This is a genomic window from Sphingomonas melonis, assembly GCF_013409985.1.
Lineage (GTDB): Bacteria > Pseudomonadota > Alphaproteobacteria > Sphingomonadales > Sphingomonadaceae > Sphingomonas > Sphingomonas melonis_A.
The window spans coordinates 742,740-856,003 of sequence record NZ_JACCBY010000002.1 but is presented as its reverse complement, the minus strand read 5'-3'; the positions used below and the strand labels follow the sequence as shown (position 1 = coordinate 856,003).

The following is a 113,264-nucleotide window of genomic DNA, read 5'->3' as shown; positions in this document are numbered from 1 at the left end:
TTCTGCGCGACGATGGGCTATGATGTGGTGGACGTGCAGGGGCTGCATCACCGCGCCTTCTGCTCGGCGCAGGAACAGGCGTCGCCCGGCTACCAGCGCTTGTGGCACGATCTCGAGCGCGGCCGCGCGTTTTCGGGGGAATGCACGCGCATCACGAAGGATGGGCGCGAGGTGCGTCTGCATGCGACCTATGATCCGCTGACCGACGACGAGGGGCACGTCTGCGGCTTCGTCAAGGTGGCGACCGACATTACCGACCGTCGTCGCGGCGATGCCGAGCGCAGCGCGCGGCTGGTGGCGCTCGACCGCAGCCAGGCGGTGGTCGAATTCGCGCCCGACGGGACGCTGCTTCACGCCAACGATCGTTTCCTCGCGCTGACCGGCTACCGGCTGGAGGATGTCGTCGGAAGGCATCACCGCAGCTTCTGCGATGCCGCTTATGCGGCGTCCCCCGATTATGCGGCCTTCTGGTCGCGCATGGCGGGCGGGCAGGTCGACAGCTGCCTGTCCTGCTGGACGACGTGCACCGGCGAGGATCTCTGGCTGCAGGCGACCTACAGCCCGGTGGCGGATATCGCGGGCCGGCCGCTGCGGATCGTCGGGATCGCGACCGATGTCACGTGGCAGGTGCGGCTCGATCGCGCCGTCGCGACGCGGCTCGACGAACGGCAGCGCTACCAGGCGGCGCTCGAAAGCAAGACCGCCGAGATGCAGGCGATGATGACGCAGCTCGTCGGCGTCGTCGACACGATCAAGTCGCTCTCGGCACAGGCCGATCTGATGAAGATCAACGCCGCGATCGAGGCGGCGCACGCCGGTGAGGCGCCGTCGGGCGTAATCGGGGCAGGGGGCCGGCGCGCGCGCCTGCGCGGGTGATGCGGCAGCGGGTCCGTGCCGGGCACGAAAAAGGGCGGCCTCCTTGCGGGGGCCGCCCTTGTCCTGTCGCTGGCTGACCGGACCGTCGGGGCAGAGCCCTTGCGGTCGGCCGGCCGTGCGGACGAAGGGGCAGCGCGCTGCCCGTCCGTCCGGTGCGGCTTACTTGAGCTCGACGGTCGCGCCGGCGTCTTCGAGCTGCTTCTTGACCTTCTCGGCCTCGTCCTTGTTCACGCCTTCCTTGACGGCCTTCGGCGCGCCTTCGACGAGCGCCTTGGCTTCGGTCAGGCCGAGGCCGGTGATGGCGCGGACTTCCTTGATGACGTTGATCTTCTTGCCACCGTCGCCGGTGAGGATCACGTCGAACTCGGTCTTCTCTTCAGCGGCCGGAGCAGCTGCACCGGCGCCGCCGGCGGCCGGAGCCGCAACCGCAGCGGCGGCCGAAACGCCCCACTTCTCTTCGAGCATCTTCGAGAGCTCGGCGGCCTCGAGGACGGTCAGTTCGCTCAGCTGGTCAACCAGCGCGTTCAGGTCTGCCATGATACTTCCTTCATATGCTGGGGCGATCGCCCCAAAGTGTCAGTTGAAAATCGCTTATCCAAAAGCGCCTGAAATTCAGGCGGCTTCCTTCTCGGCGTAGGCCGACAGCACGCGCGCGATCTGCGCCGCGGGAGCCTGGGTGATGGTCGCGAGCTTCGTTGCCGGAGCAACGATGAGGCCCAGGATCTTCGCCCGGAGTTCATCCAGCGAGGGCAGGGTGGCGAGCGCTTGCACGCCGGCAACGTCGAGAGAGGTCGCACCCATCGCACCGCCGACGATTTCGAACTTGTCGTTCGTCTTCGCGAATTCGACCGCTACCTTGGCAGCGGCGACGGGGTCGATCGAGGTGGCGAGGCCGACCGGGCCGGTGAGCAGGTCGCCCACAGAGCCGTAATCGGTGCCATCGAGTGCGATCTTGGCAAGCTTGTTCTTCGAGACCTTGTAGGTCGCGCCGGCATCACGCATCGCGTTGCGCAGTCGGGTGGACTGGGCAACCGTCATTCCGTTGTTGCGGGTGACAACCACCACGCCGACTTCGGAAAAGGTGCGATTCAACTCGGCAACGGCCGCGGCCTTTTGAGCACGATCCATGCCATTCTCCACGTTTTGAACAAGGCGCGTGAACGCCATGTCCGGTTACAAACCGGAGGGGAAAACCCCGCCGGGGTTGTCCATCGATGGGGAAGGCACCCGTGAAGGGCGGCAGACCGGTGCACCGCGTGGCGGACCGATCGTAAATTCCTGTCCCCGTCTCGGCAGGACATTAAGCCGCGGCAAATCCGTGGCACCTGCTGTCTTGGACGGATGCGCGGCGGGTGAACCCTCCGGCAAGCGCGTGCCTCTAACGGGAAACGGCGGGGAGTCAATGGGCGACGTGAATGCCGCGCCGATCGGACGCGGAGTGGCGATCGGACTGCGTGGGGATCAGGCGCGATCCGGGGCCTTTAATTACCGGACAGGTGTCTTCGTTGTCATCCTGATGTCATCTACACTTCATCTTGCAGTCACCGCGCTGCAACCCGGCTGCCGTTTTTCCCCTCCAAAGACAAGCGCATAGCAGCGTCACGCTGCGCACCGGGGGAAAGACCATGACGATGCAGAGCCTGTCCACCATCGGCTATGACGATGGCGATATCGACACCAACACCAGCGCCAACCCGCATATCGGCGAGCTGATCGCCAGCCGCTATTCGCGTCGTCAGACGCTGCGCGGCGGCCTGTCCGCGATGACCGCGGCGGTGTTCGGCGCCGGCATGCTCGCCGGCTGCGACAAGGATGACGATCGCCGCGCCACGACGGTTACTGCCGGCGGTGCGATCACCACCTCGACCGGCAAGACGGTGACGCTGAACGGCGCGGTCACCGGCGGCCAGTCCGCCTCGACCAGCTGGACGCAGACCAGCGGCCCGCTCGTCAGCCTCGCCAACGCATCGAGCCCGGCCGCCACCTTCACCGCGCCCGCGGTGAAGACCGCTACGCCGCTCGGCTTCCAGTTCACCAGCACCTCGACCGACGGCATCCGCTCGGTCGCAGACACCATTGTCACCGTCGCACCCGCGACGCTCGACTTCACCGCGGTGCCCAAGAGCCTGGCCGACGTCGTGGCGGTGCCGGCCGGTTATCAGGTCACGGTGCTCTACCGGCTTGGCGATCCGATCAACGGCACCGTCGGCGCCTATGCCAATGACGGCAGCGACACCAATTTCGCCGCGCGCGCCGGCGATCATCACGACGGCATGAGCTTCTTCGGCCTCGCCGCGACCGGCACCGCGCCCGATCCGGCCAACAGCAGCCGCGGGCTGCTCGTGCTCAACCACGAGAATATCACCGCGAGCTATCTGCATCCGAACGGCCCGACGACGGTCGCTGGCGCGCGCCCGACTGCCGAAGTGCTCAAGGAGATCGAGGCGCACGGTGTCAGCGTCATCGAGATCAACCGCGGCACCAATGGCTGGAGCTACGTCAACAGCAGCAGCCTCAACCGCCGCATCACCCCGTTCACGGCGATGGACATTTCCGGCCCGGTGAAGGGCAATGCGCTGGTCTTCACCGCTTATTCGCCGACCGGCGTCGCGGCGCGCGGCACGATCAACAATTGCGCCAACGGCACGATGCCGTGGAACACCTATCTCACCAACGAAGAGAATTGGGCGGGCTATTTCCGTCGCGAGGCGGGCGACAATGCGCGTCGCGCCGCGGCGCTCGGCGCCAAGGCGGTGGTCGCGTTCAGCCGCTACGGCCTCAACACCGGCAGCAACGACGGCATCAAGGCGGGTAATTACGATTGGGGGACCGCCGCGGCGCCTGCCGCCGGCGACACCCGCATCGCCAAGTTCAACGCGACCGTCGATCCCACCAAGCCGCAGAACGGCACCGGCGACTTCCGCAACGAGCCCAACCAATATGGCTGGGTGGTCGAGATCGACCCGTTCGATCCCGCGTCGACACCGCGCAAGCGCACCGCGCTCGGCCGCATGAACCACGAAGGCTGCGTCATCGGCCGCACCGTCGCCGGCGTGCGTCCCGCCTTCTACATGGGCGACGATGCGCAGAACGAATATGTCTACAAGTTCGTCTCGTCGGCGACCTGGTCGGCGGCGGATGCGACCGCGGCCAACCGGCTCGCGATCGGCGACAAATATCTCGACACCGGCACGCTCTACGTCGGCAAGTTCAACGCCGACGGCAGCGGCCAGTGGCTGCCGCTGGTGTTCGGCCAGGGCCCGCTGACCGGCGCCAACAGCGCCTATGCCTTCGCCGACCAGGCCGATGTGCTGACCCACGCCCGGCTCGCCGGTGATGCGCTCGGCGCGACCAAGATGGATCGTCCCGAATGGACTGCGGTCAATCCGGTCACCGGCGAGATGTACCTGACGCTCACCAACAGCGCATCGCGTACCGTCGCCGGCACCGACGCCGCCAACCCGCGCGCCTACACCGACCCCAAGAGCACTGGCGGCGCGACCAACGGCAATGCCAACGGCCATATCATCCGTCTGCGCGAGACCGGCGACACCAGCGAGGCGCTGACCTTCACCTGGGACATCTACGCCTTCGGTGCGGGCAGTGACCTCAACCCGGCGAACATCAACCTGTCGAACCTCGACGCGACCAATGATTTCTCCTCGCCCGACGGCCTGTGGTTCGCGCGGCCGACCAATGTCGCGGGGCAGGGGACGCCGCTCATGTGGATCGAGACCGACGACGGCGCCTATACCGACGTTACCAACTGCATGCTGCTCGCCGCCATTCCGGGCACCGTCGGCGACGGCGGAACACGTACCTTCACCAACAGCCTCGGCGGGCAGACCGCGTCGCAGACCACGCGGATCGGCAAGGCGCCGGGCACTGCGCTCAAGCGCTTCCTCGTCGGGCCGAAGCAATGCGAGATCACCGGCATCGACTCGACGCCGGACGGCCGCTCGATCTTCGTCAACATCCAGCATCCCGGCGAGGGCGGCAATCCGACGAACATCACCAGCAACTGGCCGCAAAGCCAGGCGAGCGGCACCGGCACCGGCCGCCCGCGCTCGGCGACGATCGTCATCACCAAGACCGATGGCGGCATCATCGGCCTGTAACGCACGATCATCGGTGCCGCGCCCCTGACCGGCGCGGCACCGGCTTGGTCGGAAACGGATGTGTCGATTACGGACGTTTAAGGTTTCGGCGGCATAACAACGCTATGCCAGCCCGATTCCCCCGTCCGATCGATCGGTCCGCCCGATGAAGACGCGGGAGCCGCGCGTGAAAGTGCTGGTCCGCGCCCGCATGCGGGCCGGCGCGGACTGGACCGACGTGGTGATCCACAACATGTCGTCGCGCGGCCTGCTCGCCACCGCCAGCCCGGTATGCCGACCGGGAACGGTGATCGAGATCCGCCGGATCCATCATGTCGTCGTCGGCCGGGTCGTCTGGCAGAATGGAGCCTTTTTCGGCGTGCGGACCCAGGACCCGATCGATATCGAGGGGATCGTCTCCGCCAAGCCGCCGGCGCACAAGCCGCAACGCGCCGGTAGCGAGGGGGGCGACGACCGCCGCGCGGTGCGCCGCGTGCCGGTTGCCGAGCGCGAGGCGCAGAGCCGCCGTTTCGCCGCGGCCTTCCAGTTCGTCGTGCTGCTGATCGCGGTCGGCGTCGCCGCGCTGTTCGCGGCGCAGGAGGTCGGCTCGGTGCTGTCGCGGCCGTTCGCCGCGGTGAGTGCGGCGCTCGATGGCGGCGCCGATCGCAGGAAGGCCGCACGGGGAAACTGACCGGGCCAAGGAACCGCGCCTGTGCTGCGGCATTGCGGGTGTTCGACGTTTCCGTTCGACCCGAGGCTCTCCGATCATGACGCTGCCATCTTCCCCCGTCTGGTTCATCACCGGCTGTTCCACCGGCTTCGGCCGTGACCTCGCCCGCCTCGTCCTCGATCGCGGCTGGCGCGTGGTGGTCACCGCGCGCGATGCGGCGCGCGTCGCCGATCTGGTCGAGGGGGCGGAGGATCGCGCGCTGGCGCTGGCGCTCGACGTCAACGATGCCGGGCAGGTCGCCGCCGCGGTCGCCGCCGCGCACGAGCGGTTCGGCGGCATCGACGTGCTCGTCAACAATGCCGGCTATGGCTATCAGGCGAGCGTCGAGGAAGGCGAGGAGGCGGCGATCCGCGCCCAGTTCGACACCAACGTCTTCGGCCTGTTCGCGCTGACCCGCGCGGTGCTGCCCGGCATGCGCGCGGCGCGGGCGGGGCACATCATCAACTTCACCTCGGTCGCCGGGCTGATCGGCTTTCCGGGGTCGGGCTATTATGCCGCGTCCAAACACGCCGTCGAGGGGTGGTCGGACAGTCTCGCCGCCGAGGTCGGGCCGCTCGGCATCGCAGTGACCTGCGTCGAGCCGGGGCCGTTCCGCACCGACTGGGCGGGCCGCTCGCTGCAGCAGACGCCGGTACGCATCGCCGATTATGCCGACACGGCGGGCAAGCGGATGGAATCGACCAAGCAGATCAGCGGCGAGCAGGCGGGCGATCCGGTCCGCGCCGGCGAGGCGATCATCGCCGCCGCGGAGTCCGGGACGCCGCCGCGCCATCTGGTGCTCGGCAAGTTCGGCTTCGACGCGGTGACCGCCAAGCTCAAGGAGCGGCTCGCGGAGATCGAGAGCCTCCGCGAGCAGGCGCTCGGGGCGGACTTCCCGGCCTAAGCCTCGCCCCTATTCGTCGCCCCGGACCCTGTCCGGGGTGACGAGGCAATCTGGATGCGTGTCGCACCAACAAAAAGGGCCGGGATCGCTCCCGGCCCTTTTCGTATTCGCATGGTGCGAAAGGCTTATGCGCCGGCGACCTCGGTCGTGTCGACGCGGATGCCCGGGCCCATCGTCGAGCTGACGGCGACCTTGCGGACATACTTGCCCTTGGCGCCCGACGGCTTGGCACGCACCACGGCGTCGACCAGCGCGTCGAAGTTGCGACGCAGGTCTTCCTGCGTGAACGACGCCTTGCCGATCCCCGAGTGGATGATGCCGGCCTTCTCGACGCGATACTCGACCTGACCGCCCTTGGCGGCCTTGACCGCTTCGGCGACGTTCATCGTCACGGTGCCGAGCTTCGGGTTCGGCATCAGGCCCTTGGGGCCGAGCACCTTACCGAGGCGACCGACGACGCCCATCATGTCCGGGGTCGCGATGCAGCGATCGAAATCGATCGTGCCACCCTGGATCGTCTCCATCAGGTCTTCCGCACCGACGACATCGGCTCCGGCGGCGAGCGCCTCCTCGGCCTTGGCGCCGCGGGCGAAGACGCCGACGCGGACGGTCTTGCCGGTGCCGGCGGGCAGCGTCACGACGCCGCGGACCATCTGGTCGGCGTGGCGCGGATCGACGCCCAGGTTCAGCGCGACCTCGATGGTCTCGTCGAACTTGGCGGTGGCGTTCTGCTTGGCCAGCGCGATCGCCTGGTCGACGCCGTGCAGCGTCTCAGGGTTCACGGCGTTCGCCTTCTGCTTCTTGGTCAGCTTGGCCATGATCTCAGCCCTCCGTCACTTCGAGGCCCATCGCGCGGGCGGAGCCTTCGATGATCTTGGTCGCAGCCTCGATGTCGTTGGCGTTCAGATCCTTCATCTTGGTCTGGGCGATCTCGGTCAGCTTGCTGCGCGCGATCTTGCCCGCGACGACCTTGCCCGGCTCCTTCGAGCCCGACTTCAGGCCGGCGGCCTTCTTGATCAGGAACGACGCCGGCGGCGTCTTGATCTCGAAGCTGAACGAACGGTCGGCATAGACGGTGATCTTGGTGGGCAGCGGCGTGCCCTTGTCCATGTCGGTCGTCTGCGCGTTGAACGCCTTGCAGAATTCCATGATGTTGACGCCGCGCTGACCCAGCGCCGGGCCGATCGGCGGGGCGGGCTTGGCGTCGCCTGCAGGAACCTGCAGGTTGATGTAACCTGTGATCTTCTTTGCCATGTCACTCTCGTTTCAAGTTTAGCGGTCCAAGCGGGCGTCTCCGCCCTCCCGCAAGCATCCAGCCAAAGCGTGGAAGCGGCGGCCGTTAGCGGAAAGTGCGTCGCCCGACAAGTGGCATGGGCGTGAAACGATCGTATACGATCGACGGATCATAGGATAACAAGCTGGAAACAGCAGGCTGGAACCAGCCAGAAGGGGAATTTGGAAAGACGATGCGCAGCGCCCTGATCCTCGCCGGACTCGCCACCCTGTGCCCGCCGGCCGCCGTCGCCGCCCGGCCGGCCGCCCAGGCCGTCGCCCGGCCGGCGACCCCGTCGGCCACCCCGTCGGCGCCGCTGACGCTGGAGCGCATCTTCGGCGACCACGCGATTCCGATGGATCATGTCGAGGGCGGCGAATGGACCGCCGACGGCAGCGGCTATGACGCGATCGAACCGTCGAAGGATGTCGAGGGCGGGACCGACCTCGTCCGCTACGATGTCGCGCGCAACGGCCGCACGATCATGGTCGCGGCACGCGACCTCGTGGTGCCGGCGACGGGCAAGTCGATCGCGATCCAGGATTATGCCTGGTCGGCGGACGGCAAGAGGCTGCTGATCTTCACCAATGGCGCGCGCTTCCGCCGCACCCGCGCGCTCGGCGACTATTGGCTGTTCGATCTGGCCGCCAGAACGCTGCGCCGGATCGGCGGTGACGCGCCGCCGGCCAGCCTGATGTACGCCGGCTTCTCGCCCGACGGCAGCCGGATCGCCTATGTCCGCGGCAACAACCTGTATGTCGAGCCGACCGCCGGCGACGCACCGCCGCGCCAGTTGACCCGCGACGGCAACGACCTGATCGTCAACGGGCTGGGCGACTGGGTGTATGAGGAGGAATTCGGCCTTGCCAGGGCCTGGTCGTGGAGCCCGGATTCGAAGACCATCGCCTTCTGGCGGTTCGACACGTCCGGGGTCGGCACCTTCTATATGGTCAGCAACACGGTCGGCCAATATTCCCGGCCGATCCCGCTGCAATATCCCAAGGTCGGTACGACCAACTCCGCGGTGCGCGTCGGCACGATAGACGTCGCCAGCGGTGCGACGCACTGGATCGCGCTCGCCGGCGATCCGCGCCAGACCTATGTGCCGCAGATGAGCTGGGCCGGCACCAGCGGCAAGGTGTTCCTGCAATATGCCAATCGCCTGCAGAACAATTATCAGCTGCTGCTCGCCGATCCCGCGAGCGGCACGACGCGCCCCGTGTTCACCGAGCGCGACGCCGCCTGGGTGGAGGCGAACGACGATCCGACCTGGCTCGACGGCGGCCGGCGCTTCACCTGGCTGAGCGAGCGCGACGGCTGGCGGCATCTCTATGTCGCCTCCGCCGACGGCAAGCGGATGGATTTGCGCACCCCGGGCAAGTTCGATGTCGTCAGACTGCTGCGCGTCGACGAGGCGCAGGGTTGGGCCTGGTTCACCGCCTCGCCCGACGATCCGACGCAGCGCTATCTGTATCGCGCGACGCTGACGGGCACGCCGCGGGTCGAGCGGGTGACGCCGGCGGGGCAGGCGGGGACGCACAGCTACGATATCGCGCCCGGCGCGCATTGGGCGCGGCATACCGTGTCCGCCATCGACCGCGCGCCGGTGACGGAGATGATCGATCTCACCACCCAGGCGACCGTCCGCGTGCTCGCGCGCAACACCGCCTTGCAGGACGTGATCGCGCACGAGCCGCTCGGGCCGACCGAATTCACGCGGCTCGATCTCGGCAAGGGGGTGTCGGTCGACGCCTGGATCATGAAGCCCGCCGGCTTCGATCCCGCCAAACGCTATCCGGTGCTGTTCCAGGTCTATGGCGAGCCCTGGGGGCAGACGGTGGCCGACGCCTGGGGCGGCAACACCGCCTTGTGGCACCGCATGCTCGCCGAACGCGGCTATATCGTCGCGAGCATCGATCCGCGTGGCACCAACACGCCGCGCGGCCGCGACTGGCGCAAGAGCATCTATCGCCGGCTCGGCGTGATCGGGCCGGAGGATTATGCCGCCAGCGTCCGCAAGCTCATCGCCGAGCGGCCCTATATCGATCCGGCGCGGATCGGCATCTGGGGCTGGAGCGGCGGCGGGTCGAGCACGCTGCACGCGATGTTCCGCTTCCCCGACCTGTTCCGCACCGGCATCGCCGTCGCCGCCGTGTCGGACCAGATGCTCTACGACACCATCTATCAGGAGCGCTACATGGGGCTGCCGTCGGACAATGCCGCCGGTTACAAGGCGGGATCGCCGATCACCTATGCCGACGGGCTGAAGGGCAATCTGCTGATCATCCATGGCACCGGCGACGACAACGTCCATTACCAGAACCTCGAACAGCTCGAGGATCGGCTGATCGCCGCCAACAAGCCGTTCACGATGATGGCCTATCCCGACCGGACCCACGGCATTTCCGAAAAGACCGGGACCAGCCTGCACCTCTATTCGCTGATGACCCGCTATCTCGAAACCAACCTGCCGCCCGGCGGCCGGTAATGGCGCTCAGAGCGGCAGGCTCGGCTGCACCTCGTCGGCGTCGGCGTCGGCCGCCTCGCGCAGGATGCCCGACAGCGTCAGGCCGAGCAGCCGCACGCCGTCGGGCACCGGCAGTTGTGCGTCGAGCAATTCGTCGCCGATACGGAGGAAGTCGGCCTCGCTGGTCACCGGCAGGTTGAGCGAGCGCGCCCGCGTCACCGTGCGGAAGTCGGCGTGGCGCAGCTTGAGCGTCACCGTCCGCCCGCGCACGCCCGAACGCTCGACCCGCACCCAGGCCGCCTCGGCGACGCGGGCGAGGGCCGCATGCAGGTCGTCGCGGGCGGACAGGTTGGTCTCGAACGTCCGCTCCGCCCCCACCGACTTCGCTTCGCGATGCGCGCGCACCGGCCGGTGGTCCTCGCCGCGCGCGGCGGCATAGAGATAATCCGCATACGAGCCGAAATGCGCCTGGAGGAAGGGTAGGGGCCGGTCGCGCAGATCGGCGCCGGTGAGGATGCCGAGCTGCTCCATCCGCTTGGCGGTGACCGGGCCGACGCCGTGGAAGCGCTTGACCGGCAGCGACGCGACGAATGCGGCGCCCTTGTGCGGCGGGATGACGCAGAGCCCGTCGGGCTTGTTCTGGTCTGAGGCGAGCTTGGCGATGAACTTGTTGTAGCTCACCCCGGCCGAGGCGGTGAGGCCGGTGTCGGCGCGGATGCGCGCGCGGATTTCCTCGGCGATCGCGCTCGCCGAGCCGAGGCCGCGCACGTCGGCGGTGACGTCGAGATAGGCCTCGTCGAGCGACAGCGGTTCGATCGCATCGGTATAGTCGGCGAAGATCGCGCGGATCTGCTGCGAAACGGCATGATAGACGTCGAAGCGCGGCCGCACGAACACCAGGTCGGGGCAGCGGCGCAGCGCGGTCACCGAGGGCATCGCCGAGCGGACGCCGAAGGCGCGCGCCTCGTAGCTCGCCGCCGCGACGACGCCGCGCGCGCGCGATCCGCCGACCGCGACCGGCTTGCCACGCAGCGCCGGATCGTCGCGCTGCTCCACCGATGCATAGAAGGCGTCCATGTCGACATGCACGATCTTGCGGGTGGCCGACGTGGGTTCACGCTGGTAAATCAACGACCTCGCCCTGGCTTCGACTGGCGGGCGTCAGGCGAACACGCGCCACGCCGCGACTTCGGGGTCTACCCGACGATCGCGCAGGATGCCAGTACGAACAAGAACAAACCGCGAATACCGCGGCGTCCGAGGCAGCGAAGACATCCGCGACACGCTCCTCCGCTTCCCGGCGAGGGAAGGGCAGGGGGCTGTCCCGGGAGCATGGCCGTTCAAATTTCCAGCGCCGCCGGAGCCACGGTCCCGCCACCGTATCCGGCGCGCGTGGACCGTAATCATGTGAATGTTCTCAACATGTTGTGAACGCTTTGCGGCTATTTGAGCAAGCAAGGACATGCAAAACGATGCTCGAGTGGTTGCCTGAACTGAAATCTCGTCGGTTACCGCCATCGGACGCGTTCCTGCTCGAACAATATGCCGCGTTACGGCGCCAGATCCCGTTGATGTACGCGCTGATGTTCATCAACGTCCTGTTCCTCGGCATCGAATCCTTCCGCGACGTGCCGTTCGGCATGAGCTTTGGCATTCCGATCCTGTTGTCGCTGGTGATCGTCGCGCGGGCCTTGCTGTGGATGCGGCGCCGGTCGATCGTGGCGCGGCCCGATCAGGTCCGCCGCTACATCCGCGGCACGATCGTCACCGCGACGCTGCTGAGCATCGTGTTCGGCCTGTGGGGATCGCTGCTCTTCTCGGAGGCCGAACGCGTCCGCAGCGTGGCGATCTCGCTCTACGTGTTCGTCGGGGCGATCAGCTGCTGCTTCTGCCTGCAGGCGCTGCCGAGCGCGGGCTATCTGGTGTTGCTGTTCGGCGTCGTGCCGGTGATCATCCGGCTGTTCATCGCCTCGGACTGGTCGCTGTTCAGCGTGGGCGCGAACTTCCTGATCGTGGCGATCCTGATCCTGCGCACCCTGGCCACCAACCACGCCGGCTTCCGGCAGGTGCTGGAATCGCGGTCGGACATGCTGGCCGAGCAGGAGCGTGCGCAGGCCGCCGAGCTCGCGGCGCAGACCCTCGCCTATGAGGACGCGCTGACCGGCCTGGCGAACAGGCGGGCGCTCAGCGAGCATCTCGACACGGTCTTCCTGTACCGCGACCCACAGGCGCAACTCTATCTCTTCATGCTCGACCTCGACATGTTCAAGGGCGTCAACGATGCCTATGGCCATGGCGCCGGCGATCGCCTGCTCAACGCGGTCGCGGCGCGCCTGACGACGATCGTCGCGGACACCGGCCGGGTTTACCGGCTCGGCGGCGACGAATTCGCCATCACGCTGCAGGTGCACGGGGACGGCGCCGACGTGGCCAATGCCATGGCGGACCGGCTCGTGCATGAGATGGCCGCGTCGTTCCCGATCGACCGGTTCGCGCACCATATCAGCGCCAGCATCGGCATCTCCTGCGTCCCGGCCGATGCCAGCTGCCGCGAAGGGCTGATGCAGCACGCGGATATCGCGATGTACGACGCCAAGTCGCGCGGTCGATCGTGTCACCGCTTCTTCGAGCCGAGCATGGGAGCGGCGCTCGCTTCCCGCGCCGCGCTCGAACGCGAGATGCGCGCCGATTTCGGCCCGACAGCGTTCCGGCCGCATTACCAGCCGATCGTCGACCTCGCCACGGGCGGCATCGTCGGCTTCGAGATGCTGGCACGCTGGCAGCGTGCCGACGGGACGATGGTCGAGCCCAGCCGCTTCATTCCGCTGATCGAGGAATGCGGCCTGATCGACGAGCTGATGCTGCAATTGCTCGAACAGGTCTGCCGGGACGCGAGCGGCTGGCCGCCGGCGCTGACCATCGCGATCAACCTGTCCCCGATCCAGTTCCGCGACCCCTGGCTGTCGGAAAAGATCCTGGCGGTGCTGACCCGGCAGGGCTTTCCCGCCCGGCGCATCTGCCTGGAGATCACCGAAAACGCCCTGATCGCCGACCCGGTGGCGGCGCAACGGACCATCGAGTCGCTCAAGAACCAGGGCATCTCGCTCGCGCTCGATGATTTCGGCACCGGCTATTCGTCGATCAAGCACCTGCGCATGCTGCCGTTCGACAAGCTGAAGATCGACCGGTCGTTCGTCTTCAACGTCGATACCGATACGGTCGCCTGCCGCATGATCGCGGCGATCATCCGGCTGGCGGAAAGCCTGGACTTGAGCGTGGTGGCCGAAGGGGTGGAAAGCGCATCGGTGCGCGACACGCTGCGCGACCTCGGCTGCCAGGAGGCGCAGGGCTATCTGCTCGGCATGCCGCTCAGCGCCGCAGCGACCGGCCGATTGCTGAAAGACAGCGGCGCGCCCACCCTGGCGAGACAGGCGCGCACCTGATCGTTCGGGCAATCGAATTCCCGCGGCGTGCTGTCGTTCAACGCACCTCAAGGAATCATGCGAGATCAGGTTATCAAAAACTCTCCTGATCCAGTCCCTGATTGAGCGCCCGCGGGCCTAATGTGGCACCGCAGCAACAGCTGAATCTCAAAAGCTTAGCTGCGGTGCGCAGCCGCTTGCCGCCGGTCCCCGGCGACATAAAGTGTCGCGTATCGGAGAGGTGAACAGGCCCTCCGAAACGGGGGAAAATCATGACACGCAGAAAGTTGCTCGCGGGGCTGTCGCTGTCCGCATCCATGCTGACCCTCACCACCGGGGCGGGCGCGCAGGCGGTCCAGTCGGCACCGAGCCAGGAAGCCACCAACGATACCCAGGCCGCCGCCGACGCCGAGCCAGGCGAGCAGATCGTCGTCATCGGCAGTCGCGCGCCAAACCGCACCGTCGCCGACAGCCCGGTGCCGATCGACGTCATCTCCGACAGCGCGCTGCAGAATTCCGGCTCGGGCGAGATCAACAAGACGCTCAACCAGCTCGTGCCCTCGTTCAACTTCCCGCAGCCGTCGATCGCCGACGGCTCCGACGTGACCCGCCCGGCGACGCTGCGCGGGCTCAACCCCGACCAGACGTTGGTGCTGCTCAACGGCAAGCGCCGCCATGTCTCCGCGCTGCTCAACATCAACGGCACGGTGGGCCGCGGCGCCGCGGCGGTCGACATGAACATGATCCCGGCGCTCGCCATCCAGCGGATCGAGGTGCTGCGCGACGGCGCCTCGTCGCAATATGGGTCGGACGCGATCGCCGGCGTCATCAACGTCCAGCTCAAGACCGCGTCCTCGGGCGGCCGGGCGCAGGTGAGCTATGGCAAATACGTCACGACGCTCGACGGCGTCTCCGATTTCGACGGCCTGAGCGGCGCGCAGCCGGCGCTCGACACGACCGATCCGCGCTATCTCCAGGCGAACAGCTCGGGCGAGCGCAAGGCGCGCGACGGCATCTTCACGACCTTCGGCGTCAACGTCGGCCTGCCGGTCGGCGATGGCGGCTATTTCAACTTCACCGGCGAATATCGCGATCGCAATTTCACCAACCGCCAGGGCTATGACCTGCGCCCCAATTACGTCCGACCGACGGCGACGACGTTCGACCCGCGCGAGGCGAGCTTCAACCGGCTCGACTTCCGCTACGGTGATGCCAAGACCGAGGATTTCAACTTCCTGATCAACACCGGCCTGCCGCTCGGCTCGGCGGACTTCTACGGCTTCTTCACCTATGGCCATCGCGACGGCCTGTCGGCGGCGAACTTCCGCCAGCAGTCGGCGGCGACCAACCGCGACTTTTCGGCGATCCTGCCGGGCGCGACGCCGACCAGCGGCAATTTCGTCGGCCTGACGCCGGACGGCTATCTGCCCAAGATCCAGTCCAACATCGACGACATGTCGGCGACCAGCGGCATCCGCGCCGATATCGCCGGCTTCAAGGGCGACTTCTCCGTCGGCTTCGGCCGCAACGAGCTGAACTATCGCACCGAGGACAGCGTCAACGTCTCGTTTGGCCCGCAGAGCCAGCGGTCGTTCGATGCCGGCGGGCTCGCCTTCTCGCAGATCCTGGCCAATGCCGATCTGGCGCGCCAGTTCGACCTCGGGCTGGCCGGGCCGCTCTCCTTCGCCTTCGGCGGCGAATATCGCCACGAACTCTATCAGATTCGCCCCGGCGATCCGCAATCCTATCAGACCGGCCCGTTCTTCCAGGCGTCGCGCGCGACGACGCAGGGCAATTGCAGCGTGCTTGGCGGCGTCTACGCCGGGGGCATCTGTTCCTTCCCGGGCCGCACCGCCGCCGCCGGCGCACAGGGTTTCGGCGGGCTGCCGGCCTCGGCACGCACCAACGTGAACCGCGACAGCTTCGCCGGCTATGTCGAGTTCGACGCCGATCTGTTCACCGGCCTGACCGCGACCGCCGCAGGCCGCTACGAACATTACAGCGATTTCGGCGACACGCTGAACGGCAAGCTGGCGCTGCGCTACGAGTTCGTGCGCGGCTTCGCGATCCGCGGCTCGGTCTCGAACGGCTTCCGCGCGCCGTCGCTGCACCAGCAGTTCTTCACCACCACCTCGACCAACTTCCTCGCCGGCGTGCCGGTCGATGTCTCGACGGTGGCGGTCAGCAGTCCGGTGGCGCGTGCCCTCGGCTCCAAGCCGCTCGATCCGGAAAAGTCGCTCAATCTGTCGGGCGGCGCGACGCTCAATCCGTTCCGTAACTTCAACGTCACGGTCGATTACTTCCACATCAAGATCAAGGATCGCGTCGTGTTGTCCGAGAACCTCGGCGCGGCGGGCGTCGGCACGGCAGCGCAGAACAGCGCGGTGCAGGCGGTGCTGGCGGCGAACGGCTTCAGCAACGTCGGCGCGGCGCGCTTCTTCATCAACGGTCTCGACACGACGACGCAGGGTGTCGACGCGGTCGCGACCTATCGCGTCAATCTGGGCGGCCTCGGCGCGTGGAACGTCTCGGCCGCGTACAATTACACCAAGAACCAGATCGACGAGCGGCTCAACAACCTGGGGCCGCTCGCCCAGATCCCCGGGCTGGTGCTGTTCGGCCGGGTCGAGGGCATCCGCTTCGAACGCGGCCAGCCGCGCAGCAAGGTGGTTCTCGCCACCGACGGCAAGATCGCGGGGGTAGGGGTGTCCGCGCGCACCACGCGCTACGGTTCGGTGATCTCACCCGAGACGACCGCGCCGCTCGGCGCCGACGCGCTCAGCCTCACCGCCTTGGGGCCGGACGACCAGGTGCTCCGCCCCAAGTGGATCACCGACTTCTCGCTGAGCTATGAACTGCAGGGCGTGCAGTTGACGCTCGGGGTCGACAATGCGTTCGACGTCTATCCGGATCGCCGGCCCTACGGCCTGCGTCCATCGGGGGTGGGTGGCAGCTATCCGGCGACCTACCAGTTCCTGCCGTACAGCAACTTCTCGCCATTCGGTTTCAACGGCCGTTTCCTCTATGCGCGGGCGGCGGTGAACTTCTGATCGGTCCGGGGCGGTGCGCGGCGCCGCCCCGTGGCGTAGCGGCCGATCGCCACATCGCCGTTCGATGCGCAGCGCCTCGGCTCCCGCACCGGGTGTCGAGGCGTTGCTGATCACGCCTTCGGAAGCCAAGCGGTGGCATGGGCCGGCTCAGCGCTTTGGCGTGCTGCGATCCTGCGCGGACGGTGTAGGGCGTGGCGGGGCGCGACGCTCCAGAGGATGAAGACGATGGCGAAAAGCCAGCACAAGTCGAACAAGGAAGCCCGCAAGCCCAAGGCGGTGAAGGTCAAGACGATCGCTGCCAACGCCTCGACGAAGGACAATCCGGTCGCGATGGTGACCATCCGCAAATAACGGTGCTACGGGCGGCGTGGTCCAATCCGGACACCGCCGTCATCGGCGCGTCGGTCGTGAGACAAGGCTGAAGATTGGACGGCTGGATCGCCGCAATGGCGAAAATGGCTCCCTGAGTAGGATTCGAACCTACGGCCGCTCGATTAACAGTCGAGAGCTCTACCGCTGAGCTATCAGGGAACGTTGCGTCGTGGAGGGGGTCTATAGCCGCCAAAAATCGGAGTGCAACCCCGTTGTCACCTTTTTCCACAGCTTCGTGTCAGGAGACGAACTGCTCCATCGTGATCCGGTCGTCGAGCGCATGCTCGGGATCGAACAGCAGCGTCAGCTCGCGCGCGCGGTCCATGCAGATCGCGACCTCGGCGACATCGCGGAACTCGCGCTGGTCGGCGACCGCCGAGACCGGGCGCTTGGCCGGGTCGAGCACGCGCAACGTGATTCGCGCCTTGTCGGGCAGGATCGCGCCACGCCAGCGCCGCGGGCGGAACGGGCTGATCGGGGTCAGCGCCAGCATGTTCGACCCCAGGGGCAGGATCGGTCCCTGCGCCGACAGATTATAGGCGGTTGATCCCGCCGGGGTCGCGACGAGGATGCCGTCGCAGGCAAGCTCGGGCATGACGATCCGGTCGTTGACCGTCACTTCCAGCTTCGCGGTCTGCCGCGTCTCGCGCAGCAGCGACACTTCGTTGATCGCCGGGGCCTGATGGACGCGGCCATCGATGCCGGTGATGGTCGCGGCGAGCGGCGTCACCTTGAACGACTTGGCGCGGTCGAGCCGCGCGGCGATACCGTGCCGCCGCCATTCGTTCATCAGGAAGCCGACCGTCCCCAGGTTCATGCCGAACACCGGCACCGGCGGCCCGCGCCGGTCGAGCAGGCTGTGCAGCGTCTGCAACATGAAGCCGTCGCCGCCGAGCGCGATGATGACATCCGCCTCGGCGGGATCGACCCAGTCGAGCGTATCGGCGAGTTCCTCCGCCGCGGCCTGTGCCGGGGCGGTGGGGGAGGCGACCAGCGCCCGCCGCTCGTAGCTCATCCGCCGGTGACGCTCATATGGCGGGCGACCGCGGGGGCGGCGTCGCGGCCGATGCGGAAATCGTGCCGCGCCGGCTTGCGGGTCAGGCCGAGGTCGATCGCCTCGTCCAGCCCGCCGATGCCGCCGTCGCGCAGCGCCGCCTTCAGGTCGACCTGATCGTCATGGCCGAGGCACAGGTAGAGCTTGCCTTCCGTCGTCAGCCGCACGCGATTGCAGCCGTCGCAGAAATTGGCGGTGAGCGGCGAGATCAGGCCCAGCCGGGTCGGCGTGCCCTCGACGCGCCAGTAACGCGCCGGGCCACCGGTCCGATGCGCATCGCGCACCAGCGTGAACCGCCCTTGCAGATCCTCGAGCACGCGCGTCAGCGGCACGAACCGGTCGGTACGGTCCTCGTCGATCGCGCCCAGTGGCATCGTCTCGATCAGCGAGAGGTCGTGGCCCTCTGCGACGCACCAGCGCAGCATCGCCGGAATCTCGTCCTCGTTGAGCCCGGCGAGCGCGACCATGTTGATCTTGACCGCAAGCCCCGCGGCCTTGGCGGCGGCGATGCCGCGCAGCACCTGGTCGAGGTCGCCATGGCGGGTGATGTAGCGGAAGCGTTCGGGATCGAGGCTGTCGAGGCTGACGTTGATCCGGCGGATGCCGGCGTCGACCATCTCCTGTGCGTAAAGGTCAAGCCGCGTCGCATTGGTGGTCATCGTCAGTTCGTCGAGCCCGGCGCCGACGTGACGGCCGAGCCGCCGCACCAGGTCGCCGACGTCGCGGCGGACGAGCGGCTCGCCGCCCGACAGGCGGATCTTCGTCACGCCGCGCGCGATGAACCGTTCGGCGATGATCGCGATCTCGTCGAGGCTGAGCAATTTGGCACGCGGCAGGAAGGTCATCTGCTCGGCCATGCAATAGCGGCAGCGCAGGTCGCATCGGTCGGTGACCGAGATACGCAGATAGCGGATGGTACGACCCTGGGGATCGACCAGCGGCGAGGCGGATTGGGGGAGGGCGCTGGTCATGATGTGGAGCTAAGCGGTCAACCGCCCAGCGACAAGTCCGTTCCATTTCGGCGCACGCTCTTGCGCGCCATTGCCGCTTTGCAGTCAGCGGCTTAGGCAGGAGGCAATGGGTATCGAGGCCGAGCGGGCGACGCTGTTCATCGTTTCGGGCGAGGCCGGTGCCGGCGACTGGCCGGGCTGGCGCGTCGTCATCGACGACGGTGGCGAGGGCGTCGCCGCGCGCGCGCTGGCGAGCGGCGCGGCGCTGCTGCTCGTCGACGGGCGCGGCGATCCCGCCGGCGGGCTGGCGGGGGTCCGCGCGCTCGGCGGGCTCGCCGCGGCGACGGGCGGTGCGCTGCTCGCGGTCACCGACGACGGCCATGCGCTCGACGCGCTGCGCGCGGCGGGGGCGACCCACTTCCTGATCGACCGCGGCGACCCCGGCGAGCTGCTCCAGGCGGTCCGCTTCGCCGCACGCCTCGCGGTGCGCGAACCGGGTGAGCGACGCGGGCGCGGCATCGGCACCGGGGTGGAGGCGCGCGAGGCGGCGGCGTGGATCGGCACGCGTCTGGCCGAAGGCGCCACCGTCGGCGTGCTGATGATCGCGCTGTCGCGGCTCGACATCCTCAATGCGGCGCGCGGCCGCGCGGTCGGCGACGCGCTGATCGCGGCGGCGCGGGCGCGGGTCGAGGCGATCACGCTGGCGTTGCTCGGCCCGGCGGGCTTCGTCGCCGCGCCGGCCGGCGGCGACATGATCGTCGCCTCCGCCGCGCCGCCGGCGGTGCTCGCGACGCTCGCCGCCGCGCTCGACGCGGCGCTTGCCCAGCCGCTGCTCGTCGGCGCGCGGCAGGCGGTGCTCGGCAGCCGCTGGGGCATGGCGGCGAGCGGACCGGGAGACGATGCCGCGCGCCTGCTGCGCCGCGCGGCGGAGGCGCTGGTCGCCGCCAAGGCGAGCGACGGCGCGATGATCCGCGTTGCCGGACCCGAAGGGGCGGCGCCGCTCGATTCACTGGCGATCGACCTGCACCTCGCGATCGAACAGGGCGAGATCGACGTGCTGTTCCAGCCGCAGGCGCGGATCGAGTCACGCCGCGTCACCGGGGTTGAGGCACTGGCGCGCTGGAACCACGGCCGACTCGGCCCGCTCGGCGCCGGCGCGCTGTTCGCCGCTGCCGACCGCGCCGACCTCGGCATCGCCTTGTCCGATCATATCCAGCGGCTGGTGCTCGCCCGAGTCGCTGCTTGGCCCGCCGCCTTGTCGGCGTTGCGCGTGTCGCTCAACCTGACCGCGGGCGATCTCGGCCGGCCGGGGTTCGCCGCGCTCTTCCTCGATCGCGTTGCGGCGAGCGGCGTGCCGTTCGACCGGCTGACCGTCGAAATCACCGAGACGGGCGCGATCCGCAACCTCGAAGCGGCGGCCGATGTGCTCGCCGCGTTGCGCGCCGCCGGCGTGCGGGTGGCGCTCGACGATTTCGGCACCGGCTATTCGAGCCTCGCCTATCTCACTGCCTTGCCGCTCGATTATCTCAAGCTCGACAAGGCGCTGGCGTGCGGCATCGAGGCGACGGCGCGGCAGCGCGGCGTCGTGCGCGCGGTGATGACGCTGGCGCGCTCGCTCGACCTGCCGGTGATCGCCGAGGGGGTCGAAACCGAGACCCAGCGCGCATTGCTCGCCGCGGAGGGCTGCGCCTATCTGCAGGGCTATTGGCTCGCCGAACCGCTCGACGAAGCGGCGCTGGTGGCGATGATGGAGCGAGAGACATGCTGATCCCGATGGTGCTGCTCGCCGCGGCGGCCCCCGCCCCGGCCCCCGCCTTGGCCCCCGTGACGGCGGAGGCGGCGATCGCCACCGCGCTCACCGACAGCGCCGCCGGCTGGAGCGCGGGCGACATGCCGCGCTTCCTCGCCATCTATGCCGCGGACGCGGTCTTCGTCACCAAGGACGGTCTGGTGCGCGGCAAGCCGGCGATCGCGGCGCGCTATGCGAAGAGCTATGGCGCCGATCCCGCCAAGCGCGGCCGGCTGTCGTTCCGGATGCTCGGCTTCCGTCGGATCGACGCGGACCATCAGATGCTCTGGGCGAAGTGGCTGCTCGACTATCCCGGCGGCAAGCAGGATGCGGGGGTCACCTCGCTGTTGTTCGAGCGCCAGCCGGCGGGCTGGAAGATCGTCTCCGACCACAGCAGTTGACCCAATTCCTCCCCGGCACGGGGAGGGGGCCCTTCGGCGCCAGCCGAATGGTGGAGGGGGGCTTCCTCACAGGGTATCGATTGAGGAAGCCCCCCTCCGTCACCGCTTCGCGGCGCCACCTCCCCGTGCCGGGGAGGATTTTACCCCGCCGCCTTCGCCAGCCCCTTCGACAGCTGCAACGCGCCATGCAGCCGCGACTTGGCATCCGGCCACGCCCGTTGCAGCACCAGCTTGCTGTCCGGGCGCAGCTTCGCCACCCCGTTCAGCCGCTCGACATATGCCAGCAGCCCCGGAACGTTGGGCGGCGTATCGTCGTGGAAGCCGACCAGCACCCCGCGCGGCCCGACATCCATCTTGGCGATACACGCCTTGCGCGCGTTGAGCTTGATCTCGATGACGCGGATCAGATTGTCGGTCGCATCGGGCAGCGGCCCGAACCGGTCGATCATCTCCGCCGCGAACGCCTCGATCTCGCGGCTGCTGTCGAGTTCGTTGAGGCGGCGATACAGGCCCATGCGTAGGTCGAGGTCGGGGACGTAATCGTCGGGGATCAGGATCGGCGCATCGACGGTGATCTGCGGCGAGAAGTCGCGCGGGCGCAGCGCCATGCCGCCGGCCTTGGCATCCATGATCGCCTCTTCCAGCATCGACTGGTAGAGTTCGTAGCCGACCTCCTTGATATGCCCCGATTGTTCGTCGCCGAGCAGATTGCCCGCGCCGCGGATGTCGAGATCGTGGCTGGCGAGCTGGAAGCCGGCGCCGAGCGAATCGAGATCGGAGAGCACCTTCAGCCGCTTCTCCGCCGTCTCGGTCATCTGCCGCTCGGGCGGCGTCACCAGATAGGCATAAGCGCGGGTCTTCGACCGGCCGACCCGCCCGCGGAGCTGATAGAGCTGCGCGAGGCCGAACCGGTCGGCGCGGTTGACGATGATCGTGTTGGCCGAGGCGATGTCGATCCCGCTCTCGATGATCGTCGTCGACACCAGCACCTCGAACTTCTTGTCGTAGAAGGCGCTCATCCGCTCCTCGACCTCGGTCGGGCTCATCTGGCCGTGCGCGACGACGTAGCGGATCTCCGGCACCTCGTTGCGCAGATACTCTTCCAGATCGGGCAGATCGGCGACGCGCGGCGTGACGATGAAGCTCTGCCCGCCGCGATAATGTTCGCGCAGCAGCGCCTCGCGCAGCACCACCGGGTCCCACGGGATCACGTATGTCCGCACCGCGAGCCGGTCGACCGGCGGCGTCTGGATCACCGACAGTTCGCGGATGCCGCTCATCGCCATCTGCAGCGTGCGCGGGATCGGCGTGGCGGTGAGGGTCAGCATATGCACGTCGGCGCGCAGTGCCTTCAGCCGCTCCTTGTGGGTGACGCCGAACCTCTGCTCCTCGTCGACGATGACGAGGCCGAGCCGCTTGAAATCGATATTCTTGGCGAGCAGCGCATGCGTGCCGATGACGACGTCGATCGTGCCGCCGGCGAGCCCTTCCTTGACCGCCTTGGCCTCGCCCGCGGGGACGAGCCGCGACAGCCGCCCCATGTTCATCGGAAAGCCTTCGAAGCGGGCGCTGAAATTGTTGTAATGCTGGCGCGCGAGCAGCGTCGTCGGGCAGACCACCGCGACCTGCTTGCCCGCCATCGCCGCGACGAAGGCGGCGCGCAGCGCGATCTCGGTCTTGCCGAAGCCGACGTCGCCGACGATCAGCCGGTCCATCGGCTTGCCCGCCGACAGGTCGCCGAGCACGTCCTCGATCGCGCGATCCTGATCGTCCGTCTCGGCATAAGGGAAACGATCGACGAAGCTCGGATAGCCGCTGACATCGGGTTCGAGCACGTCGCCGGGATGCAGCGCGCGTTCGGCGGCGGTCTTGATGAGCTCGCCCGCGATCTCGCGGATCCGCTCCTTCATCTTCGACTTGCGCCGCTGCCACGCCTCGCCGCCCAATCGGTCGAGGCTCGCGCCTTCCTCGTTCGAGCCGTAGCGCGACAGCACTTCGAGATTCTCGACCGGCACGAACAATTTGTCGCCGCCGGCATATTCGACCGCAACGCAATCGTGCGGGGATTTGCCGACGGGAATCGAGGTCAGGCCGAGATATTTGCCGATGCCGTGATCGCTGTGGACGACGAGGTCGCCCGGGGTCAGCGCGGCGAGTTCGGCGAGGAAGGCGTCGGCCGATTTCTTGCGCTTGGCGCGGCGCACCAGCCGGTCGCCGAGCATGTCCTGTTCGGTGAGCACGGCGACATCGGGCGCGGTGAAGCCATGATCGAGCGGCAGCACGACGAGCGCGACGCCCGCCGACTTGCCCGTATCGGCGACGCCCAGCGCCTCCTGCCAGCTGTCCGCCGCCTTGCCGCCGTGCAGGCCATGGTCTTTCAGCAGATTACCGAGCCGCTCGCGCGCGCCGACCGAATAGCTCGCCAGCACCGGCTTCTTGCCCGCCTTGCGCAGGCCCTTGAGGTGATCGACCACCGCCTCGTAGACGTTGGCGCTGGCCGAGCGTTCGGGACCGAAATCACGCGGCCCGTCGACGTTGAAGTCGAGGACGGTGGCGCTTTCCGGCTCGTGGAACGGCGTGGTCAGATGCGCTCGCGCCGCGTCGAGGCTCGCCGCCCATTCCTTGGCGTCGAGATACAGCGTCTTGGCGGCGAGCGGCCGATAGCTGCCCGGCTGCGCCGCCTCGGCGCGCTGGCGGTTCTCGTAATAATCGGCGATCGATTCCATCCGCCCCTCGGCGGCGCCGGTGACGCCGAAGTCGCGCACCACCACGTCGTCGGCGGAGAGATGGTCGAACAGCGTCGCCAGCTTCTCCTCGAACAGCGGCAGCCAATGTTCCATGCCGGCGAGCCGCCGCCCGTCGCTGATCGCCTGATACAGGGGATCGCCGGTCGCGGTCGCGCCGAACTTGTCGCGATAGCGCGTGCGGAAGCGCTTGATCGAGTCCTCGTCGAGCAGCGCCTCCGACGCGGGCAGCAGCGTGAAGCCGTCGATCCGCCCGGTGGTCCGCTGGTCCTCGGGGCTGAAGGTGCGCACCGTCTCGACCTCGTCGCCGAAGAAGTCGAGCCGCAGCGCCTGGTCCTCGCCGCTCGGATACAGATCGACGATGCCGCCGCGCACTGCATATTCGCCCTGGTCGTGGACCGTCTCGGTGCGGACATAGCCGTTCGCCTGGAGCAGCCGCGCGAGATCGTCGCGGTCGATGCGTGCGCCCGGCTCCAGCGTCGCGACGAGCTGGCGGATGCGGAACGGGGTGAGCACGCGCTGCGTCGCCGCATTGGCGGTGGTGAGCACCAGCTGCGGCGTCTTCGCCGGCTTCTGCAACTGCCACAAGGCCGCGATCCGCTCGGCCATGATGCGCAGCGTCGGGCTGGCGCGATCATAAGGCAGGCAGTCCCACGCGGGGAAGCTGATCACCTCCAGTTCGGGCGCGAAGAACGCCGCCGTCGCCGCGACGGCGCGCATCGCCGCATCGTCCGGCGCGATGAACACCGCGCGACCCTTCGCCGCACGCGCGAGATCGGCGAGCAGCGACGGCTGGAAGCCGGCGGGGACCCCCGAAAGCGTCAGCGGGGTCTTGGCGGACAGGATCGTCTTCAGATCGGGCATCATTTTCTCGGTTAGGCGCCTTGCGGACGAAGCGCCGGGCGATGGCATGAACGATAGGGGGCGGCCGATGGAGCAGGTAACCCGCGCCCATATTCCCCGTCACCCCGGACTTGTTCCGGGGTCCACTCCGCGGCGAGGAGCAGGGTCAGTTATGCAAGCAGCCCCCTGCGGCCCGGTGGACCCCGGAATCGGTCCGGGGCGACAGGCGGAGGCGGCGAGACTTCCACAGACCCCCAACAGCGTCAGCGCACCACCGGCACGTAGCTCAGCGTCCGCATCTGCGCCATCATCGGCCCGTCCCATTCGGGCGGGCAGGGCAGCGATCCGATCGCCCAGCCCATGATGTCGACGTCCTGCTCCTCCAGCAACGCCTCGAACCAGTCGAGCTCCGCCGGAGTCCAGCCCGCGCCATGCGCGTCGAAGAAACCGCCGATCATCAGGTCGGCCTCCTTGGTGCCGCGATGCCAGCTGCGGAACTTCAGGCGTTTCAGGCGAGTGGCGTGATCCATCGACAATCCAGTGCGAATAGCCCGGCGGTCGCCGACCTGGCCTCGCAAAGTGGTACTTTGCGGGGACCCATGGCCACGCGCGTCGGGTGGGGTATAGCGGTCATGTAGTCATGCGCCCCGATATCCTCAATCCGCTGTTCGCCGAGGTCACCGCTCTCAAGGGGGTGGGTCCCGGCCTCGCCAAGCCGCTCGACCGGCTCGGCCTCGCCCGCGTCGTCGACGTCGCCTTCCATCTGCCGAGCGGCTGGATCGACCGCCTGCCGCGCGAGGAGCTCGACGCGGCCGACGCCGGCCGCATCATCGCTATCACATTGATTCCGCGCGATTATCGCACCAGCACCGGTCGCGGCCCGACGCGGATGCAGGCCACCGACGCGGCCGGCAATTGCGTGAACTTAGTGTATTTTGGCGGGTCGTCGGGCTGGGTGAAGAAGCTGCTGCCGCTCGGTGAGCCGCGCCGCGTTTCCGGCAAGCTGGAAAGCTATGGCGACACGCTCCAGATCATCCATCCCGATCTCGGCGAACCCGACGAGGTGTTCCGCGAGCGCGAGGCGATCTACCCGCTGTCCGAGGGGCTGACCTCGCGTCGCCTCGCCGGTTTCGCGGGCCAAGCGATCGAGCGCGCGCCCGAACTGGCCGAATGGATCGAACCCGGCCTCAAGGCGAAGCGCGGCTGGCCCGACTGGCGCGAGGCGTTGCAGCGCATCCACGCCGACCCTGCCGACAAGATCGCCCGCGAACGCCTCGCCTATGACGAGATCTTCGCCAACCAGCTCGCGATGACGCTGGTGCGCGCCGACACCCGCAAGCGGCGGGGCAGGGCGCTGGTCGGCGACGGCCGGCTGCGCGACATGCTGCGGCTGCCCTATACGCCAACCGGCGCGCAGACGCGCGCGGTGGCGGAGATCGAGGGCGACCTCGCGCAGACCGCGCCGATGCTGCGCCTGCTGCAAGGCGATGTCGGCTCGGGCAAGACCTTGGTCGCGGCGATGTCGCTGCTGATCGCGGTCGAGGCGGGCGCGCAGGGCGCGATGCTCGCCCCCACCGAAATCCTCGCGCGCCAGCATTACGAGAGCCTGCGCAAATTGCTCGCCGGCCTGCCGATCGAGATCGCGGTGCTCACCGGCCGCGACAAGGGCAAGGCGCGCGAGGCGACGCTGATGGCGCTCGCCAGCGGCGAAATCGACATCCTCGTGGGCACCCACGCGATCTTCCAGGATGCGGTCGGCTACAAGGATCTGGGGCTGGCCGTGGTGGACGAACAGCATCGCTTCGGGGTCGCGCAGCGCATGTTGCTGCAGGCCAAGGGCAAGGCGCCGCCGCACCTGCTGGCAATGACCGCGACGCCGATCCCGCGCACGCTGACGCTCGCGCAATATGGCGAGATGGACGTCAGCCGGCTGGACGAAATGCCGCCCGGCCGCGAGCCGATCGAAACGCGTGTCGTCTCCGAGGACCGGCTCGACGAGGTGATCAACGCGATCGGCCGCCATATGGCCGATGGCGGGCAGGCCTATTGGGTCTGCCCCCTGGTCGAGGAAAGCGAGAAGAGCGACCTCGCCGCCGCCGAGATGCGCGCCGAGACGCTGCGCAACCGCTTCGGCGAGCGGATCGGCGTCGTTCACGGCCGGATGAAGCCCGCCGAAAAGGACGCGGTGATGGAGGCGTTCGCCGCCAACCGGCTGAGCGTGCTCGTCGCGACGACGGTGATCGAGGTCGGCGTCGACGTGCCCAATGCGACGCTGATCGTCATCGAACATGCCGACCGGTTCGGGCTCGCGCAGCTCCACCAGCTCCGCGGCCGGGTCGGGCGTGGCGGCGGGCTGTCGCGCTGCCTGCTGCTGCGCGGCGCATCGCTCAGCGAGACCTCGCGCGCCCGGCTCGCGCTGATGCGCGAGAGCAACGACGGCTTCCGCATCGCCGAGGAGGATCTGCGCCTGCGCGGCGGCGGCGAACTGCTCGGCACGCGCCAGTCGGGCGAGGTGACGTTCAGGTTGGCGCTGCCCGAGATGCTCGCCGACCTGCTGCAATGCGCGCAGGACGACGCGAGGCTGCTGATCGACCGCGACGGCGGGCTGGAGGGGCCGCGCGGGCAGGCGGCGCGCGTGGCGCTGTATCTGTTCGACCGGGATGCCGGGGTGGCGCTGCTGCGGTCGGGCTGAGGTGCCTTACCGAGCGTTCCGTGTCCTCCCCGCAGGGCAGGCTAACCGCATATGGCGGCGCGGATCGGGTCCGATCGGCTTTTACATCAGATCCGTCACTCCGGACGTGTTCCGGGGTCCACCCCGCCGCGTGAGACGTGTCGAACCAAGCCCTTCTCCTCGCCGCAGAGTGGACCCCGGAACAGGTCCGGGGTGACGGAGTGGGCTTGGACGTCGACGCGCGCGATAGGCGACGGCCCTGCCCGCCAGGGGGCACCGCGCAGCGGTGACGGAGGGGGGGAGAGGGCGGGAGCCCTACGATCAGGCTCCCAGGAACCGCTACCCTGCCATTGCCCCCAGCACGGCATGATAGCGGTTCGCGGGGATCGGCCGCTCAAGCTGGCAGCCGATCCTTCCACCCAGCGCCCAGCGCACGGTGGCGCGCACGTCGCCCACGGCGGGCAGCCGGATGAAGAGCCAGTCGCCGGCACCCACCGCCACGTCGCTGCGGATCATCAGACCCGATGGCGACAGGTTGACGATCAGCACCGAAACGCGCCGCTGGTCGGCCAGCATCGCGCTGCTGCGGTGATGCACCTCGTCGCGCGGTTCGCTGCGGTCGTCGGACAGGTTCGTCGCTGCAATCACCACACCCAGGCTCCTCCGAAACGACCCCATGACCATTTCGGACATAACCCTAGGTGGCGAGGCGTTTACAACTGCTTACCGTGTCGGGGTGAGCAGACCGTGCAGCTTCTTGCCCGCCGACACGCGCACCTCGGCATCGCCCAGCGCGATCGTCGCGCCTTCGTCGCTCACCTTCTCGCCGTCGACGCGCGCGCCGCCGCCGGCGATCAGCCGCCGCGCCTCGCCCTTCGACTTGGCGAAGCCGAGCGCGACCAGCGCATCGACCACCGCGATCGAGTCGCCCGACACCGCGACGCTCGGCAACGCATCGCCGCTCGCGCCCTCCTCGAAGGTGCGCCGCGCCGTCTCCGCCGCCAGCTCCGCCGCGGCGCGGCCGCGGCACATCGCGGTCGCCTCGTTGGCGAGTACCTTCTTCGCCTCGTTGATCTCCGCGCCGGGCAGCGCCTCGAGCCGGGCGATCTCGTCGAGCGGCAGGTCGGTGAACAGCCGCAGGAAGCGGCCGACGTCGCGGTCGTCGGTGTTGCGCCAGAATTGCCAGTAATCGAAGTGCGGCAACTGGTCCTCGTGCAGCCACACCGCGCCGGCCATCGTCTTGCCCATCTTGCCGCCGTCGGCAGTGGTGATCAGCGGTGTGGTGACGCCGAACACCTCGGTGCCGTCCATCCGCCGCGCCAGCTCGATCCCGTTGACGATATTGCCCCATTGATCGCTGCCGCCCATCTGCAACCGGCAGCCGGCGCGCCGCGACAGCTCCAGGAAGTCATAGGCCTGGAGGATCATATAGTTGAATTCGAGGAAGCTCAGCGACTGTTCGCGGTCGAGGCGCAGCTTGACCGAATCGAACGACAGCATCCGGTTGACCGAGAAATGCTGGCCGACATCACGCAGGAAGGGGATGTATTCCAGCCGGTCGAGCCATTCGGCATTGTCGACCATCACCGCGTCGGTCGGTCCGTCGCCGAAGGTCAGGAAACGTTCGAAGATGCGCTTGATCGAGGCGACATTGGCCTTGATGCCGTCCTCGCCGAGCAATTTGCGCGCCTCGTCCTTGAAGCTGGGGTCGCCGATCTTGCCGGTGCCGCCGCCCATCAGCACGATCGGCTTGTGCCCGGTCTGCTGGAGCCGGCGCAGCAGCATGATCTGCACGAGGCTGCCGACGTGGAGCGACGGCGCGGTCGGGTCGAAGCCGATATAGCCCGGCACCACCGTCTTCGTCGCGAGCGTATCGAGCGCGGTCGCGTCGGTCAGCTGATGGATGTAGCCGCGCGAGGCGAGCGTGCTGAGCAGGTCGGACTGGTAGGTCATCCGCGCCGGTTAGCAAGCGACGCGCCGCCCGTCACCCTCCAGGCGCAGGTGGGGATCGCGGGTGCAGGTCTGCTTCCCCCCGGAGAACAGCACGAGCCGCATTGCCACGCGGTCCATCGCCGCCGCCAGACACCCGGCCGGGTGGAAGGCGCCGCGGACGCGCCACCTCTGCGTTCTCCGCGCTTCAGCGCGACCACGGTCTTCTTCTGCCACGCGCCCTCACAGGGGAACGGCGATCCTCGCCCGCAAACCGGTCAGCGCCGCGGCAGCTGGCTCTGCGGATCGACCGGCGTGCGCCCCTTGCGCAGCTCGAAGTGCAGCTCCGGTCTGTCGGCGAAGCCGGTATCCCCCGACAGCCCGATCGTCTGGCCGCGCTTGACGCTCTGGCCCCGCTGGACGAGCAGCTTGGAGGCATGCCCGTAGACGCTGGTCCAGCCGTTGCCATGGCGGATGATGATCAGCCCGCCGAGCGCCGCGATGCCATCGCCGGCATAAGCGACGACGCCGTCGGTGGTGGCATGGATCGGCGTCGACACCGGCACCGCGATCTTGATGCCGTCGTTGCGCTCGCCGCTCTTGCCCGGGCCGAAGCGACGGACGACTTTGCCCTCGACCGGCCAGACGAAGCCGCCCTGCAACCGCGCCGGCGCCGCCACGACGGCGGTCGGCGGCAGCACCCGGCCGGGGTTGGCGACCGGCCTGGCGGGGGCTTGGCGCGGCGCCACGGCGGGCTCGCCGCCGGTCAGGATATCGTCGATGTCGAGCTTGAACGCGGCGGCGCGGTCGGACAGGCTCGGCGGCCGCGCGGGATCGCCGGGGATCAGCACGCGCTGACCGGCGCGCAGCACATAGGGTTCCTCGAGCTGGTTGGCGCTGACGATCCGCGACCATTCGACGCCATAGGCGCGCGCGATGGCGATGCCGGTCTCGCCGGGGCGGACGAGATGATAGCGACCGCCAGGGATGGTCAGCCGCTGGCCGGCGCGGATCGTATAGGGCGGCTCCAGCCGGTTGGCGCGCGCGATCGCCTCCGATCCCGCGCCGGTGCGCTCGGCGACGCGGCGCAGCGAATCACCGGGGGCGACGACATAGCTCTGGTCGGGCACGACCCTGGCGTCGGGGCTGACCGGTCGCGCCTCCCACGCCGGGCGCGCGGTGCGCGGCATCGCCACGTCGCCGCGCGGCGGTGCCGCTTCCCGGACGGGTGCGGCGGGGCGGGGGCGCCGCTCGGCACGGGACGGGCGCTCGGCACGGGGCGGCGGCGCGGCATCCTGCGGCGGCTCGCGCCACGGCGCGTTGCGTTGCGGCAGCGGCGCGGGCGGTGGCGCCGCCTGCGGTGGCGGCTCGACGCTGGGGATGCAGGCGGACAGCGTCAGGCCGGCGAACGCCAGGCTGTATGCGATCCGCTCCCGCCGCATGCGGTCAGCGCTTGGGTTCGAGCAGTTCCAGCCCGCCGAGATAGGGCCTCAGCACCGCCGGCACCGCCACGGCACCGTCGGCCTGCTGGTAATTCTCCAGCACCGCCACCAGCGTCCGCCCGACCGCCAGCCCCGAACCGTTGAGCGTGTGGACGAAGCGCGTCGTCTTCTCGCCCTCGGCACGGTAGCGCGCGTTCATCCGCCGCGCCTGGAAGTCGCCGCAGGTCGAGCAGCTCGAAATCTCGCGATACGTGTCCTGCCCGGGCAGCCAGACCTCCAGGTCATAGGTGCGCCGCGCGGTGAAGCCCATGTCGCCCGCGCACAGCAGCATCCGCCGATAGGGCAGGTCCAGCGCGTCGAGGATTGCCTCGGCGCAGCCGGTCATCCGCTCATGCTCCGCCTCGGACGCGTCCTCGGGGACGATCGACACCATCTCGACCTTGTCGAACTGATGCTGGCGGATGTAGCCGCGCGTGTCGCGCCCGGCCGCCCCCGCTTCCGACCGGAAGCACGGCGTCAGCGCCGCGAAGCGCAGCGGCAGCTCGCCCGCGGGCAGGATCGCCTCGCGCACGATATTGGTCAGCGACACTTCGGCGGTCGGGATCAGCCAGCGGCCGTCGGTGGTCCGGAACAGATCCTCGGCGAACTTGGGCAATTGCCCGGTGCCGAACACGGCTTCGTCGCGGACGAGCAGCGGCGGCGCCACCTCCTCGAAGCCATGGTCGCGGGTCAGCGTGTCGAGCATGAACTGGCCGAGCGCGCGTTGCAGCCGTGCCGCGGCCCCGCGCACCAGCGTGAAGCGCGCGCCGGCGATGGCGACCCCGGTCTCGAAATCGAGGCCGAGCGCCGGTCCGATCGCGTCATGCTCCCTGACCGGGAAGGCGAAGCCGGGCGGCGTGCCGCGCTGGTGGACGACGACGTTGCCGCTCTCGTCCTCGCCCGCGGGCACGTCGGCAGCGGGGCGGTTGGGCAGCGCGGCGAGCGCGGCGTTCAGCCGGTCCTCGGCCGCCGCCTCCGACGCTTCGAGCTGGGGCAGCAGGTCCTTGAGCGCGGCGACCTCGGCCATCAGCGCCTGGGCGCGCGCCTCGTCCTTCTGCGCCTTGGCCTGGCCGATCTGCTTGGACAGATCGTTGCGGCGGGTCTGCGCGTCCTGCGCGGCGGCGATCGCGGCGCGGCGTTCGTCGTCGAACGCGAGCAGCGTGGCCGCCTGCGGGGCGACGCCGCGGCGGGCAAGGGCGGCGTCGAAGGCGGCGGGATCGTCCCGGATGGCGCGGATGTCGTGCATGATGCGGCGGCTATGCCGACGCGCTCTCCGCCGCGCAAGTCGGCAACCCCAGCGGCCCCGGCGGCGTTGACCCGTCGAGTCCAACGATCAGGAGTAACGCCATGCAGGTTCCCCACAACGCCTTCGTACTGGTCGCCGACGGGCGTAAGGCCTTGTTCTTCCGTAACGAAGGCGATGCCGAATTCCCCAACCTGCGGGTCGAACACGCGCAGGAACAAGCCAATCCGGCCGACCGCGACCAGAAGACCGACGCCGCCGGCGGGGCCAGCTCGACGCAGATGGGCACGATGGGCGAGGTCGATTTCCACCAGCAGGAGGAGGATCGCTTCGCCGCCGACACCGCCGACATGCTCAAGCGTCGCGCGCTCGCCAACGAGTTCGATTCGCTGATCATCGTCGCGCCGCCCAAGACGCTCGGCGAATTGCGCCGTCACTATCACAAGGAGGTCAGCAGCCGGTTGACCGGCGAACTGGCCAAGGACCTGACCGGCCATCCGGTGCCGGACATCGAAAAGGCGCTCAGCGCCGCCTGACGCAGGGCGGCCTGACGCTTGAAGGGGTGCCGGACGTGGGTCCGGCGCCCCTTTGCGTATCTTGCGCTCAGGCCGCCTGTGGCTTGGCGAAGCGCTTGCGGGCGATCAGTGCGGCTGCCGCGGCGCCGAACAGCAGCACCATCGGTGGTGCGGGCACTGGCGCGGGCGGGCCGCCCGATGATCCCGGCGGACCCGGCGGCGGACCGCCGTGGTGACCGCTCGACGTCCAGCCCCCGTTCGACGACCAGCCGCCGCTGGTGCTCCAGCCCTTCGAACTCGAACCATAATTGCCCTGATTCTGATTCTGATTTTGGTTCTGGTTCTGGTTCTGGTTCTGGTTCTGGTTGTTGGTGTTGTTGTTCGAATTGCTGTTGTCGATGTCGACGTTGGCGCCGCCGGTCGAGCTGCTCGTCGAGGACGAACTCGACACATTGCCGGACGACGAACTGGAGACGTTGCCGGACGACGACGAACTGCCCGACGAGGAACTGCTGGTCGAGGTCGATCCGCCGCTCGACGTCGACGAGATCACGACGCTGCCGCTCGATCCCGACGAGCCGCCACCGAAGAAGCCTCCTCCGAACCCGCCGCCGAACCCCCCGCTGCCGCCGACCACCACGGGCACGCCACCGCCACCGCCGCCGACGAAGCCCTGCGATGCGGGCAGGGGGACCGGCACCGGCGCCGCCTGGCTCGCCACGGTGACCACCGTCGGTGCGCAGCTCGTCGTCGTGGTCGTCACGACGCGGCGGCGCACGCCCTGGCGCTGGACCGCGGCGACCTGTCGCCGGACGATGACGCGCTTCTTGACCTGCTTGACATAGGCGGGCCGGTTCGGCCGCTCGGCGACATGCACCGCCCCGCCACCGATCAACGCTCCTCCGCATGCGCAGGCGCACAATTTCGCCAATGCCATCCTGACGGACATAAGGTCTCTTTCCCGTTGCTGGCGCCGATGCCCCAGAATCGCGCTCGCAGCCGCGCGGTGCTGCCATAGGACCAAGCGCCGAAGATATCGCTAAGTGCAAGAACCTTCGGCGGATTGTTGCGGCGATATCGGGTTTTCACCACCCTGATGCGTCGCCAACGCCGTTAACGTACCAGAGTGGAACAGATGTTGCCTCCGCCGTTTACCATGCCCGGTTCGTCGCGGCAGTGCAGCAATCACAGGACCGATGTGGTGCAATAAAAGAACGCAGGCACGTACGATTCGGTAACTGTCATCGCTTGTGGTTCCTCTCCGGCGCGATTATAGGCGCTTCAACCATTTGGGGGCGGCCCCGAGGTCATCATGGGGCCGGAGGGAGAGTGGTATGGCAACGCAAGTCAGTCAGATCGACGATGTAACGACCAATCCGCCGGCGGCCAACGATGCCGACGATGGCTATCGGCCCAGCGCCGACGAACCGTTCATGAGCCTGCGCCAGCAGGCGTATTTCCGCAACAAGCTGCTGCGCTGGAAGGATGCGATCCTGCAGGACGCGGCCGGTACGCTGAACCAGCTGCAACTGGACTCGCTACGCGAGGCCGACCTCACCGACCGCGCGTCGAGCGAGACCGACTGGTCGATCGAGCTGCGCACCCGCGATCGCCAGCGCAAGCTCGTCTCGAAGATCGAGGCGGCGATCCGCCGCATCGACGAGGGCGAATACGGCTATTGCGAAGTGACCGGCGAACCGATCAGCCTGGGCCGGCTGGAGGCGCGTCCGATCGCGACGATGACGCTGGAGGCGCAGGAACGGCACGAGCGCAACGAGAAGATCTCGCGCGAGGATTGAACCGCCGCGGGTGATTGACGTTTTCGTTACTTCCCGACTCTTAGGTGCTGGTGCCGATGCGGCACCGGTCATACAGGCTTCGTTTATGGACAGCTTTTCCCACGACCCGTTCGACAGGTCCGATGCGGCCGGCGGATCGCAGCGAAGCCAGACGCGCGACAGCCTGTTCCTCATGGCACCGCTGCGCTTCGAGGAGGAAGACACCGTCCGCGACGTGCGCGTCCGCAACCTGTCGGAGGGCGGGCTGATGGTCGACTGTGCCCGCGTCAAGGAGCCGGGCACCGCGGTGACGCTCGACCTGCGCGGCATCGGCAAGGTCACCGGAAAGGTCGCTTGGTGCACCGAAGGGCGGATCGGCATCGCGCTCGATTCGCCGATCGATCCGAAGAAGGCGCGCAAGCCGGTCAGTGGGGCGAAAACGGCCTGAGAGCGGGCATTGCGGCGCGTCAGGAGCGTCGCATGACGCCCCTGCAAAAAGCCCCTCCGCGAAGGGAGGGGCCGGCTGGGCCTAGAGGCCGTTCAGCTCTTCCTTGAGCTTCAGCTTCTTGCGTTTCAAATCATAGAGGAGCGCGGCGTTGGGCAACGGGCGGTGGGTTTCGTCGGCGATGCGGCTTTCGAGCGCGGCATGCTTGGTCTCCAGAGCCTGTTGATGCGTCGTCTGCATTTCGGTGTCCTCCTGATGCATGCGTGTTGGGGGACTGAGTAAACCATCGAAGACGTTAAAAGTCCTCATCGAAATGCGGTGAACGCGATTAGCCGAGTGGCTGCGTGCGACGACTTGGTCCGGCGTCGCGGCTGGGCTAGGGGAGCGCCCAGGCGGCAGGGAATTAGGCATGGACGAAGCACAGATCATCGCCCGGCTCGACGCGTTGCGCACCGAACATCGCGATCTGGATGCTGCGATCGACGCGCTCACCAGCACCGGCGTGCCCGATCAGTTGCAGGTCGCACGGCTCAAGAAGCGCAAGCTGCGGCTGCGCGACGAGATTGCCAATTGCGAGGATCAGCTGATCCCCGACATCATCGCCTGACGGCTTTTTCTGTCCCGACCGAATCACTTCGGCACAACTGGGACCATTATGGCATCTGTCCAAGCCGCGGGGCCTGTGCCACCCCATCGCCATGACCCGCCGCAGCAGCGAATCGCGCCTCCACGATCGTCTGATCGACTCGCTTTATACCGATGCGATGCTGCTCGCCGACGAGGCGCGCGCCTATTTCGACACTATTGGCCGCGCCGAGCGCGAGACGCTCGATCCGCTGATCCGCGTCGGTTTCTCGTGTGAATCGCTGAAGGTGACGACGCGGCTGATGCACGTCATCGCCTGGCTGCTGACCCAGCGTGCCGTCGATGCCGGCGAACTGAAGCCGCGCGAGGCGCTCGACCCCACCCGTCGTCTCGGCCACGCGCCGCAGTTCGACGTCGACCTCGTGCGGGCGCTGCCCGCGCGCGCGCAGGGGCTGGTCGCGGCAAGCGCCAACCTCCACCGCCGCGTCGGCCTGCTCGACGACGCGCAGGAACAGCAGCACACGCCAAGCCCCGTCCACCGCCTGCACGACCGCCTCGCTTTGGCGTTCTGAACGCCGCGTTCGCGTCCGTCCCTCGCGCAGCCGGGGCGATTGCATAGGAGCGTTGGGTTGGGTCCGCCGCGTCCCCAACCCACCCCGTCACCCCGGACCTGTTCCGGGGTCCACTCTGCGGCGAGGCGAAGGGCTTGATTCTACACCGTTCGGTTGCGGCCCGGTGGACCCCGGAACAAGTCCGGGGTGACGAATCTCACAAGGAACCGATCGAAACTCGCATCCACTGTCGCACACTCCTCGGCCCGCTAAAAGCGCCGGCGCGTGCGACGAGGGTGCGTCCCGTTAAAGTGCCATGTCGTCCGCCGCTCAGCCGAGCAGGCGCGCCTTTGCCGCGGCATATTCGGTCGCGAACCGGTCTACGCGATCGGCGACGCTCTCGACCCGGTCGATCACGCCGATGCCCTGGCCCGACCCCCAGATGTCGCGCCACGCCTTGGCCTTGTTGCCTTCGCCGCCGCCGAAGTTCATCGTCTTGAGGTCGCCCTCGGGCAGATTGTCGGGGTCGAGCCCGGACTTGGCGATCGAGCTGCGCAGGTAATTGCCATGCACGCCGGTGAACAGGTTGGAATAGACGATGTCCGCCGCGCGGCTGTCGACGATCGACGCCTTATAGTCGGGCGCGGCATTCGCCTCGGTGGTCGCGATGAACGGCGAGCCGATATAGGCGAAGTCGGCGCCCATCGCCTGCGCGGCGAGGATCGCGCCGCCGCTGGCGATCGAGCCGGAGAGCGCCAGCGGCCCGTCGAACCATTGCCGGATCTCCTGCACGATCGCGAACGGCGACAGCGTGCCGGCATGGCCGCCCGCGCCCGCCGCGACCGCGATCAGCCCGTCCGCGCCCTTGTCGATCGCCTTGCGCGCGAACCGGTCGTCGATCACGTCGTGCAAGGTGATGCCGCCCCAGCCGTGCACCGCCGTATTGAGGTCCTCGCGTGCGCCGAGCGAGGTGATGACGATCGGCACCTTCCATTTGGCGCAGGTGGCGAGGTCCTGCTCCAGCCGATCGTTCGACTTATGGACGATCTGGTTCACCGCGAACGGTGCCGCGGGCGCCTCCGGGTGGTCGCGATCGTGCGCCGCCAGTTCCTCGGTGATGCGGTGGAGCCATTCGTCGAGCAGCGCCTGCGGCCGCGCGTTAAGCGCCGGGAAGGAGCCGACGATTCCCGCCTTGCACTGCGCGATCACCAGCTCCGGGCCGGAGATGATGAACAGCGGCGAACCGATCACGGGCAGGCGCAGACGGTTGAAAATCGGGGGTGTCATGGCGGCGGCTTCCTCTCTGGATCGGTTGTTTAGCGCAACTGATCGGCCTGTCCAGCAAGGCCCATCTTGCCCGCGCCGAACAAAGGCGTATGGCCCAATGATACAGTGTTTCCGGAGTGTGTCCTTCCATGAAGCTAGCCATTGCCGCCGCCCTTGCTCTGACCGTCTCCACCCCTGCGCTTGCCGCGGGCAGCCTGCCCGCGACGGTGGTGCCGGTGCTCTATGACATCACCGTTGCGCCGAACGCCCAGGCGATGACCTTCACCGGCAGCGAGACGGTGGAGATCGACGTCAAGGCGGCGACCGGCACGATCACGCTCAACGCCGCCGATCTGGCGGTCGCCGCCGCCACCTTCGACGGCAAGGCGGTGCCCTTCGCGCTCGACAAGGACAAGCAGCAGCTCGTGCTGACGCTGCCCGCGGCGGCGAAGGTCGGTCGCCACACCGTCGGCTTCCGCTGGAGCGGCAAGATCAACCAGTCCGCCGCCGGCCTGTTCGCGATCGACTATACCAACCAGGACGGGTCGAAGGCGCGGATGCTCGCGACCCAGTTCGAAGCGCCCGACGCCCGCCGCTTCGCGCCGATGTGGGACGAGCCCGCGTTCAAGGCGAAGTTCCGGCTGAAGGCGACCGCGCCTGCCGGTCAGCTCGCCTTCTCGAACATGCCCGCCACCTCGGTGGCGAAACAGGCGGACGGCACGCAGCTCTACAGCTTCGCCGAGACGCCGGTGATGTCCAGCTATCTGCTCTACCTCGGCATGGGCGATCTGGAGCGCAAGACGGTGCAGGCCGGCACCGTCGAGATCGGCGTCATTACCCGGCGCGGCGTGGTCGATCAGGGCGATTACGCGCTCGCCGAGGCGAAGCGGCTGCTGCCCTATTACAACAGCTATTTCGGCCAGCCCTATCCGCTGCCCAAGCTCGACATGGTCGCCGGCCCGGGCTCCAGCCAGTTCTTCGGCGCGATGGAGAATTGGGGCGCGATCTTCTATTTCGAGCCCGAATTGCTGTTCGACCCCAAGCGCGCCACCGAGAGTGGCAAGCAGCGCATCTTCACCGTCGTTGCGCATGAGATGGCGCACCAATGGTTCGGCGACCTCGTGACGATGCAATGGTGGGACGACCTGTGGCTCAACGAGGGGTTCGCCTCGTGGATGGAGAACAAGTCCGCTGCCGATCTCAACCCGGCGTGGAAGGCGGATGCCGCCGCGGTGTCCAGCGACCGGGAGGCGGCGATGGGCATCGACGCGACCGCCGCGACCCACCCGATCATCCGCAAGATCGAGACCGTCGACCAGATTGGCGAGGCGTTCGACGGCATCACCTATTCGAAGGGGCAGGCGGTCATCGGCATGCTCGAATCGACGCTCGGCCCGGATACGTTCCGCGACGGCATCCGCCGCTACATGGCCAAGTACAAGTTCGGGAACACCGTGACCGAGCAGCTCTGGGCCGAGCTGTCGGCGGCGGCGGGCCAGCCGGTGGCGGAGATCGCGCATGGCTATACGTTGCAGGGCGGCGTGCCGCTGGTGACGCTGACCGGCGCGCGCTGCACCGGCGGCACCACCACCGCGACGCTGGCGCAGGGCCGGTTCGGCCTCGACGAGGCATCCAAGGCGCCGCAGACGTGGAAGGTGCCGCTGGTCGTGTCCACGCTCGGCGGCGGCGAGACCCGGACGATCGTCACTGGTCCGGCGACGACCGTGTCGGTCAAGGGCTGCGGAACGCTGCTGCTCAACAAGGGCAAGGGCAGCTATACCCGCGTGCTTTACGACCAGCCCGGGCACGACGCGCTGGTGCGCGACTATACGCGCCTGCCGCTCGAAGACCGGCTCGGCACGCTCGCCGATGATTATGCCCTTGCCGCAGGGGGATATCAGGACCTGTCGCGCTATTTCGCGCTGATGGGTCAGGTCGGCGCCAATGCCGATCCGCTCGAATGGTCGCTGGTGTCGGGCCGGCTCGGCAGCCTCAACGGCATGTTCGAACGGACCGCGCTGGCCGCGCCGCTGCGCGCCCGCACGGTCGCGATCCTCAGCCCCGTGCTGCAACGTATCGGCTATACCGCCCGGCCGGACGAATCGCCGCTGGTCAGCAACCTGCGCGAGAATCTCGTCGGCCAGCTCGGGTATAACGGCGATCCCGAGGTGCTGCGCCAGGCGCGCAGCTATGTCGCCAAGCTGCCGACCGATCCGACCGCGATCCCGCCGGCGATCCGCCAGCCGATCCTCGCCACCTTCGCGTCCAACGCGAGCGCGGCCGACTGGGACCTGTTGCTGCGCCTGACCAAGGCGGAGACCAATCCGGTCGCCAAGAACCGCTTCGTCTCGCTGCTCGGCTACGCCAGGGACGATGCGCTCGCCGCCCGCGCGCTCGATCTGCTCAAGACCGACACCTTCACCGCGCCGCAGCGCGCCGCGCTGCTCCGCTCGATCTCGGGCGAGCATCCGGACATGGCGTTCGACTGGGCGGTGGCGAATCGCGCGCTGGTCGAGGGCTTTATCGAGGAAAGCAGCAAGGCGAGCTTCATCGTCGGGCTCGGCGGCGGCTCGGTCGATCCGAAGATGCCGGAGAAGATCACGGCCTTCGCCGCGACGATGCCGGAAACGTCGCGCGGTCCCGCCAAGCGGGTCGTGTCGGGTATCGCGGTCCGCAAGGCGGCGACCGAGCGGCTGCGCCCCGCGGTTCAGACCTGGCTCGGCCAGGGCGCGTGAGGGAAGGGAGCGGCCGTGGGTGCGGCCGCTCCTTTCGTCGGATCAGCCGCCGCTGCGGGCGGGGATGCCGGTGACGTCCGCCATCCCGTCGTCGCCGAGCGCGACCAGCCAGGCGCTGCCCTCGATGCAGCGCACCGCCCACACGGGCTTGCCCTTGCGATCGGCCTGACGGGCGACCCCGGCGATGCCCTGGCACGGCTGTTTGGCATCGTCGATCGCGCGGTAGAGCACGCCGTTGAGCTGCCGCGGCGGCAGCGCGGTGACCTTGGCGATATAGCCGGTCTCCTTCGGCGCGGGGCTGGCGGTGTTGGTCGGTTGCGGTTGCGGTTGCGACCCGCAGCCGGTCAAGGCCGCGGCCAGCATCAGCATCATTCCATTACGCATTGCCGTCTCCATGGTCCTGTTGCCGCAGACATAGGCAACGGACACCGGGATCGACAAGGGTCGGCGCCGGCTCAGCGCCAGCCAGTGATCGCCCGGACGCGGTCGACGTCATGCTCGACCATCTGCTGCGTCAGCCGCAGGAACAGCCGCTGCGCCTGCCGCCAGGCGACCGCGCCCGCATGCCGGTCGCGCACGCGATCACCGACGACCAGCCGGCTGCCCCAATCCTCGACCGCCGCCGCCAGATCGTCCGCCATGCCGCCCGGACGGATGACCAGAGAGGGGAAGGGCAGGCGGGACTTCGGCGAGGCGAACAGCCCGTCCGGCTGGGTCGGCGGTGCGAAGAGCAAGGCGCCGGCCACCTTCCGCACGTCATGCGCGGGCGACAGCCGCGCCCACCAGGCGCTCGCCGCGCAGCCCAATCCTTCGGCGACGAGCAGCACGCGCGCATCCGCCTCGCGTACCGCGCGGTCCAGCTTCGCGGCCCAGATGTTGCGCGCGCCCGCTGATCGCGCGTCGAGCGGCACCGCGCCGGAACCGCCGGCCGGCCAGCCGAACATCCGCTGCCAAGCGGGCGTGCCCTCGCCATCGCCGACGGTGACGATCGACAGGCGCGGGTCGGAGAAGGGCAGGGTAGCGATGGCGGTCATGCGCGTCTCTCTCCTCATGGTCGCGGCGGCGATGCCGTCCGCGACTCGGCAGGAGTAGAAGTATGAACGCTTCCTGACGGTGGGCCAGCCCCCATGCCATCGCCCGCGCCGAACCGGGCGGCATGCGCGACGATCATCGCAAGACGGGATAGCCGTATGCGATGGCCGTGTGCTCCGCCGCGCGAACCGGTGCGAGTGCCGTCTCGTCCGCCGGCACGATGTCGCGCAGGAACAGCGCATCGCGGAGGCTCGCCAGCGCCGGGTCGGCGACCGCTGCCGCCAGCGCCGCCCGGATGGCCTGGATCTCCGCGTCGGGCGTCGACCTCGCGGTGACGAAGGGCAGCGCGGTGGTCGATTGCGTGGTGCCCATCACGCGCAATGCGTTGGTTAGTACCGGTTCGTACCTCCGCAGGGCCGCCCAGGTGACGGCATCGACTGCGCCGCAATCCGCCTCGCCACGCACGATCGCTTCGACAGTCGCGCGGTGTGCTCCTGTAACGATCACGTCAGCGAAGAACGCGTCGCCACCAGCAAGCGGCGCCACCACGGCGCGCAACAGGTTCATGCCCGTGTTCGATGTCGGCGCATTGATCGCCACGCGCGCGCCGCGGAACCCGGCGAGCGTGACGCGGCGATCCGCGACGCGCGCCACGATCACGCTGTGATGCGTCGGCCCTTCGCAGCCCGGCACGGCATAGACCGGCAGCGCCACCACCCGCACCGCCGGTGCGCCGGCCGCAGTCAGCGGGTATCCGCAGGCCTGCGCGAGCAACAGGCCGGGATCGTGCCAGATCGTCTCGACCGAACGGGATCGATCGAGCGCATTCGGCACGTCCGCCAGCCCCGCGTCACGCAGCCGCGCGGCGATGGCACGCCACAGGCCGTCGTTCGCCGCCCGCTGCGCCGGATGATCGTACATCCCGAGCGACGCCACCCGGCTCACGCCGGGCGATCCGCGCGATAGGCAGGATGATGCAGATCGTCGTGCGGACTGAACGCGAAACGACGCATCACCTCGCCATAGCCGCGGTAGATGCGCCCACCCTCGGCGAGAAAGCGGGCGCGGTGCGCACGATGATAGTCGGGCAGACGATACCAGGGCAGGCCGGGCCGCTCGTGATGCGCAACGTGGAGATTGTTGTTGAGGAACAGCAGCGCGAACACGCCGCCGCGCTCGACGATCGCGGCATGTGCGGTGGTGGCGAGATCGGCGCGATGCTCGGCATAGCCGCGCAGCAGCGTCAACGCGACACCGGGATAGACGAAGGCGAGCAGATAGGTGGCGACCGACAGTCCCACATGGTCGAGCCAGGCGATCAGCAGCGCCACCCCGGCGAGATGCGGCAGCCAGTCGCGCAGGAGTGCGATCGGAGCCCGCCGCAGCCGCACCAGTTCGCCGCCCAGGAACCGCGCCACGACGATCGCGGGGCCGAACAGCAGCTGCCCGATCAGCGTGGCCTGCACCGCGGCAAGGCGCGGCGCTATGCCATGTCCCTCATGGTAGCGCGATTCCGGATCGGCGGCAGGATCGGTGATCGCGCCGCAGCCATGATGCGCGAGATGCGACCGCCGGTACACCGCATAAGGCAGGTACAGGCTGAGCGGTGGCATGCCGATCGCATCGTTGAGCAGGCGGCGGTTGGTGGGATGACCGTGGATCGTCTCATGCTGCAACGACCCCTGCCAGGCGACGAGCCCCCCGCCGAGCAGTGCCAGAACCGGCAGCGGCAGCAGCGCGTGCCAGGCGGTCACCGCCAGCCAGCCGCCGTAAATCGCTGTAGCAACGGCGATCGTCGGCCAGTCGATGCGCGCCGGCGCGGACCGCTGCGAAGCGTGATGGCGCATAGGGTCTCCTGATGTCCTAAGTTGAACATCCACCCATTTGGTAGGAGTTGGCAAGCCAAGGCTTGCTTGTCACAGAGATTGCTCAACTTCTCGCGCGCGGGCATCGTCAAGCGAAGCGCCGTCGGCTAGCGAGCGCGCGCGGCTCGCGATGGCCGGAACGATGACGGAGCAGAGGAACAATGCCGAAGACGTTGGTCACCGGTGCGGCGGGGTTTATCGGGATGCACACGGCGGAGGCGCTGCTCGCCCGCGGCGGCAGCGTCGTCGGGCTCGACTCGCTCAACGATTACTACGATCCGGCGCTCAAACAGGCCCGTCTCGCCGAACTCTCCGGGCGATACGGGGACCGCTTCACCTTCCTGCACGTCGATTTCGCCGATGCGGCGACGTTGCGCGACGCGCTCGCACCGCATGAGGTCGAACGCATCGTCCATCTCGGCGCCCAGGCCGGGGTGCGCTATTCAATCGATCATCCCGAGGTCTACGGCCAGTCCAACCTGGTCGGCCACCTCAACATCCTCGAACTGGCCCGGACGCGGCGGGTCGCGCATCTGGTCTATGCGTCCTCGTCGTCGGTGTACGGCGGCAACAGCTCGGTGCCCTTCCGCGTCGAGGATCGCGTCGACCGCCCGGTGTCGCTCTATGCCGCGACCAAGCGCGCCAATGAGGTGATGAGCGAAAGCTACGCGCATCTCTATCGCCTGCCGCAGACCGGATTGCGCTTCTTCACCGTCTACGGCCCCTGGGGCCGGCCGGACATGATGATGTGGATATTTACCCGCGCGATGTTCGCCGGCGAGCCGATCCCGGTCTTCAACAACGGCCAGATGGAACGCGACTTCACCTTCATCGACGACATCGTCGCCGGGGTGATCGCCGCGCACGACCAGCCGCCGCCCGACGACGGGCAGGAAAAGGCCGGCGGCAGCGTCGCGCCGCACCGTCTCTACAACATCGGCAACAACCGTTCCGAGCCGCTCGGCCGGGTGATCGGTCTGCTGGAGGCGGCGACCGGCCGGCCGGCGATCCGCCGCGACCTGCCGATCCAGCCCGGCGATGTCGTGCGCACCTTTGCCGACATCACCGCGATCGCCGACGATCTGGGCTATCGGCCGACCACGGCGATCGACGCCGGCGTGCCGCGCTTCGTCGACTGGTACCGCAGGTATCACCGGATCTAGGCGGGATCGACGTTCAGGTTTTTGGAGAAAACGCCACCCGCGCCAGGGAAAGCGCCATCGCATGTGGCGGTAGCTTGGGTCCGCCGCCTTCCAATCCCACCCCGTCACCCCGGACTCGTTCCGGGGGCCACCGGGCCGCGAGAGAACGCTGTCCCATCAAGCCTTTCTCCTCGCCGCAGAGTGGACCCCGGAACGAGTCCGGGGTGACGGGTTAGAGGAGGACGCGGATCGAACCTCATCATCGCAGCCATATTCGTGCGATGGCCCTTACCTTGGCGGGGGAGGAATTGGCCTGAATGTCTGTCCCGCCTCAGGATGCCGCCGCCCAGGGCGCCTTCGCCAGCGCCCTGGCGAAATGGTCGATCAGCACCTGAACGCGGCGCGGCCGCAGCGGGCTCGGCGGGGTGATGAGGTGGAGGCCGAGCGGGGCAACGCTCCACTCGGGCATCGCCACCTCGAGCCGTCCCTCGCGCAGCTCGCGCCAGACGAGGAACTCGGGCTGGAGCGCCAGTCCCTGGCCCGCGAGCAGCGCCGGGTTGAGCATGTCGGCATTGTCGGTCCACACGCGCACCGGCGGCTCGACCGTCTCCTCGCCGAACTGCGGATGGGCGAAGCGCCAGACCCCGCGGCTCGTGCCGCCGGTATAGGCCAAGGCGCAATGATGCTGCAGCTGTGCCGGGTGGCTGGGCCGGCCATGGGTGTCGAGATAGCCGGGGGCGGCGACGAGCAGGATACGGACCGTGCACAGCCGCCGCGCGAGCAACGAACTGTCCTCCAGCGCCGCAATCCGCAGCGCCAGATCGAAGCCCTCGGCGACGAGATCGACGCGCCGGTCGCTGAGCGCGAAGTCGAGCGTAATTTCCGGATAGGCGGCGAGGAACTCGGGCAGCGTCGCGCCGACGTACGCGGTGCCGAACGACAGCGGCGCCGAGATCCGCACCAGCCCGCGCGCGACATCGGACTGTTCCGCCGCCTCGTCCTCCAGCGCCTCGCCCTCCTGCAGGATGCGGCCGGCACGGGCGAGCGCGCTGCGGCCCGCCTCGGTCAACGACAGCCGCCGCGAGGTGCGCGACAGCAGGGCGACGCCGAGCCGCGCCTCCAGCCGCGCGATCGCCTTCGAGACGGTGGGGTTGGCAAGGCCGAGCGCCTGCGCCGCCCCGGCGAAGGAGCCGCGCTCGGCGACCTTGGCGAAGATCGCCCAGGCTTCGAAATCGGGAAGTCGACGTGTCATAAACGGCAATGATGAGATGCCATCATTGCCGTTTCGTCAAGCGACACTCTCCCCCATCTTGGGCTCAACAGGAAGCGTCCCGGCTTCCCCAGGAGACAGACCATGATCGAACGTCGCCCCTTCGCCAGCCTCGGCGGTGCCAACCACGGCTGGCTCGATGCCAAGCATCATTTCTCCTTCGCCAATTACTACGATCCCAAGCGCATGGGCTGGGGCCCGATCCGCGTCTGGAACGACGACACGATCGCCGCCGGCACCGGCTTCCCGCCGCATCCGCACGCCGACATGGAGATCATCACCTATGTCCGCGAGGGCGCGATCACGCATCAGGACAGCCTGGGCAATATCGGCCGCACCGAGGCGGGCGACGTGCAGGTGATGAGCGCCGGATCGGGCGTGCGCCACTCCGAATATAATCGCGAACCCGGCACGACGACGATCTTCCAGATCTGGATCGAGCCCAAGACGCGCGGCGCGGCGCCGTCGTGGGGCGCCAAGCCCTTCCCCAAGGGCGAACGCTCGGGCAAGTTCGTGACGCTCGCCAGCGGGTTCGGCGATGATGCCGATGCGCTGCCGATCCGCACCGATGCGCGTATCGTCGGCGCGACGATCAAGGCGGGCGAGACGGCGGACTATGCGCTGGGTGTCGGCCATCACGCCTATCTCGTCCCGGCAACGGGCAAGGTCGAGATCAACGGCATGGCGCTCGACGCCCGCGACGGTGCGGCGATCGTCGACGAGGCGGTGATCCGCGTCACGGCGATCGAGGATGCCGAGATCGTCCTGGTCGACGCCGCCTAACCCGCCCCGGGGAGCGCATCTTGCGCTCCCCGGCTTCTGCCGCGAAGGTGCATGGATGAGCGACAAGATCCTGATATTCTACGGTTCCTACCGGTCGGACCGGCAGGGCATCCGTCTCGCTGACTATCTGGTCGAGGCGTTCCGCGCGCGTGGTGCCAGCCCGGAGCTGATCGACGCCAAGGCGCTCGACCTGCCGATGCTCGACCGGATGTACAAGGAATATCCGAAGGGCGAGGCGCCGGCGGCGCTCGAGGAGCTTGCGGGCAAGATCAAGGCGGCGGATGCTTTCGTCTTCGTCGCGGGCGAGTATAATTGGAGCGTCCAGCCCGGCCTCAAGAACCTCACCGATCATTTCCTCGAGGAATGGTATTGGCGGCCGGCGGCGATCGCCAGCTATTCGGCAGGGCGCGCCGGCGGTGCGCGCGCCGGCCTCGCGTGGCACGGCATCCTGTCGGAGATGGGGATGATCGTGGTGTCGAGCAGCCTCGCCGTCGGCGGAATCGGCCATGCGCTCACCGCCGAGGCGGAGCCGGTGGGTGAGGGGGGCGCAAGTCTGGCAAAGGCGTTCCCGCGTTTCGCGGACGACCTCGCCTGGTGGACCGCAGCGGCGCGCGCTCAACGCGCGGTGACGGCACCGCCGTACTAAGCCCAAACGTCTCGCCCGTGCGGTGTCCGTTCCCCTGAACCTGCGAAGGTCGCAACCCAACGCTAGGTAGGACGATAGCTCCGACGATCGGGACTCCCCGGACCGGCTATCGAACGTCCGCCGCCTTGCGCTCGGCCCGGAAGCGGTGGAGCAGCGGTTCGGTGTAGCCGTTGGGCTGGCTGACCCCCTCGAATACCAGGGCGCGGGCTGCGCGATAGGCGAGGCTCGTATCCGCATTGCCGTGCATCGGCTGGTAGAGCGGATCGCCCGCATTCTGCACGTCAACCTTCGCCGCCATCCGCGCGAACGCCGCATCGACATCGGCGGCGGACGCGACCCCGTGCAGCAGCCAGTTCGCCATATGCTGCGACGAGATGCGCAGCGTCGCACGATCCTCCATCAGGCCGACGTCATGGATGTCGGGGACCTTGGAACAGCCGATCCCCTGATCGACCCAGCGCACGACATAGCCGAGGATGCCCTGTGCGTTGTTGTCCAGTTCGTCGCGCACCTCGTCCGCCTGCCAGTCGCGGCCCGTGTCGGCGACCGGGATGGCGAGCAGCTCGGCGAGCGGTGCAGGCGCTTCGGTGCTGCGGGCGCGCTGGCGTGCGAAGACGTCGACGCGATGATAATGCGTCGCGTGCAGCGTCGCAGCAGTCGGCGAGGGCACCCAGGCGGTGTTGGCGCCGGTCTGCGGATGGCTGATCTTCTGATCGAGCATGTCGGCCATGCGGTCGGGCGCCGCCCACATCCCCTTGCCGATCTGCGCCTTGCCCGACAGGCCGCAGGCGAGACCGATCTGCACGTTGCGGTTCTCATAAGCGGCGATCCAGGTGCTCGCCTTCATCTCACCCTTCGGGATCATCGGGCCGGCGTGCATCGCGGTGTGCATCTCGTCGCCGGTGCGGTCGAGGAAACCGGTGTTGATGAAGACCAGCCGGTGGCGCACGGCATGGATGCACGCGGCGAGGTTGGCGCTGGTGCGCCGCTCCTCGTCCATCAGCCCGAGCTTGATCGTGTGCCGCGGCAGCGCGAGCAGATCCTCGACCGCGTCGAACAGGCGGTTGGTGAAGGCGGCCTCGGCCGGGCCGTGCATCTTCGGCTTGACGATGTAGATCGCGCCGCTGTGGCTGTTGCGGCCACGATCGTGCAGCGCGATCAGCGCGGTGACGATGGCGTCGAGGATGCCTTCGGGCGCATCGCTGCCGTCGGGCAGGCGGACCGCGGGCGTGGTCATCAGATGGCCGACGGTGCGGACGAACAGCAGGCTGCGGCCAGGCAGCGTCAGCGTGCTGCCGTCGGGAGCGGTATAGACGCGGTCGGCGGCGAGCGTGCGGGTCACCGTCCGCCCGTTCTTGACGAAGCTGGCGGCGAGGTCGCCGCGCATCAGCCCGAGCCAATTGGCATATGCCGCGACCTTGTCGTCGGCATCGACCGCGGCGATCGAGTCTTCCAGGTCGCAGATCGTGGTGAGCGCGCTTTCCAGCCGCACGTCGGCGATGCCGGCGGGGTCGGTGGCGCCGGTCGGGTGGGTGCGGTCGATCGCCACTTCGATGTGCAGGCCGTGGTGGCGAAGGAGCAGGCTATCGCCGGCGCGACCGACCAGCTGCGCCGGGTCGGCAAGCGCGGGCGTGCCGCCGGCCCAGTCGGCCCAGCGACCACCCGCGAGCGGCACGACGTCGTCGAGGAAGCGCTTCGCCCAGGCGACGACCTGCGCCCCGCGCGCCGCGTCATAGCCGCCGGGCGACGGCGCGCCGGGCAGCGCGTCGGTGCCGTAGAGCGCGTCGTACAGGCTTCCCCAGCGCGCGTTGGCGGCGTTGAGCAGGAAGCGGGCGTTGAGGATCGGGACGACCAATTGCGGTCCGGCCATGGTCGCGATCTCCGGATCGACGCCGGTCGGGTCGATCGCGAAGGGGGCGGGCTCGGGGACCAGATACCCGACGTCGGTCAGGAACGCCTGGTAGGTGGCGGGGTCGAAGGCATGGGCCTGATGCCAGGCGTCGATTGCCGCCTGGAGCCGGTCGCGTTCGGCCAGCAGCGCCCGGTTCTCCGGCGTGACGCTGGCGAAGAGCGCGGCGACGCCGGTCCAGAAGGCGGGCGCGGCAAGGCCGGTTCCGGGCAGGGCCTGCTCTTCGATGAAGGCGACGAGCTGGGGGGCGATGGTGAGGCCGGCACGGTCCATAACTTCTCGATCCTCTCGCAGAGGCGGTGAGGCTAGACCGGCCGCCAGCCGTTCGCTAGCCATGAAGATGTTGAAGCACTTTATCGCCTGAGGAACGAATGGCGTTCGATCCCGATTATGCCTTGTTCGTCGCGGTGGCCGATGGCGGCAGCCTGTCGGCGGCGGCGCGCGGCCTCGGCATCTCGCCGGCGATGGTGTCCAAGCGGTTGCAGCGGCTGGAGAACCGGCTGGGCGTGTCGCTCGTGCACCGGACGACGCGCCGGCTGGTGCTGACCGAGGCCGGGGCGCGGTTCCGCGACGATCTGGCCGAGGTGGTCGCCGCGCTGGGGGCGGCGGAGGCGCGGGTGACCGGCGCGCGCGACGCACCGGCGGGGCCGCTGCGCGTATCGGCACCGACCTCGTTTGGGCGGCTGCACGTCGCGCCGCACCTGGGCGCGTTCCTCGCCGCTTATCCTGCGGTCGACCTGCGCTTCGACCTCAGCGATCGCTTCGTAGACCTGCTCGGCGAGCGCGTCGATTGCGCGATCCGCATCGCGCGTGCGGTGCCCGACGCGCTGGTCGCGCATCGGCTCGGCGAGAGCCGGCGTATCCTGTGCGCGGCGCCCGCCTATCTGGCCGACCATGGCCAGCCGGCGACGATCCGCGATCTCGCCCGCCATCGCCTGCTCGCCGCCGACGGGCAGATGCCGTGGCGGCTCGCCGCCGGCAGCCGAAACGTAGCCATCGACCACGTCAGCCATGTGCGCACCAATTCGAGCGAGATGGTGCGCGAACTCGCGCTCGGCGGGGTGGGGATCGCGCTGCGGTCGCTGTGGGATGTCGGCGATGCGCTGCGCGACGGTAGGCTGGTGCGGGTGCTGCCCGATTGGGAGGGATCGGCGGAGGTCGGCATCTTCGCGGTCCACCTGCGCAGCCCGATGGTGTCGGCCGCGGTCGGCGCCTTCGTCGCCTTCCTGCACGGGACGATCGACCCGGCGCGCTGGGAAGAGTGACGGCGGCATGACGCCGAATTCATGGAACATGACGCGTCCGCCACCGCTTGTCGCAGCACGGTTTCGTTACAGGAGTGAGCCATGAAGACGCTGATGTTCCTCGCCGCCGCGACCGCCCTGGTCGGCGCGCAGCCGGCGCTCGCCAAGGGCTGTATCCGCGGTGCCGCCGCCGGCGGCGTCGCCGGCCATTATGTCGGCAAGGGCCATGCGGTCCTCGGCGCGGCCGCGGGCTGCGTCGCGATGCACCACCATTATGCCAAGCAGGCCCGCGCGCAGAAGGCGGCGGCGAAGCAGCGCTAGGGCGGATCGGCGATCGGAGCCTGGGGAGGACTCCTCCCTCTGGGTGGGCCATCGCTTCGGAACGTGTGTTCGAGCCGGTCGCCTTTCCCACCCCGTCACCCCGGACTTGTTCCGGGGTCCACTCTGCGGCTTGGAGAGGGGCTTGATTCGGCACCATTGCCTTGCGGATGGGTGGACCCCGGAACAAGTCCGGGGTGACGGGTCTGATGAGGAAAGCGATCGAACCTCACCGCCTCACCGCCTCACCGCCTCACCGCCTCACCACCTCGGCCATAGGCATCGCCGTGCCCTGAGGGGATGAACGTCGATCCCAATTAAGCTTTCACCCGTGTATCTGGGTGATAACGACCCGGAGCGGTGCGGACCGCTCCGGGTCGTTCGTACGTCGGGGGCAGGTCAGCCCTTCGTCCGCCCGCTGAGTTCGGCGCCGGCCTGGGGATCGAACTTGGCGTTGACGACGATCGCGGTCAGCGAGATCGCCGTCACCGTCCAGAAGGCGAAGGTGAAGTCGGGGAAGGTCACGCCGTCCTCGCCACGCAACAGCATCGACACGTGCAGCGCGGTCGCGCCGATGCAGATGCCGAGCGACAGCATCAGCTGCTGGAACGTCGAATAGAAGCTGGTCGCCGCGCTCATCCGGTCCTTGGCGATCTCGTCATAGGCGATGGTGTTGTAGGCGGTGAACTGGAACGACATCAGGAAGCCCGAGACGACCAGCACCGCGAACACCGCGGGCAGCGGCCACGACGGGTTGAACAGGCCGCAGCAGGCATAAGCGGCGCTGCCCGCCGCGCCCATCACGATCAGGCTGTTGCGGAAGCCGAACCGCTTGAGGATGCGGCGCGCGACCCCCTTCATCCCGAACGAGCCGATCGCCGAGGCGACGGTCATCGCGCCGCTCTGCGCGGCGGTGAGGCCGAAGGCGAGCTGCATCATCAGCGGCAGCAGGAACGGCTGCGCGCCCTGCGTGATCCGCGCCAGCGAGCCGCCGAGCACCGAGAGGCGGAAGGTCGGGATGCGCATCAGCGACAGATCGAGGATCGGATGTTCGGTGCGCCGCGCGTGGCGCCAATAAGCGAAGCCGAACAGCGCGCCGATCGCGACCAAAGTCGCGGCGAGCGGGCCCTCGCCGGGGCGGCTCGCCATCTCGAACCCGAACAAGAGGCAGCCGAGCGCAGCCCCCGACAGCAGGAAGCCGATTGGATCGAACCGGTGCGGCGTGTCCTCGCGCACGTCGGCGATGAAGCGGCCGACCAGGATGATGCCGGCGATGCCGATCGGCAGATTGAGCCAGAAGATCCAGCGCCAGTCGAGATAGGTGACGATCAGCCCGCCGACCGGCGGACCGACGATCGGCCCGATCAGCGCGGGCATGATGAGCCACGACATCGCCGAGACCATGTCGCGCTTGGCGACCGAGCGCAGCAGCACCAGTCGCCCGACCGGCATCATCATCGCGCCGCCGATACCCTGTACGAAGCGCGCGACGACCATCATCTCCAGGCTCGGCGACAGGCCGCAGGCGAGGCTGCCGACGACGAACAGGCCGATCGCGGCGCGGAACACGCGGCGCGCGCCGAACCGGTCCGCCATCGTGCCCGAGGCGGGGATGAACATCGCCAGCGCGAGCAGATACGAGGTGAGCGCGATGCTCATCTCGGGCGCGCGCACGCCGAAGTCGCGCGCCATCGTCGGCAGGGCGGTGGCGAGCACCGTGGCGTCGAGATTCTCCATGAACATCGCGGTGGCGATGATCAGCGCGACGGTGCGGTAGTTGCGGGTGGGTTCGGCACCGCCGGCATGATCGCTGGTCTGGGCGATCGCATCGCCGGCGGGCACGATGCCGTCGCGGACCTCGGCATTGACCGAAGCAATCCCGCGCCGCCGCGGCCTGAGATAGAGGCGCGGATCAAGGACGGCGGGGAGATGGAGGTGCATGCGAGGGGCGGGGCTTTCTACACTGACGGGCCTCTCCGGCGTGCGTGGCCGGGTCGTCTGCATGGGCCTTCGCTGAAGACGATATAGGGACAGGGGCGGCAGGATTGAAGGATGCAGGGGATATTTGATGCAGTTCAGGACGTGCAGGCGGTTGCCACAATCCGCCTGACATCCGTTCGACGCGGGAGGGTGACGATGCCGGGCGGACGGCCCGGCATCGCGCGATCAGTTCGCCTGTTTCCAAGCGCGGACTTGCGCCAAATCAACGTCCTTCGCATAGCACAAAGGCGCATAGCCGCCGCCGCGGCTCCACGCACTGCGGCCGCCGCAGCTCGATCCGTTCCGTGCAGAATTGTACGGACAGGCGCAGGAGCCTGGATATGCCGCGATCGACTGTTTGATGATGCGCTGCTTGATCTGCGCATCGCTGAGGCTGCCGCGGGCATCGGCCGGGGCTGCAATGGCGAGCATCGCAATGGCCGCCGCCATGAAGGCTGGAACGCGGCGCATTAAAATGCGCTCCTCTTGCGAGCCTCGGCGCCAGTGGACGCGCCTGACCAGGAGGGCGCGCGATACGGATCGACCGTCCCGGGCTTGCCAGTATCGGGATTGACGTTCCCCTTGGTGGACCAGTTATCGGATAACGTCCCATTCGGATTGGTCGCGCGATGAGGCGCGACATAGGTCCCGTCCTTTCGGGTGTAGCCCCGCACTGAATGCGAAGATTGGGCCGATGCGGATACGACGATTGTCCCGCACAGCAACGCACCGACGAATAAATGCAGCTTCACATGCCTCTCCTTCAACGTGATGGCATGTGATCGGTGACGGGATGCGGCTAATAAGAGGTTACGCCGCCAATACTTTGAAGGTGTGTAATCTGTTCATTATGCTTGATTGGCAAATCTCGGGTGGTGCAGGCCAGATCAACAGCACAATCCCGTCGATCGTATCCATTATACGTCGGGCGAAGCGGTTTGTTTTCAGAAGTCGCCAATTTGCTTGGTACATCGGGAATGGCTGTCGCGGCGTAGGAGACACGTACCTTCGATGCCGGTCAGTCCTTCACTTCAACGTCCGCGCCGCGGCGAGCGCGCGTTCGCGGCCTTCGCGGTGGCCGATGATCTTGGCGGGGTAGGCGGCCGGGCGGACGCCGTGCGCGTCGGGATCGTGGATCGTCGCGTCCGACAGGTCGGCGAGTTCCGGTACCCAATCGCGAATATAGTCGGCGGCGTCGAACTTCTCGGACTGGCCGAGCGGCGCCATGATCCGGCCGAACATGTTGGCGTCGACCCCGGTGCCGGCGATCCACTGCCAGTTGACCGAATTGTTGCCGTAATCGGCATCGACCAGACAGTCCCAGAACCAGCGCTCGCCCGCGCGCCAGTCGATCAGCAGGTGTTTGACGAGGAAGCTGGCGGTGATCATCCGCACGCGATTGTGCATCCAGCCCGATCGCCAGAGCTGCCGCATGCCTGCGTCGACAATGGGATAGCCGGTGCGGCCCTGCTGCCAGGCTTTCAGGTCGCGCCGGGCATCGGCGTCGTCGCGCCAGGGCAGCGCATCATATTTGTGGCGGCCGTTGACGCTGCCGTAATCGGGCAGCGCCAGCAGCACGCCCGCGGTGAAGTCGCGCCAGGCGAGTTCGCGCAGGAACGCCGCCGCCTCGGCGCCATGGCCGAGCGCGTGATAGACGGTCCGCGGCGAGATCTCGCCGTGGTGGAGGTGCGGCGAAAGACGGGAGGTGCCGTCTTCCGACGGCAGGTTGCGGCGGCGGTCGTAGGCGGCGACCTCGTCGGGAAAGTCCTGCGCCTTGGCGAGCGCGGCGGCCTCGCCGGGCGTCCAGTCGGTTCCGAAGGCGGTCGACCAGTCGGGCTTGGTCGGCAGGAGCCGCCAGTTGGTGAGCGCGTCGCTCTTCGGCCATCGATCGGGGGCGGGGATGGTGTCGGGCGCGGGCAGGGGCTCTTCGGGCGGCAGCTGCGCCTGCAGCGCGCGCCAGAAGGACGAGAACACGCGGAACGGCGTGCCGGCGCCGGTGGTGATGTCCTCGACGCGCGACAGGCGGTTGCCGTCGTGCAACTCCAGCGTGTCGCCGAGCGCCTCCTCCTGGCGTCGCCACCACGGTTCGTAATGGCAGATCGCGTGGATGCGGGTCGCGCCGGTGTCATCCATCAGCTGCCGCAGGATGGTGACCGCATCGCCGCGTCGCAGGATCAGGCGGCTGCCCTTTGCGGCAAGGTCTTCCCCAAGGGCGGCGAGGCTGTGATGGAGCCACCAGCGTTGCGCTCCGCCGATCGCCCATTTGCCCGGCGCGTCGTCGTCGAGGATGTAGACGGGGATCACGGGGCCGGCATGCGCGGCGGCGACGAGGGCGGGCTGGTCGTGAAGGCGCAGGTCCTGGCGCAGCCACAGCAGGGTCGTTTCGGTCATCGCTGTGCTGAGCGTTCGGGCGCGGTTTGCGGTTCCCGTGGTGGTTGGCGTGGACGTGCGAGGAGGTGTTTGTCCACCCTCCCGTCACCCCCGGCCTCGTTCCGGGGACGGTGGCGCGTGGGCGCGGTTCGCGCTGCGTCGGCCGTGCCGGGCCGGATCGACGTTCAGTCCAATTCCTCCCCCGCCAGGGGGAGGTGGCGCGCCCGAAGGGCGTGACGGAGGGGGAGGTAAGTGACGTCCTCGGTTGCGTGTCCTCCCCCTCCGTCATGCCTTCGGCATGCCACCTCCCCCTGGCGGGGGAGGAATTTTCTTCGGGGCTTGGCTGTCGATCCGGCCTAGGGTGGGGGCGTGGGACGAGGGACGGAACGATGAAGCGGATCATGATGGCGGCGATGATGCTCGGCGCCTGCTCGCCCTCCGCGCCCGAGGCGCCCGCCCCGCGGCTGCCGGTGCCGATCCGCGGCGCCGAGCAGATGACGCTGGTCCGCGGCACGGCGCTGGAGAAGCTGGTGCGTGGCAGCGTGCAGACGCGCGAGGGCGCCGTGCCGCCGGTCGAGCGGTTCGCCGCGGCCGGCGACGGCTATACGCTGCGCTACAACGACAAGCCGGATTCGAAGGGCCGCTATCGGGTGACGCCGGATCGCGTGTGCCTGCGCTTCGCGGACGATCGCAGCATCTATTGCCGCTTCTACCTCACCGATCGCGCGGGCAAGGTGTGGATGGCGGAGGATGACCGCGACTATCCGCTGCATGTCGCCGCGGTGACGGTGGCGCGGGACCGGTAGGCGCTGTCCCCCCTCCCGGCGGAAGGGGGGACGCGCAATCAGGCGATCATCGCGTTGCCGGCGATGACCTTGTCGAGCGTGATCGGATATTCGCGGATGCGCACGCCGCTGGCGTTGTAGATCGCATTGGCGATCGCCGCGCCGACGCCGCACAGGCCGAGCTCGCCGACGCCCTTGGCCTTCATCGGCGACGACATCGGATCGACCTCGTCGAGGAAGATCACCTCCTGATGCGGGATGTCGGCATGGACCGGCACCTCATAGGTGGCGAGGTCGTGGTTGACGAAGAAGCCGAAGCGCTTGTCGACCGCCAGTTCCTCCATCAGCGCCGCGCCGACGCCCATCGTCATCGCGCCGATCACCTGGCTGCGCGCCGACTTGGGGTTGAGGATGCGCCCCGCCGCGCACACCGCGAGCATGCGCCGGATGCGAATCTCGCCGGTATAGGCGTCGACGCCGACCTCGACGAAATGGCCTGCGAAGGTCGATTGCTGCGCCTTCTTGGCGAGGTCTCCGAACTCGATCGTATCCTCGGCGGAGAGGCCGGCCTCGCCCGCCGCCTGCGCCAGCGGCACGCTGCGGTTGCCCGAGCGGACCTTGCCGTCGGCGAATTCGACGTCGGCGGAGTTGAAGCCGAGCGTCTGCGCCACCGTCTCGCGCAGCTTCATGCAGGCGGCATAGACGCCCGCGGTCGAGCTGTTGGCGCCCCATTGGCCGCCCGAACCGGCGGCGACCGGGAAGCTGCTGTCGCCGAGCAGCACGTTCACCTTCTCCAGCGGCACGCCCATCACCTCGGCGGCGGTCTGCGCGATAATCGTATAGCTGCCGGTGCCGATGTCGGTCATGTCGGTGGCGACGGTGACCATGCCCTTCTTGTCGATGCCGACGCGCGCGCCCGACTTCATCGTGATATTGTTGCGGAAGCCGCTCGCGACGCCCATGCCGACGAGCCAGCGGCCGTCGCGGACCGAACGCGGCTTCGCCTGACGCTGCGACCAGCCGAATTTGTCGGCGCCCATGCGCAGGCATTCGACGAGCTGGCGCTGCGAGAATTTGCGCTCGGGCTTCTCGGGATCGACCTGGGTGTCGTTGACGATGCGGAACTGGACGGGGTCCATGTTCAGCTTCTCCGCCATTTCGTCCATCGCGACCTCGAGCGCCATGAGACCGGGCGCCTCGCCCGGCGCGCGCATCGCATTGCCTTCGGGCAGGTCGAGCACGGCGAGCCGCATCGAGATCAGCCGATTGGCGCCCGCATACAGCAATTTGGTCTGCGACACCGCGGTCTCGGGACCGCCGCCGGGCAGATCGCCCGACCCGCTCTCATGCGCGATCGCGGTGATCCTGCCATCCTTGCCGGCGCCGAGGCGGATACGCTGGCGCGTCGCCGGGCGATGCGTGGTGTTGTTGATCATCAGCGGGCGCTGCAACGCGACCTTGACCGGCCGGCCTGCCTGCCTGGCACCCAGCGCCGCCAGCACCGCATCAGAGCGGACGAACAGCTTGCCGCCGAAACCGCCACCGATATAGGGCGAGATCAGGCGGACATTGTCCTTGGGGATGCCGAGCGTCTTGGCGACGTCGCCCTTGCCCCAGGCGATCATCTGGTTCGACGTCCACAGCGTCAGCTTCTCGCCCTCCCAGCGCGCGATGCTGGCATGCGGCTCCATCATCGCGTGGCTCTGGTCGGGCGTCTCGTAGACGGCGTCGAGCTGGACCGGCGCGGCGGCGAACGCCTTTTCGAAATTGCCGACGCGGTCAACGGGGGGCGCGGAGCTGCCCTCGCCACTGCTGTCGCCCTTCAGCGGCGCGGTCTTGAGCGCGGTGTCGAGGTCGAACCGGCCCTTCTCACGCGCATAATCGACGCGGATCAGCGCCGCGGCGGCGCGTGCCTGTTCGAACGTCTCGGCGACGACGAGCGCGATCGCCTGGTGATAATGGTCCACCGCGGGTCCGCCGAGCAGCTTGGCGGTGTTCATGTCGCCCTTGCCGAGCGGCCCTGCGGTGTCGGCGGTGACGATCGTCAGCACGCCGGGCGCGGCCTTGGCGGCGGCGAGATCCATCGCGGCGATCCGCCCCTTGGCGATGCCCGCACCGAGGACGTAGCCGTAAGCGGCGTTCGGGGCGACGTCGTGACGCTCATAGGCGTAGGGCGCGGTGCCGGTCGTCTTGAACTTGCCGTCGATGCGATCGGTGGGCTTGCCGATGACCTTGAGCTGGTCGATCGGGTTCTGGCCGGCGGGCTGATCAAACTTCATGCTGCGTCTTTCGCTTCGGCCATCACCGCGGCGAGCGTGCGCTCGACGAGGGGCACCTTGAAGGCATTGTCCTGGGTCGGGCGGGCACCGGCGAGCAGGCGGCTCGTCACGGCCTTCGCCCCTTGCGGCAGCGCGGCTTCCGCCGCCTCCACGCGCCACGGCTTGGGCGCGATGCCGCCGATCGCGACATGGCCGCTGCCGTCGCGCTGGAGGATCGCCGCCACCGAGACGAGCGCATAGGCGTAGGACGCCCGATCGCGCACCTTGTGATAGAGGTGCGTGCCACCGACCGGCTTGGGCAGCGTGACCGCGGTGATCAGCTCGCCCGGCTGCAAATTGGTGTCGATATGCGGCGTGTCGCCCCACAGGCGATGGAAATCGGCGATCGGGATGCGGCGGGTCTGCCCCGACGGCTGCACCGTCTCCACCGTCGCATCAAGCACGCGCATCGCCACCGCCATGTCGCCGGGATAAGTGGCGATACAGGCGTCGCTGGTGCCGATGATGCCGAGCTGGCGGCTGTAGCCGCCGATTGCCGCGCAGCCCGAACCGGGCTTGCGCTTGTTGCACGGCTGGTTCGTGTCGTAGAAATACGGGCAGCGCGTGCGCTGGAGCAGATTGCCCGCGGTCGTCGCCTTGTTGCGCAACTGGCCCGAGGCGCCCGCGACGATCGCGCGGGTCAGCACGCCATAGTCGCGCCGCACGCGCGGGTCGGCGGCAAGATCGGTGTTGCGCACCAGCGCGCCGATACGCAGGCCGCCGTCCGGCGTCGGCTCGATCTTGTCGAGCGCGAGGCGGTTGACGTCGACCAGATGCACCGGCTGCTCGATCTGGAGCTTCATCAGGTCGAGCAGGTTGGTGCCGCCGGCGATGAACTTGGCGCCGGCCTTGGCAGCGACCGCCGCCGCCGCGGCCGCGGGCGTCTCGGCCCGCTCGTAGGTAAAGGCCTTCATGCTTTCGCCCCTGCGACTTCGCTCATCGCTTCGATGATGTTGGAATAGGCGCCGCAGCGACAGATGTTGCCGCTCATCCGCTCGCGCATCTCCGCCGCGGTGGCGGTCGGCTGGCCGGCGACATCCGCCTGGACGTGGCTCGGCACGCCGCGCTTGATCTCGTCGAGCACCGCCACCGCCGAGCAGATCTGGCCGGGCGTGCAATAGCCGCACTGATAGCCGTCATGCTTGATGAAGGCGGCCTGCATCGGATGCAGGTCGTCGGGCTTGCCGAGCCCTTCGATCGTCGTGATCGAATCGCCGTCGTGCATCACCGCGAGGGTGAGGCAGGAGTTGATGCGGCGACCGTCGACCAGCACCGTGCACGCGCCGCACTGGCCGTGATCGCAGCCCTTCTTGGTGCCGGTCAGCTTCCAATGTTCGCGCAGCGCGTCGAGCAGCGTGGTGCGGGTGTCGAGGTCGAGGCGGCTGGTGCGGCCGTTGACCTTGAGCGTCACCGGCATGGTCGGAGTCATCGCGCGATCCTGCATCTGCGGCGTCGCGGCTTCGGCAGGCAGTGCGGTTGCGGCAACGCCGACGGTCCCGACCGCGATCACCCCGCGGCGGGACATCTGAAATTCATTCTGGCTCATAGGAGGCCCCCGTGATGCTGTCGAGCGCCGGGACCTCTATGATCCCGATCGTCTATCGGCTCCGGTGGGGCTTATCCTGCCTTATCCAACCAAAGCAAACGCTTGGTTGGACTACGCGGCACGGTAGGTCCGGGTTCCACCTATCACAGGCGAAACCCGGACTTTCCGATCAGAAGCCGATGTGGGCGCCGGCCGACAGGACGACGGCATGCGCGTCCTGCAACGACCCGCGGGTCAGCACGGTCGTCTGTGCGATCGTGCCGGTATAGGCCTGCGTCGGCCGGTCGATCGTCGCGTTCTTGAAATCGACGTAGTTGGCGGCGAGATCGATGCCGAACTTCGGCGTGAGCTGGAAGGTGCCGCCCGCGCCATAGTTCCAGCGGTTGGCGTCCGGCACGCGCGCGTCGCGCAGCCCGTTCTGCGTCGGCGTGGTCGCATGCTGCACGCCGGCACGCAGCGTCAGCCGCGGCGAAACCTCATAGTCGAGCCCGCCGGCGAGGCTGTAGCTGTCCCGATAATTCTCGGGCAGCGCGGTGTTGAGCGGCGCGCCGAGGCGGATCGCATCGAACTTGCTCCAATTGTAGCGGACCGCCTGGCCGTTCAGCGTCAGTTGCGGCGTGGCGCGGATACGGGCGCCGACGATCACCTGCGCCGGTGTGTAGAAGCTCGCCTCGACATCCGACACGGTGCGGTTCTGCGTCGCGAGCGGGCCGACGAGCCCCTCGACGAGCAGGTCGCCCTTCAGCGTGTGCTCGATGCGCGACTTGTAGCTGATGCCGACGGTCGCCCAATCGTTGTGCATCTGCACGCCCGCGGTCCAGCCGAGATCCCAGCCGTCGCCTTCCAGCTTCTGGCGGCCGTCGGTCGTTGAGGCGATGTTGGGCAGACTGTTGCCGAGGCTGGCATAGACGTGCTCGACATTGGCGGCGCCGCCGACGCGCAGCCAGTCGGTCAGCGCGATCGCGATCGAGGGCTGGATGTCGATCGTCTGCAGCTTGGTGCGGGTCGCGCTGTAGCGCGTCCAGCTGGTCGAGTCATAGTCGGTGGTGAAGCTGTACGGCGAGGTCACCGCAAGGCCGATCGCGACCGGACCGAAGGGCATCGCAACCGCGCCCGACGGCAGCAGCCCCTTGTCGATCGGGTTGCGCGCGACCTGGTCGCCACCGACGGCGGCGAACTGGCCGGCCCGGGTGCGCTGCACCAGCGTGCCGTCGTTGACGACCTTGCCCTTGGGCAGGATGCCGGATGCGTTGATCGCCGCTTCGCCATGCTCCATGCCGGCGATCGACGCCGGGTTCCACCACAGCGACTGGGGGCCGGTGTCGGCGACTTCGCCCGAGAAGGCGCGACCGGCGCCGCGCGCCGACTGTTCCTGCAGGTAGAAGGCCTGCGCGTGCGCGACGGTGGCGAAACCGAACGAGCCGAGCACCGCGGTCGCGAGCAGGGAGGTCTTACGAAGGGTCATTGCGGGATTTCCTAAAGCTGACTGGGGAGGGACGGATTAGCGGATGCGCGTCCAGGTCTGCGTCTTGCACAGCGGCACGAAGACGCAGCCGCGAACCTTGAGCGTGTTCGCGTTGATCGGCGTCACCTTCGCCTTGTAGGTCTTGCCGTCTTCCGGATTGTAGATCTGGCCACCCGACCAGGATTCACCGTCGGCGGTGAAGCCGCTGATCAGCATCAGCCCCTTGAGCGGGCGATTGCGCAGCGCGGCATTCTGGTTGTTGGCGTCCTTGAGATCGGGCTGCTGGCGGAGCAGTTCGGAGGTCAGCAGCCGGCCGCAGATCGACGGGCCGCAGCGCTGGATCTCGACGACGCCGTTCTTCGTCTCGGTCTTCCAGCGACCGATCGCCGTGTCGGCGGCGGGGGCAGGGGCCGCTGCGAGCAGGGCGCCCAGCAATAGCAGGGACATGCGTATTCTCCTCTCCGTGATGCGCGCTAACAGCCACGCGCATCGATCAAGCCTTTCAAAGCTTTCGCGCCGTATCTGTACGGTCGCGGTGTGTCGCCATCATTGCCGGTCAACGATGAACGATGACCTAATGGCTAACAGGATGCCGTATACGGCAACCTGCGGCCCGCCTAACCCGCTGGCGTCGGGTGTCAAGCGGGGGTTGGGTGGCCGGGGCGGTTTCGCGCAAGGTGCGGCGCGGGGGCCACGGACCGAAGTATGCCCTCGCGATGCGGGGGAGGGCTGCCGCACATGATCGTTGGTTCGAGCCGGTGCCTTCCCGCCCCACCCCGTCACCCCGGACTCGTTCCGGGGTCCACTCTGCGGCGGGGGGAAAGGCTTGATCCGAGACCGTTCTCTTGCGGCTGGGTGGACCCCGGAACAAGTCCGGGGTGACGAAGCTGATGAGGAAAGCGATCGAACCTCACCAGCCCGGCCATTTGGAAGCGTCCCCCCCGTGAGAGGAAGGGTTCCGATCAGTTCCGCAGCGGCTTGCCCGTCGTCAGCATCTGCTGGACGCGCGCCTGGGTGCGCGGGTCCTTCACCGCGTCCATGAAGCCCTCGCGCTCCAGCTTGAGCAGGTCGTCCTCCTGTACGATGTCGACCAGATCGGCGTCGCCGCCGGTCAGCACCATCGCCAGCCGGGCCGAGACGACTTCGTCATACTCCGTCGCCATCCCCTTCTTGCGGAAGCCGTCGACCACCCCGGCGATGCCGACGCGGCCGCTTTCGCCGGGCAGGCGGAAGGTCGGCTTCTCCGGCGGCGCATAGCCGTCGACCAGCGACAGCGCCTTGGCCTTGGCGTCGGCGAGCAGCCGGTCGCGGTTCATCGTGATGCCGTCGCTCGGCCGCAGAAACATCATCTCCTTGGCGAGCGCCGCCGATTTGGAGACCTGCGCGGTCGAGATCATCTCGAACGCCTTGGCGACGGCGGGCATCGGCCCGCGCGGCATCATCGGCGCCTTCGCCATACGGTCGAGCATCTCGCCGTTGCCGCCCCAGCCGGGCAGCAGGCCGACGCCGCATTCGACGAGGCCGACATAGGTCTCCGCATGTGCCTGCACCGCGTCCGAATGGAGCAGCACCTCGCAGCCGCCGCCGAGCGCCATGCCGGCGGGCGCCGAAACGACCGGGAAGGGCGCGTATTTCAGCGCCTTCAGCGCCTGCTGGCCACCGGCGATGAGCTTCTCGATCTCGCCCCACATGCCGGCGGCGACGGCGAACATCGCCATGCCGAGGTTGGCGCCGGCCGAGAAGTTCGAGCCCTCGTTATAGATCACCAGCGCCTTGAACCGCTGCTCGACGATCGGGATCGCCTGCTGGATCAGCGCCATGATCTCGCCGTCGAGCGCGTTCATCTTGGTGGTGAATTCGAGCGCGGCGACGCCGTCGCCGATGTCCCAGAGCGCCGCGGAGGCGTTGCTGACGATCGGCTCGGCGCCGAGCTTGATATCCTCGAGCAGCACGACGCCCTCGCCGCGCACGACGTCCTGATAGTCGCCCGTTAGGGTGAGGAACTGGCGCTTGCCGTCGACGACGCGGTAGAACGGCCGGTCGCCCGCGGTGTCGAGGATCGCGGGCACGCTGCGGCCCTCGTCGCGCAGTCGCGCGGCAAAGGTGGCGGCGCCGATCCGGTCGATCAGCTCGAACGGCCCGAACTTCCAATTGTAGCCGAGCTTCATCGCGTCATCGATGCCGACGATATCGTCGGCGGCCTCGCCGACCAGCATCGCGGCATAAGAGAGCGTCTTGCCGAGGATCTCCCAGGCGTACTCGCCGACCTTGCCCGGCACTGCGATCAGTGCGGCGAGATCCTTCTCGGCCTTCGGCGGCAGCGCGGCGGGCTTGATCCCCTCGCGATAGTCGCCGGTCGCAAGATCGAGCGCGAGCTTGGTCTTCGTCGCCTTGTCGAAGCGGTAGAAGCCGCCCTTGCCCTTGCGGCCGGTAAAGCCCTCGGCGATCATCTTGTCGACCAGCGGCATCGGCCGCACCGTGTCGAAATAGGGGTCGCCCTGCGGCAGCGTCGACGACAGGCTCTTCGACAAGAGCGGCATCAGGTCGACGCCGACGAGATCGACGAGGCCGAAGATGCCGGTCTTGGGCACGCCCATCGGCCGGCCGCCGATCTGGTCGGCCTCCTCGACCGTCAGCCCTTGGTCCATCGCGGCGTTGATCGCGACGGCAAGCCAATAGGTGCCGATGCGGTTGGCGATGAAGCCCGGCGTATCCTTGGCGCGGACGATGCGCTTGCCCATGAAGCGGTCGACGAACGCCTCGACCTTCTCCGCCACGGCGGCATCGGTGTGCGCGCCGCGGACGATCTCGATCAGCCGCATGTAGCGCGGCGGATTGAAGAAGTGGGTGATGAGGAAGTCGGCCTTGAACTGGTCCGAGCGCCCCTCGACGAGGTTGCCGAGCGGGATCGTCGAGGTGTTCGACGACACCGCGGTGCCGGGGCGCTTCAAGGCCTCCAGCTTGGCGTAGAGCGACTGCTTGATGTCGAGCCGCTCGACGATCGCCTCGACGATCCAGTCGCATTCCGCGACGCGGTCGAGATGGTCGTCGATATTGCCCGTCTCGACCAGTTTCGCCGCGCCGGCCGACATGAACGGCGCGGGATCGGTCTTGAGCATCCGGGCGACGGCGCCCTTGGCGACCGCGTCGCGATCGTCACCCTCACGCGCCGGAATGTCGAGCAGCAGTACCGGGATGCCGGCGTTGGCGACCTGCGCGGCGATGCCGGCGCCCATCACGCCGGCGCCGATCACGCAGACTTTGCGAATAGCGTCGGCCATCATGCGCGCTCCAGCACCGTGGCGATGCCCTGGCCACCGCCGATACACTGGGTCGCCAGCGCATAGCGGCCGCCCTCGCGTTCCAGCAGCGCCGCCGCCTTGCCGACGATGCGCGCACCGGTCGCGCCGAGCGGATGGCCGATCGCGATCGCGCCGCCGTCCTTGTTGATCGTCTCGTCCTTCAGGCCGAGGTCGCGGATGCAGGCGATCGCCTGGCTCGCGAACGCCTCGTTGATCTCGACCACGTCGAGGTCGGCGACCGACACGCCGGCGCGGGCGAGCGCCTTCTGCGAGGCGCTGATCGGGCCGAGGCCCATCGTCTCGGGCTCGATCCCCGACACGCCCACCGCCTTGATCCGGGCGAGGATCTTGAGGCCGTGCTTCTTCGCGAACGCCTCGGAGGTGACGAGCACCGCCGAGGCGCCGTCGGTCAGCGGCGACGAGGTGCCGGCGGTCACCGATCCTTCCTGGCTGAACGCGGGCTTGAGGTTGCCGAGCGCCTCGACGGTGGTGTCGGGACGGATCGTGCCGTCCTCGCTAACGGTGCCGGCCTTGGTGGTGATCGGCACGATCTCTTCGGCGAGGCGGCCGTCGGCCCGCGCCGCGGCGGCCTTCTGCTGGCTCTTCACCGCGAACGCATCCTGCTCGCCGCGGGTGATCTGGTATTTGGTCGCGACGTTCTCGGCGGTGTCGCCCATGCCCATGTACGCGCCCGGATTCGCCTTCGCGAGCGCCGGATTGGGCAGGGGGTTGTAGCCGCCCATCGGGATGCGGCTCATCGACTCGAGGCCGGCGCAGATGAAGGCCTCGCCCGCGCCGATCTGGATCTGGCCCATCGCGATATGGATCGCGCTCATCGACGATCCGCAGAAGCGGTTCACCGTCATGCCGCCGACCGACAGCGGCAGATCGGCGAGCAGGCCGATCAGCCGCGCGACGTTGAGGCCCTGCTCGCCCTCCGGAAAGGCGCAGCCGAGGATGACGTCCTCGATCTCCGACGCGTCGACGCCGGTCTTCTCGATCAGCCCGCGGATCGTCTGCGCGGCGAGGTCGTCAGGGCGGACGCGGGCGAGGGCGCCCTTGCCGGCGAGATGGAAGGGCGAGCGCGCATAACCGGCGATGACGACGTTGGTCATGAAAACCTCTCTCTTGCAGGCAACCGAGACTTGCGGGATGCCGTATAGGTGCGATACCTTCCCATTACGTCAAGTGGTGCGAGCCGACAATATGCTCGATAGATATGATGAGAGGATGCACGGATGAGCGACGACGCGAGCCGAGACACCAGCACGACGATCATGCCGTCGCTCGCGATCCAGCATGGTGTGCCGCTGGCCGCGCATCCGCGGTTGCTCGGTGACATGCTCGACCGGTCGGTCCTGCGCTTTCCCGATCGGCCGGCGGTCGACTTCATGGGCCGGATCACCACCTGGGGCGCGCTCGGCGCCGATGTCGATCGCGCCGCCGCCGCGTTGCAGGCGCTCGGGGTGGTCAAGGGCACCCGCGTCGCGCTCTGCCTGCCCAATACGCCTTATTATCCGGTGCTGTTCTACGCGACGCTCAAGGCCGGCGGGATCGTCGTCAACGTCAACCCGCTCTACGTCGAGCGCGAGCTGACCCATTTGATCGAGGATTCGGGCGCGGAGATCATCGTCACCTGCGACATCGCCGAGATCCAGGCGCGCGTGATCAAGGTCGCCGGCGAGACCGGCATCCGCCACGTCATCAGCTGCCCGATCGCCGACGTGCTGCCGGGCCTCAAGAAGTTCGGCTACAAACTGGTCAAGCGCAAGGAGATCGGTCGCGCTCCGGCGAGCGACCGCCACCTCTATTATGCCGACTTCATGAAGAAGGGCGGCACGCCGCAGCCGGTCGCGGTCGATCCGCACGAGGTGGCGGTGCTGCAATATACCGGCGGCACCACCGGCACGCCCAAGGCGGCGATGCTCAGCCACGCCAATATCGTCGCCAATACCGATGCGATGCTGGTGCATTGCGGCGGCGAGGTGCCCGAGCAGGATCGCGTGCTCGGCGTGCTGCCGCTGTTCCACGTCTTCGCGCTGACCAACGTGCTGACCTTCTCGACTCTGGTCGCCGCGGAGATGATCCTGCTGCCGCGCTTCGAGCTGAAGCAGCTGCTGGCGACGATCAAGCGCACCCGGCCGACCTATTTCCCCGCGGTGCCGACGATCTACAATGCGCTCGCCAACCTGCCGGCCGAGCAGCGCCCCGATCTGTCGGCGATCAAGGTCTGCATCTCGGGCGGCGCGCCGCTGCCGGTCGAGGTCCGCCACGCCTTCGAGGCGAATACCGGCGCCAAGCTGGTCGAGGGCTATGGGCTGTCGGAGGCGTCGCCGATCATCACCTGCAACCCGTTCGAGGGGGTGAACAAGGAAGGCTCCGCCGGCCTGCCGTTTCCCGGCACGACGATCGAGATCCGCGACCGCGAGGACCCGACCCGCATCGTGCCCGCCGGCGAGAAGGGCGAGATCTGCGCCCGCGGGCCGCAGGTCATGTCGGGCTATTGGCACAAGCCCGCCGAGACCGCGGCGGCGTTCGCCGACGGCGCGCTGCGCACCGGCGATGTCGGCTATCTCGATGCCGACGGGTATCTGTTCATCGTCGACCGGATCAAGGACATGATCCTGTGCGGCGGCTACAACGTCTATCCGCGCGTGATTGAGGAAGCGCTCTACGAACATCCCGCGGTGGTCGAGGCGGTGGTGATCGGCGTCGCCGACGCGCATCGCGGCCAGGCGCCCAAGGCCTTCGTCGTGCTCAACCCGCCCGGCGCGGCGACCGCGGCCGAACTGCGCGACTTCCTGCGCGACAAGATCAGCAAGATCGAACTGCCGCGCGAGGTTGAAATCCGCGACACGCTGCCCAAAACCTTGATCGGCAAGCTGTCCAAGAAGGAACTGGTCGCGGAAGAGCAGGCCAAGGCGGCGCGATAAGCCGTCGGCCGGGTAGCGCGTATGGGGGAGCGGATGATGGACGAAGGCGGAGACCTGCAAGGGATCCAGGAGGTGGCCGACATGCTCGGCATCACCCCCCGGACGTTGCGATTCTATGAGGACAAGGGGCTGATCGAGCCGTCCCGCATCGGGACGACGCGCGTCTATCGCCGGCGCGAGATCGCGCGGATGCAGTTGATCCTGCGCGGCAAGCGGCTCGGCTTCTCGCTGACCGATATCGCCGAATTCCTCGACCTCTACGATGCCGACCCGCAGCATCTCGAACAGATGCGCGCGCTCGCCGCGCGGGTGCGCCAGCGGATCACCGAGCTGGAGCAGCAACGCGACACGCTCGACCAGACGCTCGCCGACCTCGCCAAGCTGGAGGGCGAGGCGCTCGCCCGCGTCCACGCGCACGAGCCCGAAGGGCGCCGCGCCGCGGGGTGAATCCGCGTTCCGACTCAACGGGACGCGGCGTCGGCGCCCGGCATCGGTCCGCGACCGCGCGACCTTCTTGCCTCAGGGAATTGATGTTCGGGCAGAAGGGGGACTATAGGCAGCGCCACATCCCCAGGACCGTTGAGGTAATACGTGGCCAAATCGCCTGCTCCTCCCGCCGTACCGCTCACCAATCGCGAGCGTCCCGCCGATCCCAAGCCGTTCGAGGCGACCAAGGAGCAACTGCTCGATTTCTACAAGCACATGCTGCTGATCCGCCGGTTCGAGGAAAAGGCCGGTCAGCTGTATGGCCTGGGTTTCATCGGCGGCTTCTGCCACCTCTACATCGGCCAGGAAGCGGTCGCGGTCGGCCTGCAGTCGGCGCTGGACGGCGAGAAGGATTCGGTGATCACCGGCTATCGCGACCATGGCCACATGCTCGCCTATGGCATCGACCCCAAGGTCATCATGGCCGAGCTGACCGGCCGTGCCGCCGGCATCAGCCGCGGCAAGGGCGGCTCGATGCACATGTTCTCGACCGAGCATAAATTCTACGGCGGCCATGGCATCGTCGGCGCGCAGGTGTCGCTCGGCACCGGCCTCGCCTTCGGCCACAAGTACAGCAACGACGGTGGCGTCTGCCTCGCCTATTTCGGCGACGGCGCGGCCAACCAGGGCCAGGTGTACGAGAGCTTCAACATGGCCGAGCTGTGGAAGCTGCCGATCATCTTCGTGATCGAGAACAACCAATACGCCATGGGCACCAGCGTCAACCGCGCCTCGGCCGAGGACCAGCTCTATCGCCGCGGCGAGAGCTTCCGCATCCCCGGCATCCAGGTCGACGGCATGGACGTGCTCGCCTGCCGCGGTGCCGCCGAGGAGGCGCTCGCCTGGGTGCGCGCCGGCAAGGGTCCGGTCATCCTCGAGATGAAGACCTATCGCTATCGCGGCCATTCCATGTCCGACCCCGCCAAATATCGCAGCCGCGAGGAAGTGCAGGGGGTGCGCGACAAGTCCGATCCGATCGAGCACGTCAAGAAGCTGCTCGATGCGCAGGGCGTGACCGAGGCCGACCTCAAGACCATCGAACAAGAGATCCGCAAGACCGTGAACGAAGCCGCCGATTTCGCCGAGAGCACGCCCGAGCCCGATGAGGCCGAGCTGTATACCGACGTGCTGGTGGAGACGTACTGAGATGGCAATCGAGATCAAGATGCCCGCGCTGTCCCCCACGATGGAGGAGGGCACGCTCGCCAAATGGCTCGTCAAGGAGGGCGACACCGTCAAGTCCGGCGACATCATGGCCGAGATCGAGACCGACAAGGCGACGATGGAATTCGAAGCCGTCGATGAAGGCACGATCGGCAAGATCGTTATCGCCGAGGGCACCGACAACGTGAAGGTCGGCGACGTCATCGCCGTCCTGCTCGAGGATGGCGAGAGCGCCGACGCCGCCACCACGACCGGCGCGCGCGCCGGCGAGGGCGCCAATCCCGCCCCGAAGAACGCGCCGACCGACACGGCCTCGCCGCCCATCCCGGAGGGCGCCGCGGCGGCCGAGCAGGAGAGCGGCACACAGAAGCTGGTCGCCGCCGCCGAGAAGAAGGGCGTGACCGACCCGGCCATCCCCGCCGGTACCGAGATGGTGAAGACCACCGTCCGCGAAGCGCTGCGCGACGCGATGGCGGAGGAGATGCGCAAGGACGACCGCGTCTTCGTGATGGGCGAGGAAGTCGCGCAATATCAGGGCGCCTACAAGGTCACCCAGGGGCTGCTCGAGGAGTTCGGGGACCGCCGCGTCATCGACACGCCGATCACCGAATACGGCTTTGCCGGCGTCGGCACCGGCGCGGCGATGGGCGGCCTCAAGCCGATCATCGAATTCATGACGTTCAACTTCGCCATGCAGGCGATCGACCACATCATCAATTCGGCGGCCAAGACCAATTACATGTCCGGCGGCCAGATGCGCTGCCCGATCGTGTTCCGCGGCCCCAACGGCGCGGCGAGCCGCGTCGGCGCGCAGCACAGCCAGAACTATGCGCCCTGGTATGCCTCGGTCCCTGGCCTGATCGTGATCGCGCCCTATGACGCGGCCGATGCCAAGGGGCTGCTCAAGGCGGCGATCCGCTCGGAAGACCCGGTCGTGTTCCTCGAGAACGAGCTGATGTACGGCCGCTCGTTCGAGGTGCCCAAGCTCGACGATTACGTCCTGCCGATCGGCAAGGCGCGGATCATGCGCGAGGGCAAGCACGTCACTTTGGTGAGCTATTCGATCGGCGTCGGCCTCGCGCTCGAAGCCGCCGAGACGCTGGCGGCCGAGGGCATCGAGGCGGAGGTCATCGACCTGCGCACGCTGCGCCCGCTCGACAAGGACACGGTGCTCAAGAGCCTCGCCAAGACCAACCGCCTCGTGGTGGTCGAAGAGGGCTGGCCGACCTGCTCGATCGCGTCGGAGATCACCGCGATCGTGATGGAAGAGGCGTTCGACGACCTCGACGCCCCGGTGCTGCGCGTCACCAACGAGGACGTGCCGCTGCCCTACGCCGCCAACCTCGAGAAGAAGGCGCTGATCGACGCCAAGCGCGTCGTCGCCACGGTGAAGAAGATCGTGTGATCCGGGTGGCGAACCTTCGCCCGATGGGATCCCGATCGGGGCCCACCGGGCGGAGGTTCGCTGCCGACGGTGGCGGCGGACAAGCCGAGATGCGGGGTGAGGGACGACTGTTCCGCCCTCCGGACGCGCGAGACGTTCCTCAGGTTTTGAAGATGTTGCAGGTCGACGGCGTCTCGGCGTTCAGTGGGTTGTAGATCTGCCGGAAGTCGCGGTTGTTGCGCACGATCATCGATGCGACGTAGTGCATGCGGAACGGCTTGGCCAACCAGCCGCCGACGATCGGCTGATACTCGTAGTTGAGTTCGACGAAGATCAAACCATAGCCGGCCGGCGCGTTGACCATGCGGCCTGGATCACCCATGCCGGTCAGCGCCGGCGTGCCGGCATTCGCCAACGTTGCCGTGGTGCCCGCACTTGGCGGAGCCGTTCCATAGCTCGACGTGTATGCGGCACCATTCTTGAGGCCCATACAGCGCTGCCAGTGGATGCGCTGGATCGGCGCCAGATCGTAGCTCTGCTGGATGTTCTCCAGGCTGGATATCGTCATCCGGCCGTAGGTGCCCAGCTTGATGCCGGCCCCTTGCAGCCGTGCCGCCTGCAACACGTCGTTCATGTCGGCTTCGCCCATCTGCTCGATGTTCGACGGCTGCATCTGCCCCATACGCGAGGCATTGTCGGCGGCGGTCAGCGCGATTTGACTGATCCGCAAATGGGTCAGCGCCTGGTTGCCGATCTCGGCACCGTAGAGGCCTAGCATCAGAACCAGCGGTGCGCCCAGCGCGAATTCGATCAGCGCGACGCCGCGCCGATCAGAGGCAAGCCGGCGAGCCGGCATCAGACGCGTCAATTGCATAGCGTGACGGCCGTTGGCGTCGCCTGGGTGGCGTAGGGCTGGTTCTTGAGCAGGGTCTGCACGCTGACCGTCTGGTTGCTGCTGACGCCGAGTAGCCGTGCGACTGGGAACAGGCGCAGATAGGTGATCCGCATCGTATAGAGGGTCACGTCGTTGGCGCCACCCTGGCCGGCGATGCCCGCGTCGGCGTCCCAGTTGGTGTTGCCGTTGACGTCGGTATAGCATTCGCCGGGGTCGCGCTGGTTGTTGCCGTTCTGGTCGACGAACGGCTCCGGTCCGACCGCGCTGAAGGTCGCGTAGCTCGACCGGGTCGAGCAATAGGTGCCGGTCGCCGGTTTGACGGCGCAGGAGGCGACCGGTTTGCGCATGATCGATGCCAAGGTCGTCAGGACTTTGGCGTCGATCGCGTCCGTCTGTTGGGCGCCACCCTGGATCGCGGAGTCGCGCGCCGCCTTCTGCACCGCGCCGTTCAGCATCTCCTTGACGTACATCTGGTACAGGATGTCGCCGAGCCCCATCATCATCAGGATCATCACCGGCGCGACAAGGCTGAATTCCACCGCGGTCACGCCGCGGCGGTCGCGAACGGTGCGTCGCAACGCCCCGGTCATTTGGAGATCCGCAACATGGCCACCTGGCTCGCGATCTTGCGGAAGGCGGCGGTTAACGACGCGTTGTCGCTTGCGTAGAAGGCCTGCCCCGGCGAGGCGCATTGTGTGAGTTCCGGGGTCAGCGTCTGAGCAAAACCGATGACGAAAACGTTGATGTTGCGCGCCTTGGCCGCCGCACATTCGGCAAGGAAGCGCGCATTGTGGCGGTCCTTCAACGAAGCGAAATTGCCTGCGGACACACGCTTGTCGGACTGTTCGAAGCCGTACATGCCATAATTGGTCTGATTGACCTGCATGTCGCCGTCGGTCATGAAAACGATGTTGCGTTTGGGGGCCGGCCGGCCCGGCCATGCCGCGGTATCGGCGGCAAAAATGCCATTCGGCGAGATCATCCGCGTTCCCCAGATCATGCCGACGTCGTGATAGGTGCCGCCTGCCGCGCGAAAGTCCGGGGCATTGACATAGGCAAGCAACTGATCTCGCGTCAGCGGCGCCAACTTTTGCACGGGCTTGCCGCACGAAACGTAGCCGCTCTTGACGCTGTCGGCGGCGCCGACGTTGTTATAGTCGCTGGTGTCGTCGACGGTGAGCCTCGCGCCGCGATCGTAGATCTGCTCGGGCCACATCGGTTTCCACTGGCTGTCGATGCTGCTCGGGATCAGATCGGGATCGAGATCGGGGGGCAAGTTGTTGATGTCGAAGCTCGTGCTTGCCGTTGTCTGGCGCTCCTCGATGCAACCCTGCCAACGATTGAGCGCCCTGCCGATCTTGCTCGGATCCTGCACCCCGACGCCGGTGGTCAAGCTGGCGACATAGCCGGTGATATCCGCGGGCCACTCCTGGTAGCGCCAGATCGGCGCCAGTTGCTGGGTTGAGACAACACAGGTGCCGATCGTCTGCGAAAAGAAGTTGGGTACCCAGCGCACCGTCCGGTTCACGGCGTTGCCGCTGGCGTCATAGGGATAGGTGGTGTTGCCGTATTTGTCCGAGCCCGTCGCGGGCACACGCCCTGCAAGGCCGTTGCACGTGGCTGACGTCACGTTGAACGTATATGTCGTATTGGGGTCGGTCCCGTTCGAGACATCCCCGACCACGCGGCGTGTCTGATAATGCCAGTCGGTAGGAAAATACTGGGGCTTGAGCACCGCACCGGCGTTTACGGTCGAAGAATAGGGCACGATGCCATAGCGGACATGCGTCGACGCGTCGGTGTTATCTTCGACCGTGTCGAAGAAGCTCATCACCGCGCTCCGCAGCGCGACGATCTTGGACGAAGACTTCTCCTGATAGCTGTACCCGGTCGAGCCGTCGGCGCGGGTATAGGTGACCGAGGTCAGGGAGCATGTCGGTTCCCATGGGGCGCAGACCATCGATCCTGTCGTGTCGAGCACGAAGACGACGTCGGTATCGGGGGTGTCGTAGCGCGCCTCGCAGGTGACGGTCAGCGTGCGTGACGGCATGCCGAACATCTTCATGATCGTCATCGGGACGGTGGTGGTGGCGGTGCCAGCGACCTGATTATCGGCGGTCTTGGTCGGGGTGAACGGCACGTTGAGCGCCGTGAACGCCGGCGTGCCCATGAGGCCGCTGGGGAAGTTGTTGGCGAAGAAGGTCTGGGCCTGGGTCGTCGCGACGGGGTCAAGCGTCGACAGGCTGGTGTCGACCATGAACTTGCGTCCGGCGAGCACACCGGCGTCGCACGCCTGTTGCAGCCGCGCCTTGACCAGATACAGCCGGCCGATATCGACCGCAGATCCGGTGAGCGCGGACAGGGGGATCAGAAAGATGGCGAGCATCGCCAGCGTGTTGCCGCCCTTGGCCCGCGCCAGTCGTGCCATGAACGACGGCGTCCGTTCCTTACGTTGCGCTCGCCCAAACCACTTCGTCACGACCGTCCCGTCATCTAGAAATCCACCTGCAATTACAGGCTATTCCTTATGATTTCGTCTCCAACGGCGGCGTTGCGGGCTTGCCACGATGCCGGCGCGCGGGCAGCGCACGTCCGTTATGACCGAAACGCCTTTTCCCAACCGACCCGACCGCGCGCTGCTGTTCGCGGCGCTGCCGGCGGCGGCGCGGCCGCCGATGCAGGCGCTCTTTGCGCTCGACGCGCGGCTGGCCGGGATCGTGCGGGCGACGCGCGAGCCCATCGTCGGGCAGATGCGGCTGACCTGGTGGCATGATGCGCTGACCAAGCTCGACAGCGCGCCGGCGCCCGCCGAGCCGCTGCTGCGCGACGTGCAGCACCAACTGCTCCCGGCGGGCGTGACCGGCGCGCGGCTCGCCGGGATGATCGATGGCTGGGAGGAACTGATCGTGTCCGATCCGCTCGCCGCCGATACGCTGCTGCGCCATGCCGAGGCGCGCGGGGCCGGGCTGTTCGCGGCGGCGGGTGTGGTGCTCGGCGCCGACTCGCCGCTGCTCGCGCCGGCCGGACGGGGCTGGGCGCTTGCCGATCTGGCCGGGCATCTGTCCGCACCCGCCGCCGCTGCGCTGGCGGCAGACTCGGCACACTCGGAGTTCACGCAAGCCTTTTCAGCGGCTTGGCCGGCACGATTGCGCCCGATCGGCATGTTGAGCCTGATCGCGCGGCTCGATGCCAGCAATGGAACGCCCTTGGCCAAGACATTGAAGGTGGGACGGTTTCGGTTGACCGGCCGCTGAACACTTGCGGATGCCCGCCGCGCTGCTAGCCTGATCTTGCGAAGGGGGACGGGCGGTGTGGCGATATCTGGCGATCGGTGCGGCGTTACTGGCGGCGGCAGGCGGCGGCGCGATGCTGTTCGGCGGAACGAGCCGGCAGGCGCTGCTGCCCGCGCAACCCGCCGCACAGGCGACCGGCGCGACCCCGTCCGACCCCGCCACCAGCGACCCCGTGCCCGAAGCGTCGGAGGCGACGCGCGAACAGAAGCGCTTCGCGCGCTACGATCGGGATCAGGACGGCAAGGTCACGCGCGACGAATATCTCGCCAACAGGCGCAAGGCGTTCGCCAAGCTGGACGCCAATGGCGACGGGCGGCTCGACTTCGACGAATGGGCGGCCAAGGCGACCGCCAAGTTCGTCGCTGCCGATCGCGACAAATCCGGCGCGATGGATGCCGCCGAATTCGCCACCACCGCGGTCAAGCGGAAGCCATCGTCTCGGTCGAAATGTCCGCCTCCGGCTGCGGCGCCGGCTGAGGAGAGCTGAGCCAGCCGGCGAAGGCGGTGCGCGCGCGATCGGTGTACATGCGCTTGCGATCGGCCTTCTTGGTGCGGCCGGGGATCGGCGGCATCAGCCCGAAATTGACGTTCATCGGCTGATAGGTATCAGCCTCGGCGCCGCCGGTGATATGGCCGAGCAGCGCGCCGAGCGCGGTCTCGATCGGTGGTGGCGCGAGCGTCTCACCCGCCAGGTCCGCTGCGGCGAAGCGGCCGGCAAGCAGGCCGATCGCCGCGCTCTCGATATAGCCCTCACATCCAGTGATCTGCCCGGCGAAGCGCAGATGCGGCCGCGACTTCAGTCGCAACGTCGGATCGAGCAAGTCGGGCGAGCGGATGAAGGTGTTGCGGTGCAGCCCGCCCAGGCGCGCGAATTCGGCATTCTGGAGCCCGGGGATGGTGCGGAACAGCCGCACCTGTTCGGCGTGCTTCAGCTTGGTCTGGAACCCGACGATGTTCCACAGCGTGCCCTGCGCATTGTCCTGGCGCAGCTGCACCACGGCATAGGGCCAGCGGCCGGTGCGCGGATTGTCGAGCCCGACCGGTTTCATCGGGCCGTAGCGCAGCGTGTCGAGCCCGCGCTCCGCCATCACCTCGATCGGCATGCAGCCTTCGAAATAGGGCGTGTCCTTTTCCCAGTCCTTGAACTCGGTCTTCTCGCCGGCGAGCAAGGCGGCGTGGAAGGCGAGATATTGCTCCTTGTCCATCGGGCAATTGATGTAATCGGCCTCGCCCTTGTCCCAGCGCGACGCCTTCCACGCGATATCCATGTCGATCGTGTCGGCGTGGACGATCGGGGCGAGCGCGTCGAAGAAGGCGAGCGCTTCGGCGCCGGTGGCGCCGCCGATCGCCTGCGCCAGCCCGGGCGCGGTGAGCGGCCCGGTGGCGAGGATCGCCGGCCCCTCCGGCAGCGCGTCGATCCGCTCGCGCACGAGGGTGACGTTGGGATGCTCGGCGAGCGCCGCGGTGACGCCGGCCGAATAGCCATCGCGGTCGACCGCCAGCGCCGATCCGGCGGGGACGCGATGCGCATCCGCCTGGCGCATGATCAGCGAGCCCATCGCGCGCATCTCCTGGTGCAGCAGCCCAACCGCATTGGCCTCGGCATCGTCGGAGCGGAAGCTGTTCGAGCAGACCAGTTCGGCGAGGTGGTCGGTCTGGTGTGCGGGGGTGCGCTCGCCCGAGCCGCGCATCTCCGACAGGCGGACGCGAAAGCCCGCCTCGGCGAGCTGCCAGGCGGCTTCCGACCCGGCGAGGCCGCCGCCGACGATGTGGATATGATGCGTGGTCATGGACATGCTGCCGTGTGGAATGGGGGAGGGGAGGCCGGCTCCGGTCGGCCCCTATACCGGCAAGCGCCGGCGATGCCTACATGGGGCCGATGACCACAGTGTACACGATCGGCTACGAAGCCACGACGATGGCGGACTTTCTCGCGGCGCTCCAGCGCGCGGGCGTGGCGCGGGTGATCGACGTGCGCGCGCTGCCGCTGTCGCGCCGACCGGGCTTTTCCAAATCGTCGCTGGCGGCGAGCCTTGCCGAGGCGGGGATCGATTATGTCCACCTGAAGGCGCTCGGCACGCCCAAGCGCGGCCGGGACGCGGCGAAGAAGGGTGACGTCGCGACGCTGGAGGCGGTGTATGAGGAGCAACTCGAACTGCCCGAAGCGCAGGCGGCCGCGGCGATCATGCTCGGCCTCGCCGCGGAAAAGCCGAGCGCATTGCTCTGCTATGAACGCGATCCGCAGCATTGCCACCGCACGCTCCTGCTCGACGCGGTGGGCGAGGGGGCGGAGGTGGTCGACCTCTATGCGTAAGGAGGATAATCCTTAGGCCGACGGGCGCGACCGCACGTTTCGCTCGACCTCCGTTTTCAGCCTGCGGAGCCATGCCGTATTGGCTTGTCCAAGTTTTCGATCGTTGGTGCGGCAACCCGAGCAACGTCTCGGGCGCGACCGGGCTGGCGAACTGCTCGATAACGGCGGCCGGCGAATTACGTCGGTATCGATCACACGGGTGACAACCCCGACCACGTTGGAGCAACCACTCGAGTCCGCGCGGCCCGAAGGTGAAGTGGTCTGAAGCTCGCCTATGGCAGGGGGAGAGCCTGCCTGAAGGTGGGCAAACCTGCTGCCCATCATCTTGTGCAGGTTTTTGGGCGGCAACGCGCCAGTTTTCATATGCCTCCAGCGCACGGTCAGCTTTGCGCGAGAACACGCTGCCCTTGCCCTTGCCCTCCCCGCGGCCGCACGCCTTGTGCTTCTGCGACGCGTCGAGTGCCTCGTCTGCGCTTTTGGTCGCTACGATCCACGCATCGTCGAACGCTCTCTTGAGAGTGTCCAGTTCCTTCTACCGCGCGCCAGTGCGGCAGATGGGCTTCCAGTCCATGGCAAGCGCTGCCGCGCTGTCGTTCGAATGCTGCCAGCGCGTCTGGGACGCGTTCGGATATGAGGACGCCGAGGGACAGGAGCATCACGGGATCGAGTGGGGCGGCTATGAGCCGGGCAAGCAGATCGCGCTGGTGCAGTCGAAGACCGGCAACTCGGTGGCCCTGCCGCTGACGATCGAGGTGAGCGGTGAGATCGTGCGCCTCTACCCTGACCTCGAGGACGAGCTCGCGCGCACACCGCCTTCGTCAAATGCTACGGTTTTCTGCGCTGGAGAATGGTGGACGCACTTGGGCTCGAACCAAGGACCCGCTGATTAAGAGTCAGCTGCTCTACCAACTGAGCTATGCGTCCATGACTTGGCCTGTGTGGTGGCGCTTTGGAGAGGCGCCGGCCCCGTCGGGAGGCGGCCAATTAGCAGTCGTGCCGCAGGTTGCAAACCCTTTTTTGCACCTGCGGCATTTTTTCTCTCACCAGCGCAGCGCACGCCGGTTCTGGCGGTCGATCGACATCAGGATGCCGATGCAGAGCAGCACCGTCATCTGCGCCGAACTGCCGAAGCTGACGAGGGGCAGGGGGATGCCGACCACCGGCGCCAGGCCCATCACCATCGCCAGATTGATCGCGACGTAGAAGAAGATCGTCGTCGCCAACCCCGCAGCGGTAAGACGCGAGAACCGGCTCGTCGCCTGCTGGCCGACGTTGACGCCCCAGCGCACCACCAGGATGAAGGCGAGGATCAGCAGGCAGCCGCCGACCAGGCCCCATTCCTCCGCCATCGTCGCGAAGACGAAGTCGGTGTGCCCCTCGGGCAGGTAATCGAGGTGGCTCTGCGTGCCGTTGAGGAAGCCCTTGCCCCAGATGCCGCCCGAGCCGATCGCGATCTTCGACTGGCTGATGTGATAGCCGGTGCGCAGCGGGTCGCTCTCGGGGTCGAGGAAGATCAGCACGCGGTTGCGCTGATAATCGTGCAGCACGTAATTGAAGGCGAGCGGCGCGGCGATCGCCAGCGCGAGCGCACCGCCGATGAACAGGCGCATCGGCACGCCCGCCAGGAACATCACGACGACCCCGCCGCCGCAGACCATCAGCGCGGTGCCGAGATCGGGTTGTTTGGCGATCAGCGCCGCGGGGATGCCGATCAGCAGCGCGGCGGGCCAGATCGCGCCGAACCGCCGCGTCTCGTTGGGCGGCAGCATGTCGTAGAAGCGCGCGCAGGCAAGCACGATCGCCGGTTTCATGAACTCCGACGGTTGCAGCTTGATGCCGACGTCGAGCCAGCGCTGGCTGCCGCCACGGACCGCGCCGACCAGCTCGACCAGCACCAGCGCGATGACGATCACGACATAGGCGGGCAGCGCCGAGGATTTCCAGATGCGCTCGGGCACGTAGGAGATGGCGAGCGCGGCGCCGAGCAGCACGAAGAAGCGGATGCCCTGCGACAGCGCCCAGGGATGCACCGAGCCGCCTGCGGCGGAATAGAGCACGACCTGACCGAAGGCGCCGATCGCCACCACCAGCGCGATGACGCGCCAGGGCTGGCGCGCGATCGGTTCGGGGACGATGCGGCTGCGGGTCATGGTTCGGTCCGTTCGGTCGTGCCATCCTCGGCGACGGTGTCGCCGCCCGCGCCGGGGGCGGCGAGCGCCGCCTGCGTCCGGTTGGCGAGGTCGGTCGCCGCTTCGACCGCGTCCGAATCGCTCGGCACGGTGGCGTCGGTCTTGGTCGCGTTGGCGGCGGGCGGCGGCGCGTGGGCGGCGCGATAGTCCGCCGCCTGCGCCGCCATGCGGGTGGCGATGTCGCCGCCCCAGGTCGGTTCGACATCGGCGAGGCTCTTCATCGCGCGCTCGCGGTCGAACAGATAGGTCATCGTGTCGCGGGCGATCATCGGCGTGTCGAGGTTGCGGACGGTGTGGCCATTGTGTTCGAGCACCACCGCCATCGCGTAGCGCGGGTTGTCGGCAGGGGCGAAGCCGACGAACAGCGCGTGGTCGCGCATCTTGAACGGCAATTGCCCGTTCTTGATCACGCCGGTGCTGCGCCGTTCGGCCATGGTGATGCGGCGGACCTGCGCGGTGCCCGTCTTGCCGGCGATTGCGACGCCCGGCACCAGCAGCCGCGCCGCGCCGCCGGTGCCGCCCTGGTTGACGACGCCGTACATCGCGTCGCGGACGATCGCGAGATGGTCGGAGTCGACGGCCAGCGCCGGGGCGTCGAGATGCACCTGATTGGCGAGCAGGCTTGGCTGGAGCGTACGGCCCGAGGCGATGCGCGCCGCCATCACCGCGAGCTGGAGCGGATTGGCGAGCACATAGCCCTGGCCGATCGACGCGTTGAGGCCGTCGGCGACGGTCCAGTTCTGCTTGTACTTGCGCAGCTTCCATTCGGAATCGGGGACGGTGCCATAGCGTTGGGTGGCGATCGGCAGGTCGAATTTCTGGCCGAGCCCGACCATCCGCGCGACCGGCGCGATCTTGTCGTAGCCGAGGCGGCGGATCATCTCGTAGAAATAGATGTCGCAGCTCTGCTCGATCGCGCCCTTGAGGTCGAGCGGGCCATGGCCGCCCTTCTTGTGGCAATGGAAGATGCCGGTGCCGACCCGCAGCGCGCCCGAGCAGACGATGCGGTCGTGCGCGCCGACGCCGGCGGCGAGCAGCGCGAGGCCGTTCATCGGCTTCACCGTCGAACCCGGCGGATACAGGCCCTGCGTCACCTTGTTCATCAGCGGCACGTGGTCGTCGTCGGACAGCATCTTCCATTCGAGATGGCTGATCCCGTCGGAGAAGCTGTTGGGGTCGTAGGCGGGCATCGACACCATCGCCAGCATCTCGCCGGTGCGGCAGTCGATCACCACGGTCGAGCCCGAATTGGTGCCGAGCCGGCGCGCGGCATATTCCTGCAAGCCCGCATCGATCGTCAGCCGCTGCGTCTTGCCGGGGACGTCGGCGCGGGTCGGCAGCTCGGCGACGACCTTGCCGCGCGCGGTCACCTCGACGCGCTTGGCGCCGGGGGTGCCGCGTAATTGCGCCTCGAGCTGCTTTTCGAGGCCATCCTTGCCGAGCTTGAAGCCAGGGGTGACGAGCAGCGGGTCGCGCGTCTTCTTGAACTGCTCGGCATTGGCGGCGCCGACATAGCCGGTGAGGTGCGCCACCGCCGCGCCGGCGGGATAGGCGCGCGCGAAGCCGCGGGTCGGCGCGACGCCAGGCAGTTCGGGCTGGCGCAGGCTGATCGCGGCGAACCGGTCCCAGCTGATGTTCTCGGCGACCTGGACGGGCTGGAAACCGGCCGCGCCCTTGAGGTCGATCTTGATCCGCTCGACGTCGTCCGCGGTCAGGTCGAGCAGCCGCGCGAGCAGGCCGAGCACACGGTCGCGACCGGCGTCGCCGCCCTCCAGCCGGTCGGGGATGATGTCGATGCGGAAATCGGTGCGGTTGTTGGCGATCGGCGCGCCGTGGCGGTCGATGATCCAGCCGCGCCGCGGCGGGATCATCGTCAGGTTGACGCGGTTGCTCTCGGCAAGGAGATTGTATTTCTCGTTCTGCGCGATCGCCAGCCAGCCCATCCGCGCGGCGAGCAGCACGCCGACCCCGGCCTGCGCCGTGCCGAGCAGCCAGGCCCGGCGCGAGAAGCTGTAGGTCTGCATCGCCTCGGTGACGATCTTGGGCGAGCGGCGCATCATGCGGCATCGCCCCGCTTGCGGTCGATCCAGGCGACCATGCGGACCGCCAGGGGGAAGAGCATCACGGTCATCACGATCTGCGCCAATAGCACGGGATCGACATGCGCGCCGAGGGGCAGCGCGATCCAGCGGCCGACGGTGAGGCAGAAGGCGATCGCGCCGCTGGCGATCAACCAGTCCTGCCAGAAATCGCGGAACACGAGCCGCTGCTCGATCAGGTCGATGGCGATGAAGCAGAGCGACCAGAGCAGCACCGCCGAGCCGAGCGGCTGGCCGCTGACCAGATCGTCGAACAGGCCGAGCGGCGCCGCCGCCCATGGCCGCAGCGCGAAACGGGCGAGCAGCCGCCAGGTGAGCAGCAGCAGCAGCCCGAGCGGCGGCATCAGCGCGAGGCTGGCGACGACCGGCACCACCGCCGTGACCGCGGAGGCGCCGAGCACGCTCATCCACGGCAGCGCGCGGGCGCGGCCGGGCGGCAGCGGCAGTTCGAAGGGGCGATAGTCGATGGTGTAGCGGGACATGCGCGCCTCTCGCCCGCTCAGCGCGCTGGCGCGGGCGTGGCCGGCGTCGCGGGGGGTGGTGCGGCCGCGCGCGGCGGTCGGGGTGGCGGCAACGGCATGAACGGCCGTTCGACCAATGCGAAGTCGAGCGCGTCGGGCGCGGCGAAGGGCACGGCGAGCACGCTGTCGGCACCATTGGCCTCGACCTGTGCGACCGGGACGCCGGGCGCGTAGAGGCCGCCGGTGCCCGAGGTGACGAACATGTCGCCGGCCCGGAAGCGGACGTTGGCGGCGTTGACCGAGCGGATGTCGACGCGGCCGTCGCCGCGGCCGGCAGCGATCGCCGGCATGCCGTCGCGGGTGCGGCGGACCGGCACCAGGCTGTCGGGATCCGTGACCAGCAGCACGCGCGCGGCGAGCGGCCCCGATTCGAGCACGCGCCCGACCAGCCCCTCGGGCCCGCGCACCGGCATGCCCGGCGTCACGCCCTGGACGCGCCCGGCGTCGAGCAGCGCGAAGCGGCGGCCGCTCGATGCGGTCGAGCCGACCAGCCGCGCCGCAACGACGGGTTCGGGCGTGCGGTCGCGCACCGCGAGCAGCGCGCGCAGGCGGCGATTGTCATAGGCGATGATCCGCGCCCGGGTCAGCATCGCCCGGTAACGCTTGGTCTCGGCGCGCAGTTCAGCGTTCTCGCCATGGACGTGGATCCAGGTGCCGATCGCCCTGGGCACCGACGCGACCGCGTCGACGCCGGCGTCGAGGACGCTGGCGACGGGCGCGGTCAGGCTGGCCACCGCCATCCGCGCGGCGCTGAACGCCGGCGGATTGAAGATGGAGGCGACGAGCAATGCGGCACCGACCACCGCACCCGCCACTGCGAGCACGTAGCCGAAGAACGCACTATACTGCCGTCGCCGCGAGAAACCCGTGCGACGGTCGCGGGCAGGCGCCATGCGCCGATGTCCCCCCGTCTCGTGTGAAAGAATGCCCTTGGCTTAGCCGGTCTGCAGCACGCCGCGGAACATCGGATCCTCCAGCGCGCGGCCGGTGCCGAGCGCGACACAGGTCAGCGGGTCTTCGGCGACGGTGACCGGCAGGCCGGTCTCGTCGCGCAGCACCTCGTCCAGCCCTTCGAGCAGCGCGCCGCCGCCGGTGAGCACGATGCCCTGGTCGACGATGTCGGCGGCGAGTTCGGGCGCGGTATTCTCGAGCGCGACGCGCACGCCCTCGACGATCGTCGCGACCGGTTCGCTCAGCGCCTCGGCGATCTGGCCCTGGTTGATCTGGATCTCCTTCGGCACGCCGTTGACGAGGTCACGGCCCTTGACGAAGATGATCTTGCCGATGCCGTCGGCAGGCGGGCGCGCGATGCCGACTTCCTGCTTGATCCGCTCGGCCGTCGATTCGCCGATCAGCAGATTGTGGTTGCGGCGGACATAGCTGACGATCGCCTCGTCCATTTTGTCGCCGCCGACGCGCACCGACGTCGTATAGGCAAGGCCGCGCAGCGACAGCACCGCCACCTCGGTGGTGCCGCCGCCGATGTCGACGACCATCGAGCCGATCGGCTCGGTCACCGGCATGTCGGCGCCGATCGCGGCGGCCATCGGCTCCTCGATCAGATAGACCTGGCTCGCGCCGGCGTTGGACGCGGCGTCGCGGATCGCGCGGCGCTCGACCTTGGTCGATCCCGAGGGCACGCAGATCACGATCTCGGGCCAGCGGGCGAACTTGCGCGGGCCGTGCACCTTGCGGATGAAGTGCTTGATCATCTCTTCCGCGACGTCGATGTCGGCGATGACGCCGTCGCGCAGCGGCCGGATCGCCTCGATCGAGCCCGGCGTCTTGCCCATCATCAGCTTGGCATCGTCACCGACCGCCTTGACCCGGCGCACGCCGTTGATCGTCTCGACCGCCACCACCGAAGGCTCGTTGAGCACGATCCCGCGGCCGCGGACATAGACCAACGTGTTCGCCGTGCCGAGATCGATCGCCATGTCGTGCGACATGAATTTGAAGAAGCGGGGTAATGCCATCGGGCGCTAGGTTCCGTATGCGGGACGCGTGTTCGAGACACAGGGGTTCCATGAGATCCGCCGCAGACCGTGGGGTCACGAAGTTCGTCACGTCTAGCGGAGGGGCTCGCGGGATGCGTTCGCTTGGTATAGAGCTTGCGCGGTGTCAATACGCCGTCTGCCTGAACATCTCGTCAACCGTATCGCTGCCGGTGAAGTGGTGGAAAGGCCCGCCAGCGCGTTGAAGGAACTGGTGGAGAATGCGATCGACGCGGGGGCCTCGCGGATCGCGATAACCCTTTCCGAAGGCGGCCTTTCCCGCATCGAGGTGGCTGACGACGGCTGCGGCATGACCCCCGCCGACATGGCTTTGGCGCTCGAACGGCACGCCACGTCGAAACTGCCGGATTCGCTGGTCGGCGACGAGGGCGCGATCGAAATGGTCGCGACGCTCGGCTTCCGGGGCGAGGCGCTGCCGTCGATCGCCAGCGTCGCGCGGCTGACGATCGAGAGCCGAATCGCCGGCGCGGAAGGCTGGGCGCGGACCGTCGACAATGGCGCGCTGGTCCGCGAGGGCCCCGCCGCGCTGCCGCCGGGGACGCGGGTGATCGTCGAGGGGCTGTTCGGGCGGGTGCCCGCGCGGCGCAAGTTCCTGCGTTCGCCGCGCGCCGAATATGCCGCCTGCCTCGACGCGGTGCGGCGGCTGGCGATGGCGCGTTGCGACATCGCCTTCACGCTCGAACACGACGGCCGGCGCGCGCTGGCGGTGACGCAGGCGGAGGAGCGGCCGGCGCGCGTCGCGGCGCTAACCGATCGCGCGCTCGCCGACAATGCGGTGCCGATCGACCTGGAGCGGCCGACCGACGCCGGGCCGTTGGTGCTCGGCGGGGTGGCGAGCATTCCGACCTACAATCGCGGCGTCGCCGATCATCAATATCTGTTCGTCAACGGCCGGCCGGTGCGCGACCGGTTGCTGATGGGCGCGATCCGCGGCGCCTATGCCGAGATGCTGCCGCGCGACCGCCATGCGGTGGTGGCGCTGTTCCTCGACGTGCCGGCGAGCGAGGTCGACGTCAACGTCCATCCCGCGAAGACCGAGGTGCGTTTCCGCGATCCGGCGCTGGTGCGCGGACTGATCGTCTCGGGGCTGCGGCGGGCGCTCGATGCCGCGGGGCATCGCAGCGTGCAGCGGCCAAGCGAAGACGCGTTGCAGATGTGGCAGACGCAAAGTCCGGCAAGTTCCCCGCCGTTGGGGGCAGCCGGCTGGCTAGGCTCCCAGCCTGACCTGAACCCGTCGGGATACGGTTTACCGGTTGCTCCCGAAGGAGAGGCGCTCTCCGGGCGCGTGCGCGACTATCGGCCGACCTTCTTCACCGTGCCGCCCGCCGCGCGTGCGGAACCGGCCTGGGCGCCGCCGCCGCAGACCGCGTCGCATCCGCTCGGCGTCGCGCGCGGACAGGTCGCCAAGACCTATATCGTCGCCGAGGCGGAGGACGGGCTGGTGCTCGTCGATCAGCATGCCGCGCATGAACGGCTGGTGCTCGAACGGATGCGCGCCGCGCTTGCCGGCGGGCGGATCGCGTCGCAGGCGCTGCTGATCCCCGAGGTCGTCGAGCTGGAGGAGCCGGCCTGCGACCGGCTCGAGGCGCGGGCCGACGAACTCGCCGAACTCGGCCTCGACCTCGAACGGTTCGGGCCGACCGCGATGCTGGTGCGCGCGACGCCGGCGCTGCTCGGTCAGGCCGATCCGACGGTGCTGGTCACCGATCTGGCGGACGAACTCGCCGCCTTCGATCAGGCGCTGTCGCTGCGCGAACGGCTCGATGCGGTGGCGGGGACGATGGCCTGCCATGGCTCGGTACGGGCAGGGCGGGTGCTCGGCGTCGCCGAGATGAACGCCCTGCTCCGCGAGATGGAGGCTACGCCGCATTCGGGCCAGTGCAACCATGGTCGCCCGACATGGGTGAAGCTGGCGCATGGCGATATTGAAAAACTGTTTGGGCGCCGATGACCGAATCCTCGAACAGCCACGCCTCGGCGGCGGTGCGTTCGGCAAAATAGCCGACGCCGGTGCGCCCCGGCTCGGGCAGGCGACGCATCTGCTGGCGCGACAGCGACATGCCGACGACGAAGGCGAGGCGGCGCGAATGCAGCGTCGGATCGCGCACGATGCCTGCGAACGCCTCGACCACCTCGCGGCTCTGGATGCGCATGCCTGCCGCGTCGGTCAGCGTGAGGTGCTGGTTGGGACCGCAATGGAGCAGGCCCAGCGCCTCCCGATAGGCGTCGCGCAGCGCATCGACGTCCTCCACGAGGTAGAAGCCCGCGATGGTGAGGGTGACGAGGTGACGCAGAGGGTCGACGGCGATGCTGAACCTGGCTGGCATTAATCGGTCCATAACGGTCCAGATGTTTCGCAGGTGTTAACGCGTTGATTAACAGGCGCGTTTTAGGCGCAGGCGCATGAACGCCGCGGGAGCGGGGCGGAAACGAAAGAGGCCGCCCGGATCGCTCCGGACGGCCTCTTGCTGATCGGTCGCGTGACGCGGGGCTCAGCCCTGCGCCGGCTCCTCGTCGGCACGGTCGGCCTGCACTTCGGCAGTCGCGCCCGGCTCGGCGTTGGGATCGTAATCCTCGGTGAAGCCGGCCTCGTCGCGCTCGAACATCGACGACATGACGTCGACGCCCGATGCCTGCATCTCGGCCTCTTCCGGCGAGCGTGCGACGTTGACCTTGACCGCCACGGTGACCTCGGGGTGCAGCGCGACGCGCACGTCGTACAGGCCGATCGACTTGATCGGCTTGTCGAGCACGACCTGGCTCTTGGTGACCTTGTGGCCGTCGGCGACGAGCGCCTCGACCAGATCGCGGACCGCGACCGAACCATAGAGCTGGCCGGTGTTCGACGCCTGACGGATCAGGGTGACGCTCGCGTCCTTGAACGAGACCGCTTCCTTCTCGGCTTCGCCGCGACGGTTGGCGTTCTCGCTCTCGATGCGGGCGCGGTTCGCCTCGAACACCTTGCGGTTGGCTTCGTTGGCGCGCAGCGCCTTCTTGTTCGGCAGCAGGAAGTTGCGGGCGAACCCGTCCTTGACCTTCACCACGTCGCCGATGGCGCCGAGCTTCTCGACGCGCTCAAGCAGAATGACGTCCATGTTTCGGACTCCTTACTTAACGACGTAGGGCAGCAGGCCCAGGTGACGGGCGCGCTTGATCGCCTGGGCGAGCTCGCGCTGCTTCTTGGCGCTCACCGAGGTGATGCGCGACGGCACGATCTTGCCACGCTCGGACACGAAGCCCTGGAGCAGACGGACGTCCTTATAGTCGATCCGCGGCGCATCCTTGGCGCTGAACGGGCACGACTTGCGGCGGCGGAAAAACGGGCGAGCCATTATGCGGCCTCCTCTTCACGGTCACGACGGGGGCCACGGTCCGGACGATCGCCACGCGGGCCGCCGTCACGGCCACCCTCGCGGTCGCCACGACGCTCGCGATCGCGCTCCTGCTTGCGCATCATCACGGTCGGACCCTCTTCCAGCGCATCGACCTTGACGGTCATGTAGCGGATGACGTCTTCGTTGATCTGCGTCTGGCGCTCCAGCTCGGCGATCACGGTGCCGGGGGCATCGATCTCGAGCATCACGTAATGCGCCTTGCGGTTCTTGGCGATGCGATACGCCAGGCTGCGCAGGCCCCAGGTCTCCGTCTTGACGACGCGACCGTTGTTGTCTTCGATGATCTTGGTGGCGTTTTCCGCCAGTGCATCCACCTGCGCCTGTGCCAAATCCTGGCGCGCAAGGAACACGTGCTCGTACAGAGCCATGCCTTTTCCTTCGTTGGCCGATCGCTGACGCCGCCCCATGCGACGCCCCTCCGACTGTCGTCTCGAACATAAAACCGGGGCGGAGAGACTGGCTCTCCACCCCGGATGACGGTCTCATACGCCTCCTGCCCGAAAAGGCAAGGGCGGACGGATCAGCGGAACGAGCGCTGGATCACGCGGACCACGGTGCCGTTGTCGCGGACGAGGACCGCGTCATTGCCCGAGCGGGCCCAATAGGCGCCACGCGGCGGGGCGGCGAGGCGATAGGTGCGATAATCGCGGACGACGCGATAGTTGGTGGCGTAGCGGCGGTCGAAGCGCTGGCCGGTGCGCCAGTTGCGCGGGCCGCCGTGGCGATCGTTGCGGACGACGGTACGCTGGGTGACGACGGTGCGGCCGTTCGGACGCTCCTTGACCGTGGTGACGGTGCGCTCGCGCTGCACGGGCGCGGCGTCGGCCGCGGCGAGCGCCATCGGGCTGGCGACCAGGGTGGCGGCGATCGCGCTCAGGATCAGCTTCTTCATTGTAAACACTCCCATTCATGTACCGGCGCCGTTGCCAGCGTCGACACAAGAGATAGGCGCGACATGTCGCACACCTCTCTCGCCGATCCCTGAAAACGGTCGCAAGGTGTCGCAACTCCAAGAGGTTCGTTCAGGTTGCGTGGGGACCGCAGCGGCCCTAGTGGCGCGCTCCTGTTGTTAGAGGAGACGCGCGATGCGGGCATTCATCTTCCCCGGCCAGGGCAGTCAGGCAGTCGGTATGGGCAAGGCGCTGGCCGAGGCGAGCCCCGTGGCCCGCGAGGTGTTCGGCGAGGTCGACGAGGCGCTGGGCCAGCATCTGTTCCGCCTGATGGCGGAGGGACCGGGCGAGGACCTGCAGCTCACCGCCAATGCACAGCCGGCGATCATGGCCAATGCCATCGCCACGTTGCGCGTCGCCGAGCGTGAGGGCGGCATCCGCCTTGCCGACAAGGCCGATTACGTCGCCGGGCACAGCCTCGGCGAATATGGCGCATTGTGCGCGGCGGGGGCGTTCGATCTCGCGACGACCGCACGGCTGCTGCGCCTGCGTGGGCAGGCGATGCAGGCGGCGGTGCCGGTCGGCGAGGGGGCGATGGCGGCGCTGCTCGGTGCCGATCTCGCCAAGGCGGAGGCGATCGCGGCCGCTGCGATAGCGGCGGTCGCGGCGGACGGCGGCGGCGACCTCGTCTGCACCGTCGCCAACGACAACGATCCGTCACAGGTGGTGATTTCCGGCCATCGCGCCGCGATCGAGCGCGCGGTCGCGCTGGCGAAGGAACATGGCGCCAAGCGCGCGGTGCTGCTGCCGGTCTCCGCGCCGTTCCACTGCCCGCTGATGCAGCCCGCCGCCGACGCGATGCAGGCCGCGCTCGCCGAGGCCCGCATCGCGGCGCCGCTGGTGCCGGTCTATGCCAATGTCGATGCGGCGCCGATCGCCGATCCCGACGCGATCCGCGCCGCGCTGGTCCGCCAGGTGACGGGCATGGTGCGCTGGCGCGAATCGGTGCTGGCGATGGCCGAGGCAGGGGTGACGCAGTTCGTCGAATTCGGCGGCAAGGTCCTCGCCCCGATGGTCAAGCGCATCGCTCCCGACGTCGAAGCGACCAGCGTCGTGACAATGGACGACATCGAGGATTTGCTAAAGAAGATGTGATGTTCACGCGAAGGCGCAAAGGCGCGAAGAGATGGATCTTGAAGCGGCGGCGGCCGATGTCATCGATGTATCCCTGCGGCTTCACCGGCAGTTGGGTCCGGGCCTGCTCGAAAGCGTCTACGAAACCGTTCTTGCGGCTAAGCTCGCGGCATTGGGTTATGTCGTGGGACGGCAGCGCCCAATCGCTATCGATTTCGAAGGGCTGCATTTCGATGCCGCATTCCGTATCGATCTCATCATCAATGACCGCTTGTTGGTCGAGATAAAATCGGTCGAGCGGCTGAATGCCGCTCATGCTAAGCAATTGCTGACATACCTTCGGCTCACCCGGCAGCCCCTGGGTTTGCTCCTGAATTTCGGTGGCGAGACGTTGAGAGAGGGCATCCGTCGCGTCGTTAACGGCCACACCCCCTTTGCGCCTTCGCGCCTTCGCGTGAACAAAAATTTCGGAGACTAACATGTTCGATCTGACAGGCATGACCGCGCTGGTGACCGGCGCTTCGGGGGGCATCGGGTCCGCCATCGCCAAGGCGCTGGCCGGGCAGGGGGCGCGGCTCGCGGTGTCGGGGTCCAATGCCGACAAGCTCGAGGCGTTTCGCGCCGGGCTGGGCGGGGAGCATGTCGCCGTGCCGTGCGACCTGTCGGATGCCGCCGCCGTCGATGCGCTCGTGCCGCAGGCGGTGCAGGCATTGGGCGGGCGGCTTGATATCCTCGTCAACAATGCCGGCGTGACGCGCGACAATCTGGCGATGCGGATGAAGGACGACGAATGGGATCAGGTGATCCGCGTCAACCTGGAAGCCGCCTTCCGCCTCGTCCGCGCCGCCGCCAAGCCGATGATGAAGCAGCGCTTCGGCCGCGTCGTCTCGATCACCTCGGTGGTCGGGCAGACCGGCAATCCCGGCCAGGCGAATTATGCCGCGTCCAAGGCGGGGCTCGTCGGTATGTCGAAGGCGCTGGCGCAGGAACTCGCCAGCCGCAACATCACCGTCAATTGCGTCGCCCCCGGCTTCATCCGCTCGGCGATGACCGACGTGCTGCCCGAGGCGCAGAAGACCGCGCTGCTCGGCCGGATTCCGGCCGGCGACCTGGGCACCGGCGAGGACATCGGTGCCGCGGTCGTGTACCTTGCCAGCCGCGAGGCGGGATATGTCACCGGCCAGACCTTGCACGTTAACGGCGGCATGGCCATGATCTAGGCAGGTTGGGGCTGATCGCAACGATCGACCTTAACAGACGCTTGCCACCCGAACCGCCCCGTTCTACGGGCGTTCAGGAAGAACGAAACACCCCCAAAGCGAAGAGGGATTATACCATGAGCGAGACCGCCGACCGCGTGAAGAAGATCGTCGTCGAGCATCTCGGCGTCGAAGCCGACAAGGTGACCGAGGACGCGAGCTTCATCGACGACCTGGGTGCCGACAGCCTCGACATCGTCGAGCTCGTCATGGCGTTCGAGGAAGAGTTCGGGGTCGAAATCCCTGACGATGCCGCCGAGAAGATCACGACCGTCAAGGACGCGATCACCTATATCGACGAGCATAAGGGCTGAGCCTTCGGCTTGCCCGCGCCCGCTGAGGGCCGGATCTGAACGGCTCCCCGTCCCCGGGTAATGTGGGCGGGGGGCCGTTTTTCGTAATAGCCGCCCGTCCTTCTGGGTGGCGCCGTGTTGGATGGAATGGAGTAAGGGTATGCGGCGCGTTGTCGTAACCGGTTTGGGACTGGTGACCCCGCTTGGCGCGGACGTCGAAACCGCCTGGGCGAACCTGATCGCCGGCAAATCGGGCGCAGGCCCGATCACGCGCTTCGACGCGTCGGACCAGAAATGCCTCATCGCCTGCGAAGTGAAGCCGGCCGATCATCCGTATGGCTTCGATCCCGACAAGCGCGTCGACCACAAGGTCCAGCGGCAGGTCGACCCCTTCATCGTCTATGGCATCGATGCCGCCGGCCAAGCGCTCGAGGATGCCGGCCTGACCGAGATGACCGAGGCGGAGCGGTTCCGCGCCGGCTGCTCGATCGGATCGGGCATCGGCGGCCTGCCGGGGATCGAGAGCGAATCGCTCGTGCTCGCCGAGAAGGGCCCCAAGCGCGTCAGCCCGCACTTCGTCCACGGCCGGCTGATCAACCTGATCTCGGGTCAGGTCTCGATCAAATACGGGCTGATGGGGCCGAACCATGCGGTGGTCACCGCCTGTTCGACCGGCGCGCATTCGATCGGCGACGCGGCGCGGATGATCGCGCTCGACGATGCCGACGTGATGCTGGCCGGTGGTTCGGAAAGCACGATCTGCCCGATCGGCATCGCCGGCTTCGCCGCCGCGCGCGCGCTCAACACCAGCTTCAACGACCGGCCCGAACAGGCCAGCCGCCCCTATGACCGCGACCGCGACGGCTTCGTCATGGGCGAGGGCGCGGGCGTCGTCGTGCTCGAGGAATATGAGCACGCCAAGGCGCGCGGCGCGAAGATCTATTGCGAGGTCGTCGGCTACGGCCTGTCCGGCGACGCCTATCACGTCACGGCGCCGGAGCCCGAGGGGTCGGGCGCGTTCCGCTCGATGGAGATGGCGATGAAGCGGTCGGGCCTCGCGCTCGAGGACATCGACTATATCAACGCGCACGGCACCTCGACCATGGCCGACATGATCGAGCTGGGCGCGGTCAAGCGGCTGTTCGGCGATGCGATCGGCGGCCTGTCGATGAGCTCGACCAAGTCGGCGATCGGCCATCTGCTCGGCGGCGCCGGCGCGGTCGAGAGCATCTTCTGCATCCTCGCGATGCGCGACCAGATCGTGCCCCCGACGCTCAACCTCGACAATCCGTCGGAGGGTGCGGAGGGCGTCGACCTCGTGCCGCATGTCGCCAAGAAGCGCCAGGTGCGCGCGGTGCTGAACAATTCGTTCGGCTTCGGCGGCACCAATGCGTCGCTGGTGATGAAGGCGATCTGATCCCATGCGCAAGGTCGGTTGCCTCGGTCTGCTGATCGGCCTCGTCGCAATCGTCGCGGCGTTTCTGGTGGTGCAGGGCTGGGGCGGCAGCGGCCCGGCGCCGCGCACGCTGACCGTCCAGGTCGCGGAGGGCAGCAGCCTCGCCTCGGCCGCGCGCGAACTGGAGAAGGCGGGGGCAATCCGCTCGGCGGGCCGCTTCCGCCTGCTCGCCCGCGTCTTCGGCTCGGGCGAACCGATCAAGGCCGGCGAATATCGCATCCCCGCCCACACCAGCCCGGCCGACATCCTCAAGATGTTGCAGGGCGGCAAGGTGCTGCAACGGCTGGTCGTCGTGCCCGAGGGCTATCCCTCGGTGCTCGTCCACGAGGCGCTGATGAAGGCGGACGGCCTCACCGGCGACGTGCCGGTGCCGGCGGAGGGATCGGTGCTGCCCGACAGCTATGCCTTCCAGCGCGGCGACACGCGGGCGAGCGTGGTGGCGCGGATGCAGAAGGCGATGCGCGACTATCTCGCCGCCGCCTGGGCCAAGCGCAAGCCGGGCATCGCGGTGACGACGCCCGAACAGGCGATCATCCTCGCCTCGATCGTCGAGAAGGAAACCGGCAAGCCCGCCGAGCGGCGGACGGTGGCGGCGGTCTATGGCAACCGGCTGAAGCGCGGCATGCCGTTGCAGGCCGATCCGACGGTGATCTATCCGATCACCAAGGGGCGGCCGCTTGGCCGGCGCATCCTGCGCTCCGAACTGCAAGCCAGGAACGGCTACAACACTTATGCCGAGGCGGGGCTGCCGGCCGGGCCGATCGCCAATCCCGGGCGCGCGTCGATCGACGCGGTGCTCGATCCGGCACCGTCCAATGCGCTGTACTTCGTGGCGGATGGCACCGGTGGCCATGTGTTCGCCGACACGCTGGCGCAGCACAACGCCAATGTGCAGAAATGGTATGCGATCCGCCGCCAGCGCGGAGAGATGTAGGCAAGGTCTTCCGCGCGGCCGGGGGTGGGGGGCGTAAGTCCGTTTTGATTGCCAACGAACGCCACATTCGCTTCGTCACCCCGGACTTGTTCCGGGGTCTACCAAGCCGCAAAGGCGCGGTCGGAGCCTCCAGCCGTTCTCCTCGCCGCCGGGTGGACCCCGGAACAAGTCCGGGGTGACGGGAGGGGGGCGGACATGGTTCGAACCCGGCCCGCCCCAAATGATCACCGCCGCAAGGCGCTCGCCGCGCGGGCCTTGGCCTCGACCTCGGCCATCGTGCCGCCGGTCACCCAGCTGCCGCCGACGCACAGCACCGGCGCGAACCCCAGCCAGTCGGGCGCGCTCGCCTCGGTGATGCCGCCGGTCGGGCAGAAGCGACACTGGTAGAAGGGGGCGGCCAGCGCCTTCAGCGCCTTCAGCCCGCCCGACGTTTCTGCCGGGAAGAACTTGAAATGGGTAAGGCCGAGGTCGAGCCCGCGCATGATGTCGCCCGCCGTCGCGGTGCCGGGCAGATAGGCGACGCCGGCGTCGAGGATCGGCTGCGCCAGCCGCTCGGTCAGGCCGGGCGAGACGATGAACTCGACGCCCGCGTCGATCACCTGCCGCGCCTGCGCTTCATTGACCACGGTGCCGGCGCCGACGATCGCGCCGGGGACACGCTTCATCTCGGCGATCGCCTCCATCGCCGCGCCGGTGCGCAGCGTCACTTCCAGCACCTTGAGCCCACCGGCGACGAGCGCCTCGGCGAGCGGGCGGGCGGTTGCGGCGTCGTCGATCACCAGCACCGGAATGACGGCGCTGGTCTGCATGATGGTGGCGATATCGGTCACGAGGCGTGCTCCTGGGCGAAGGCCGCGGCGGCGCCGAACAGGCCCGGCTGCGGATGGGTGATGAGCTTGACGGGAATGCCCGCCATCATATTCTGGAACCGGCCCTTGGCGACGAACCGTTGGTCGAAGCCCGAGCGGATCAGCTTGTCCTTGATGCGCAGGCCGAGGCCGCCGGCGATCACCACCGCCTTCGCGCCATGCGCGAGCGCGAGGTCGCCCGCCACCGCGCCGAGCGCGAGGCAGAAGCGGTCGAGCGCGGCCAGTGCGATCGAATCGGTGCCGTCCAGCGCCTCGGTCCAGATCGTCTTGTCGTCGCGGCTCGGCACCGCCCGGCCTTCCATCTCGGCGAGCGTCTCGTACAGCGCGACGATGCCCGGGCCCGAGCAGATCCGCTCCGCCGAAACGCGGGTATAGGTCCGGCGCAGGCGCTTGACGAAGGCATCCTCGATGCCGTCGAGCGGCGCGTAATCGACGTGCCCGCCCTCGGTCGGCAGCACGTGGTAGGTGCCCTTGGTCTTGAACACCTGCGCGACCCCCAGGCCGGTGCCGGGGCCGCAGACGGTGGTGACGCCCTGAACCGGCAGCGGTGCGTCGGGGCCGCAGAGATGTTCGAAATCCTCGTGCGGCAGCTGCGCGACGGCGTGGCCGACCGCGCCGAAATCGTTGATGACCGTATAGACGTCGGCGCCGAGCCGCTCGGGGATCAGCGACGGACGGATCACCCAGGGATTGTTGGTCAGGCGGATGATGTCGCCGGTGATCGGCGAGGCGACCGAGATCGCCGCCGCCTTCGGCAGGGGCGAGCCGTGGCGGGCGGCGAACGCCTGCCACGCGGTCTGCAGGCTGGCGTGTTCGGCGGTCTTGAGCGTCACCGGCTCGCCGAGCGCGACGACATGACCGTCCTCCACCTCGGCGATGGCGAAGCGGGCATGGGTGCCGCCGATATCGACGCTGACGAGCTGCATTTCTGTTCCCTCCTGACGTTCCGCTCTCACCTTCACCCGTCGCCGGCTTCGCCGTCTCTCCCTCTCCCGGCGGGAGAGGGACGGGGCCCGCCGCCGCAGGCGGTAGGAAGGGTGAGGGCGGTTGATGTTTCTATAGACCCGCCGCCGCGAGCATCCCCGACGCACCCTTTTCGGCCTCGTCGGCGAGCCCGCGGAGCATCGCGAACAGCTCGCGACCCATGCCGCTCGCCGCGCCCGGCGCGTCGCACAACGGTCGGGCGAGCCATTCCGCTGCGTCGACCAGCGCGTCGAGCGTGCCGTTGACCGCATCGACGCGGATGATGTCGCCGTCGCGGATCTTGCCGATCGCGCCATGGCCCAGCGCCTCGGGGGAGCAATGGATCGCGCACGGCACCTTGCCGCTCGCGCCCGACATGCGGCCGTCGGTGACCAAGGCGACCTTGAAGCCGCGGTTTTGCAAGACGCCCAGCGGCGGGGTCAGCTTGTGCAGCTCGGGCATGCCGTTGGCGCGCGGACCCTGGAAGCGGACGACCACGACCATGTCCTGCTCCAGCTCGCCGCGCTTGAACGCCTCGAGCACGTCGAGCTGGTCGTGGAAGACGCGCGCCGGTGCTTCGACCACCCAGCGTTCCCGATCGACCGCCGAAACCTTGATGCAGGCGCGGCCGATATTGCCGGCGAGGATGCGCATGCCGCCGTCGGGCGAGAAGGCGTCCGCGACCGGGCGCAGGATCGCGGTATCGCCGCTGTCGCCGACCGGCTGCCAGGCGAGCGCGTCGTCGACGATCGCCGGCTTCTCGGCATAGGCCGACAGGCTGTCGCCGCTGACCGTGGTGATATCGCCGTGGAGCAGCCCGGCCGCCAGCAGCTCGCGCACGACGAAGGGCATGCCGCCCGCCGCCTCGAACGCGTTCACGTCGGCTTCGCCGTTGGGATAGACGCGCGCGATCAGCGGCACCGCGCGGCTGAGCCGGTCGAAATCCTCCCAGTCGATGACGATCCCTGCCGCGCGCGCGATCGCCGGCACGTGGAGCAGGTGGTTGGTCGAGCCACCGGTGGCGAGCAGGCCGACCGCGGCATTCACGATCGCGCGCTCGTCGACGCAATGGCCGAGCGGGCGATAATCGTTGCCGCGCCAGCCCAAGCTGGCGAGCCGGTGGACCGCGGCGCGGGTCAGCTCCTGGCGCAGCTTGGTGCCGGGATTGACGAAGGCGGCGCCGGGCATGTGCAGGCCCATCACCTCCATCATCATCTGGTTGGTGTTGGCGGTGCCGTAGAAGGTGCAGGTGCCCTTGGAATGATACGCCTGGATCTCGGCGTCGAGCAGCTCCTCGCGCCCCGCCTTGCCCTCGGCATAGGCCTCACGCACCGCCGCCTTGGCCTTGTTGGGGAGGCCGGAGGGCATCGGCCCGCCGGGGATCAGCACCATCGGCAGATGGCCGAAACGCAGCGCGCCCATCAGCAGCCCCGGCACGATCTTGTCACAGATGCCGAGCAGCGCCGCGCCCTCGAACGTGCCGTGGCTGAGCGCTACCGCCGTCGCGAGCGCGATCGTGTCGCGGCTGAACAGCGACAGCTCCATGCCGGCATAGCCCTGCGTCACGCCGTCGCACATCGCCGGCACGCCGCCCGCGACCTGCGCGGTCGCACCGACCTCGCGCGCCCAGACCTTCATCAGCTCGGGATAGCGGTAATAGACCGCATGCGCCGACAGCATGTCGTTGTACGCGGTGACGATGCCGATGTTCATGCCGCTGTCGGCACGCAGCGTATCGCGATCCTCCTCGGTGCCCGCATAGGCATGGGCGAGGTTGGCGCAGCCGAGTTGCGGCCGGCGCGCGCCATTCTCCCGCTCGCGCTCGATCAGCGCGAGATAGGCGGCGCGGCTGTCCCGCGATCGTTCGATGATGCGGTCGGTGACGGCGGAGACTTCGGGGTTCATGACGCGGGTCCTGGGGAGGGAGCGTTAGGTGCCTGAGGTGTCACCATAAACCATGTTGGACGGGGCTGTCGCCCTTCGACAGGCCCAGCACGAACGGGGCGGGAGCGATCTCCCTTCACCGTTCGTGCTGAGCCTGTCGAAGCACAATGGGTCTCATCCCCGCTTCGCCACCGGCGTTACGGCGCCCAGTGGATGTCGACGGGCAGTTCCGCATCCGCCAGCACGCGGCCGATCGGATAGGGCGAGGCCGGGCCCTGCTTGATCGCCTTCTCGATGACGTCGCGCTTGGCCTGGCCGGTCACGGCGATCATCAGCGCGCGGGCGGTGACGATGCCCTCGCGCGACAGCGTCACGCGCGGCACCGGCGCCTCGGCGGGCAGCGGGTCGGGCATCACGCCCAGCGCGCGCCGCTCCTTGGGACCGGCGAGCGCCTCGTCGAAGTCGGGGCCGGGGAAGATCGACGCGGTATGGCCGTCGCCGCCGACGCCGAGCAGGCAGAGGTCGAGCGGCCAGTGCAGGTCCTGCATCAGCGCGTCGGCCGAGCGGCCCGCGGACTTATAGTCGGCGGTCGCCTGCGGCACGATCGGCATCACCCGCGCGCCCTTGGGCAGGAAGGTCTTGGCGATCATCGTCACGTTCGACAGCGGATCGCCGAGCGGCACGATGCGCTCGTCGGTGGGGACGATCGTCACCCGCTTCCAGTCGAGCTTCGCCTTGGACAGCGTGTCGTAGATCGGGATCGGCGTCTTGCCGCCCGACAGCGCGATCACCGCCGCGCCGCGCGCGTCGATCGCCGCCTCGATGATGAACTGGATATCGCCGGCGACCGCCTGGGCCATCTCGGCGGCGTCCTCATATTCCCACCATTCGATTTCGGTCATGTCTTTGCTTTCGTTCGGTCGGCGTCCCGCCCGATAGACCGGGCGGACGCGCAAGGTAAGAGGCCGCGCATACGTATGTGCGGCGGAACGTGTCCCATAGTCCCCGTCACCCGGACTCGTTCCGGGGGCCGCTCTGCGGCGGGGAGAACGGCAAGAGGCTCAGGCCCCGCCCCTGCGGATGGGCGGACCCCGGAACACGTCCGGGGTGACGAATCGGCGGGGAGGGGGTGGCCTAACCGCCTCAATCGTCCTGCCAGGTCACCCCGTCGCGCTCGGTCAGCGCGATCGCGCCCGCGGGGCCCCAGGTGCCGGCGGCATAATGTTTCGGCTTGGTCTGGTTGGCGTCCCAGCCGGCGCGGATCGCGTCGATCCACGTCCACTGCGCCTCGACCTCGTCGCGGCGGACGAACAACGTCTGGTCGCCCTCGATCAGGTCGAGCAGCAGCCGCTCATAGGCGATGCGCCGGCGCGAGCCGGCGAATTCGGCGTCCATGCTGAGGTTGAGCGGCACTTCGCGCAGGCGGATGCCCTCGCGGTCGAGGCCCGGCTCCTTGGCCATGACCAGCAGCTGGACATATTCCTCCGGCTGCAGGCGGATCACAAGCGTATTGGGCTGGAGGATGCCGCCGCGGCCCGAAAACATCGAGTGCGGCACCGGCTTGAACTGGATCGCGATCTCGCTGCGCCGCTTCGCCATGCGCTTGCCGGTGCGCAGGTAGAAGGGCACGCCCTGCCAGCGCCAATTGTCGATATGCGCCTTGATCGCGACGAACGTCTCGACGTTGCTGTCATAGCCCAGTTCATCGTCATAGCCCCTGACGACCTTGCCGCCGACCGCGCCCTCCTCATACTGGCCGACGACGGTGCAGCTCGGCACGTCCTCCGGCGCGATCTTGCGCATCGAGCGGAAGACCTTGGCCTTTTCGTCGCGGATCGCGGCGCCGTCGTACAGGGCAGGGGGCTCCATCGCGATCAGCGCGACGAGCTGGAGCATATGGTTGGCGACCATATCGCGCAGCGCGCCCGCGCCCTCGTAATAGCTGGCGCGATCCTCGAGCCCGACCGTCTCGGCGATGGTGATCTGGACGTTGTCGATACCCTGCGCGTTCCACACCGGCTCGAAGAAGGAATTGCCGAAGCGCAGCGCCAGGATGTTCTGGACGGTTTCCTTGCCGAGATAATGGTCGATGCGGAAGATCCGCTCCTCGGGGAAGACCGAGGCGACGGTGTCGTTGATCTCGCGACTCGATGCGAGGTCGTAGCCGAGCGGCTTTTCCAGCCCGATCCGCACCGTCTCGCCGGCGAGGCCGACGCTTTCCAGGCCCTTCACCGCCGGCTCGAACAGCGACGGCGCGGTGGACAGATAGATGGCGAGGCCGCCCGATACGTCGCCGACCTTCTCGGCGAGCGGCGCGAAGCTGGCCGGATCGGAGAGGTCGGCCGGCTGAAAGTACAGCCGTTCGAGGAAGCTCGCAATCATACCGTCGTCCTTGCGGTCGGCGGCGAGGAACTGACCGAGCGCCTTCTGCACGAAGGCACGGAAGGCGTCGTCGTTCTGCTCGCCCCGTGCCGAGCCGACGATCGTCAGCCCCTCGGGCAGCAGCCCGTCCGCGTGCAATCCGTACAGCGACGGCCACAACATGCGCTGGGCGAGGTCACCGGTCGCTCCGAACAGGAGCAGCTTGCCGACAGGATTGCGCTGCATGACGGTCCTTCTGTTTACACGATCAGGCCGGCCAGGGGATCGAGCCCGGCCATGATGTTGAGGTTCTGGACGGCGGCGCCACCGGCGCCCTTGCCGAGATTGTCGAGCGTCGCGATCAGCCGCACCTGGCCGCTGTCGGCATTGCCGCAGACGCGCAGCGTCATCCGGTCGGTGCCGCTATTCTCCTCGATCGTCACCGCGGCGACGTCGCCGGGGGCGACGGTGATCAGCGCGCTGTCGGCATAGGCCGCGGCGAGCGTCTCCTCGACCGCGGCGAGGCTCGGGCGACCCGGCAGCTGTGCGAGCGCCAGCGGCACCTCGCCGAGCATGCCGCGATTGAGCCGCGCCACCGCCGGCGCGAACACCGGTGGGTGGGCGAGGCCGGCATGCGCGCGCATCTCGGGCAGATGCTTGTGCGACAGCGAGAGCGAATAGGCACGCAGCGCCGTATCGACCCCGCCGCCCTCGAACTCCGCGATCATCGCCTTGCCGCCACCCGAATAGCCCGACACCGCATTATAGGTCAGCGGCCAGTCCGCCGGGACGAGGCCCGCGCGCACCAGCGGCGCGACCAGCGCGAGGAAGGCTGTGGGATAGCAGCCGGGATTGGAGACGAAACGCGCCGCGGCGATTCGCCCGGCCTGATCTTCGGCCAGTTCGGGGAAGCCATAGGTCCAGCCCTTGGCGACGCGATGCGCCGACGAGGCGTCGATCAGCCGCGTGGTGCCGTCGCGCACCAGCGCCGCCGCCTCGCGTGCCGCGTCATCGGGCAGGCAGAGGATCGCGATATCGGCATCGTTGAGCGCCTCGGCACGGGCGGCGGGGTCCTTGCGCCGCGCCTCATCGAGCGCGACCACGGTGATGTCGGTGCGCCCGCTCAGTCGCTCGCGGATGTCGATGCCGGTGGTGCCGACGGCACCGTCGATGAACACGGTGACGCTCATGCTGCGTTCGCCTTGTCGAGGATGGCGCGGTCGACATAGCCGACCGCATTCTGCGTGATCGCGCGGCCCCAGGCATGGCGGCCGGCGAGTTCGAGCACCTCGAACGCTTCGCCGGCGGCGAGCGACGCCAGCGGCTCGCTCAGGTTGCGATCGGCGTAGAGGATCGCGTCGCGGACCGCGACCGCGGCCATCGGCGCGGCATAATGCGGCGCGAACACCTGTTCGGCGAGGCGGACATCGGCCAGATCGCCGCGCACCGCATGCGTCCTGGGATCGAGCGTGACCGACGGGCCGGTGAGCGCGAACGCCCTACGCGAGGGCTGGCTGGAGCGACCGGGTGTCGCCTTCGCCAAGAAATTGCCCGAACTCTTCAAGAAACTCTGCCCCTTCGGAAGTACGCGCGACGAAGATGTTGCGCTTGTCGCTGTCGTCGCGTTGCCGGCGCAGATAGCCGAGCGCACCCAGCCTGTTCAAGGCGCGCGTGACGACGGGCTTCGATACGTTGAGCGCCCGGGCCAGGCCACGCACCGTATGCGGGCCGGGATTGAGGTAGACGAGGAGGAGCAGCGCCATCTGCCGATTGGTGAGGTCGGGTTCGCCCGAGCGCACGTAATCCACCAGGGCCGTCATCCACGTCGCGAGTGATTGCGCGGCAGTTCCCACGATCAAATATCCGTTTCTGCGCCGTTTTCGGGGCTTTGTTTCGCTGTCATAACGCCCCCGCGCGACGCTGGTTTCCGGTAAATGAACGGTGAGGGTGAATTAGTGGCCATGGCGCCGCCCTGGGGGGCGGTGACCAGCAAGGCGGCTCAGGACCTCGCCACGCGAACCCGTCACCCCGAACTCGCTTCGGGGTCCACGGGGCCGCGAGAGAACGGTCTCACCTCAAGCTGGTCTCCTCGCCAAGGGACTCCGCAACGGGTCGAGACCCGCGCGAAAGTCCACATCGCCGGTGAACCTATTCAATGCTCTTGCAAAAACAGGAGGCTAGGCCGGATTGGCCTTCATTCCAATTCCTCCCCCGCCAGGGGGAGGTGGCATGCCGAAGGCATGACGGAGGGGGAGGACACGCCACCGAAGATGGTGCGTACCTCCTCCTCCGTCACGGCTGCGCCGCACTCCCTGGCGGGGGAGGAGTTTCTTCAAAGTTCGAATGTCGATCCGCGCTAGGCCAAGCACAACAACGTGTCATGGCGCCCGGAACTCCTGGGCTCCTGCTTTCGCAGGAGCACTCCGGCAGTTCCGCAGGGATTTCGAACCAGCCCGGGGTGACGGAGCGGGCGAGGCGGCGTCCCCGCGCTTGGGCAGCGTGCCCGCACCGGCACGGTTGATCGTTGCGCGACCCTCGCCTATGTGCGCGCCTTCATCCGAGTTTCCGGGACCATAGATGTTCACCTTCCTCCTCGTCGTTCATGCCATCATCGCCGCGGCGCTCGTGACGGTGATCCTGATGCAACGGTCGGAGGGTGGTGGCCTCGGCATGGGTGGCAGCCCGTCGGGGCTGATGTCGGCGCGCGGTGCCGCCGACTTCCTCACCCGGATGACCTCGATCCTCGCGACGGTGTTCGTCGGCATGTCGATCGCGCTCGCCTTCATCGCGGCACATCGCCAGACGCAGACGATCGATACCTCGCTCGCCCGCACGCCGCCGGCAGCGGCGCCGGCGCCGGCCCCCGCACAGGATGCCGTCCCCAACGCCCCCGCCGACAACGGCGCGGTGCCGCTGCAGCGCTAAGCGGTTCATCCGTTCATCGTAAATCGCGCGCGGGGATGACCCGCGCGCTCTTGTCGTTCGACCCCACAACACGCTAGGCGATTTCTCCCATGGCGCGGTACATCTTCATCACCGGCGGCGTGGTCTCGTCGCTCGGCAAGGGCCTCATGGCGGCCTCTCTCGCAGCTCTGCTTCAGGCGCGCGGTTACCGCGTCCGGATTCGGAAGTTCGATCCCTATCTCAACGTTGATCCGGGCACGATGAGCCCCTATCAGCACGGCGAGGTCTACGTCACCGACGACGGCGCGGAAACCGACCTCGACCTCGGCCATTACGAGCGGTTCACCGGCGTGGCCTCGCGCCAGTCGGACAACGTCACCTCGGGCCGTATCTACAAGACGATCATCGAGCGCGAGCGGCGCGGCGATTACCTCGGCGCGACGGTGCAGGTGATCCCGCACGTCACCGACGCGATCAAGGCGTTCGCCCGTGCCGAGACCGACGACCTCGACTTCGTGCTGTGCGAGATCGGCGGCACGGTCGGCGACATCGAGTCGCTGCCGTTCATCGAGGCGATCCGCCAGCTCAAGAACGAGGTCGGGCGCGGCAATGCGATCAGCATCCACGTCACGTTGGTGCCCTATATCGCCGCTGCGGGTGAACTGAAGACCAAGCCGACCCAGCATTCGGTGCGCGAGCTCGCCGCTTTGGGCGTGCAGCCCGACGTGCTCGTCTGCCGCTGCGAACATCCGCTGCCGCCGTCGGAGCGCGCCAAGATCGCGCTGTTCTGCAACGTGCCGGAAAGCGCGGTCATTCCCGCGCTCGATGCCAAGAGCATCTACGCCGTGCCGCTGCAATATCATGGCGAGGGCCTCGATTCGGAGGTGCTGCGCGCCTTCGGCATCACGCCGTCCTCGGCCCCCGACCTGACGCGCTGGACCGACATCATGGACCGGCTCACCAACCCGGAGGGTGAGGTGACCGTCGGCGTCGTCGGCAAATATGTCGGCCTGCAGGATGCCTACAAGTCGCTCAACGAGGCTTTGGTCCATGGCGGCATCGCGAATCGCGTGAAGGTCAACGTGCGCTGGATCGACGCCGAGATCTTCGAGAACGACAGCAGCGAGATCGTCAGCCAGCTCGAGCCCTGCGACGCGATCCTCGTTCCTGGGGCGTTTGGGGAGCGGGGGGCTGAGGGCAAGATCAAGGCGGTCAAATTCGCGCGCGAGCGCGAAATCCCCTATTTCGGTATCTGTTTCGGCATGCAGATGGCGTGCGTCGAGGGCGCGCGCGATCTCGCCGGCATCGCCAATGCCTCGTCGACCGAATTCGGCCCGACCGACGAACCGGTCGTCGGCCTGATCACCGAATGGATGGGCCGCGACGGGCTCGAGAAGCGCGAGGAGCAGGGCGACCTCGGCGGTACGATGCGGCTGGGCGCCTATGAAGCGGCGCTCGACGGCAACAGCGTCGTCGCGTCGATCTACGGCGACACGACGATCCACGAGCGTCACCGTCACCGGTTCGAGGTCAATACGCATTACAAGGACGCGCTCGAACAGGGCGGCCTGGTGTTCAGCGGCATGTCGCCCGACGGCACATTGCCAGAGATCGTCGAGCGACCGGATCACCCATGGTTCGTCGGCGTCCAGTTCCACCCGGAATTGAAGAGCAAGCCGTTCGACCCGCATCCGCTGTTCGCCAGCTTCATCCAGGCGGCGCTGACGAAGAGCCGGCTGGTCTGACCTTGACGCGGATCGTTGTGTACGTACATTCCTGTACGGCATGACGGTCTTCGAGTTCGACCCGGCCAAGGCGGCAGCGAATGTCGCGAAGCATGGCGTGTCGTTCGCGTTGGCGCAGGCGGTCTGGGACGACCCGTTGCATGTGATCGTGCCAGATCGCGTGACCGATGGAGAGCGTCGGTATCATGCGATTGGCATGGTCGGTCATGTCGTCCTGCTGGTCGTCGTCCATATGTACCCCGATGGGGAGGACGCGGACCGGGTGCGGATCATCGGCGCGCGCCGTGCGACGCGTCATGAAAGGAGGCGATATGAAGAAGACGCGACTTGATGCCGCCTTGCAGCGCGAGGCCGAGCAGCTTGCGGCGCTGGCAGACGAATCGATCGATACCGTCGACATTCCGGAGGCACCCGCGGCGGCGTGGCGCGATGCGGTCCGCCCGGGGCTTTACCGGCCGGTCAAGCAGCCGGTGACCTTGCGGCTCGATGCGGATATCGTTGCCTGGTTCAAGGATCACGCCGCCGGCGCAGGGTATCAGACGGAAATCAATCGGGTGCTGCGCAACCATGTCGCCAGCGCGGATCGCCGGGCGGCGGAAGGCGCATCGGCCTGACATAGCAAGGACGCCCGGGCCCGCCGGCCCGGACGCCCCAACCATTACGCGGCTTCGGCCACGTCGGTCTTGTTCTCGACCGCGGAAAGCGGTGCGCCGGTCTTGATCGCGATGGTCTTCGGCTTCATCGCCTCGGGGACTTCGCGGACCAGGTCGATCACGAGCAGGCCGTCGTTGAGACGGGCATCCTCGACGAAGACGAAGTCGGCGAGTTCGAAGCGGCGCTCGAAGCTGCGGTTGGCGATGCCGACGTGCAGGAAGTTCGCATTGGTCGATTTCTCGTCCTTCTTGCCCGAGACCAGCAGCAGGTTCTGCTGCGCGGTGATCTCGATCTCGTCGCGCGAGAAGCCGGCGACCGCGAGCGTGATGCGGTAGCGATCCTCGGCAAGGCGTTCGAGGTTGAAGGGCGGGTAATTCTCCGCGGTGGCGGCGCGCGCGTTGCTTTCCAGCATGTCGAACAGGCGGTCGAAACCGATGGTCGAGCGGCGATAGGGGGTCAGGTCGAGTCGCATGTCAAATCCTCCACAAGAAGCGAGTTGAACGACGGCATCCACAGCTCTGGCACAGGTCTGGCAATGCCGGCACACGGCCCGCTGGCGGCACCGTGCGCCGCCGATTTTGGATCGTCGCCGCGCCGGTTCAAGAGGGGCCGCAGCGGCCGCGGCGGCATTTTTCTCCGGCCGATGCCGAAGCCCCGCTTTGCCGCCGCGAAGCATCTCCATCTTTGAACATCCCCCAAACCAGTGGAGTTTACGGCAAAATCACATCAGGGAAACCGCATGTCGCTGACGCTCGCCCTTCTTCTCGCCGGCCAGGCCGCTGCCGCCACCGCCGCGACCGCGGAACCGCAGCAGGAGGGGGCGCCGCCGGTAGCCGCCGCCGCCGGGCCGGACGCGCAGCCCGGCGCCACCGCCACCGCCACCGCCACCGCCCCGGCGAGCGGCGAGATCCTCGTCACTGCCCGCCGCCGCGCCGAATCGGTGCAGCGCGTGCCGATCGCCATGTCGGTCGTCGGCGGCGCGGATATCGACAAGACCGGCGCGTTCAACGTCAACCGGCTCCAGCAGCAGCAGCCCTCGCTGCAATTCTTCTCAAGCAACCCGCGCAATTCGGCGATCAACATCCGCGGCCTCGGCGCGCCGTTCGGCCTGACCAATGACGGGATCGAGCAGGGCGTCGGCTTCTATGTCGACGGCGTCTATATCGGCCGGATCGGCGCCTCGACCTTCGACTTCGTCGATGTCGACCGGGTCGAGGTGCTGCGCGGCCCGCAGGGGACGCTATACGGCAAGAACACCACCGCCGGCGCGCTCAACGTCACCACCCGCCCGCCGAGCTTCACGCCGGAGGGCAGGGCAGAGGTCAGCATCGGCAATTACGACTTCGTCCAGGCCAAGGCATCGGTATCGGGGCCGCTGTCGGACACGGTCGCGCTGCGGCTGTCGAGTTCGGCGACGACGCGCAAGGGCACGATCTATGACGTGACCTCGCGGCAGGACCTGCACCGCCAGCGCAACCTCGGCGTGCGCGGACAGCTGCTGTGGAACGCGACCGACGCGCTTCATTTCACATTGTCCGGTGACTTCAACGTCCAGAACCCGGAATGCTGCGTGCAATATTATGCGCGGGTCGGCACCACGCAGCGGCCGATCGCGCGGCAATATGACGCGCTGGCGGCGGCGCTCAACTACGCGCCGCCGAACCGCGATCCGTTCGACCGGCGCACCGACCTCGATGCCGCGATCAATTCGCGGCAGGAGGTGGGCGGCGCCTCGCTCGTCGTCGACTGGGACGTCGGCCCGGCGACGCTGACCTCGGTCAGCGCGTGGCGCTATTGGGACTGGCAGCCGCAGAACGATCGCGACTTCACCGGCCTGCCGATCACCACCGTCTCGCAGAATCCGTCGCAGCAGAAGCAGGTGTCGCAGGAATTCCGCTTCGCCTCGAACGGCACCAACCGGCTAGACTATACGGTCGGCGCCTTCCTGTTCCACCAGACGATCGATACGCAGGGGTCGCAGGTGCAGGGGCCGGCGGCGAGCCGTTTCCTGCTGTCGGGCACCGACGCGAACAATCCCAATGTCCTCAACGGGCTGACCTCGACCAACACGATCAGCTTCGACAACACGAGCTTCGCGGTGTTCGGCAAGCTCAACTGGGCGCTGACCGACGCGCTGCACATCCAGCCGGGGCTGCGCGTCAATTACGACCGCAAGTCGGGCTTCTACGAATCGGTCGTGAGCATCGCCAACAGCCAGTATAATTTCACCGCGACCGCCGACAATGTCGGGGCGCTGCTCGCCGCGCAGCCCACTACGGCGGCGCGCACGACCTTCCAGAACCAGATCAACACGCTCGCGCCGCAGCGCTACAGCCCGAAGTTCAGCGCGTGGAACACGTCGGGCGACATCACCGTCTCCTATGATTTCGCGCCCGAGATTCACGGCTACGCCACCTATGCGCGCAGCTTCAAATCGGGCGGGATCAACCTGTCGGGTCTGCCGCTCAACGCCAGCAACACCGGCGTCGATCTTTCGACGCAGACGGTGAAGCCCGAGAAGGTCAACAATTACGAGATCGGCCTCAAGACGCAGTTCCTCGACCGCCGTCTGACGCTCAACCTCGCCGGCTTCTGGACCGACGTGTCCGACTATCAGGCGACAGTGAACAACAATGCGATCAACGTGATCCGCGGCTATCTCGCCAATGCCGGCAAGGTCCGGTCGCGCGGCGTCGAGTTCGACACCAGCTTCCGCCCGAGCAAGCGGCTTAACCTCTACGTCAGCGGGGCCTTCACCGACGCCAAATATGTCGACTTCAAGAACGCGCCATGCCCGCCCGAACTGTCCGGCGGCAGCGCGGCGACGACGGCCAATCCGGCGAGCCCCGCCGGTCAGGCCGGCAGCGCGAGCCAGCCGTCGTACAGCCCGGCGCAATGCGACATCTCAGGCCAGCGCCTGCCGGGCATCTCGAAATGGTCCTTCTCCTACGGCGGCGAATATAACGTGCCGGTCGATGGCTCGGGCGGGGAGGTCTATGTCGGCTATGACGGCAATTACCGGTCGCGCTTCTCGTCCAACCCGTCGCCGTCGGCCTATACCTGGATCGAGGGCTATTCGCTGTCGAACGTCCGCGCCGGCTATCGCAAGAACGATTTCAACGTCTTCGGCTGGGTGCGCAACGCGTTCGACCAGAAGTATTTCGAGCTGCTGTCGACCCAGTCGGGCAACACCGGGCTGATCGTCGGCCAGCCCGGCGATCCACGCACCTATGGCCTGACGGTGTCGAAGCGGTTCTAGGCGGGATCGACATGCAAGCTCCGGGGAACACTCCTCCCCATTAGGGCGGGGCTATCGGCCATGGACGTTCGCTTGCGTCCGCCGCCTTCCAATCCCATCCCGTCACCCCGGACGTGTTCCGGGGTCCACTCTGCGGCGAGGAGCAAGGCTTGAGGGGATGCCGTTCTCTTGTGGCCCGGTGGACCCCGGAACGAGTCCGGGGTGACGGGTACGAGGGGGAAGCCGGTCGAGCCTCATCACCGGAGCCATAGGCGATAGTTCGGCTCTGGTGGGCGGAATTGGGCTGAATGTCGATCGGGCCTTAGGAGACACGGGAGCGGCGCAGGACGCTGGGGCAGGGGTTGGATGATGCCGTGATCCGTCCTGCCGGCGCGCTATTGTTCGTCACCCCGGCGAAGGCCGGGGCCCATGGGCATGGTGATTGCGTGGGTGGCGCACATCGTTGCCGTCATCGCATCCATGGGTCCCGACTTGCGTCGGGATGACGAAGGGGGAGCGCGAACCGGATTTCTCGTGCCCTTCGCGCGGCCTGGCGTCGTCGCGCACCAATAAATAGATGCGAAGCGGCAGAAAATCGGTCCGCGTTATGACCCGGTTCAGGATTGATCTGCGATAACCAGGATCGCCGGACAGGGGGCGCGAATTGGAAGCTCCCGTCCTCTGCCCGGCTACGCACCGGACTAAATATGCGGCGGACAAGCAAACGCCCGGACCGTTGCCGATCCGGGCGCCTGCGTGACGAGAAACTCGTCAGCCCCCTTAGGTCGCTTCCCGGCAATCGCGCGTTGTTTCGCTGCGCTGCCCTTCCGCTATTCCCCGAACCACGGCCGTTGCCTGTGTGTCAGTAAGTCTTTGCTAGGCAGCACTGCCGGCTTTGTCACCGGCTATGTGGAGGGGCGGAATCGATTGGCGAAACCCTGTGTCGAATCCGCAACATTTGTTGCTTGTGACTCGCACGTCACCTAGAGGTCCGGCCATGATCCTCTCACGCTACGAACGGATGATTGCCCGGCGCTACCTGCTCCCGGGCAAGGGCGAGGCGTTCATCTTCCTGGTCGCCTCGATCAGCCTCGTCGCGGTGATGCTCGGCGTCGCCGCGCTCGTCATCGTGATGAGCGTGATGAACGGGTTCCGCGCCGAGCTGTTCGACAAGATCGTCGGGCTCAACGGCCATGCGGTGATCCAGGGCGTCGGCGGCCGCCTGCCCGACTGGCGCGAGATCGTCGCGGAGGCGCGCCGGACGCCGGGCGTCACCGCGGCGACGCCGATGGTCGAACAGCCGCTGGCGGCGACCTACAACGGCCGGGCCGAAGGCGTGCTGGTCCGCGGCGTCCGCATGGCCGACGTCAAGCCCGTGATCGGCAGCAAGATCGTCATGGGCACGCTCGCCGGCGTCACCCCCGGCAATGGCCGGATCGCGATCGGCTCCCGCCTGGCGGAGGCGCTGGGCGCGCAGGTCGGCAGCGAGATTTCGCTGTTCAACCCGCAGGGGCAGGCGACGCCGTTCGGCACGGTGCCGCGGATCGTCAATTATACCGTCGGTGCCATCTTCGAAATCGGCCTGTACGATTACGACAAGGCCTATGTGATCATGCCGATCGAGGATGCGCAGACGCTGCTGCTGCTCGGCGACAATGTCAGCCAGATCGAATTGCAGACCGCCGATCCCGACCGGGTCGCGCCGATCCTCGCGCCGCTCGCCGACCGGCTGCGCGGCGGCGCGGTGATCGCCGACTGGCGCAGCATGAACGCGCAGCTGTTCCAGGCGCTGGAGGTGGAGCGCGTCGCGATGTTCACCGTGCTGTCGATCATCATCCTCGTCGCGGTGTTCAACATCCTGTCGTCGCTGATCATGCTGGTCCGCGCCAAGACGCGCGACATCGCCATCCTGCGCACGATGGGTGCGACGCGGGTCGGGCTGATGCGCATCTTCATGGTGGTCGGCACCACGATCGGCGCGCTCGGCACGCTCGCCGGCCTGGTGCTCGGCTTCGTCTTCCTCTTCTACCGGCAGGCGGTGGTGAACCTCGTCCAGCTCGTCACCGGGCAGAACCTGTGGGATCCGTCGATCCGGTACCTCACCGAACTGCCGTCCAAGCCCGATCCGGTCGAGATCCTGATCATCGCGGTGATGGCGCTGGTGTTCAGCTTCCTCGCCACGCTCTATCCGGCGTGGAAGGCGGCGAGCACCGATCCCGTACAGGTGCTGCGCTATGAATGACGTCCTCCGCACGACCGGCCTGACCCGCAGCTTCCGCCAGGGCGAGGAGACGATCCACGTCCTGCGCGGCGTCGACCTGTCGGTTGCGCCGGGCGAGATCGTCGCGCTCGTCGGTCCGTCGGGCTCGGGCAAGTCGACGCTGTTGCAGGCGGTCGGCCTGCTCGAGGGCGGCTTCCAGGGCTCGATCATGATCGGCGGCGAGGAGGCGGCGAAGCTCGACGCGCATGGCCGCACGATCATGCGCCGTGACCGGCTCGGCTTCGTCTATCAGTTCCACCATCTGCTGCCCGACTTCAACGCGACCGAGAATGTCGTGCTGCCGCAGCTCGTCCACGGCGCCGAGCGCAAGCCGGCGGACGACCGCGCGGTGTCGCTGCTCACCGCGCTCGGCCTCGGTCATCGCCTGACCCACCGGCCCAGCCAGCTGTCGGGCGGCGAGCAGCAGCGCGTCGCCGTCGCCCGCGCGCTCGCCAACCGCCCGGCGCTGGTGCTCGCCGACGAGCCGACCGGCAATCTCGACGAACATACCGCCGACGTCGTCCTCGCCGAATTCCTGCGGCTGGTGCGCGGCGAGGGCTCGGCGGCGCTGATCGCGACGCACAACGAGCGGCTGGCGCAGAAGATGGACCGCGTCGTCCGCCTGCACGAGGGCGTGCTGACGTGACATTGTGGGCCGAGACGCCGACGCTGACCGGGCGTCACGTCACGCTGCGGCCGCTGGTGCGCGACGATGTGGACGCCCTCGTCGCCGTCGCGGCGGCGGGCGACCTGTGGGACACTTTCTACGCCAACGTGTCGCAGCTCAAGCAGCCGGACCGCTGGCTCGACACCTCCTTCGCGCAGCAGGCGTTCGGCCGCGCGCTGCTGTTCGCGGTGTGCGACCCGGCGGGGCAGGTGGTCGGCACCACCCGCTATATGCGCATGGCGCCGGCGCATCGCCGGCTGGAGGTCGGCGGCACCTTCTACGCCAAGGCGGTGCAGCGCACCGGCGTCAACACCGAGGCGAAGCTGCTGCTGCTCACCCACGCCTTCGAGGCGATGGACTGCCAGTGCGTGCAGATCCGCACCGATTCGCTCAACACGCGCAGCCAGACGGCGATCGAACGACTCGGCGCGAAGCGGGACGGCGTGTTGCGCGGGCACCAGCAGATGGCGGACGGGCGGCTGCGCGACACCGTCGTCTATTCGATCCTCGACCGCGAATGGCCTGGGGTGAAGCAGAACCTCCACTTCCTGCTCGCGAGGCACGCATGACCGCGATCACCGACCTGATTGTGACCGGTGCCGACGGCGCGCCGATCCCGCTCGATCGCTGGGCGGGGCAGGTGCTGCTGATCGTCAACACCGCCTCGCAATGCGGTTTCACGCCGCAATATACGGGGCTGGAGGCGCTGCACCGCCGCTTTGCGGACCGCGGTTTCGAAGTCCTAGGCTTCCCCTGCAACCAGTTCGGCGCGCAGGAGCCCGGCGATGCCGCCGAGATCGCGAGCTTCTGTTCGCTGACCTATGACGTGACCTTCCCGGTCTTCGCCAAGGTCGAGGTCAACGGGGCAGGGGCCGATCCGCTGTTCGCGCGGCTGAAGGCGGCGGCGCCCGGCCTGCTCGGCTCGAAGGCGATCAAGTGGAACTTCACCAAGTTCCTGGTGAACCGCCAGGGCGAGGTCGTCCGCCGCTACGCGCCGACGACCAAGCCCGAGGATATCGCTGGCGAGATCGAGGCGCTGCTGTAATCCGGCTTTGGCCGCAACGCTTTCATCCCCCCACCCGTCACCCCGGACTCGTTCCGGGGTCCACCGGGCCGCAAGAGAACGGTGCCGTCTCAAGCCCTCCTCCCCGCCGCAGAGTGGACCCCGGAACAAGTCCGGGGTGACGGGGGGCGGGTACACTGTGGTGACGGGTGACGGGGTGACGGGGTGACGGGTGGACGGGGGGACTGGGGTGCTGCCCTCACACCTCCGGGGCGGCGAAGGGCTTTGCGCCCTTCTTGTGGTTGATCGCCGCGGCCACCGAGGTGACGCCGCCGAGCAGGAAGCTGATCCCCAGGATGAAACCCGGCAGCGTCAGCGCCGACCAGGGCAGCGTGATCAGCACATAGACCGCGAGCAGGATGTTGACGACGCCGAGGACGATCATCAGCGCGCGCCCGCGCTTGAACCGGGCGCCGAGCCCGATTTCGAGCGCACCGCGGATGCCCAGCCAGATCGCGACCAGCAGCGTCAGCGAGATCGCGGCGGTCCCCGGCGCGAAGGCCATCAGCAGGCCGATGACGAGCGACAGCACGCCGAAACCGATCGCATAGCCGCGCCCCTCGTGATCCTTGCCCGCGAAGCCGGCGGCAAGCGACACCAGGCCGGCGGCGATGAAGAAGGCGCCGATCACCAGCGTCGCCGCATAGGTCGCCGCGAACGGGTTGAGAAAGGCAAGTATCCCCAGCACGATCGACAGCACGCCATAGGCCAGGATCCAGCCCCAGCCGGCCCCGGCGGATGCGGGCGCGAGCGGATCGGTGAATGCTTTCGTGTCCGACATTGACGTAACCTCCTCCGTTGTGCCCGCGTAACGGAGTTATCCACGACCGGTTCCCCGGCATGGCCTGTTCGAATCAGGGTGGAGCGGCTAAGTCCCCGCAATGGCTCATTCCGGTTTCGTACCGCTCCGCATTTTCTCGTCCTACACGATGCTCGACGGGGCGATCGAGCCCAAGGCGATCGCCAAACAGGCCAAGGCGATGCGCTTTCCGGCTGCCGGCCTCACCGATCGCAACGGCCTCTATGCCGCAATGGCCTTTTCCGACGCCGCCAAGAAGGACGGCGTCCAGCCGGTGATCGGGACGATGCTGTGCGTCGCGCGGCCGGGCATGCCCGACGGCGTCGCCGCGCCGCTCGACTGGATCGCGCTCTATGCGCAGAACGAGCGCGGCTATGACAATCTGTGCGCTTTGGTCAGCCTCGCGCATCTCGAACGTCCGATCGAACTGCCGGCGCATGTCGACTTCGCCGCGCTCGAAGGGCGCAGCGACGGGCTGATCGCGCTGACCGCGGGCGGCGAGGGCGCGCTCGCTCGGCTGATCCACGAGGACCAGCCCGACCGGGCCGCCGCCTATCTCGACCGGTTGCAGGCACTGTTCCCCGACCGCCTCTATATCGAGCTCGCCCGCCGTGGCGACGTGATCGAAGAGGCGGCCGAACAGGCGCTGGTCGACTTCGCCTATGAGCGCGACCTGCCGCTGGTCGCGACGAACCCTTGCTGCTTCTCGGACAGCGACTTCCTCGACGCGCATGACGCGATGCTGTGCATCGCCCATTCGACCTATGTCGAGAGCGAGGATCGCGTCCGCTCCTGTCCCGACGCCTGGCTCAAGCCCGCCGAGACGATGCGGCAGCTGTTCGCCGACCTGCCCGAGGCGATCGACAATACCCTGGTCGTCGCCCAGCGCTGCGCGGTGATGGCACCCTATCGCAAGCCGATCCTGCCCAGCCTCGCCGGCGACCGCGAGGGCGAGGCGGCGATGCTGCGCGCCGAGGCGGCGGCGGGGCTGGAAAAAAGGCTCGACCGGATCGAGCAGCTCGGCACCCAGCCTGCCGATGACCCGAACTGGCGCGACGCCTATCGCCAGCGGCTCGCC

103 protein-coding genes and 2 tRNA genes (2 of these 105 cut by a window edge) are annotated in these 113,264 nt (G+C 68.0%); 47 read left to right on the top strand and 58 right to left on the bottom strand.

The annotated features are described in order from the left end of the window. A protein-coding gene (locus HD841_RS10565; RefSeq protein WP_179508785.1) for a PAS domain-containing protein crosses the window boundary here: on the top strand, positions 1 to 876 show its 3' portion. 105 nt of this gene lie to the left of the window's left edge; 876 of the gene's 981 nt are visible here — the last part of the coding sequence; its start codon lies beyond the left edge, outside the window; it ends in the stop codon at positions 874 to 876. A 159-nt stretch (positions 877 to 1,035) separates the two neighbouring features. Here the strand turns inward: HD841_RS10565 and rplL are convergent, their stop codons facing one another. Then, positions 1,036 to 1,413 carry a 50S ribosomal protein L7/L12 gene (rplL, locus tag HD841_RS10560; protein ID WP_179508784.1) on the bottom strand — a complete coding sequence of 126 codons (378 nt, stop codon included), beginning with the start codon at positions 1,411 to 1,413 and terminating at the stop codon, positions 1,036 to 1,038. Between the two features lie 75 nt (positions 1,414 to 1,488). Further along, positions 1,489 to 2,004, bottom strand: a complete 516-nt coding sequence (rplJ, locus tag HD841_RS10555; RefSeq protein ID WP_179508783.1) for a 50S ribosomal protein L10 — start codon at positions 2,002 to 2,004, stop codon at positions 1,489 to 1,491. A gap of 497 nt (positions 2,005 to 2,501) precedes the next feature. Here rplJ and HD841_RS10550 point away from each other — a divergent pair, with 497 nt between their 5' ends. The 3 genes from HD841_RS10550 (at position 2,502) to HD841_RS10540 (ending at position 6,586) form a co-directional block, all read left to right on the top strand. Further along, a complete protein-coding gene (locus HD841_RS10550) occupies positions 2,502 to 4,994 on the top strand; it encodes a PhoX family protein (RefSeq protein ID WP_179508782.1) in 2,493 nt (830 codons plus the stop codon). A gap of 145 nt (positions 4,995 to 5,139) precedes the next feature. Then, positions 5,140 to 5,664, top strand: a complete 525-nt coding sequence (locus HD841_RS10545; RefSeq protein ID WP_179508781.1) for a PilZ domain-containing protein — start codon at positions 5,140 to 5,142, stop codon at positions 5,662 to 5,664. Between the two features lie 76 nt (positions 5,665 to 5,740). Further along, positions 5,741 to 6,586 (top strand): oxidoreductase, encoded by an 846-nt coding sequence (locus tag HD841_RS10540; protein WP_179508780.1) that lies wholly within the window; start codon positions 5,741 to 5,743, stop codon positions 6,584 to 6,586. 125 nt (positions 6,587 to 6,711) lie between these two features. Here HD841_RS10540 and rplA read toward each other — a convergent pair whose 3' ends face one another. Together rplA and rplK are read right to left on the bottom strand one after the other, a co-directional pair. Beyond that, positions 6,712 to 7,404: a 50S ribosomal protein L1 gene (rplA, locus tag HD841_RS10535; protein ID WP_179508779.1), complete on the bottom strand. Its 693-nt coding sequence runs from the start codon at positions 7,402 to 7,404 to the stop codon at positions 6,712 to 6,714. Between the two features lie 4 nt (positions 7,405 to 7,408). Further along, positions 7,409 to 7,840: a 50S ribosomal protein L11 gene (gene rplK, locus HD841_RS10530; protein ID WP_037530328.1), complete on the bottom strand. Its 432-nt coding sequence runs from the start codon at positions 7,838 to 7,840 to the stop codon at positions 7,409 to 7,411. Between the two features lie 212 nt (positions 7,841 to 8,052). Between rplK and HD841_RS10525 the strand changes: the two genes are divergently transcribed. Next, positions 8,053 to 10,347, top strand: coding sequence for a S9 family peptidase (locus tag HD841_RS10525; protein WP_179508778.1), 2,295 nt, complete (start codon positions 8,053 to 8,055; stop codon positions 10,345 to 10,347). Between the two features lie 6 nt (positions 10,348 to 10,353). Here the strand turns inward: HD841_RS10525 and dinB are convergent, their stop codons facing one another. Beyond that, entirely contained in the window at positions 10,354 to 11,403 is a 1,050-nt protein-coding gene (dinB, locus tag HD841_RS10520; RefSeq protein ID WP_179508880.1) for a DNA polymerase IV, read from the bottom strand. 395 nt (positions 11,404 to 11,798) lie between these two features. Here dinB and HD841_RS10515 point away from each other — a divergent pair, with 395 nt between their 5' ends. The 3 genes from HD841_RS10515 (at position 11,799) to HD841_RS20750 (ending at position 17,149) form a co-directional block, all read left to right on the top strand. Further along, a complete protein-coding gene (locus tag HD841_RS10515) occupies positions 11,799 to 13,769 on the top strand; it encodes a putative bifunctional diguanylate cyclase/phosphodiesterase (RefSeq protein ID WP_179508777.1) in 1,971 nt (656 codons plus the stop codon). Positions 13,770 to 14,020: 251 nt separating this feature from the next. Beyond that, complete coding sequence (locus tag HD841_RS10510; protein ID WP_179508776.1) at positions 14,021 to 16,798, top strand: TonB-dependent receptor plug domain-containing protein; 2,778 nt, start codon at positions 14,021 to 14,023, stop codon at positions 16,796 to 16,798. Positions 16,799 to 17,023: 225 nt separating this feature from the next. Continuing rightward, positions 17,024 to 17,149: a hypothetical protein gene (locus HD841_RS20750; protein WP_257015405.1), complete on the top strand. Its 126-nt coding sequence runs from the start codon at positions 17,024 to 17,026 to the stop codon at positions 17,147 to 17,149. A 105-nt stretch (positions 17,150 to 17,254) separates the two neighbouring features. On the opposite strand, the gene HD841_RS10505 is transcribed toward HD841_RS20750, so the two are convergent. The 3 genes from HD841_RS10505 to moaA all read right to left on the bottom strand — a co-directional run bounded on the left by HD841_RS10505 (position 17,255) and on the right by moaA (position 19,195). Further along, positions 17,255 to 17,329: transfer RNA gene (locus HD841_RS10505), tRNA-Asn, on the bottom strand. Between the two features lie 79 nt (positions 17,330 to 17,408). Continuing rightward, a complete protein-coding gene (locus HD841_RS10500; RefSeq protein ID WP_179508775.1) occupies positions 17,409 to 18,185 on the bottom strand; it encodes an NAD kinase in 777 nt (258 codons plus the stop codon). Further along, positions 18,182 to 19,195 carry a GTP 3',8-cyclase MoaA gene (moaA, locus tag HD841_RS10495; RefSeq protein WP_179508774.1) on the bottom strand — a complete coding sequence of 338 codons (1,014 nt, stop codon included), beginning with the start codon at positions 19,193 to 19,195 and terminating at the stop codon, positions 18,182 to 18,184. The genes HD841_RS10500 and moaA overlap by 4 nt, the downstream gene beginning before the upstream one ends. A 106-nt stretch (positions 19,196 to 19,301) precedes the next feature. Between moaA and HD841_RS10490 the strand changes: the two genes are divergently transcribed. Both HD841_RS10490 and HD841_RS10485 read left to right on the top strand, forming a co-directional pair. After that, positions 19,302 to 20,942: an EAL domain-containing protein gene (locus tag HD841_RS10490; protein WP_179508773.1), complete on the top strand. Its 1,641-nt coding sequence runs from the start codon at positions 19,302 to 19,304 to the stop codon at positions 20,940 to 20,942. Next, positions 20,936 to 21,364: a YybH family protein gene (locus tag HD841_RS10485; protein WP_257015404.1), complete on the top strand. Its 429-nt coding sequence runs from the start codon at positions 20,936 to 20,938 to the stop codon at positions 21,362 to 21,364. The genes HD841_RS10490 and HD841_RS10485 overlap by 7 nt, the downstream gene beginning before the upstream one ends. 140 nt (positions 21,365 to 21,504) lie before the next feature. Here HD841_RS10485 and mfd read toward each other — a convergent pair whose 3' ends face one another. Both mfd and HD841_RS10475 read right to left on the bottom strand, forming a co-directional pair. Next, the gene (mfd, locus tag HD841_RS10480; RefSeq protein WP_179508772.1) at positions 21,505 to 24,972 is read right to left on the bottom strand and encodes a transcription-repair coupling factor; all 3,468 of its coding nucleotides are present in this window, start codon (positions 24,970 to 24,972) and stop codon (positions 21,505 to 21,507) included. Positions 24,973 to 25,214: 242 nt separating this feature from the next. Beyond that, complete coding sequence (locus HD841_RS10475) at positions 25,215 to 25,481, bottom strand: FAD assembly factor SdhE (protein WP_179508771.1); 267 nt, start codon at positions 25,479 to 25,481, stop codon at positions 25,215 to 25,217. Positions 25,482 to 25,591: 110 nt separating this feature from the next. Between HD841_RS10475 and recG the strand changes: the two genes are divergently transcribed. Then, complete coding sequence (gene recG / locus HD841_RS10470) at positions 25,592 to 27,643, top strand: ATP-dependent DNA helicase RecG (protein WP_179508770.1); 2,052 nt, start codon at positions 25,592 to 25,594, stop codon at positions 27,641 to 27,643. 318 nt (positions 27,644 to 27,961) lie between these two features. Here recG and HD841_RS10465 read toward each other — a convergent pair whose 3' ends face one another. From HD841_RS10465 to serS, 4 genes are all read right to left on the bottom strand, one after another. Beyond that, positions 27,962 to 28,270, bottom strand: coding sequence for a PilZ domain-containing protein (locus HD841_RS10465; RefSeq protein WP_373562989.1), 309 nt, complete (start codon positions 28,268 to 28,270; stop codon positions 27,962 to 27,964). Between the two features lie 75 nt (positions 28,271 to 28,345). Further along, the gene (gene tyrS, locus HD841_RS10460) at positions 28,346 to 29,575 is read right to left on the bottom strand and encodes a tyrosine--tRNA ligase (RefSeq protein WP_179508768.1); all 1,230 of its coding nucleotides are present in this window, start codon (positions 29,573 to 29,575) and stop codon (positions 28,346 to 28,348) included. Between the two features lie 254 nt (positions 29,576 to 29,829). After that, a complete protein-coding gene (locus tag HD841_RS10455) occupies positions 29,830 to 30,993 on the bottom strand; it encodes a M23 family metallopeptidase (RefSeq protein ID WP_179508767.1) in 1,164 nt (387 codons plus the stop codon). A gap of 4 nt (positions 30,994 to 30,997) precedes the next feature. Next, positions 30,998 to 32,278, bottom strand: coding sequence for a serine--tRNA ligase (gene serS, locus HD841_RS10450; protein ID WP_179508766.1), 1,281 nt, complete (start codon positions 32,276 to 32,278; stop codon positions 30,998 to 31,000). 101 nt (positions 32,279 to 32,379) lie between these two features. Between serS and HD841_RS10445 the strand changes: the two genes are divergently transcribed. Next, positions 32,380 to 32,811 carry a host attachment family protein gene (locus HD841_RS10445; RefSeq protein WP_179508765.1) on the top strand — a complete coding sequence of 144 codons (432 nt, stop codon included), beginning with the start codon at positions 32,380 to 32,382 and terminating at the stop codon, positions 32,809 to 32,811. Between the two features lie 67 nt (positions 32,812 to 32,878). Here HD841_RS10445 and HD841_RS10440 read toward each other — a convergent pair whose 3' ends face one another. Beyond that, a complete protein-coding gene (locus tag HD841_RS10440; protein WP_257015403.1) occupies positions 32,879 to 33,739 on the bottom strand; it encodes a hypothetical protein in 861 nt (286 codons plus the stop codon). Between the two features lie 385 nt (positions 33,740 to 34,124). Between HD841_RS10440 and dksA the strand changes: the two genes are divergently transcribed. Together dksA and HD841_RS10430 are read left to right on the top strand one after the other, a co-directional pair. After that, the gene (gene dksA, locus HD841_RS10435; RefSeq protein WP_179508764.1) at positions 34,125 to 34,589 is read left to right on the top strand and encodes an RNA polymerase-binding protein DksA; all 465 of its coding nucleotides are present in this window, start codon (positions 34,125 to 34,127) and stop codon (positions 34,587 to 34,589) included. Between the two features lie 85 nt (positions 34,590 to 34,674). Next, a complete protein-coding gene (locus tag HD841_RS10430) occupies positions 34,675 to 35,016 on the top strand; it encodes a PilZ domain-containing protein (RefSeq protein ID WP_179508763.1) in 342 nt (113 codons plus the stop codon). Positions 35,017 to 35,097: 81 nt separating this feature from the next. Here HD841_RS10430 and HD841_RS10425 read toward each other — a convergent pair whose 3' ends face one another. Next, positions 35,098 to 35,253: a DUF465 domain-containing protein gene (locus HD841_RS10425; protein ID WP_179508762.1), complete on the bottom strand. Its 156-nt coding sequence runs from the start codon at positions 35,251 to 35,253 to the stop codon at positions 35,098 to 35,100. A 169-nt stretch (positions 35,254 to 35,422) separates the two neighbouring features. On the opposite strand from HD841_RS10425, the gene HD841_RS10420 reads away from it, so the two are divergent. Then, positions 35,423 to 35,620 (top strand): YdcH family protein, encoded by a 198-nt coding sequence (locus tag HD841_RS10420; RefSeq protein WP_179508761.1) that lies wholly within the window; start codon positions 35,423 to 35,425, stop codon positions 35,618 to 35,620. 91 nt (positions 35,621 to 35,711) lie between these two features. Then, positions 35,712 to 36,170 (top strand): DUF1465 family protein, encoded by a 459-nt coding sequence (locus tag HD841_RS10415; protein ID WP_179508760.1) that lies wholly within the window; start codon positions 35,712 to 35,714, stop codon positions 36,168 to 36,170. Positions 36,171 to 36,479: 309 nt separating this feature from the next. Here the strand turns inward: HD841_RS10415 and HD841_RS10410 are convergent, their stop codons facing one another. Further along, positions 36,480 to 37,436: an NAD(P)H-dependent flavin oxidoreductase gene (locus tag HD841_RS10410; protein WP_179508759.1), complete on the bottom strand. Its 957-nt coding sequence runs from the start codon at positions 37,434 to 37,436 to the stop codon at positions 36,480 to 36,482. A 128-nt stretch (positions 37,437 to 37,564) separates the two neighbouring features. On the opposite strand from HD841_RS10410, the gene HD841_RS10405 reads away from it, so the two are divergent. After that, positions 37,565 to 40,150, top strand: coding sequence for a M1 family metallopeptidase (locus tag HD841_RS10405; RefSeq protein WP_179508758.1), 2,586 nt, complete (start codon positions 37,565 to 37,567; stop codon positions 40,148 to 40,150). Positions 40,151 to 40,192: 42 nt separating this feature from the next. Here HD841_RS10405 and HD841_RS10400 read toward each other — a convergent pair whose 3' ends face one another. The 4 genes from HD841_RS10400 to HD841_RS10385 all read right to left on the bottom strand — a co-directional run bounded on the left by HD841_RS10400 (position 40,193) and on the right by HD841_RS10385 (position 43,029). Further along, entirely contained in the window at positions 40,193 to 40,534 is a 342-nt protein-coding gene (locus HD841_RS10400; protein ID WP_179508757.1) for a hypothetical protein, read from the bottom strand. A 71-nt stretch (positions 40,535 to 40,605) separates the two neighbouring features. Beyond that, the gene (locus tag HD841_RS10395; protein ID WP_179508756.1) at positions 40,606 to 41,184 is read right to left on the bottom strand and encodes an alpha/beta hydrolase; all 579 of its coding nucleotides are present in this window, start codon (positions 41,182 to 41,184) and stop codon (positions 40,606 to 40,608) included. A gap of 133 nt (positions 41,185 to 41,317) precedes the next feature. Beyond that, positions 41,318 to 42,127 carry a phosphate/phosphite/phosphonate ABC transporter substrate-binding protein gene (locus HD841_RS10390; protein ID WP_373562988.1) on the bottom strand — a complete coding sequence of 270 codons (810 nt, stop codon included), beginning with the start codon at positions 42,125 to 42,127 and terminating at the stop codon, positions 41,318 to 41,320. After that, positions 42,124 to 43,029 carry a fatty acid desaturase gene (locus HD841_RS10385; protein WP_179508755.1) on the bottom strand — a complete coding sequence of 302 codons (906 nt, stop codon included), beginning with the start codon at positions 43,027 to 43,029 and terminating at the stop codon, positions 42,124 to 42,126. Before HD841_RS10385 ends, HD841_RS10390 begins: the two co-directional genes overlap by 4 nt. Before the next feature lie 179 nt (positions 43,030 to 43,208). On the opposite strand from HD841_RS10385, the gene HD841_RS10380 reads away from it, so the two are divergent. Then, a complete protein-coding gene (locus HD841_RS10380; protein WP_179508754.1) occupies positions 43,209 to 44,210 on the top strand; it encodes an NAD-dependent epimerase/dehydratase family protein in 1,002 nt (333 codons plus the stop codon). A gap of 310 nt (positions 44,211 to 44,520) precedes the next feature. On the opposite strand, the gene HD841_RS10375 is transcribed toward HD841_RS10380, so the two are convergent. Then, positions 44,521 to 45,441, bottom strand: coding sequence for a LysR family transcriptional regulator (locus HD841_RS10375; protein WP_179508753.1), 921 nt, complete (start codon positions 45,439 to 45,441; stop codon positions 44,521 to 44,523). Between the two features lie 102 nt (positions 45,442 to 45,543). On the opposite strand from HD841_RS10375, the gene HD841_RS10370 reads away from it, so the two are divergent. Then, positions 45,544 to 46,242: a pirin family protein gene (locus tag HD841_RS10370; protein WP_179508752.1), complete on the top strand. Its 699-nt coding sequence runs from the start codon at positions 45,544 to 45,546 to the stop codon at positions 46,240 to 46,242. Positions 46,243 to 46,297: 55 nt separating this feature from the next. After that, positions 46,298 to 46,888 (top strand): NADPH-dependent FMN reductase, encoded by a 591-nt coding sequence (locus tag HD841_RS10365; protein ID WP_179508751.1) that lies wholly within the window; start codon positions 46,298 to 46,300, stop codon positions 46,886 to 46,888. Positions 46,889 to 46,994: 106 nt separating this feature from the next. On the opposite strand, the gene HD841_RS10360 is transcribed toward HD841_RS10365, so the two are convergent. Beyond that, entirely contained in the window at positions 46,995 to 49,070 is a 2,076-nt protein-coding gene (locus tag HD841_RS10360) for a malate synthase G (protein ID WP_257015402.1), read from the bottom strand. A 98-nt stretch (positions 49,071 to 49,168) separates the two neighbouring features. Between HD841_RS10360 and HD841_RS10355 the strand changes: the two genes are divergently transcribed. Both HD841_RS10355 and HD841_RS10350 read left to right on the top strand, forming a co-directional pair. Beyond that, positions 49,169 to 50,062: a LysR family transcriptional regulator gene (locus tag HD841_RS10355; RefSeq protein WP_179508749.1), complete on the top strand. Its 894-nt coding sequence runs from the start codon at positions 49,169 to 49,171 to the stop codon at positions 50,060 to 50,062. An 81-nt stretch (positions 50,063 to 50,143) separates the two neighbouring features. Further along, entirely contained in the window at positions 50,144 to 50,362 is a 219-nt protein-coding gene (locus HD841_RS10350; RefSeq protein ID WP_179508748.1) for a hypothetical protein, read from the top strand. A gap of 396 nt (positions 50,363 to 50,758) precedes the next feature. Here the strand turns inward: HD841_RS10350 and HD841_RS10345 are convergent, their stop codons facing one another. The 3 genes from HD841_RS10345 to HD841_RS10335 form a co-directional block, all read right to left on the bottom strand. Further along, a complete protein-coding gene (locus HD841_RS10345) occupies positions 50,759 to 52,300 on the bottom strand; it encodes a DHA2 family efflux MFS transporter permease subunit (protein ID WP_179508747.1) in 1,542 nt (513 codons plus the stop codon). A gap of 225 nt (positions 52,301 to 52,525) precedes the next feature. Continuing rightward, a complete protein-coding gene (locus HD841_RS10340) occupies positions 52,526 to 52,810 on the bottom strand; it encodes a hypothetical protein (protein WP_179508746.1) in 285 nt (94 codons plus the stop codon). A gap of 555 nt (positions 52,811 to 53,365) precedes the next feature. Next, positions 53,366 to 54,730: a cryptochrome/photolyase family protein gene (locus HD841_RS10335; protein ID WP_179508745.1), complete on the bottom strand. Its 1,365-nt coding sequence runs from the start codon at positions 54,728 to 54,730 to the stop codon at positions 53,366 to 53,368. Positions 54,731 to 55,098: 368 nt separating this feature from the next. Here HD841_RS10335 and HD841_RS10330 point away from each other — a divergent pair, with 368 nt between their 5' ends. After that, positions 55,099 to 55,515 (top strand): hypothetical protein, encoded by a 417-nt coding sequence (locus tag HD841_RS10330; protein ID WP_179508744.1) that lies wholly within the window; start codon positions 55,099 to 55,101, stop codon positions 55,513 to 55,515. A 38-nt stretch (positions 55,516 to 55,553) separates the two neighbouring features. Here the strand turns inward: HD841_RS10330 and paoC are convergent, their stop codons facing one another. The 7 genes from paoC to HD841_RS10295 form a co-directional block, all read right to left on the bottom strand. Further along, positions 55,554 to 57,773, bottom strand: a complete 2,220-nt coding sequence (gene paoC, locus HD841_RS10325) for an aldehyde oxidoreductase molybdenum-binding subunit PaoC (RefSeq protein WP_179508743.1) — start codon at positions 57,771 to 57,773, stop codon at positions 55,554 to 55,556. After that, a complete protein-coding gene (locus HD841_RS10320; RefSeq protein WP_179508742.1) occupies positions 57,770 to 58,726 on the bottom strand; it encodes an FAD binding domain-containing protein in 957 nt (318 codons plus the stop codon). Before HD841_RS10320 ends, paoC begins: the two co-directional genes overlap by 4 nt. Then, positions 58,723 to 59,358 (bottom strand): aldehyde dehydrogenase iron-sulfur subunit PaoA, encoded by a 636-nt coding sequence (gene paoA / locus HD841_RS10315; RefSeq protein ID WP_179508741.1) that lies wholly within the window; start codon positions 59,356 to 59,358, stop codon positions 58,723 to 58,725. The genes HD841_RS10320 and paoA overlap by 4 nt, the downstream gene beginning before the upstream one ends. Positions 59,359 to 59,527: 169 nt before the next feature. Next, a complete protein-coding gene (locus HD841_RS10310) occupies positions 59,528 to 60,823 on the bottom strand; it encodes an OmpP1/FadL family transporter (RefSeq protein ID WP_179508740.1) in 1,296 nt (431 codons plus the stop codon). A 36-nt stretch (positions 60,824 to 60,859) separates the two neighbouring features. After that, on the bottom strand, positions 60,860 to 61,270 hold the full coding sequence (locus HD841_RS10305) for a DUF2147 domain-containing protein (protein WP_179508739.1): 411 nt from the start codon (positions 61,268 to 61,270) through the stop codon (positions 60,860 to 60,862). Positions 61,271 to 61,785: 515 nt separating this feature from the next. Then, positions 61,786 to 64,104: a 3-hydroxyacyl-CoA dehydrogenase/enoyl-CoA hydratase family protein gene (locus HD841_RS10300; RefSeq protein ID WP_179508738.1), complete on the bottom strand. Its 2,319-nt coding sequence runs from the start codon at positions 64,102 to 64,104 to the stop codon at positions 61,786 to 61,788. Beyond that, positions 64,104 to 65,240 carry a thiolase family protein gene (locus tag HD841_RS10295; protein ID WP_179508737.1) on the bottom strand — a complete coding sequence of 379 codons (1,137 nt, stop codon included), beginning with the start codon at positions 65,238 to 65,240 and terminating at the stop codon, positions 64,104 to 64,106. The genes HD841_RS10300 and HD841_RS10295 overlap by 1 nt, the downstream gene beginning before the upstream one ends. 225 nt (positions 65,241 to 65,465) lie before the next feature. Between HD841_RS10295 and HD841_RS10290 the strand changes: the two genes are divergently transcribed. From HD841_RS10290 to HD841_RS10275, 4 genes are all read left to right on the top strand, one after another. Continuing rightward, the gene (locus HD841_RS10290; protein WP_373562995.1) at positions 65,466 to 67,058 is read left to right on the top strand and encodes a long-chain-fatty-acid--CoA ligase; all 1,593 of its coding nucleotides are present in this window, start codon (positions 65,466 to 65,468) and stop codon (positions 67,056 to 67,058) included. Positions 67,059 to 67,094: 36 nt separating this feature from the next. After that, a complete protein-coding gene (locus HD841_RS10285) occupies positions 67,095 to 67,505 on the top strand; it encodes a MerR family transcriptional regulator (protein ID WP_373562994.1) in 411 nt (136 codons plus the stop codon). A gap of 144 nt (positions 67,506 to 67,649) precedes the next feature. Beyond that, positions 67,650 to 68,690 carry a pyruvate dehydrogenase (acetyl-transferring) E1 component subunit alpha gene (gene pdhA, locus HD841_RS10280; protein WP_179508734.1) on the top strand — a complete coding sequence of 347 codons (1,041 nt, stop codon included), beginning with the start codon at positions 67,650 to 67,652 and terminating at the stop codon, positions 68,688 to 68,690. Between the two features lies 1 nt (position 68,691). After that, entirely contained in the window at positions 68,692 to 70,113 is a 1,422-nt protein-coding gene (locus HD841_RS10275; protein WP_179508733.1) for a pyruvate dehydrogenase complex E1 component subunit beta, read from the top strand. A gap of 139 nt (positions 70,114 to 70,252) precedes the next feature. Here HD841_RS10275 and HD841_RS10270 read toward each other — a convergent pair whose 3' ends face one another. From HD841_RS10270 to HD841_RS10260, 3 genes are read right to left on the bottom strand one after another with little or no spacing between them, the layout of a single operon-like run. Continuing rightward, the gene (locus HD841_RS10270; protein ID WP_179508732.1) at positions 70,253 to 70,966 is read right to left on the bottom strand and encodes a TadE/TadG family type IV pilus assembly protein; all 714 of its coding nucleotides are present in this window, start codon (positions 70,964 to 70,966) and stop codon (positions 70,253 to 70,255) included. Beyond that, positions 70,957 to 71,565 (bottom strand): TadE/TadG family type IV pilus assembly protein, encoded by a 609-nt coding sequence (locus HD841_RS10265; RefSeq protein WP_257015401.1) that lies wholly within the window; start codon positions 71,563 to 71,565, stop codon positions 70,957 to 70,959. The genes HD841_RS10270 and HD841_RS10265 overlap by 10 nt, the downstream gene beginning before the upstream one ends. 8 nt (positions 71,566 to 71,573) lie before the next feature. Beyond that, entirely contained in the window at positions 71,574 to 73,415 is a 1,842-nt protein-coding gene (locus tag HD841_RS10260; protein ID WP_179508876.1) for a TadE/TadG family type IV pilus assembly protein, read from the bottom strand. Positions 73,416 to 73,584: 169 nt separating this feature from the next. Here HD841_RS10260 and HD841_RS10255 point away from each other — a divergent pair, with 169 nt between their 5' ends. Together HD841_RS10255 and HD841_RS10250 are read left to right on the top strand one after the other, a co-directional pair. Beyond that, a complete protein-coding gene (locus HD841_RS10255) occupies positions 73,585 to 74,241 on the top strand; it encodes a squalene/phytoene synthase family protein (RefSeq protein WP_179508730.1) in 657 nt (218 codons plus the stop codon). A 55-nt stretch (positions 74,242 to 74,296) separates the two neighbouring features. Then, on the top strand, positions 74,297 to 74,767 hold the full coding sequence (locus HD841_RS10250) for an EF-hand domain-containing protein (RefSeq protein WP_373562987.1): 471 nt from the start codon (positions 74,297 to 74,299) through the stop codon (positions 74,765 to 74,767). Here HD841_RS10250 and trmFO read toward each other — a convergent pair. Continuing rightward, positions 74,700 to 76,070: a methylenetetrahydrofolate--tRNA-(uracil(54)-C(5))-methyltransferase (FADH(2)-oxidizing) TrmFO gene (gene trmFO, locus HD841_RS10245; protein WP_179508729.1), complete on the bottom strand. Its 1,371-nt coding sequence runs from the start codon at positions 76,068 to 76,070 to the stop codon at positions 74,700 to 74,702. The genes HD841_RS10250 and trmFO overlap by 68 nt on opposite strands. Positions 76,071 to 76,159: 89 nt before the next feature. Here trmFO and HD841_RS10240 point away from each other — a divergent pair, with 89 nt between their 5' ends. Next, the gene (locus HD841_RS10240) at positions 76,160 to 76,594 is read left to right on the top strand and encodes a DUF488 domain-containing protein (RefSeq protein WP_179508728.1); all 435 of its coding nucleotides are present in this window, start codon (positions 76,160 to 76,162) and stop codon (positions 76,592 to 76,594) included. Between the two features lie 848 nt (positions 76,595 to 77,442). Here HD841_RS10240 and HD841_RS10235 read toward each other — a convergent pair. From HD841_RS10235 to HD841_RS10210, 6 genes are all read right to left on the bottom strand, one after another. Beyond that, positions 77,443 to 77,518: transfer RNA gene (locus tag HD841_RS10235), tRNA-Lys, on the bottom strand. A 116-nt stretch (positions 77,519 to 77,634) separates the two neighbouring features. Beyond that, positions 77,635 to 78,744, bottom strand: coding sequence for a rod shape-determining protein RodA (gene rodA / locus HD841_RS10230; protein ID WP_179508727.1), 1,110 nt, complete (start codon positions 78,742 to 78,744; stop codon positions 77,635 to 77,637). Further along, positions 78,741 to 80,840, bottom strand: a complete 2,100-nt coding sequence (gene mrdA, locus HD841_RS10225) for a penicillin-binding protein 2 (RefSeq protein ID WP_179508874.1) — start codon at positions 80,838 to 80,840, stop codon at positions 78,741 to 78,743. Before mrdA ends, rodA begins: the two co-directional genes overlap by 4 nt. Next, positions 80,840 to 81,364 (bottom strand): rod shape-determining protein MreD, encoded by a 525-nt coding sequence (gene mreD, locus HD841_RS10220; protein ID WP_179508726.1) that lies wholly within the window; start codon positions 81,362 to 81,364, stop codon positions 80,840 to 80,842. The genes mrdA and mreD overlap by 1 nt, the downstream gene beginning before the upstream one ends. A 17-nt stretch (positions 81,365 to 81,381) precedes the next feature. After that, on the bottom strand, positions 81,382 to 82,296 hold the full coding sequence (gene mreC / locus HD841_RS10215; protein WP_179508725.1) for a rod shape-determining protein MreC: 915 nt from the start codon (positions 82,294 to 82,296) through the stop codon (positions 81,382 to 81,384). 42 nt (positions 82,297 to 82,338) lie between these two features. Continuing rightward, complete coding sequence (locus tag HD841_RS10210) at positions 82,339 to 83,379, bottom strand: rod shape-determining protein (RefSeq protein WP_037531054.1); 1,041 nt, start codon at positions 83,377 to 83,379, stop codon at positions 82,339 to 82,341. A 142-nt stretch (positions 83,380 to 83,521) separates the two neighbouring features. On the opposite strand from HD841_RS10210, the gene mutL reads away from it, so the two are divergent. Next, a complete protein-coding gene (mutL, locus tag HD841_RS10205; RefSeq protein ID WP_179508724.1) occupies positions 83,522 to 85,369 on the top strand; it encodes a DNA mismatch repair endonuclease MutL in 1,848 nt (615 codons plus the stop codon). Here mutL and HD841_RS10200 read toward each other — a convergent pair. From HD841_RS10200 to HD841_RS10180, 5 genes are all read right to left on the bottom strand, one after another. Further along, positions 85,278 to 85,745, bottom strand: a complete 468-nt coding sequence (locus HD841_RS10200; protein WP_179508723.1) for a hypothetical protein — start codon at positions 85,743 to 85,745, stop codon at positions 85,278 to 85,280. The genes mutL and HD841_RS10200 overlap by 92 nt on opposite strands. Positions 85,746 to 85,910: 165 nt before the next feature. Next, complete coding sequence (rplI, locus tag HD841_RS10195) at positions 85,911 to 86,513, bottom strand: 50S ribosomal protein L9 (RefSeq protein WP_179508722.1); 603 nt, start codon at positions 86,511 to 86,513, stop codon at positions 85,911 to 85,913. Positions 86,514 to 86,525: 12 nt separating this feature from the next. Continuing rightward, positions 86,526 to 86,750: a 30S ribosomal protein S18 gene (rpsR, locus tag HD841_RS10190; RefSeq protein WP_007403456.1), complete on the bottom strand. Its 225-nt coding sequence runs from the start codon at positions 86,748 to 86,750 to the stop codon at positions 86,526 to 86,528. Further along, entirely contained in the window at positions 86,750 to 87,181 is a 432-nt protein-coding gene (rpsF, locus tag HD841_RS10185; RefSeq protein ID WP_179508873.1) for a 30S ribosomal protein S6, read from the bottom strand. Before rpsF ends, rpsR begins: the two co-directional genes overlap by 1 nt. A gap of 152 nt (positions 87,182 to 87,333) precedes the next feature. After that, complete coding sequence (locus tag HD841_RS10180) at positions 87,334 to 87,705, bottom strand: RcnB family protein (protein WP_179508721.1); 372 nt, start codon at positions 87,703 to 87,705, stop codon at positions 87,334 to 87,336. A 193-nt stretch (positions 87,706 to 87,898) separates the two neighbouring features. Between HD841_RS10180 and fabD the strand changes: the two genes are divergently transcribed. From fabD to mltG, 6 genes are all read left to right on the top strand, one after another. Then, entirely contained in the window at positions 87,899 to 88,858 is a 960-nt protein-coding gene (gene fabD, locus HD841_RS10175; RefSeq protein WP_179508720.1) for an ACP S-malonyltransferase, read from the top strand. A gap of 31 nt (positions 88,859 to 88,889) precedes the next feature. After that, on the top strand, positions 88,890 to 89,315 hold the full coding sequence (locus HD841_RS10170; RefSeq protein ID WP_179508719.1) for a GxxExxY protein: 426 nt from the start codon (positions 88,890 to 88,892) through the stop codon (positions 89,313 to 89,315). A 1-nt stretch (position 89,316) separates the two neighbouring features. Next, entirely contained in the window at positions 89,317 to 90,057 is a 741-nt protein-coding gene (gene fabG / locus HD841_RS10165; protein WP_179508718.1) for a 3-oxoacyl-[acyl-carrier-protein] reductase, read from the top strand. A 116-nt stretch (positions 90,058 to 90,173) separates the two neighbouring features. Further along, positions 90,174 to 90,410 (top strand): acyl carrier protein, encoded by a 237-nt coding sequence (locus tag HD841_RS10160; RefSeq protein ID WP_019515010.1) that lies wholly within the window; start codon positions 90,174 to 90,176, stop codon positions 90,408 to 90,410. Between the two features lie 139 nt (positions 90,411 to 90,549). After that, entirely contained in the window at positions 90,550 to 91,806 is a 1,257-nt protein-coding gene (gene fabF, locus HD841_RS10155; RefSeq protein ID WP_179508717.1) for a beta-ketoacyl-ACP synthase II, read from the top strand. Positions 91,807 to 91,810: 4 nt separating this feature from the next. Then, entirely contained in the window at positions 91,811 to 92,779 is a 969-nt protein-coding gene (mltG, locus tag HD841_RS10150) for an endolytic transglycosylase MltG (protein WP_179508716.1), read from the top strand. Positions 92,780 to 93,003: 224 nt separating this feature from the next. Here the strand turns inward: mltG and eda are convergent, their stop codons facing one another. The 8 genes from eda to HD841_RS10110 all read right to left on the bottom strand — a co-directional run bounded on the left by eda (position 93,004) and on the right by HD841_RS10110 (position 100,676). Continuing rightward, positions 93,004 to 93,609, bottom strand: coding sequence for a bifunctional 4-hydroxy-2-oxoglutarate aldolase/2-dehydro-3-deoxy-phosphogluconate aldolase (gene eda / locus HD841_RS10145; RefSeq protein ID WP_373562986.1), 606 nt, complete (start codon positions 93,607 to 93,609; stop codon positions 93,004 to 93,006). Next, complete coding sequence (gene glk, locus HD841_RS10140; RefSeq protein WP_179508715.1) at positions 93,606 to 94,574, bottom strand: glucokinase; 969 nt, start codon at positions 94,572 to 94,574, stop codon at positions 93,606 to 93,608. Before glk ends, eda begins: the two co-directional genes overlap by 4 nt. Positions 94,575 to 94,704: 130 nt before the next feature. Continuing rightward, a complete protein-coding gene (edd, locus tag HD841_RS10135; RefSeq protein ID WP_179508714.1) occupies positions 94,705 to 96,516 on the bottom strand; it encodes a phosphogluconate dehydratase in 1,812 nt (603 codons plus the stop codon). 176 nt (positions 96,517 to 96,692) lie between these two features. Then, on the bottom strand, positions 96,693 to 97,397 hold the full coding sequence (pgl, locus tag HD841_RS10130; protein WP_179508713.1) for a 6-phosphogluconolactonase: 705 nt from the start codon (positions 97,395 to 97,397) through the stop codon (positions 96,693 to 96,695). Positions 97,398 to 97,638: 241 nt separating this feature from the next. Further along, on the bottom strand, positions 97,639 to 99,102 hold the full coding sequence (zwf, locus tag HD841_RS10125) for a glucose-6-phosphate dehydrogenase (protein WP_179508712.1): 1,464 nt from the start codon (positions 99,100 to 99,102) through the stop codon (positions 97,639 to 97,641). Between the two features lie 14 nt (positions 99,103 to 99,116). Then, positions 99,117 to 100,046: an N-acetyl-gamma-glutamyl-phosphate reductase gene (argC, locus tag HD841_RS10120; protein WP_179508711.1), complete on the bottom strand. Its 930-nt coding sequence runs from the start codon at positions 100,044 to 100,046 to the stop codon at positions 99,117 to 99,119. Beyond that, entirely contained in the window at positions 100,043 to 100,399 is a 357-nt protein-coding gene (locus HD841_RS10115; protein ID WP_257015398.1) for an SH3 domain-containing protein, read from the bottom strand. Before HD841_RS10115 ends, argC begins: the two co-directional genes overlap by 4 nt. Beyond that, positions 100,356 to 100,676: a MarR family transcriptional regulator gene (locus HD841_RS10110; RefSeq protein WP_179508710.1), complete on the bottom strand. Its 321-nt coding sequence runs from the start codon at positions 100,674 to 100,676 to the stop codon at positions 100,356 to 100,358. Before HD841_RS10110 ends, HD841_RS10115 begins: the two co-directional genes overlap by 44 nt. A gap of 757 nt (positions 100,677 to 101,433) precedes the next feature. Here HD841_RS10110 and secG point away from each other — a divergent pair. From secG to HD841_RS10090, 4 genes are all read left to right on the top strand, one after another. Continuing rightward, a complete protein-coding gene (gene secG / locus HD841_RS10105) occupies positions 101,434 to 101,781 on the top strand; it encodes a preprotein translocase subunit SecG (RefSeq protein WP_038659948.1) in 348 nt (115 codons plus the stop codon). Between the two features lie 89 nt (positions 101,782 to 101,870). Then, complete coding sequence (locus HD841_RS10100; RefSeq protein ID WP_179508709.1) at positions 101,871 to 103,505, top strand: CTP synthase; 1,635 nt, start codon at positions 101,871 to 101,873, stop codon at positions 103,503 to 103,505. 40 nt (positions 103,506 to 103,545) lie between these two features. After that, positions 103,546 to 103,836, top strand: a complete 291-nt coding sequence (locus tag HD841_RS10095; protein WP_179508708.1) for a BrnT family toxin — start codon at positions 103,546 to 103,548, stop codon at positions 103,834 to 103,836. Beyond that, entirely contained in the window at positions 103,817 to 104,119 is a 303-nt protein-coding gene (locus tag HD841_RS10090) for a BrnA antitoxin family protein (RefSeq protein ID WP_179508707.1), read from the top strand. Before HD841_RS10095 ends, HD841_RS10090 begins: the two co-directional genes overlap by 20 nt. A gap of 44 nt (positions 104,120 to 104,163) precedes the next feature. On the opposite strand, the gene HD841_RS10085 is transcribed toward HD841_RS10090, so the two are convergent. Beyond that, complete coding sequence (locus HD841_RS10085) at positions 104,164 to 104,631, bottom strand: Hsp20 family protein (RefSeq protein WP_179508706.1); 468 nt, start codon at positions 104,629 to 104,631, stop codon at positions 104,164 to 104,166. Between the two features lie 267 nt (positions 104,632 to 104,898). On the opposite strand from HD841_RS10085, the gene HD841_RS10080 reads away from it, so the two are divergent. The 5 genes from HD841_RS10080 (at position 104,899) to HD841_RS10060 (ending at position 111,369) form a co-directional block, all read left to right on the top strand. Beyond that, positions 104,899 to 107,418, top strand: a complete 2,520-nt coding sequence (locus HD841_RS10080) for a TonB-dependent receptor (protein ID WP_179508705.1) — start codon at positions 104,899 to 104,901, stop codon at positions 107,416 to 107,418. 976 nt (positions 107,419 to 108,394) lie between these two features. Further along, complete coding sequence (locus HD841_RS10075) at positions 108,395 to 109,639, top strand: lipoprotein-releasing ABC transporter permease subunit (RefSeq protein ID WP_179508704.1); 1,245 nt, start codon at positions 108,395 to 108,397, stop codon at positions 109,637 to 109,639. After that, complete coding sequence (locus HD841_RS10070) at positions 109,632 to 110,303, top strand: ABC transporter ATP-binding protein (protein WP_038659931.1); 672 nt, start codon at positions 109,632 to 109,634, stop codon at positions 110,301 to 110,303. The genes HD841_RS10075 and HD841_RS10070 overlap by 8 nt, the downstream gene beginning before the upstream one ends. Further along, positions 110,300 to 110,893, top strand: coding sequence for a GNAT family N-acetyltransferase (locus HD841_RS10065; RefSeq protein WP_373562985.1), 594 nt, complete (start codon positions 110,300 to 110,302; stop codon positions 110,891 to 110,893). Before HD841_RS10070 ends, HD841_RS10065 begins: the two co-directional genes overlap by 4 nt. Continuing rightward, a complete protein-coding gene (locus tag HD841_RS10060) occupies positions 110,890 to 111,369 on the top strand; it encodes a glutathione peroxidase (protein WP_179508703.1) in 480 nt (159 codons plus the stop codon). Before HD841_RS10065 ends, HD841_RS10060 begins: the two co-directional genes overlap by 4 nt. Before the next feature lie 217 nt (positions 111,370 to 111,586). Here the strand turns inward: HD841_RS10060 and HD841_RS10055 are convergent, their stop codons facing one another. Continuing rightward, a complete protein-coding gene (locus HD841_RS10055) occupies positions 111,587 to 112,168 on the bottom strand; it encodes an HdeD family acid-resistance protein (protein WP_179508702.1) in 582 nt (193 codons plus the stop codon). Between the two features lie 100 nt (positions 112,169 to 112,268). Between HD841_RS10055 and dnaE the strand changes: the two genes are divergently transcribed. After that, on the top strand, positions 112,269 to 113,264 hold the 5' portion of the coding sequence (dnaE, locus tag HD841_RS10050) for a DNA polymerase III subunit alpha (protein ID WP_179508701.1). Its footprint extends 2,505 nt past the window's final position; 996 of the gene's 3,501 nt are visible here — the first part of the coding sequence; it begins with the start codon at positions 112,269 to 112,271; the stop codon falls past the right edge of the window.

Bases quoted from the DNA above. Each gene is read 5' to 3' on its own strand.
- rplL (WP_179508784.1), bottom strand. From the start codon at position 1,413: ATGGCAGACCTGAACGCGCTGGTTGACCAGCTGAGCGAACTGACCGTC.
- rplJ (WP_179508783.1), bottom strand. From the start codon at position 2,004: ATGGATCGTGCTCAAAAGGCCGCGGCCGTTGCCGAGTTGAATCGCACC.
- HD841_RS10550 (WP_179508782.1), top strand. From the start codon at position 2,502: ATGACGATGCAGAGCCTGTCCACCATCGGCTATGACGATGGCGATATC.
- HD841_RS10545 (WP_179508781.1), top strand. From the start codon at position 5,140: ATGAAGACGCGGGAGCCGCGCGTGAAAGTGCTGGTCCGCGCCCGCATG.
- HD841_RS10540 (WP_179508780.1), top strand. From the start codon at position 5,741: ATGACGCTGCCATCTTCCCCCGTCTGGTTCATCACCGGCTGTTCCACC.
- rplA (WP_179508779.1), bottom strand. From the start codon at position 7,404: ATGGCCAAGCTGACCAAGAAGCAGAAGGCGAACGCCGTGAACCCTGAG.
- rplK (WP_037530328.1), bottom strand. From the start codon at position 7,840: ATGGCAAAGAAGATCACAGGTTACATCAACCTGCAGGTTCCTGCAGGC.
- HD841_RS10525 (WP_179508778.1), top strand. From the start codon at position 8,053: ATGCGCAGCGCCCTGATCCTCGCCGGACTCGCCACCCTGTGCCCGCCG.
- dinB (WP_179508880.1), bottom strand. From the start codon at position 11,403: ATGGACGCCTTCTATGCATCGGTGGAGCAGCGCGACGATCCGGCGCTG.
- HD841_RS10515 (WP_179508777.1), top strand. From the start codon at position 11,799: ATGCTCGAGTGGTTGCCTGAACTGAAATCTCGTCGGTTACCGCCATCG.
- HD841_RS10510 (WP_179508776.1), top strand. From the start codon at position 14,021: ATGACACGCAGAAAGTTGCTCGCGGGGCTGTCGCTGTCCGCATCCATG.
- HD841_RS20750 (WP_257015405.1), top strand. From the start codon at position 17,024: ATGGCGAAAAGCCAGCACAAGTCGAACAAGGAAGCCCGCAAGCCCAAG.
- HD841_RS10500 (WP_179508775.1), bottom strand. From the start codon at position 18,185: ATGAGCTACGAGCGGCGGGCGCTGGTCGCCTCCCCCACCGCCCCGGCA.
- moaA (WP_179508774.1), bottom strand. From the start codon at position 19,195: ATGACCAGCGCCCTCCCCCAATCCGCCTCGCCGCTGGTCGATCCCCAG.
- HD841_RS10490 (WP_179508773.1), top strand. From the start codon at position 19,302: ATGGGTATCGAGGCCGAGCGGGCGACGCTGTTCATCGTTTCGGGCGAG.
- HD841_RS10485 (WP_257015404.1), top strand. From the start codon at position 20,936: ATGCTGATCCCGATGGTGCTGCTCGCCGCGGCGGCCCCCGCCCCGGCC.
- mfd (WP_179508772.1), bottom strand. From the start codon at position 24,972: ATGCCCGATCTGAAGACGATCCTGTCCGCCAAGACCCCGCTGACGCTT.
- HD841_RS10475 (WP_179508771.1), bottom strand. From the start codon at position 25,481: ATGGATCACGCCACTCGCCTGAAACGCCTGAAGTTCCGCAGCTGGCAT.
- recG (WP_179508770.1), top strand. From the start codon at position 25,592: ATGCGCCCCGATATCCTCAATCCGCTGTTCGCCGAGGTCACCGCTCTC.
- tyrS (WP_179508768.1), bottom strand. From the start codon at position 29,575: ATGACCTACCAGTCCGACCTGCTCAGCACGCTCGCCTCGCGCGGCTAC.
- HD841_RS10455 (WP_179508767.1), bottom strand. From the start codon at position 30,993: ATGCGGCGGGAGCGGATCGCATACAGCCTGGCGTTCGCCGGCCTGACG.
- serS (WP_179508766.1), bottom strand. From the start codon at position 32,278: ATGCACGACATCCGCGCCATCCGGGACGATCCCGCCGCCTTCGACGCC.
- HD841_RS10445 (WP_179508765.1), top strand. From the start codon at position 32,380: ATGCAGGTTCCCCACAACGCCTTCGTACTGGTCGCCGACGGGCGTAAG.
- HD841_RS10440 (WP_257015403.1), bottom strand. From the start codon at position 33,739: ATGTCCGTCAGGATGGCATTGGCGAAATTGTGCGCCTGCGCATGCGGA.
- dksA (WP_179508764.1), top strand. From the start codon at position 34,125: ATGGCAACGCAAGTCAGTCAGATCGACGATGTAACGACCAATCCGCCG.
- HD841_RS10430 (WP_179508763.1), top strand. From the start codon at position 34,675: ATGGACAGCTTTTCCCACGACCCGTTCGACAGGTCCGATGCGGCCGGC.
- HD841_RS10425 (WP_179508762.1), bottom strand. From the start codon at position 35,253: ATGCAGACGACGCATCAACAGGCTCTGGAGACCAAGCATGCCGCGCTC.
- HD841_RS10420 (WP_179508761.1), top strand. From the start codon at position 35,423: ATGGACGAAGCACAGATCATCGCCCGGCTCGACGCGTTGCGCACCGAA.
- HD841_RS10415 (WP_179508760.1), top strand. From the start codon at position 35,712: ATGACCCGCCGCAGCAGCGAATCGCGCCTCCACGATCGTCTGATCGAC.
- HD841_RS10410 (WP_179508759.1), bottom strand. From the start codon at position 37,436: ATGACACCCCCGATTTTCAACCGTCTGCGCCTGCCCGTGATCGGTTCG.
- HD841_RS10405 (WP_179508758.1), top strand. From the start codon at position 37,565: ATGAAGCTAGCCATTGCCGCCGCCCTTGCTCTGACCGTCTCCACCCCT.
- HD841_RS10400 (WP_179508757.1), bottom strand. From the start codon at position 40,534: ATGCGTAATGGAATGATGCTGATGCTGGCCGCGGCCTTGACCGGCTGC.
- HD841_RS10395 (WP_179508756.1), bottom strand. From the start codon at position 41,184: ATGACCGCCATCGCTACCCTGCCCTTCTCCGACCCGCGCCTGTCGATC.
- HD841_RS10385 (WP_179508755.1), bottom strand. From the start codon at position 43,029: ATGCGCCATCACGCTTCGCAGCGGTCCGCGCCGGCGCGCATCGACTGG.
- HD841_RS10380 (WP_179508754.1), top strand. From the start codon at position 43,209: ATGCCGAAGACGTTGGTCACCGGTGCGGCGGGGTTTATCGGGATGCAC.
- HD841_RS10375 (WP_179508753.1), bottom strand. From the start codon at position 45,441: ATGACACGTCGACTTCCCGATTTCGAAGCCTGGGCGATCTTCGCCAAG.
- HD841_RS10370 (WP_179508752.1), top strand. From the start codon at position 45,544: ATGATCGAACGTCGCCCCTTCGCCAGCCTCGGCGGTGCCAACCACGGC.
- HD841_RS10365 (WP_179508751.1), top strand. From the start codon at position 46,298: ATGAGCGACAAGATCCTGATATTCTACGGTTCCTACCGGTCGGACCGG.
- HD841_RS10360 (WP_257015402.1), bottom strand. From the start codon at position 49,070: ATGGACCGTGCCGGCCTCACCATCGCCCCCCAGCTCGTCGCCTTCATC.
- HD841_RS10355 (WP_179508749.1), top strand. From the start codon at position 49,169: ATGGCGTTCGATCCCGATTATGCCTTGTTCGTCGCGGTGGCCGATGGC.
- HD841_RS10350 (WP_179508748.1), top strand. From the start codon at position 50,144: ATGAAGACGCTGATGTTCCTCGCCGCCGCGACCGCCCTGGTCGGCGCG.
- HD841_RS10345 (WP_179508747.1), bottom strand. From the start codon at position 52,300: ATGCACCTCCATCTCCCCGCCGTCCTTGATCCGCGCCTCTATCTCAGG.
- HD841_RS10340 (WP_179508746.1), bottom strand. From the start codon at position 52,810: ATGCGCCGCGTTCCAGCCTTCATGGCGGCGGCCATTGCGATGCTCGCC.
- HD841_RS10335 (WP_179508745.1), bottom strand. From the start codon at position 54,730: ATGACCGAAACGACCCTGCTGTGGCTGCGCCAGGACCTGCGCCTTCAC.
- HD841_RS10330 (WP_179508744.1), top strand. From the start codon at position 55,099: ATGAAGCGGATCATGATGGCGGCGATGATGCTCGGCGCCTGCTCGCCC.
- paoC (WP_179508743.1), bottom strand. From the start codon at position 57,773: ATGAAGTTTGATCAGCCCGCCGGCCAGAACCCGATCGACCAGCTCAAG.
- HD841_RS10320 (WP_179508742.1), bottom strand. From the start codon at position 58,726: ATGAAGGCCTTTACCTACGAGCGGGCCGAGACGCCCGCGGCCGCGGCG.
- paoA (WP_179508741.1), bottom strand. From the start codon at position 59,358: ATGAGCCAGAATGAATTTCAGATGTCCCGCCGCGGGGTGATCGCGGTC.
- HD841_RS10310 (WP_179508740.1), bottom strand. From the start codon at position 60,823: ATGACCCTTCGTAAGACCTCCCTGCTCGCGACCGCGGTGCTCGGCTCG.
- HD841_RS10305 (WP_179508739.1), bottom strand. From the start codon at position 61,270: ATGTCCCTGCTATTGCTGGGCGCCCTGCTCGCAGCGGCCCCTGCCCCC.
- HD841_RS10300 (WP_179508738.1), bottom strand. From the start codon at position 64,104: ATGGCCGACGCTATTCGCAAAGTCTGCGTGATCGGCGCCGGCGTGATG.
- HD841_RS10295 (WP_179508737.1), bottom strand. From the start codon at position 65,240: ATGACCAACGTCGTCATCGCCGGTTATGCGCGCTCGCCCTTCCATCTC.
- HD841_RS10290 (WP_373562995.1), top strand. From the start codon at position 65,466: ATGCTCGACCGGTCGGTCCTGCGCTTTCCCGATCGGCCGGCGGTCGAC.
- HD841_RS10285 (WP_373562994.1), top strand. From the start codon at position 67,095: ATGGACGAAGGCGGAGACCTGCAAGGGATCCAGGAGGTGGCCGACATG.
- HD841_RS10275 (WP_179508733.1), top strand. From the start codon at position 68,692: ATGGCAATCGAGATCAAGATGCCCGCGCTGTCCCCCACGATGGAGGAG.
- HD841_RS10270 (WP_179508732.1), bottom strand. From the start codon at position 70,966: ATGCAATTGACGCGTCTGATGCCGGCTCGCCGGCTTGCCTCTGATCGG.
- HD841_RS10260 (WP_179508876.1), bottom strand. From the start codon at position 73,415: ATGGCACGACTGGCGCGGGCCAAGGGCGGCAACACGCTGGCGATGCTC.
- HD841_RS10255 (WP_179508730.1), top strand. From the start codon at position 73,585: ATGACCGAAACGCCTTTTCCCAACCGACCCGACCGCGCGCTGCTGTTC.
- trmFO (WP_179508729.1), bottom strand. From the start codon at position 76,070: ATGACCACGCATCATATCCACATCGTCGGCGGCGGCCTCGCCGGGTCG.
- HD841_RS10240 (WP_179508728.1), top strand. From the start codon at position 76,160: ATGACCACAGTGTACACGATCGGCTACGAAGCCACGACGATGGCGGAC.
- rodA (WP_179508727.1), bottom strand. From the start codon at position 78,744: ATGACCCGCAGCCGCATCGTCCCCGAACCGATCGCGCGCCAGCCCTGG.
- mrdA (WP_179508874.1), bottom strand. From the start codon at position 80,840: ATGCGCCGCTCGCCCAAGATCGTCACCGAGGCGATGCAGACCTACAGC.
- mreD (WP_179508726.1), bottom strand. From the start codon at position 81,364: ATGTCCCGCTACACCATCGACTATCGCCCCTTCGAACTGCCGCTGCCG.
- mreC (WP_179508725.1), bottom strand. From the start codon at position 82,296: ATGGCGCCTGCCCGCGACCGTCGCACGGGTTTCTCGCGGCGACGGCAG.
- HD841_RS10210 (WP_037531054.1), bottom strand. From the start codon at position 83,379: ATGGCATTACCCCGCTTCTTCAAATTCATGTCGCACGACATGGCGATC.
- HD841_RS10200 (WP_179508723.1), bottom strand. From the start codon at position 85,745: ATGCCAGCCAGGTTCAGCATCGCCGTCGACCCTCTGCGTCACCTCGTC.
- rplI (WP_179508722.1), bottom strand. From the start codon at position 86,513: ATGGACGTCATTCTGCTTGAGCGCGTCGAGAAGCTCGGCGCCATCGGC.
- rpsR (WP_007403456.1), bottom strand. From the start codon at position 86,750: ATGGCTCGCCCGTTTTTCCGCCGCCGCAAGTCGTGCCCGTTCAGCGCC.
- rpsF (WP_179508873.1), bottom strand. From the start codon at position 87,181: ATGGCTCTGTACGAGCACGTGTTCCTTGCGCGCCAGGATTTGGCACAG.
- HD841_RS10180 (WP_179508721.1), bottom strand. From the start codon at position 87,705: ATGAAGAAGCTGATCCTGAGCGCGATCGCCGCCACCCTGGTCGCCAGC.
- fabD (WP_179508720.1), top strand. From the start codon at position 87,899: ATGCGGGCATTCATCTTCCCCGGCCAGGGCAGTCAGGCAGTCGGTATG.
- HD841_RS10170 (WP_179508719.1), top strand. From the start codon at position 88,890: ATGGATCTTGAAGCGGCGGCGGCCGATGTCATCGATGTATCCCTGCGG.
- fabG (WP_179508718.1), top strand. From the start codon at position 89,317: ATGTTCGATCTGACAGGCATGACCGCGCTGGTGACCGGCGCTTCGGGG.
- HD841_RS10160 (WP_019515010.1), top strand. From the start codon at position 90,174: ATGAGCGAGACCGCCGACCGCGTGAAGAAGATCGTCGTCGAGCATCTC.
- fabF (WP_179508717.1), top strand. From the start codon at position 90,550: ATGCGGCGCGTTGTCGTAACCGGTTTGGGACTGGTGACCCCGCTTGGC.
- mltG (WP_179508716.1), top strand. From the start codon at position 91,811: ATGCGCAAGGTCGGTTGCCTCGGTCTGCTGATCGGCCTCGTCGCAATC.
- glk (WP_179508715.1), bottom strand. From the start codon at position 94,574: ATGCAGCTCGTCAGCGTCGATATCGGCGGCACCCATGCCCGCTTCGCC.
- edd (WP_179508714.1), bottom strand. From the start codon at position 96,516: ATGAACCCCGAAGTCTCCGCCGTCACCGACCGCATCATCGAACGATCG.
- pgl (WP_179508713.1), bottom strand. From the start codon at position 97,397: ATGACCGAAATCGAATGGTGGGAATATGAGGACGCCGCCGAGATGGCC.
- zwf (WP_179508712.1), bottom strand. From the start codon at position 99,102: ATGCAGCGCAATCCTGTCGGCAAGCTGCTCCTGTTCGGAGCGACCGGT.
- argC (WP_179508711.1), bottom strand. From the start codon at position 100,046: ATGAGCGTCACCGTGTTCATCGACGGTGCCGTCGGCACCACCGGCATC.
- HD841_RS10110 (WP_179508710.1), bottom strand. From the start codon at position 100,676: ATGACGGCCCTGGTGGATTACGTGCGCTCGGGCGAACCCGACCTCACC.
- secG (WP_038659948.1), top strand. From the start codon at position 101,434: ATGTTCACCTTCCTCCTCGTCGTTCATGCCATCATCGCCGCGGCGCTC.
- HD841_RS10100 (WP_179508709.1), top strand. From the start codon at position 101,871: ATGGCGCGGTACATCTTCATCACCGGCGGCGTGGTCTCGTCGCTCGGC.
- HD841_RS10095 (WP_179508708.1), top strand. From the start codon at position 103,546: ATGACGGTCTTCGAGTTCGACCCGGCCAAGGCGGCAGCGAATGTCGCG.
- HD841_RS10090 (WP_179508707.1), top strand. From the start codon at position 103,817: ATGAAGAAGACGCGACTTGATGCCGCCTTGCAGCGCGAGGCCGAGCAG.
- HD841_RS10085 (WP_179508706.1), bottom strand. From the start codon at position 104,631: ATGCGACTCGACCTGACCCCCTATCGCCGCTCGACCATCGGTTTCGAC.
- HD841_RS10080 (WP_179508705.1), top strand. From the start codon at position 104,899: ATGTCGCTGACGCTCGCCCTTCTTCTCGCCGGCCAGGCCGCTGCCGCC.
- HD841_RS10075 (WP_179508704.1), top strand. From the start codon at position 108,395: ATGATCCTCTCACGCTACGAACGGATGATTGCCCGGCGCTACCTGCTC.
- HD841_RS10070 (WP_038659931.1), top strand. From the start codon at position 109,632: ATGAATGACGTCCTCCGCACGACCGGCCTGACCCGCAGCTTCCGCCAG.
- HD841_RS10060 (WP_179508703.1), top strand. From the start codon at position 110,890: ATGACCGCGATCACCGACCTGATTGTGACCGGTGCCGACGGCGCGCCG.
- HD841_RS10055 (WP_179508702.1), bottom strand. From the start codon at position 112,168: ATGTCGGACACGAAAGCATTCACCGATCCGCTCGCGCCCGCATCCGCC.